Origin of the sequence: Rheinheimera mesophila, assembly GCF_000986865.1 — a bacterium.
Lineage (GTDB): Bacteria > Pseudomonadota > Gammaproteobacteria > Enterobacterales > Alteromonadaceae > Pararheinheimera > Pararheinheimera mesophila.
Genome location: NZ_LAVS01000013.1, coordinates 1 through 84,066, shown reverse-complemented (window position 1 = coordinate 84,066; position 84,066 = coordinate 1). Strand labels below are relative to the sequence as shown.

Annotated in this window: 75 protein-coding genes, 4 tRNA genes, 2 other RNA genes and 1 pseudogene; 27 read left to right on the top strand and 55 right to left on the bottom strand. The window is 48.0% G+C overall.

Features of this window, described 5'->3' with window-relative positions:
* Positions 1–75: 75 nt before the first annotated feature.
* The 7 genes from gcvP to SD53_RS07375 form a co-directional block, all read right to left on the bottom strand.
* The gene (gcvP, locus tag SD53_RS07405; RefSeq protein ID WP_046519587.1) at positions 76–2,967 is read right to left on the bottom strand and encodes an aminomethyl-transferring glycine dehydrogenase; all 2,892 of its coding nucleotides are present in this window, start codon (positions 2,965–2,967) and stop codon (positions 76–78) included.
* A 293-nt stretch (positions 2,968–3,260) separates the two neighbouring features.
* On the bottom strand, positions 3,261–3,650 hold the full coding sequence (gcvH, locus tag SD53_RS07400; RefSeq protein WP_046519586.1) for a glycine cleavage system protein GcvH: 390 nt from the start codon (positions 3,648–3,650) through the stop codon (positions 3,261–3,263).
* A 244-nt stretch (positions 3,651–3,894) separates the two neighbouring features.
* A complete protein-coding gene (gcvT, locus tag SD53_RS07395) occupies positions 3,895–4,974 on the bottom strand; it encodes a glycine cleavage system aminomethyltransferase GcvT (protein WP_046519585.1) in 1,080 nt (359 codons plus the stop codon).
* Between the two features lie 415 nt (positions 4,975–5,389).
* Positions 5,390–6,595 carry an FAD-dependent monooxygenase gene (locus SD53_RS07390; protein ID WP_046519584.1) on the bottom strand — a complete coding sequence of 402 codons (1,206 nt, stop codon included), beginning with the start codon at positions 6,593–6,595 and terminating at the stop codon, positions 5,390–5,392.
* Positions 6,596–6,606: 11 nt separating this feature from the next.
* Positions 6,607–7,854, bottom strand: coding sequence for a 2-octaprenyl-6-methoxyphenyl hydroxylase (gene ubiH / locus SD53_RS07385; protein ID WP_046519583.1), 1,248 nt, complete (start codon positions 7,852–7,854; stop codon positions 6,607–6,609).
* On the bottom strand, positions 7,854–9,182 hold the full coding sequence (pepP, locus tag SD53_RS07380) for a Xaa-Pro aminopeptidase (protein ID WP_046519582.1): 1,329 nt from the start codon (positions 9,180–9,182) through the stop codon (positions 7,854–7,856). The genes ubiH and pepP overlap by 1 nt, the downstream gene beginning before the upstream one ends.
* A gap of 12 nt (positions 9,183–9,194) precedes the next feature.
* Positions 9,195–9,803 carry a UPF0149 family protein gene (locus tag SD53_RS07375; protein WP_241481771.1) on the bottom strand — a complete coding sequence of 203 codons (609 nt, stop codon included), beginning with the start codon at positions 9,801–9,803 and terminating at the stop codon, positions 9,195–9,197.
* 75 nt (positions 9,804–9,878) lie between these two features.
* On the opposite strand from SD53_RS07375, the gene SD53_RS07370 reads away from it, so the two are divergent.
* The 5 genes from SD53_RS07370 (at position 9,879) to serA (ending at position 13,113) form a co-directional block, all read left to right on the top strand.
* Entirely contained in the window at positions 9,879–10,184 is a 306-nt protein-coding gene (locus tag SD53_RS07370) for a cell division protein ZapA (protein WP_052749295.1), read from the top strand.
* A gap of 26 nt (positions 10,185–10,210) precedes the next feature.
* A non-coding RNA gene (ssrS, locus tag SD53_RS18190) (6S RNA) lies at positions 10,211–10,394 on the top strand.
* A gap of 98 nt (positions 10,395–10,492) precedes the next feature.
* The gene (locus SD53_RS07365) at positions 10,493–11,083 is read left to right on the top strand and encodes a 5-formyltetrahydrofolate cyclo-ligase (protein ID WP_046519580.1); all 591 of its coding nucleotides are present in this window, start codon (positions 10,493–10,495) and stop codon (positions 11,081–11,083) included.
* Between the two features lie 114 nt (positions 11,084–11,197).
* Positions 11,198–11,854 (top strand): ribose-5-phosphate isomerase RpiA, encoded by a 657-nt coding sequence (gene rpiA, locus SD53_RS07360; protein WP_046519579.1) that lies wholly within the window; start codon positions 11,198–11,200, stop codon positions 11,852–11,854.
* A gap of 32 nt (positions 11,855–11,886) precedes the next feature.
* Positions 11,887–13,113, top strand: a complete 1,227-nt coding sequence (serA, locus tag SD53_RS07355; RefSeq protein WP_046519578.1) for a phosphoglycerate dehydrogenase — start codon at positions 11,887–11,889, stop codon at positions 13,111–13,113.
* A 284-nt stretch (positions 13,114–13,397) separates the two neighbouring features.
* On the opposite strand, the gene SD53_RS07350 is transcribed toward serA, so the two are convergent.
* Complete coding sequence (locus tag SD53_RS07350) at positions 13,398–14,177, bottom strand: DUF481 domain-containing protein (RefSeq protein WP_046519577.1); 780 nt, start codon at positions 14,175–14,177, stop codon at positions 13,398–13,400.
* A 242-nt stretch (positions 14,178–14,419) separates the two neighbouring features.
* On the bottom strand, positions 14,420–15,832 hold the full coding sequence (gene gltX / locus SD53_RS07345) for a glutamate--tRNA ligase (protein WP_046519576.1): 1,413 nt from the start codon (positions 15,830–15,832) through the stop codon (positions 14,420–14,422).
* A gap of 184 nt (positions 15,833–16,016) precedes the next feature.
* Between gltX and SD53_RS07340 the strand changes: the two genes are divergently transcribed.
* The 5 genes from SD53_RS07340 to SD53_RS07320 all read left to right on the top strand — a co-directional run bounded on the left by SD53_RS07340 (position 16,017) and on the right by SD53_RS07320 (position 18,386).
* A tRNA-Val gene (locus SD53_RS07340) sits at positions 16,017–16,092 on the top strand.
* Between the two features lie 57 nt (positions 16,093–16,149).
* A tRNA-Val gene (locus tag SD53_RS07335) sits at positions 16,150–16,225 on the top strand.
* A 21-nt stretch (positions 16,226–16,246) separates the two neighbouring features.
* Positions 16,247–16,322, top strand: a tRNA-Val gene (locus tag SD53_RS07330).
* A gap of 23 nt (positions 16,323–16,345) precedes the next feature.
* Positions 16,346–16,421 (top strand) — tRNA-Val (locus SD53_RS07325).
* Between the two features lie 348 nt (positions 16,422–16,769).
* Positions 16,770–18,386 (top strand): tetratricopeptide repeat-containing response regulator, encoded by a 1,617-nt coding sequence (locus tag SD53_RS07320; protein ID WP_046519575.1) that lies wholly within the window; start codon positions 16,770–16,772, stop codon positions 18,384–18,386.
* Here SD53_RS07320 and SD53_RS07315 read toward each other — a convergent pair.
* The 4 genes from SD53_RS07315 to smc form a co-directional block, all read right to left on the bottom strand.
* Positions 18,383–18,838, bottom strand: a complete 456-nt coding sequence (locus SD53_RS07315; protein ID WP_046519597.1) for a DUF2919 family protein — start codon at positions 18,836–18,838, stop codon at positions 18,383–18,385. The genes SD53_RS07320 and SD53_RS07315 overlap by 4 nt on opposite strands.
* A gap of 1 nt (position 18,839) precedes the next feature.
* Positions 18,840–20,870 carry an NAD-dependent DNA ligase LigA gene (ligA, locus tag SD53_RS07310; RefSeq protein WP_046519574.1) on the bottom strand — a complete coding sequence of 677 codons (2,031 nt, stop codon included), beginning with the start codon at positions 20,868–20,870 and terminating at the stop codon, positions 18,840–18,842.
* 88 nt (positions 20,871–20,958) lie between these two features.
* Positions 20,959–21,795 (bottom strand): cell division protein ZipA, encoded by an 837-nt coding sequence (gene zipA / locus SD53_RS07305; RefSeq protein ID WP_046519573.1) that lies wholly within the window; start codon positions 21,793–21,795, stop codon positions 20,959–20,961.
* Between the two features lie 19 nt (positions 21,796–21,814).
* The gene (gene smc, locus SD53_RS07300) at positions 21,815–25,228 is read right to left on the bottom strand and encodes a chromosome segregation protein SMC (RefSeq protein WP_046519572.1); all 3,414 of its coding nucleotides are present in this window, start codon (positions 25,226–25,228) and stop codon (positions 21,815–21,817) included.
* A gap of 179 nt (positions 25,229–25,407) precedes the next feature.
* Between smc and cysZ the strand changes: the two genes are divergently transcribed.
* A complete protein-coding gene (cysZ, locus tag SD53_RS07295; RefSeq protein WP_046519571.1) occupies positions 25,408–26,124 on the top strand; it encodes a sulfate transporter CysZ in 717 nt (238 codons plus the stop codon).
* Between the two features lie 136 nt (positions 26,125–26,260).
* Here cysZ and SD53_RS07290 read toward each other — a convergent pair whose 3' ends face one another.
* From SD53_RS07290 to SD53_RS07270, 5 genes are all read right to left on the bottom strand, one after another.
* Positions 26,261–26,866 carry a mechanosensitive ion channel domain-containing protein gene (locus SD53_RS07290; RefSeq protein ID WP_241481770.1) on the bottom strand — a complete coding sequence of 202 codons (606 nt, stop codon included), beginning with the start codon at positions 26,864–26,866 and terminating at the stop codon, positions 26,261–26,263.
* 178 nt (positions 26,867–27,044) lie between these two features.
* Positions 27,045–27,542, bottom strand: coding sequence for a YcgN family cysteine cluster protein (locus SD53_RS07285; RefSeq protein WP_206539909.1), 498 nt, complete (start codon positions 27,540–27,542; stop codon positions 27,045–27,047).
* Positions 27,543–27,555: 13 nt separating this feature from the next.
* Positions 27,556–28,218 (bottom strand): fumarylacetoacetate hydrolase family protein, encoded by a 663-nt coding sequence (locus SD53_RS07280; RefSeq protein WP_046519570.1) that lies wholly within the window; start codon positions 28,216–28,218, stop codon positions 27,556–27,558.
* The gene (locus SD53_RS07275) at positions 28,215–29,345 is read right to left on the bottom strand and encodes a lytic murein transglycosylase (protein ID WP_052749294.1); all 1,131 of its coding nucleotides are present in this window, start codon (positions 29,343–29,345) and stop codon (positions 28,215–28,217) included. Before SD53_RS07275 ends, SD53_RS07280 begins: the two co-directional genes overlap by 4 nt.
* A gap of 3 nt (positions 29,346–29,348) precedes the next feature.
* The gene (locus SD53_RS07270) at positions 29,349–29,627 is read right to left on the bottom strand and encodes a YcgL domain-containing protein (RefSeq protein WP_046519569.1); all 279 of its coding nucleotides are present in this window, start codon (positions 29,625–29,627) and stop codon (positions 29,349–29,351) included.
* A gap of 141 nt (positions 29,628–29,768) precedes the next feature.
* Between SD53_RS07270 and minC the strand changes: the two genes are divergently transcribed.
* The 3 genes from minC to minE are packed head-to-tail and all read left to right on the top strand — an operon-like array spanning position 29,769 to position 31,557.
* Positions 29,769–30,470 (top strand): septum site-determining protein MinC, encoded by a 702-nt coding sequence (gene minC / locus SD53_RS07265; RefSeq protein ID WP_046519568.1) that lies wholly within the window; start codon positions 29,769–29,771, stop codon positions 30,468–30,470.
* 12 nt (positions 30,471–30,482) lie between these two features.
* Positions 30,483–31,292, top strand: coding sequence for a septum site-determining protein MinD (gene minD / locus SD53_RS07260; RefSeq protein WP_046519567.1), 810 nt, complete (start codon positions 30,483–30,485; stop codon positions 31,290–31,292).
* 4 nt (positions 31,293–31,296) lie between these two features.
* A complete protein-coding gene (minE, locus tag SD53_RS07255; RefSeq protein WP_008900582.1) occupies positions 31,297–31,557 on the top strand; it encodes a cell division topological specificity factor MinE in 261 nt (86 codons plus the stop codon).
* Between the two features lie 61 nt (positions 31,558–31,618).
* Here the strand turns inward: minE and SD53_RS07250 are convergent, their stop codons facing one another.
* The 6 genes from SD53_RS07250 to SD53_RS07225 form a co-directional block, all read right to left on the bottom strand.
* On the bottom strand, positions 31,619–32,992 hold the full coding sequence (locus SD53_RS07250) for a DUF4397 domain-containing protein (RefSeq protein ID WP_241481769.1): 1,374 nt from the start codon (positions 32,990–32,992) through the stop codon (positions 31,619–31,621).
* Between the two features lie 154 nt (positions 32,993–33,146).
* Positions 33,147–34,292, bottom strand: a complete 1,146-nt coding sequence (gene rnd, locus SD53_RS07245) for a ribonuclease D (RefSeq protein WP_046519566.1) — start codon at positions 34,290–34,292, stop codon at positions 33,147–33,149.
* A 116-nt stretch (positions 34,293–34,408) separates the two neighbouring features.
* A complete protein-coding gene (gene fadD / locus SD53_RS07240; RefSeq protein WP_046519565.1) occupies positions 34,409–36,067 on the bottom strand; it encodes a long-chain-fatty-acid--CoA ligase FadD in 1,659 nt (552 codons plus the stop codon).
* Positions 36,068–36,396: 329 nt separating this feature from the next.
* On the bottom strand, positions 36,397–37,227 hold the full coding sequence (locus tag SD53_RS07235; RefSeq protein ID WP_157850011.1) for an alpha/beta fold hydrolase: 831 nt from the start codon (positions 37,225–37,227) through the stop codon (positions 36,397–36,399).
* An 8-nt stretch (positions 37,228–37,235) separates the two neighbouring features.
* Complete coding sequence (locus tag SD53_RS07230; RefSeq protein ID WP_241481768.1) at positions 37,236–38,054, bottom strand: class I SAM-dependent methyltransferase; 819 nt, start codon at positions 38,052–38,054, stop codon at positions 37,236–37,238.
* 4 nt (positions 38,055–38,058) lie between these two features.
* Positions 38,059–38,655, bottom strand: coding sequence for a Slp family lipoprotein (locus SD53_RS07225; RefSeq protein ID WP_052749292.1), 597 nt, complete (start codon positions 38,653–38,655; stop codon positions 38,059–38,061).
* 263 nt (positions 38,656–38,918) lie between these two features.
* Here SD53_RS07225 and SD53_RS07220 point away from each other — a divergent pair, with 263 nt between their 5' ends.
* A complete protein-coding gene (locus SD53_RS07220) occupies positions 38,919–40,226 on the top strand; it encodes an alkaline phosphatase (RefSeq protein ID WP_046519563.1) in 1,308 nt (435 codons plus the stop codon).
* A gap of 100 nt (positions 40,227–40,326) precedes the next feature.
* Here SD53_RS07220 and SD53_RS07215 read toward each other — a convergent pair whose 3' ends face one another.
* From SD53_RS07215 to SD53_RS07180, 8 genes are all read right to left on the bottom strand, one after another.
* Positions 40,327–43,140: a TonB-dependent receptor gene (locus SD53_RS07215; RefSeq protein WP_046519562.1), complete on the bottom strand. Its 2,814-nt coding sequence runs from the start codon at positions 43,138–43,140 to the stop codon at positions 40,327–40,329.
* A gap of 525 nt (positions 43,141–43,665) precedes the next feature.
* On the bottom strand, positions 43,666–44,115 hold the full coding sequence (locus SD53_RS07210; protein WP_241481767.1) for a chalcone isomerase family protein: 450 nt from the start codon (positions 44,113–44,115) through the stop codon (positions 43,666–43,668).
* 46 nt (positions 44,116–44,161) lie between these two features.
* A complete protein-coding gene (locus tag SD53_RS07205; protein ID WP_046519560.1) occupies positions 44,162–44,641 on the bottom strand; it encodes a DUF2878 family protein in 480 nt (159 codons plus the stop codon).
* The gene (locus tag SD53_RS07200) at positions 44,638–45,381 is read right to left on the bottom strand and encodes an SDR family NAD(P)-dependent oxidoreductase (RefSeq protein ID WP_046519559.1); all 744 of its coding nucleotides are present in this window, start codon (positions 45,379–45,381) and stop codon (positions 44,638–44,640) included. The genes SD53_RS07205 and SD53_RS07200 overlap by 4 nt, the downstream gene beginning before the upstream one ends.
* An 88-nt stretch (positions 45,382–45,469) precedes the next feature.
* Positions 45,470–45,775 (bottom strand): hypothetical protein, encoded by a 306-nt coding sequence (locus SD53_RS07195; RefSeq protein ID WP_046519558.1) that lies wholly within the window; start codon positions 45,773–45,775, stop codon positions 45,470–45,472.
* 69 nt (positions 45,776–45,844) lie between these two features.
* Complete coding sequence (gene tsaB / locus SD53_RS07190; RefSeq protein ID WP_046519557.1) at positions 45,845–46,564, bottom strand: tRNA (adenosine(37)-N6)-threonylcarbamoyltransferase complex dimerization subunit type 1 TsaB; 720 nt, start codon at positions 46,562–46,564, stop codon at positions 45,845–45,847.
* Between the two features lie 33 nt (positions 46,565–46,597).
* Positions 46,598–48,517 (bottom strand): DNA repair helicase YoaA, encoded by a 1,920-nt coding sequence (gene yoaA / locus SD53_RS07185; protein ID WP_046519556.1) that lies wholly within the window; start codon positions 48,515–48,517, stop codon positions 46,598–46,600.
* Positions 48,518–48,606: 89 nt separating this feature from the next.
* Positions 48,607–48,867 (bottom strand): hypothetical protein, encoded by a 261-nt coding sequence (locus SD53_RS07180; RefSeq protein WP_046519555.1) that lies wholly within the window; start codon positions 48,865–48,867, stop codon positions 48,607–48,609.
* A gap of 449 nt (positions 48,868–49,316) precedes the next feature.
* Between SD53_RS07180 and hisG the strand changes: the two genes are divergently transcribed.
* From hisG to hisIE, 8 genes are read left to right on the top strand one after another with little or no spacing between them, the layout of a single operon-like run.
* Complete coding sequence (gene hisG / locus SD53_RS07175; protein WP_046519554.1) at positions 49,317–50,219, top strand: ATP phosphoribosyltransferase; 903 nt, start codon at positions 49,317–49,319, stop codon at positions 50,217–50,219.
* Positions 50,220–50,222: 3 nt separating this feature from the next.
* On the top strand, positions 50,223–51,566 hold the full coding sequence (gene hisD / locus SD53_RS07170; protein WP_046519553.1) for a histidinol dehydrogenase: 1,344 nt from the start codon (positions 50,223–50,225) through the stop codon (positions 51,564–51,566).
* Positions 51,563–52,654, top strand: coding sequence for a histidinol-phosphate transaminase (gene hisC / locus SD53_RS07165; RefSeq protein ID WP_046519552.1), 1,092 nt, complete (start codon positions 51,563–51,565; stop codon positions 52,652–52,654). Before hisD ends, hisC begins: the two co-directional genes overlap by 4 nt.
* On the top strand, positions 52,651–53,721 hold the full coding sequence (hisB, locus tag SD53_RS07160) for a bifunctional histidinol-phosphatase/imidazoleglycerol-phosphate dehydratase HisB (protein WP_046519551.1): 1,071 nt from the start codon (positions 52,651–52,653) through the stop codon (positions 53,719–53,721). Before hisC ends, hisB begins: the two co-directional genes overlap by 4 nt.
* Positions 53,721–54,323, top strand: a complete 603-nt coding sequence (hisH, locus tag SD53_RS07155) for an imidazole glycerol phosphate synthase subunit HisH (RefSeq protein WP_046519550.1) — start codon at positions 53,721–53,723, stop codon at positions 54,321–54,323. Before hisB ends, hisH begins: the two co-directional genes overlap by 1 nt.
* 36 nt (positions 54,324–54,359) lie before the next feature.
* Positions 54,360–55,097: a 1-(5-phosphoribosyl)-5-[(5-phosphoribosylamino)methylideneamino]imidazole-4-carboxamide isomerase gene (gene hisA, locus SD53_RS07150; protein ID WP_046519549.1), complete on the top strand. Its 738-nt coding sequence runs from the start codon at positions 54,360–54,362 to the stop codon at positions 55,095–55,097.
* The gene (gene hisF, locus SD53_RS07145; RefSeq protein ID WP_046519548.1) at positions 55,079–55,852 is read left to right on the top strand and encodes an imidazole glycerol phosphate synthase subunit HisF; all 774 of its coding nucleotides are present in this window, start codon (positions 55,079–55,081) and stop codon (positions 55,850–55,852) included. The genes hisA and hisF overlap by 19 nt, the downstream gene beginning before the upstream one ends.
* A complete protein-coding gene (gene hisIE, locus SD53_RS07140; RefSeq protein WP_046519547.1) occupies positions 55,849–56,484 on the top strand; it encodes a bifunctional phosphoribosyl-AMP cyclohydrolase/phosphoribosyl-ATP diphosphatase HisIE in 636 nt (211 codons plus the stop codon). Before hisF ends, hisIE begins: the two co-directional genes overlap by 4 nt.
* A gap of 69 nt (positions 56,485–56,553) precedes the next feature.
* On the opposite strand, the gene SD53_RS07135 is transcribed toward hisIE, so the two are convergent.
* Complete coding sequence (locus SD53_RS07135; RefSeq protein ID WP_046519546.1) at positions 56,554–57,084, bottom strand: hypothetical protein; 531 nt, start codon at positions 57,082–57,084, stop codon at positions 56,554–56,556.
* Positions 57,085–57,150: 66 nt separating this feature from the next.
* Positions 57,151–58,389 (bottom strand): alpha/beta hydrolase, encoded by a 1,239-nt coding sequence (locus SD53_RS07130; RefSeq protein WP_052749291.1) that lies wholly within the window; start codon positions 58,387–58,389, stop codon positions 57,151–57,153.
* Positions 58,390–58,475: 86 nt separating this feature from the next.
* Between SD53_RS07130 and SD53_RS07125 the strand changes: the two genes are divergently transcribed.
* A complete protein-coding gene (locus SD53_RS07125) occupies positions 58,476–58,976 on the top strand; it encodes an LURP-one-related/scramblase family protein (protein WP_046519545.1) in 501 nt (166 codons plus the stop codon).
* 36 nt (positions 58,977–59,012) lie between these two features.
* Here the strand turns inward: SD53_RS07125 and ffs are convergent.
* The 3 genes from ffs to SD53_RS07115 form a co-directional block, all read right to left on the bottom strand.
* An RNA gene (ffs, locus tag SD53_RS18185) (signal recognition particle sRNA small type) lies at positions 59,013–59,110 on the bottom strand.
* Positions 59,111–59,181: 71 nt separating this feature from the next.
* On the bottom strand, positions 59,182–59,772 hold the full coding sequence (locus SD53_RS07120; protein ID WP_046519544.1) for a lysophospholipid acyltransferase family protein: 591 nt from the start codon (positions 59,770–59,772) through the stop codon (positions 59,182–59,184).
* Positions 59,772–60,644 (bottom strand): DUF3014 domain-containing protein, encoded by an 873-nt coding sequence (locus tag SD53_RS07115; protein WP_046519543.1) that lies wholly within the window; start codon positions 60,642–60,644, stop codon positions 59,772–59,774. The genes SD53_RS07120 and SD53_RS07115 overlap by 1 nt, the downstream gene beginning before the upstream one ends.
* A gap of 129 nt (positions 60,645–60,773) precedes the next feature.
* On the opposite strand from SD53_RS07115, the gene SD53_RS07110 reads away from it, so the two are divergent.
* Both SD53_RS07110 and SD53_RS07105 read left to right on the top strand, forming a co-directional pair.
* Positions 60,774–61,922 carry a patatin-like phospholipase family protein gene (locus SD53_RS07110; RefSeq protein WP_046519542.1) on the top strand — a complete coding sequence of 383 codons (1,149 nt, stop codon included), beginning with the start codon at positions 60,774–60,776 and terminating at the stop codon, positions 61,920–61,922.
* Positions 61,923–62,077: 155 nt separating this feature from the next.
* Positions 62,078–62,986 (top strand): GGDEF domain-containing protein, encoded by a 909-nt coding sequence (locus tag SD53_RS07105; RefSeq protein WP_052749290.1) that lies wholly within the window; start codon positions 62,078–62,080, stop codon positions 62,984–62,986.
* A 97-nt stretch (positions 62,987–63,083) separates the two neighbouring features.
* On the opposite strand, the gene tilS is transcribed toward SD53_RS07105, so the two are convergent.
* From tilS to rpsB, 18 genes are all read right to left on the bottom strand, one after another.
* A complete protein-coding gene (gene tilS / locus SD53_RS07100; protein ID WP_046519541.1) occupies positions 63,084–64,379 on the bottom strand; it encodes a tRNA lysidine(34) synthetase TilS in 1,296 nt (431 codons plus the stop codon).
* 168 nt (positions 64,380–64,547) lie between these two features.
* Positions 64,548–65,504: an acetyl-CoA carboxylase carboxyl transferase subunit alpha gene (gene accA / locus SD53_RS07095; RefSeq protein WP_046519540.1), complete on the bottom strand. Its 957-nt coding sequence runs from the start codon at positions 65,502–65,504 to the stop codon at positions 64,548–64,550.
* Between the two features lie 17 nt (positions 65,505–65,521).
* Complete coding sequence (gene dnaE / locus SD53_RS07090) at positions 65,522–68,992, bottom strand: DNA polymerase III subunit alpha (RefSeq protein WP_046519539.1); 3,471 nt, start codon at positions 68,990–68,992, stop codon at positions 65,522–65,524.
* Positions 68,985–69,608 (bottom strand): ribonuclease HII, encoded by a 624-nt coding sequence (gene rnhB, locus SD53_RS07085; RefSeq protein ID WP_082101812.1) that lies wholly within the window; start codon positions 69,606–69,608, stop codon positions 68,985–68,987. Before rnhB ends, dnaE begins: the two co-directional genes overlap by 8 nt.
* Positions 69,605–70,765 carry a lipid-A-disaccharide synthase gene (lpxB, locus tag SD53_RS07080; protein ID WP_106693140.1) on the bottom strand — a complete coding sequence of 387 codons (1,161 nt, stop codon included), beginning with the start codon at positions 70,763–70,765 and terminating at the stop codon, positions 69,605–69,607. Before lpxB ends, rnhB begins: the two co-directional genes overlap by 4 nt.
* A complete protein-coding gene (lpxA, locus tag SD53_RS07075) occupies positions 70,765–71,535 on the bottom strand; it encodes an acyl-ACP--UDP-N-acetylglucosamine O-acyltransferase (protein ID WP_046519537.1) in 771 nt (256 codons plus the stop codon). The genes lpxB and lpxA overlap by 1 nt, the downstream gene beginning before the upstream one ends.
* 1 nt (position 71,536) lies before the next feature.
* Positions 71,537–71,989 carry a 3-hydroxyacyl-ACP dehydratase FabZ gene (gene fabZ / locus SD53_RS07070; RefSeq protein ID WP_046519536.1) on the bottom strand — a complete coding sequence of 151 codons (453 nt, stop codon included), beginning with the start codon at positions 71,987–71,989 and terminating at the stop codon, positions 71,537–71,539.
* Positions 71,990–72,006: 17 nt separating this feature from the next.
* Positions 72,007–73,053 (bottom strand): UDP-3-O-(3-hydroxymyristoyl)glucosamine N-acyltransferase, encoded by a 1,047-nt coding sequence (gene lpxD / locus SD53_RS07065; protein ID WP_046519535.1) that lies wholly within the window; start codon positions 73,051–73,053, stop codon positions 72,007–72,009.
* Positions 73,053–73,571 (bottom strand): OmpH/Skp family outer membrane protein, encoded by a 519-nt coding sequence (locus tag SD53_RS07060; RefSeq protein ID WP_046519534.1) that lies wholly within the window; start codon positions 73,569–73,571, stop codon positions 73,053–73,055. The genes lpxD and SD53_RS07060 overlap by 1 nt, the downstream gene beginning before the upstream one ends.
* A 20-nt stretch (positions 73,572–73,591) precedes the next feature.
* Positions 73,592–76,087 carry an outer membrane protein assembly factor BamA gene (bamA, locus tag SD53_RS07055; protein WP_046519533.1) on the bottom strand — a complete coding sequence of 832 codons (2,496 nt, stop codon included), beginning with the start codon at positions 76,085–76,087 and terminating at the stop codon, positions 73,592–73,594.
* Between the two features lie 27 nt (positions 76,088–76,114).
* Positions 76,115–77,467 (bottom strand): sigma E protease regulator RseP, encoded by a 1,353-nt coding sequence (gene rseP / locus SD53_RS07050; protein WP_046519532.1) that lies wholly within the window; start codon positions 77,465–77,467, stop codon positions 76,115–76,117.
* Complete coding sequence (gene ispC, locus SD53_RS07045) at positions 77,467–78,660, bottom strand: 1-deoxy-D-xylulose-5-phosphate reductoisomerase (RefSeq protein WP_046519531.1); 1,194 nt, start codon at positions 78,658–78,660, stop codon at positions 77,467–77,469. Before ispC ends, rseP begins: the two co-directional genes overlap by 1 nt.
* Positions 78,660–79,523 carry a phosphatidate cytidylyltransferase gene (locus SD53_RS07040; RefSeq protein WP_046519530.1) on the bottom strand — a complete coding sequence of 288 codons (864 nt, stop codon included), beginning with the start codon at positions 79,521–79,523 and terminating at the stop codon, positions 78,660–78,662. The genes ispC and SD53_RS07040 overlap by 1 nt, the downstream gene beginning before the upstream one ends.
* Before the next feature lie 5 nt (positions 79,524–79,528).
* Positions 79,529–80,296 carry a polyprenyl diphosphate synthase gene (gene uppS, locus SD53_RS07035; RefSeq protein ID WP_046519529.1) on the bottom strand — a complete coding sequence of 256 codons (768 nt, stop codon included), beginning with the start codon at positions 80,294–80,296 and terminating at the stop codon, positions 79,529–79,531.
* A gap of 84 nt (positions 80,297–80,380) precedes the next feature.
* Positions 80,381–80,938 carry a ribosome recycling factor gene (gene frr, locus SD53_RS07030; RefSeq protein ID WP_046519528.1) on the bottom strand — a complete coding sequence of 186 codons (558 nt, stop codon included), beginning with the start codon at positions 80,936–80,938 and terminating at the stop codon, positions 80,381–80,383.
* A gap of 45 nt (positions 80,939–80,983) precedes the next feature.
* A complete protein-coding gene (gene pyrH, locus SD53_RS07025) occupies positions 80,984–81,721 on the bottom strand; it encodes a UMP kinase (protein ID WP_046519527.1) in 738 nt (245 codons plus the stop codon).
* 179 nt (positions 81,722–81,900) lie between these two features.
* Positions 81,901–82,773 carry a translation elongation factor Ts gene (gene tsf, locus SD53_RS07020; protein ID WP_046519526.1) on the bottom strand — a complete coding sequence of 291 codons (873 nt, stop codon included), beginning with the start codon at positions 82,771–82,773 and terminating at the stop codon, positions 81,901–81,903.
* Between the two features lie 120 nt (positions 82,774–82,893).
* Complete coding sequence (gene rpsB / locus SD53_RS07015) at positions 82,894–83,622, bottom strand: 30S ribosomal protein S2 (protein ID WP_046519525.1); 729 nt, start codon at positions 83,620–83,622, stop codon at positions 82,894–82,896.
* A gap of 252 nt (positions 83,623–83,874) precedes the next feature.
* Between rpsB and SD53_RS07010 the strand changes: the two are divergent.
* Positions 83,875–84,066 (top strand): annotated as a pseudogene (locus SD53_RS07010) (type I methionyl aminopeptidase); the annotation flags it as partial.

Sequence of the window (84,066 nt, the reverse complement as noted above, 5' to 3'; positions counted from 1 at the left end):
TTTTTTCGTTAAAGGAGTCCGACTTACTTGCTATAGTTTCGGATACCTAGTTGTCGTTAGACAAAAAAATTTCAATTACCGATAATCTTCCGGACTAGGGCAAGCACACATCAGGTTGCGGTCGCCGTATACGTCGTCGATACGGGTGACTGTTGGCCAGAATTTGTTTTCTGCCACGTACTGTGCAGGGAATGCAGCGTACTGACGCTCGTATGGGCGGTCCCAGCTTGGGTCGAAAATATCTTCCATCGTATGAGGTGCGAAATGCAGTGGGTTGTTGTCTGCAGTCCACTCCCCTGCTTCTACCTTGGCAATTTCATTGCGAATAGAAGTCATGGCGGTGATAAATTTGTCCAGCTCTACTTTGCTTTCAGACTCAGTAGGCTCGATCATCAGCGTGCCGGCTACCGGGAATGACATAGTTGGGGCGTGGAAGCCGTAGTCCATTAAACGTTTGGCGATGTCCATTTCGGTCACGCCAGTTTTTTCTTTGAGTGGACGCATGTCGATAATACATTCGTGCGCTACGCGGCCGTTGGTACCTACGTACAGCACCGGGAAGTGTTCGCCCAGTTTTTTCGCCATGTAGTTGGCGCTTAAAATCGCCATTTCAGTGGCTTGACGTAAACCGTCGCCACCCATCATTTTGATGTACATCCAGCTAATAGGCAGAATGCCTGCGCTACCAAATGGTGCTGCAGATACTGCACCGTTGTCCTGGCCTGTGCCTTCAATTTTCACAACAGAGTGGTTTGGCATAAACGGCGCCAATTGTTTCTTCACGCCAATTGGACCCATACCTGGGCCGCCACCGCCGTGAGGAATACAGAAGGTTTTGTGCAGGTTTAAATGCGATACGTCAGCACCGATAAAGCCAGGAGAAGTAATACCTACCTGAGCGTTCATGTTGGCGCCGTCCATATACACCTGGCCACCGTGGGCGTGAATGATGTCACACAGCTCGCGGATAGACTCTTCAAACACACCGTGGGTCGACGGGTAAGTCACCATAATGGCGGCTAACTTGTCAGATACAGCTTCGGCTTTGGCTTTTAAATCGGCCATGTCGATGTTGCCGCTCTTGTCGCAATCCACCAGTACCACTTCAAAGCAAGCCATAGCTGCTGTGGCAGGGTTAGTACCGTGCGCAGACACAGGAATTAAACACACATTACGGTGTGAATCGCCGCGGCTTTCGTGGTATTTACGAATAGCGATCATACCGGCGTATTCGCCCTGAGCACCTGAGTTGGGCTGCATAGACACAGCGTCGTAGCCAGTGATGTCGACTAACCAGTTGGCCAGCTCGCCAATCATTTGGTAGTAACCTTCGGCCTGATCGCGTGGCACGAAAGGGTGCAAGGAACCAAATTCTGGCCAGGTCACAGGGATCATTTCGGCCGTAGCGTTTAACTTCATGGTGCACGAACCTAAAGAAATCATCGAGTGGTTCAGTGCTAAGTCTTTGTTTTCCAGCTTTTTAATATAACGCAGCATTTCAGTTTCACTGTGGTACTGGTTAAAGACCGGGTGCGTTAAGTACTTAGAAGTACGAACTAAGTCAGCAGGAATAGAGTTGGAGCCTTTAGCAACTATGTCAGCGTCTAACTTAGTCACGTCTAAGCCATGGCCAGCGCCCAGAACTATGTCAAACAACTGAGCGATGTCAGAAGCACTTGTCAGTTCGTTAAAGCTTACGCTTAAGCTCTCGCTGATATCAGTACGTAAGTTCACTTCAGCGGCGATGGCGCGAGCTACCACAGCGGCGCGGTCAGCCACTTTAAAGGTCACAGTATCGAACCAGGTGTTGTGAACTAATGATACGCCTTTGGCTTGCAGGCCAGCGGCAAATACGTCAGCAGAACGGTGAATACGTTCAGCGATGTTTTTCAGGCCTTCAGGGCCGTGGTACACAGCGAAGAAAGACGCCATGTTGGCCAGCAATACCTGTGCAGTACAGATGTTGGAGTTAGCTTTTTCACGACGGATATGCTGTTCACGGGTTTGCATGGCCATACGCAAAGCCTGATTACCACGACGGTCTTTCGACACACCTATGATACGGCCTGGCATAGAACGTTTGTAATCGTCACGGGTAGCGAAGAATGCTGAGTGTGGGCCACCAAAAGCCATAGGCACACCAAAACGCTGGGCAGAACCTAGCACTACGTCTGCACCTAGCTCGCCTGGAGATTTTAATAACAGTAAGCTCATCATGTCGGCTGCTACTGCAACTACGGCTTTTTTCGCCTGCAGCGCTGCAATCAGACCGCTGTCGTTACGCACTTCACCCGTCGTTGAAGGGTATTGTAATAAAGCACCAAACACGTCGTGGTTTACTGCGTCAGTGGCTTTGCCAATGATCACGTCAAAACCAAACATTTCCGCACGGGTACGCACTACGTCTATCGTTTGTGGGTGTACATCGTCAGCGATAAAGTAGGTATTGGCTTTGCTTTTTGCCACACGTTTGGCCAGCGCCATAGCTTCAGCAGCGGCAGTGGCTTCGTCCAGTAATGAAGCCGATGCCAGCTCCATACCTGTTAAATCTAAAGACACTTGTTGGAAGTTCAGCAGAGCTTCTAAACGGCCCTGAGCAATTTCTGGCTGGTATGGGGTGTACGCAGTGTACCAGCCCGGGTTTTCTAACACGTTACGTAAAATCACGTTTGGTGTCAGTGTTGGGTGGTAGCCCATACCAATGTAGCTTTTGAATAGTTTGTTTTTGCTCGCAGCCGCTTTTAAGTACGCCAGAGCGTCCGCTTCAGTTGTGGCTTCACCAATTGCCAATGGCTTTGGCAGGCGAATGGAAGCAGGCACAGTTTGTGCGATCAGCTCTTCCATGCTGCTTACGCCTAATTCAGCCAGCATAGCTGCTGTTTCGTTAGCGTCCGGGCCTATATGGCGTTGAATAAATTCCTGGTGGTTCGCAAGTTGCGACAGGGTTTTCACAGCTGAAGTGGTCATGCCTTGAAGTTCCTAAATGGTCTTAACAATATGTTGGAGATTACGTGCTGCTCAGGCTTTTGGCCCAGTGGCACCTAATATCCCTGTTGGGGATATGTACCCCCGCCTAACCTTGGTTTTCATACCCTAAGTAATTGATGTTGCAGCGAGGCGGCAAGTGTTTCAGACCCCAGGAGCATAGTTCACTATGTGACTGGGTCTGGAGCACGCAGACAACAAAGCTGCAGCTTCAAGTACGACGGGTAATTAAAAGCCCTGTGCAAACAGGGCTTTATTAAATATTTCCAGTCGACTTATTCAGAATCTACAACGTTCTGATAACCAGCGGCGTCTAATAAGCCTGCCAGTTCAGATTCGTCAGAAATCTTGATTTTGAACATCCAGCCGTCACCGTAAGGTGCGCTGTTCACCAGCTCTGGTGAGTCGTTTAATGCATCGTTGACTGCAACGATTTCGCCAGATACCGGAGCATAGATATCTGATGCAGCTTTTACCGACTCAGCGACTGCAACGTCATCACCCTGAGCAACAGTGTCACCTACGTCTGGTAATTCAACAAATACCATGTCACCTAACAGGTCCTGAGCGTGCTCAGAAATACCTACAGTGAAAACGCCATTGCCTTCGTCACGAACCCACTCATGTGACGGGGCGTACTTTAATTCGTTAGGGATGTTGCTCATTGTTATGTTCCTTGGTGCTGAATGTGTTGTTAATCGCAGTCAGTCTACAAACTGACTCTGGCAAACAACATAGCGAAGCTATGCTTCTGCCGCAAGCTTATGGCCGCCTGCCTTGTTTGTTTATTTTTCAATCAACAGAAAACAAACAAAGCAAGCCGCTGTATCTATACCCAAGTATCTTGATGCTGCGGGGCGGCGACATGGCGCAGTCCATAAAGCCGCAGCTTCAAGTACGACGGGTATATCAGATTACTTTTTTACCCATACGAACAAAGTTAGGTTTTACAACTTTGACCTGAACCAGTTTGCCACGGATATCTACTTCGGCTGTGTCGCCAGTTGAAGCTGGAACACGGGCCATCGCAATACTAAAACCTAAAGTAGGTGAGAAAGTACCAGAGGTAATTTCACCTTCGCCGCCTTCAGTTACCACTTTCTGGCCGTGACGTAATACGCCTTTTTGTTCCATCACTAAGCCCACCAGCTTCATAGTGCCAGCGGCTTTTTGTTGTTCCAGTGCTGCGCGGCCAATAAAGTTACGGTCGCTTGGTTCCCATGCAATGGTCCAGCCCATGTTGGCGGCCAGCGGAGATACAGTTTCGTCCATATCCTGACCGTACAGGTTCATACCGGCTTCTAACCGTAAAGTGTCACGCGCACCTAAACCAGCAGGTTTTACTCCAGCGTCCAGCAGTTTTTGCCAGAAGTCAGCGGCTTCTTCGTTAGGTAATGAAATTTCGTAGCCGTCTTCGCCTGTGTAGCCTGTCGTGGCAATAAACAAAGAACCGGCCTGCACACCAAAAAATGGCTTCATGCCAGCCACTGCAGCTTTTTGCTGTTCGGTTAATACAGTGGCAACTTTGGCTTTGGCTTGCGGGCCTTGCACAGCAATCATGGCAAACTCTGGGCGCTCGGTGACTGTGACGTTGTAGGCTGCGGCTTGCTGGTTGATCCAGGCCAAGTCCTTTTCGCGGGTGGCAGAGTTCACCACTAAACGGAAGAAGTCCTCGGCCAGGAAATACACTATTAAATCGTCAATCACGCCACCGGCTTCGTTTAACATGCCGCTGTATAAGGCTTTGCCTGGCACAGTCAGTTTATTGACGTCGTTAGCGAGTAAATAACGCAGGAAGTTACGGGTGTTTGGCCCTTTCAGGTCAACGATTGTCATGTGAGAGACGTCGAACATACCAGCGTCCTGGCGGACATTGTGGTGTTCTTCAATTTGTGAACCGTAGTTCAGCGGCATATCCCAGCCGTGAAAGTCCACCATTTTTGCACCACATTCGACATGCTTGGCGAATAATACTGTTTTTTGGGCCATCTGTTTTTCCCCAGTTTTTTACCGTCGTATTTGAAGCTACTTGGGTAACTATGCTGCCGAAGCAGTCAACTAATTCTGGCCTGCGCTGCTGGAGCTTTTCAGGCCGCGTGAACAACAGGAACTTGTCATTGGTTTGTTTTACCCTTCTTACTTGCAGCCGCAGCTTTGTTGACCGCGCTCTTTCGCCCCAATCACATAGGGCAACTATGCTCATGGGTCTCGCTCGCTTGCCGCCGCGCTGCAACTGCAATTAATTTGGGTAACGTAGGCGTTATAACCAAATGACATTTTTAAGATGAGCTGGATTATAACCGAAGGCATCAGAGGCCAACAGCCCCTTTTGGATTAGATTTAATAATGCGAATGGCAAGGTTAGAGCCAATAACCCTGCCATTTTAGGTCTTTTAATAGCCTGTTATTTGACTGTAGGGCGCGCCCGCTGCGGGAGATCGCCGGAATCCCCCAAAGCCGCTGCCATTATTTTTTGTTTTACGAAAGGTAGTTTGTCGGTAAGCTTCATTCCCACACCGCGAACTAATTTCAGCAGCGGGTTTTGGCGGCCAAAGCCTTGTTTAAAGGCTTCCATAGCGGCGATCAGAGTTTGAGCTTCCGCCTTACGCCAGCGCTCGTAATTTCGCAGCATACGTTGTTCATTCACAGGTTTTTGTGCGCTAATTTGCTGATCTATTAGTTCTGCTAATGCGGCAACGTCCATTAAACCCAGGTTCATACCCTGCCCCGCCAGCGGGTGAATGGTGTGTGCAGCGTCGGCCACCAGCACAGTTTTATTCAGTACCCATTCGCTGGCATAACGCATTTTTAGCGGATAACTGCTGAGGTCCGACTCAAGCTGCAGTAATCCAAGCACAGCATTGCTGGCTGCCGTTAAGGCTTTATTAAATTGCTGGGCTGGCATAGCTTGCAGTTCAGCGGCCTGCTCCGGGCTGGTACTCCAGACAATAGAAACCAGATGCGGGTCTGCCAATGGCAATAACGCCAGCGGGCCTGTGGGTAAAAACACCTGTCGGGCACAGCGTTGATGCGGCTCGCTGGTACGAACTTGTGCCACCAAAGCCTGATGCTGGTAATCCCAAAAAGCGATAGGCATGTGCAATTGCTGGCGGACAAAAGAGTGAGCACCATCGGCTGCCACCAGCAGTTTGCACAGCATTGGCCCCTGGCCTTCAAGCGTTAACAGGTTTTGCTGTTCACTATTGCTGATGTTTTGAATACGGCTTTGAAACAGGCAACTGACATTGGTTTTAGTTTGCAGTTTGTTGTAGAGCGCAGCACGTAGCTGCTCGTTATCGACAATAAAGCCCAGTTCATCACAACCTTGCTCCAAAGCAGAAAACTCAATGCGACCAAAACTATCGGCTTCCCATACCTTCATATCGGTATAAGGCGCGGCTGAGGTTAAGTCCTGCCAAACACCTAACTGACTCAATAAACGTTTTGACGCCTGATTCAGCGCGCTGACCCGCTGTAAGCTGGGTGTGACCAGCTCTGGCGCTGGGCCTTTATCCAGCACAGCAATTTTAAGCGGCAAGTCGGCAAGCAATAAGGCCAGGGTTAAACCAGCACTGCCTGCGCCTACTATTGATACGTCATATTCCTGCATAATTCTCTCTGTTAAGCGCGAGTCAAAAGCGCCTTTAACTGGCGAATAGAATTCAGTCCCATGGCTTGATTGGCCACCACTTGTTTTAATTCAGGACAAAGGTTTAAGGCAAGCAACCCTGTATTGCGGCCAAGCGCCATCAGGCGGGATCTATTGGAAAATAGCCGTACTAAAGAGTCGGTATACAAAATCACTTGCTGCATGTCTGGTAAACGCGCCTGCTGATAGGCTGTGGTGAGCGCATAACAACCCGCGTCAGTCTGATGTTTTTGCAGCAATAAAGTTAAGCTGTAAATGTCGCGAATCGCCAGATTAAACCCCTGCCCTGCAATAGGATGCAGATTATGCAAACTGTTGCCTACAAGCACAGTACGATGGCGCGAAGCCTCAGTGGCCCGTTTTAAACTTAACGGATACACCACCCGCTGACCGACAGTTTTAAACACACCAGCCCTGTGGCCTGCGGCTTGTTGCAATGCCGCTAAAAACTCGGCATCGGTTTGCTGTACATGCTGTGCTGCTTGTTCAGGCGTTAAAGTCCAGACCAGCGAATAACGCTGCCGGGTTAACGGCAATAGCGCGAGTGGCCCTGTTGGCGTAAAACGTTCAAAAGCTTTGTGTTGATGCGAGTCGGCCACACCTATATTGGCGATCAGCGCATGCTGCTGATAATCATCAGATTTCAGCTCAAAACCCGCTAAAGTGCGGCTGGGAGATAGCCCGCCTTCAGCGATGACTAACAACTTGCTTTGCAGTTGTGCGCCACTTTTCAGACTGATGTGCTGTAGTTCTGCGGTCGGATTGAGTGCGTCAATCGCATCGCTGTAAAACCAGCTTAAGCGGCCCTGTGCGGTGAAGGCTTTCAGTTTTTGCCACAGCACTTCGCCTATGGCTTCGACTTCAATCACCTGGCCTAAAGCCGACAACTGATAATCGGCGGCATTTAAGTAGGTTTTACCAAAATGGCCCCGGTCAGAGATATGAATATGTTTAATCGCACAGCCACTTGGCTGCAACTCCTGCCATAAACCCCATTGCTGCAACAGCTCTACACTGCCATGCGCCAGGGCGATGCTGCGGCTATCAAAGCTGGCTTTGGAAGGTTGCTCGTCCTTACCAAGCTCTGAACTCTGCTCCACAATGGCCAGCTTTAATCCGGGGTTTTGACAAAGCAGCACATAAGCCAGCAGTGATCCGGCCATACCACCGCCTGCGATCACCAGATCCAAAGCTTGTTCTGCACTGTGATTGTCAGACATCAATCCATCCTGTTTTCGCTGTGGCTCTGTGCCATTAAGGCTTCGATTTCAGCGATTTCTTTGGGAACTGACTCGGTTAAATTATCGTGACCTAGGGCTGTCACCAGTACATCATCCTCAATCCGCACCGCCAGGCCCCACCACTTCGGATCACAAGGCGAGCCGGTGGGGATATACAAACCCGGCTCTATGGTTAACACCATCCCAGGTGCAAAAGGCCGCTCTTCACCAGCCAGTTTGTAAGCGCCAACATCATGCACATCCAGCCCTAACCAGTGGCCTAAACCATGGATAAAATAGGCTTTGCAGGCGTTGTCTTTCAAAAGCTGCTCCAGCTCGCCCTGTAAAATGCCTAATTCCAGTAAACCTTTGGTCAGTTCTAAACAAGCAGCGTCGAGCGCATCTTTAAATGTATTGCCAGGCTTCACCTTCGCACAAGCGGCGTACTGCGCATTCAGTACCACCTGATACACCGCGGCCTGTTCCGTGCTGAATTTGCCGCTGACCGGGAAAGTACGGGTAATATCGGCCGTATAGCCCTGATACTCAGCGCCAGCGTCAATCAGCACTAAATCGCCGTCCTGAAGCTGACTGCTGTTGTCGGTGTAATGCAATATACAGCCGTTTTCACCTGCACCTACTATGCAGTTATACCCAGGAAAACGCGCGCCGTGCATCGCAAACTCATGCAAAATAGCAGCTTCGAGCTGATATTCCCACACACCGGCTTTGGCCTCTTGCATCGCTCTTTTATGCGCTTTAGCACTGATACTGCCTGCTTTACGCATCAGCTTTATTTCGTGTTCATCTTTAAACAAACGCATTTCAGCCGTCACAGGCCGTAAATCCTGCTGCACTGTAGGTGCCACATAACCCCTTTTTGGATAAAGCCGTAAGGTGGCTAAAGTAGCAGCGACTTTGGCGTCGAATTCAGCATAAGTGCCTTGCGCATAATAAAGCGTAGTTCTTTGATTCAGCGCCTTTAACAGCTCGTTATCCAGCTCTGTTATCGGTAATGCCTCTACACCCAACACGGTTTTGGCTTGCTCCGGCCCTAAACGACGGCCTTGCCAGATTTCCGCCAGTGGGTCTTTCGGGCGGCATAACAGCAAACTGGAGGTAGCGCCGGTGCTGTCTTTGCTGAGGATCAACAACGCATCAGGTTCGTTAAACCCTGTCAGATAAAAGAAGTCACTGTCCTGACGAAATGGATATTCGGTATCACGGCTGCGGGTTAACTCGACTGCGGCCGGAACTAACACCACGCTGTTGTCCGGGATAGATGTAAGCAAGCGCTCACGTCTGGTTTGATGGAGACTCAAATTCATTGCGAAAGGCTCTTAATGCAAAGTTTTATTCTGAACTTCATTTTTGCTGAATTTCAGCCCTACTTCGTTAAAGCAGGTCAGTACCATTAATCGTATATGCTCCAGCACTAAAAAGTACGATTCTTCGTTACTCTCAGCGCTGTTGTCGTCTATGGCAAATACGTCAATTTTGGTGATTTCGGTCAGTTGTTCTATCGCATCTTTGACATCAGCAGAGCACAAGGATAAGTCGTTCTGCTGAATAGCAAAACCTACTAAAAATGACTGGGTCCATTCGACCATAGCTTCCAGCCGTTCTGGCAGTGAATCATCATCGCCTGGCAGCAATAAGGCAAAGGAGTAGTCGGTCTGTGCCAAAGATTCATACGTTTGCACTATTAAATCAGAAATATCTGCTTTAACAGGCGCAGATAAGGCTTGTCCGTCATTTAAGAAGTCGTGCAGAACTGGTAAAATCTTCGCCGGTTCTGCGCTCACTCCCGCACTTAGCAAACCTGCGATCAAACCATGTACCTCGGCGGCCGACGCCATCAGGTAGGATTGATCCAGTAAACTGGTCCAGTGATCGTAAGATTTAAAACTGTCTGTCGTCATAATTTTTCGGCCCAAGCGACTTTTCAAGGCTGCTATCCTACCATTTGCTGGTTCTACCCGCCAACAGATGGACGCCCCAATCGCAGGCCCAAGGGAACTATCATGCATTTACGTAAATTTCGTCCTGTAGACCCACCACCAGCCGAAGCCGTGGTGAAAAAACCTGCTGTTAAACCAGCCGCCAGTACCAAACCTAAACAATTGACGATTTCGGTATTAGGCCGGGTATTAAAAGTCTCCTGCCCTGTGGGTGAAGAACAGCGGCTACAAGCGGCTATTGATGAACTGGAACAGCGGGTCGCCAGTACAAAATTCAAACCCGGTGTACACATGAACGAAGATGTTCTGCTGATGATTGCGTTAAATTTATGCAATGAGCTCGTGGAAGTGAAAAAGAAGGCAGAATAATCAAAAAGCCAGTGTTATACTTACAGTGTTCTCTGGGTTGTTAGTGATTAGGTAGATGTCCCTGAGCCGATAATTGTTTTTTTAAAGGGGCTCTTTTTTGTTGCTTTTGTGCAGGCTCGGCCCGTACCGAGAAGCCTACGGTGACAACTGACTCCCGCCTTGAACCTTAGGTTCAAGGGCTAATACCTGACACGGCAATTCGGAGAACAATTTATTGGATAAATCCTGCGTTGTTAAAACCTCAACTTTGCAGCTAAGCCTTTCTGTTTTATAGTCCCTTTTACCATTCACACTTCAGGTTCAGTGTTTTGACTTCACGCCAACAGCTTCGCAGCCATATTCGTCATTTGCGCCGCTCTTTATCTGCAGAGCAGCAGCATCAGGCCAGTCTGGATTTAGTAAAGCAGTTACTGCCTCGCCCTGAAGTACAACAAGCGCAGCATATCGCTTTGTATCTGACCAATGATGGTGAGCTGGATACCAGCCCCTTGATCCAGGCCCTGTGGCAGCAAGGTAAAAGCCTATACCTGCCATTGTTGCATCCTGTGGTGCAAGGTTATCTGGTGTTTCAGCTTTATACTGCGGCAACAACGTTAAAACCCAATCAGTTCGGCATAGGCGAGCCTGAGCTGAATTGCAGTCTGCTCTGCCCTGTCAGCCAGTTGGATCTGATTTTTACCCCTTTGGTGGCTTTTGACGCTCAAGGTCAACGTTTAGGTATGGGCGGCGGCTTTTATGACAGAACCTTAAGTCAGCTTGAACATTCGTCAGAAAAGCCAGCGCTGATCGGCTTAGCCCATGATTGTCAGCAAGTCGAATCAGTGCCAGTCGAAGCCTGGGATATTCCTCTGCCGGCTATCTGTACTCCCAGCCGTTTTCGTACTTTTAGTGAACAATAAGTAAATACTAAAATTCTTTCTGCTGTTTTGCCTTTTGCCCCTTTTGCCCGATCCCCCTTTTCGGCTACTATCCATCTGTATGGCTAAACGTAGTAAAACAAAAACGGTACCCCAATGACTCAAGATCAGATGAAAAAAGCCGCTGCCTGGGCAGCTTTAGATTATGTAACGACGGGAACTATTGTCGGTGTTGGTACAGGTTCCACTGTGAATCACTTTATTGACGCCCTGGCGACCATCAAAGATCAGATCAAAGGGGCGGTGTCCAGCTCAGTGCAATCCACCGAAAAAATGCGCGCTTTAGGTATTCAGGTACTGGACTTAAACGAGGTAGAAACTTTTGGTGTTTATGTCGATGGTGCAGACGAAATTAACCCGCAAAAGCATATGATTAAAGGTGGTGGCGCAGCCCTTACCCGCGAAAAAATTGTTGCGGCTGTGGCGGAAAAGTTTGTTTGTATTGTCGATCAAACCAAACAAGTCGAAGTGCTCGGCACATTTCCTTTACCTGTGGAAGTGATTCCGATGGCCCGTGCTTATGTGGCGCGTGAGCTGGAAAAATTAGGCGGCCGCCCTGTGTGGCGCGAGCAGGTTGTGACCGACAACGGCAATATTATTTTAGATGTACATGGCCTTCGCATTACAGAGCCAGAACAATTAGAACAACAAATCAACAACCTGGTCGGCGTCGTCACCAACGGTATTTTTGCCCGCCGTGCGGCAGATATAGTTCTGGTAGGAACGGCCGAAGGCACAAAAATCTTAAACTGAATTTAAATTGCAACAAGTTAAAGAGAAGTAAAATGGAAAAATTTTCGCTGCCCAAAGACAAGATCAAGATCCTGTTACTGGAAGGTTTGCACCAAAGTGCGGTGCAAAGCTTTAAGAATCAGGGCTACAGCAACATTGAGTATCTGAAAACCTCTTTGGATGAAGCTGAACTGATTGAAAAAATCCGTGATGTGCATTTTATTGGTATTCGCTCACGTACCCAACTGACTGAAAAAGTGTTGGATGCGGCCACAAAACTGGCAGCAATAGGCTGCTTCTGCATAGGCACCAATCAAGTCGATTTAGACGCTGCGCTGCTACGCGGTATTCCGGTCTTTAACGCGCCTTTTTCCAATACCCGCTCTGTGGCTGAATTGGTGTTAGGCCAGATTATTATGTTGCTGCGGGGTATTCCGGAGCGCAATGCCGCAGCACACCGTGGTATCTGGCAAAAAACGGCAACCCAGTCCTTTGAAGCCCGTGGTAAAACCTTAGGTATTATTGGTTACGGTCATATTGGTACTCAGTTGAGCATCATGGCGGAAAACATCGGTATGCGGGTGCAGTTTTACGATATCGAAGACAAGCTGGTGTTAGGAAACGCCACTCAGGTCGATTTTGGCACTTTGCTAAAAACCTCAGACGTGGTGACTTTGCATGTGCCTGAAACAGCGCAGACCAAAAATATGATCGGCGAAGCTGAATTGGATCTGATGAAACAAGGCAGTATTTTGATCAACGCTTCACGCGGTACTGTGGTCGATATTGACGCTTTAGCGGCCGTGATGAAAGCAAAAAAACTGGCCGGTGCCGCCATTGACGTATTCCCTGTAGAACCGACCAGCAATGATGAAGAATTTATTAGCCCGCTGCGCGAATTCGACAATGTGATCCTGACGCCACATATTGGCGGTTCAACTCAAGAAGCACAGGAGAATATCGGCTTTGAAGTGGCAGGCAAGATGGTGAAATACAGCGACAACGGTTCGACCCTGTCGGCGGTGAATTTCCCTGAAGTATCATTGCCTGAGCACAAAGGCCGTTCACGTTTGCTGCATATCCACAAAAACCAGCCGGGTATGCTGACCAAAATCAACGAAGCTTTTGCTAAGCATGGCATTAACATTTCGGGTCAGTACTTACAAACCAATGCAGAAATTGGTTATGTGGTGATCGATATAGATTCAGTGGATCACGAATTGGCACTGAATGAGTTGAAGGCGATTCCAGGGACATTACGCGCCCGGGTCTTACACTAATCAGCCGTCGTACCTGAAGCCGCAGCTTTGTTGACTGCGCGCTCTCGCCCCAGTCGCATAGGCAACTATGCTCCTGGGGTCTCAATCCCTTGTCGTCGCGCTGCAACTCCAATTACTTAGGCTGATACCCGTCGTACCTGAAGCCGCAGCTTTGTTGACTGCGCGCTCTCGCCCCAGTCGCATAGGCAACTATGCTCCTAGGGTCTCAATCCCTTGTCGTCGCGCTGCAACTCCAATTACTTAGGCTGATCAACAAAGGGAAGCATTGCTGGTCCCCTTTTTCTTTAAAACGAATAAACGATAGAAGCAGCGGTTTCTGAGTCTGTGCTCTTCTTATCCACACCTACATCTGAATCGTATTTGATATTCAGGCTTAAACGCAGTGCCAATTGGTTGCTGATTTGCGCTGTTACCGCGCTACGGCTGGTGTAGCTGGTGTTGTGGCCATCCAAAGAAATGGCATACTCCAGCGTTTGTTTAAACTTACTGGTTTCTGAGAAGTGATACTCAAAGTTACCAGCGGCGTACCAAATCATACCTGAGTTGCTCTCGCCTTCGGATGGTCTGTCATACGCCACACCGGGACCGGTTTCGAAATCAAAATAGTTCTGTCCATCTTCGTACAATCTGTTGGCATAACCGACCGCGATGGAAGATTGTTCACGGAAAGCACCAAAACGATCGTTTAAATAAGCGGCACGGCCAAACAAACTGCTATCTGAGCGGAAAAACTTATAGTTACTTTGTGCGGTAACCCCAACCCGCTGGCCTGTGGTGTTGTCTTCTCTTTCACCCGTGGCGCTGTTGGTTTGAGTGTTGCGTTGTAATAAGGTCTGAATAAAGTATTTGTTACGGAAATCTTCCAGTTCATGTTTTAATTCAGCATTAGTCCGCACTGCTGTCGCTTCGGTATTACCACGACTTAACACGACCCCCACTTCGACATCCCCAGCCCAGGGCGGAATAGTGTTTTCCTCTTCACCATGTTTTAGTTGAAATTCCTGTGCCTGAACAGAAACTGTTGCACACAACAATACCGCTGACAATGCGACGACTAAACGCATCTTGTATAACCCTTCTTAAAAAAATAATAATGATTTTGACAGCTACAAATGAATGCAGCCTTGCTGAAGCAGATTTTGACGCAAGACAGGCGACCCTAAAGGTCGCCGCTACGATTCATAACCAAAGTAATTGGAGTTGTAGCGAGGCGACAAGTGCAGGGGACCCCAGGAGCATAGTGAACCTATGTGACTGGGGCGAGAGCACTTAGTCAACAAAGCTGCAGCTTCAAGTACGAAGGGTATTATTGCTCGTTGGCTCTGTTGCTGATGTACTCCAGCGCCATGCTGATGCGTTTTAACACCCGCTCTTTACCGATCAGAGCAAGCGTTGCATCCAAAGCGGGTGAGTTACCGCCACCTGTAACCGCTACACGTAAAGGCATACCTACTTTGCCCATACCTAAACCTAAACTCTCTGCCGCATCATTGATGGCTTTATGCAACGCCTCCACGGACCAGTCATTCAGTTCAGCCAGTTTAGTCTGAACCGCAACCAGAGGTTCGGCAGCGACCGGACGTAAGTGTTTTTTCGCGGCATTCTCTTCAAACTCGCTGAAGTCTTCGTAGAAATAACGGCTGACTTCCACCAGCTCTTTTAAGGTTTTTACCCGTTCAGCCTGCACTTTCACCAGTTCAGTCAGCGCAGGGCCAGTGCTGATATCCAGTTTCTGCTCTGCGATATGCCAGGCTAAATGGCTGGCAACATAATCCGGCGCAAGAGTTTTCATGTAATGCTGGTTTAACCAAATCAGCTTGTCGGTGTTAAAGGCCGAAGGCGCGCGGTTACAGTTGCTTAAATCAAACAACTCAACCAGCTCCTCTTTGCTGAAAATTTCCTGATCGCCATGCGACCATCCCAACCGCACTAAGTAGTTGATTAAAGCTTCTGGCAGGAAACCATTGTCACGGTATTGCATCACACCCACAGCGCCATGACGCTTGGATAAACGTTTACCATCATCCCCTAAAATCATTGGCACATGAGCATACTTCGGAATGTCGGCACCTAAAGCCGCCAGAATATTCATCTGACGTGGAGTGTTGTTGACATGGTCGTCACCACGAATCACGTGCGTAATACCCATTTTCCAGTCGTCCACCACCACCGTCAGGTTATAAGTGGGCGTGCCGTCACTGCGGGCAATAATTAAATCGTCCAGCTCCGCATTGGCAATCTCAATCCGGCCTTTGATTAAATCGTCAATCACCACCACACCATCCAGCGGATTTTTAAAACGAATGACATAAGGTTTATCTGTAGGATGGTCAGTACGGTCGCGCCACATGCCGTTGTACTTTGGTTTTTCACCGGCCGCCATTTGCGCTTCACGCATGGCGTCGACTTCTTCTACAGTACAGAAGCATTTGTAAGCTTTACCTTCAGCCAAAAGCTGAGCCACAACTTCTTTATATAAATCAAAGCGTTTTGTTTGATAATAAGGACCGTCGTCGTAATCCAGACCTAACCATTTCATCCCTTCTAAAATGGCGTCGACAGATTCCTGTGATGAACGCTCTAAATCTGTGTCTTCAATACGCAGAATAAAAGTACCGCCGGTTTTACGTGCATGCAGCCAGCTATACAACGCTGTGCGGGCGCCACCAACGTGCAGATAACCTGTAGGGCTTGGCGCGAAACGAGTAACTATAGACATAACAAATCCACTGAAGGCCAAAAAATTGGGCGCTATTGTACCAATGCAAAGCTGTGATTGCACGGGAGAAGCTCTGATGCGCCAAAAGATTTAACTGTTTACTTTTAAAGCATACGGTTCACAAAGCTAAAAATAGTATTGACACAAAAACCGAGCCCCCTATAATGACCGCCGACCACACGATGGATGCTTAGCTCAGCCGGGAGAGCATCGCCCTTACAAGGCGGGGGTCACTGGTTCGATCCCAGTAGCATCCACCATCTTTTTGAAATTCTCCAAGAGATGATGAAATCGTTGTAGTCCTAGTGTTGTGCCCAGGATGCTTAGCTCAGCTGGGAGAGCACCGCCCTTACAAGGCGGGGGTCACTGGTTCGAACCCAGTAGCATCCACCATATTTTTGTTCTGAATTCCCCGGACGCTTAGCTCAGCTGGGAGAGCATCGCCCTTACAAGGCGGGGGTCACTGGTTCGAACCCAGTAGCGTCCACCATAATTTTCTGTACCAAATCCCCAGGATGCTTAGCTCAGCTGGGAGAGCACCGCCCTTACAAGGCGGGGGTCACTGGTTCGAACCCAGTAGCATCCACCACCATTCTTTACAGAAGCACCGCACTCTTTAGCAAAGACCAAGGCGCACTGGTTTGAACCCAGTAGCATCCACCATCATTCTTTAGCAAAGACCAAGGCGCACTGGTTTGAACCTAGTGGCACCTGCCATCGCTGTCGAAAAATTCTACGTTTTTTTACAACATCAAATCCAGTTAACTGATTGATTCTAATCAGCACGGACAGTGTATTTTTACTATTTTTTCACTTATTTATAAATTCCCCAAAGCAGAAAAATGCTTAGCCTTTGAAATTACGAAAAAAAACTAGAGATTTTTATCACTTTAGTAGCTATATTTGATAGAAATGATAACGGATATCTGCTGCAGGTATGGCTGTAAAACTAAACAAAGACATCCAAATACTGGTGGTTGATGAACAACCTTTAACTCAGAATTATCTGCGTTATGCCCTGGAAACACTGGGCTACAGCAGTTTTACCTATGCAGAAAATTCTGCGGTTGCTTTAACTCAATGCCGCGATAAAACATTTGATTTGATCATTTGCTCCTTTAATTTAAATGGCAAAGATGGTTATCAGCTCTATCAGGAGTTAAAAGCCCGCAATTTGTTTAGTCATAGTACTGGCTTTATTTTTATCAGCGCTGAGACAGATCCAAGCCTGGTGCATAGTGTACTGGAACTGCAGCCAGATGAATTTATGGTGAAGCCATACGCTATTAAAGATTTAAAAGAGCGTATCGACCGCACAGTACAACGTAAAAACTTATTCCGCCCTTTGTATAGCCTGCTGGATCAACACAAAACCGAGCCAGCACTGCGACTGCTGGAGCAATGGTTAGATCAGGGCTATCAGCCGAAATATCACAGTATGCTGCTGAAGCTCAAAGGTGAGATTTTACAGCAAGCAGGCCGCTGGACTGAAAGTGAGCAGTTTTACAGTAGTCTGATCCACAACGGCAACCTGCATTGGGTTAAACTTGGGTTAGCCCGTTGCCTGATCCAACGCGAACGTTTTTCTGAGGCCCAGTCACTACTGCAGCCTTTACTAAACAGGGCCGATTTGAAACTGGCCGCTTTGGATTTATTGGCTGAGATGCATTTACGCCAGCACCTGTACAAAAAAGCCCAGTCAGAACTGCTGCAAGCAGCCGATATGGCGCCACGTAATTTGATGCGGCAACAAAAACTACTCAACCTGTCGCGGTTAACCCATGACTACGAACAGCAATTTAAAGCCGCTAAAGATCTGGTGCGATTTGCCCGTTTTTCGGTGTACGAACAACCGGATTTGTATCTGAATCTGGCGCGTGCTTCGATTGATTATGCCCTAAGTGTGGATGAAGCAGAACAAGCCAACCGTTTATCCAAAGTGGCCAATGAATCGTTAAGCAATATGCGGCAATTATTCCCTGAACAGCACAAAGCCGAACAACAGGCCGTGGTGCAAGCGCGCATTTATTATTTAAAAGATCAGATAGATAAAGCCAAACAGTTATTACTGGCTCTGGATAAAACTCAGGCCACACAAGCACCCGAAGATATTCTGGACAAAGCCAAAGCTTTGCATGAAGTGGGCTTGTTAAGCAGTTCCAGGGAATTGCTGCGGCAACTGCTGCAAGACGAGAACAAGCTGAAAACGCTTGACCCTGTTTTCCTCAGCTATCTGAAACAAGAGCTGAAGGAACGCGAAACCTTGCCTATGGGGCCAAGAGAATTTAACAACAATGCGGTGCTACTGTATGAGCGAGGTCAATGGCATCAGGCCTTAAATGCTTTTATTCAGGCCTTTACGATCATGCCGGGCAATGTGGGTATAGCGCTCAACTTGCTGCAGTCACTGCGCAGCACTGAAAATATCGACCCTGCGATTCAAACTGAGCAACTTCGGTTGCAATGCGAGGTAATGTTATCCAAAGCCAAACTAAATGAAGAGCAGCAAAAACGCTGGCTGCAATTACAGAGCCAGCAGAAAATTGCTATTTAAGGCCACTCTGTCACCACTTGCTTTATAACAGGATTTTTCAGCAGCCACCAAAAGCTCAGTAGCAACAACAAAGGCGAAATCAGTAGCCATGGCGCTTTGAGCATCACATAGTTGGGTAAGTGCGTCAGACTATGCATCAGGTCGGTAGCAACCACAACCAGCATGATCCAGCGGCTTTGACGCCAGACATTAAACCAGCGCCTATGCCCCTGCTCTTTACGCTGACTCAGAGCAGCGACCAGCAAAAGTACGGGGGCACAAATCAGGCAAGCCGTGAGGAAATCATTACTTTTTGGATAGACAGCCGCCAGTAACTTATCACCGCCCTCTGGCATAGTCAGAACCAGGATCCACAACAGGTAAGGCCTGAGCAACAACAGCAACAGGGCATAAAACCGCAGTGGTATTCGTGTCAGGCCATACTTATCCAATAGCGGATAGTTCTGCGACATGTCAGTGCAGCCCATGCAGTGCAAACAAGTCCAGCATCTGCTGCTCTGTCCAGACAGCTACCGACAATTCTGTAGCTTTTGCCAGTTTAGAGCCGGCATTATCCCCTGCGATCACGGCATAAGTTTTAGCCGATACGGAACCTGACACTTTGGCGCCTAACCGTTGCAATTTTTCTTTGGCTTCATCCCGGCCCATGCTCACTAATGTGCCGGTTAGTACCAGAGTCAAACCTGCTAAAGGCTGCTCACCTTGCTGTTGTTTTTCAATCACAGGCCAATGGATCCCAGCCTCCAGTAGTTGGGCTATCACAGTGGCGTTGTGCTCTTCGGCCATAAAATGCTGAATATTGCCTGCCACAACGGCACCAACATCAGGCACCTCCAGCAGTTGCTCCACACTTGCCTGCTGCAATGCATCCAAAGTGGCAAAATGACTGGCTAAGTTCAGCGCGGTCGCCTCTCCTACTTCACGAATACCTAAAGCATAAATAAAACGTGGCAAGGTGGTTTGTTTCGAATCTTCGATAGATTTCAACAGTTTAACTGCCAGCTTTTCCCCCATTCTCTCCAAACCCACCAAAGCAGGCATGTCCAGACGGAAAATATCAGCCGGAGTTTTTACCAATTGCTGATCAACCAGTTGTTCAATAATCTTATCGCCCAAACCTTCAATATCCATGGCTTTACGCGAAACAAAATGTTTCAGAGCTTCTTTTTGTTGAGCGCCACAAAACAAGCCGCCGGTGCAGCGCGCTACCGCCTCCCCCTCAACCCGCTCGATGCTGGACTGACAGACAGGGCAAAGGGCAGGAAATAAGATGTCACGCGCATTGTCAGGCCGCTGTTCCAGTACAACAGAGACAATTTGTGGGATCACATCCCCTGCTCTGCGCACTATGACGGTATCGCCTATTTTCACGCCCAAGCGGTTAATTTCGTCCTGATTGTGCAAAGTCGCATTACTGACAGTGACGCCCCCCACCATCACAGGTTCTAAACGTGCAACCGGAGTAATAGAGCCGGTGCGGCCGACTTGAAACTCAACATCCAGTAAAGTGGTAGTTTTTTCCTGAGCCGGAAATTTAAAAGCTATGGCCCAACGCGGCGCACGGGCAACAAAACCCAACGCCTGTTGCTGGGCTAAGTCATCCACTTTCAGCACTACACCATCAATTTCGTAAGGCAAAGCAGCGCGTTTTGTCAGAATATTTTGCTGATAATCCAAAGCTGCCTGTAAACCTGTGACATGACGTATTTCCGGACAAACCGGTAAGCCCCAGGCTTTGAGTTGCTGCAGACGCTGATAATGACTGTTGCCGTTGAGCAGTTGAGTTGCATCTTCCACTGCACCCACCGCATAGGCATAAAACATCAAAGGCCGGGTGGCGGTGATCTTCGGATCCAGTTGTCGTAAGCTGCCGGCCGCTGCATTTCGGGGATTCGCAAAAACTTTATCGCCCGAAGCTCGGGCTTTATCATTCATAGCTTCAAAACCAGCAAGCGGCATAAACACCTCGCCGCGGACTTCCAATACAGCAGGCACGTCGCCCTGTAATTTCAGCGGTATAGCTCTGATAGTTTTGATGTTAGCGGTAATGTCCTCACCGGTAAAACCATCACCGCGGGTGGCAGCTTGTACTAACAGGCCTTGTTCATAGCGGATGCTGACGGCTAAACCATCCAGTTTTGGCTCGGCGCAAAATTCAAAGTCTTTGCTGACATCAATCCGGTCGGCCATACGTTTGTAAAACGCTGCAAAGTCGTCCGCATCAAAGGCGTTATCCAAGGACAACATAGCCACCTGATGGCTGACCTGGCCAAATTTACTTAAAGGCGCGGCACCGACCCTTTGCGTGGGTGAGTCTGAAGTGATCAGTTCAGGATACTGCTGCTCTATCTGCTTTAATTCCAGAAATAGCTGATCGTAATCGGCGTCGGGAATGCTGGGGTTATCCAGCACATAATACTGGTGGTTGTGATAAGCCAGTTGGTCTTTGAGCTGTTGCAGGCGTTGTTGCGGAGTTTGATTCATTGCGCTACCCGGACACTAAACGTGTTACGTCTTCAATTCTAAAATAAACAAGCCCCGATAACGGGGCCTGTTTCATCGCTGTCTTGTATTAACCGTGGATCAGGCGCTGACGCTGGAATTCACGGATTTTTTCCACATAATGCCGCACTGTTTGTACGGTCAGCACAGAGCGCTGGCCATCCAGCACCTGACCACCAAATTCGTCAGCCAGTTTTTTCGCTGCGCTGTGCATCAGATTAAAGTTCTGTAAGGCTTCGCCCGGCCCTGGCAAGGTCATAAACAAACTTAAACCACGGGTATTCATTTTATCCATCTCTTCTAAGTCGAAGGTGCCTGGGTTGAACATATTGGCCAACGAAAACAGCACCTCGCCTGAACCGGCGTTATCCTGGAACCGGTGGAAAATATTCATATCGCCGTACTTAAAGCCTAAGGTCAACAACGAAGGCAATAACAGAGAGCCGTTGATTTCTTCGCCTTCCGGCAACAAGACGTACAGAATTAACACTTCGTTCGCTGGCGCCTGGGCACTTTGCTGTTTTTCAGCTTCGTAGGCGGCTTGTTGCTCTTCGGCTACCGCTTCAGCGTAAGGCTCGTCTGTGGCTGAAAAGCTGCCCAAATCCAGTGAAGGTTCGTTTAATTCAGGCTCACGACGCACTTTCACGGGCTCGCGTAATTTGTTGGCTTTTGGTGCCACCGTAGGAGCAGGTTTAGGCTGCGGCTTTTCACCCGGTTGTAATACCCGCTTACGGCCTATGCCCAGCTCATCAAAACCATCTGCTCTGGTGGTTGGCGGCGTCTCGTCAACCTCATAATTGCCAATGTCTTTATTATTTTTCCGGACTGTCCACCAGCCATGCAAAGCCAAAGCGCTGATACCCAACACACCCAAAACAATCAAGACTAAACGTAATTCCTCAGCCATCTCTTTTACCTTTTAGTTTTTAGGCTTGTGCCATTTTCACGGCATCTTCCACATCTACAGCTACAACTCTCGACACACCGGGCTCCTGCATAGTCACGCCCATTAATTGTGCCGCCATTTCCATGGCAATTTTATTGTGACTGATATAAATAAATTGCACAGTTTCAGACATTTCCCGCACCAGATTACAAAATCTGCCAACGTTTGCATCATCCAAAGGTGCATCAACTTCATCCAACATACAAAAAGGTGCTGGATTTAATCGAAAAATCGAAAACACCAATGATAAAGCGGTTAAGGCTTTTTCACCACCCGAGAGTAAGTGAATTGTACTGTTTTTTTTCCCCGGCGGTCTCGCCATGATAGTTACACCTGTTTCTAACAGATCTTCTTCGGTTAAATCAAGATAGGCGCTACCGCCACCGAAGACTTTTGGAAATAAAGTTTGCAGCCCTTCATTGACCTGCTCAAAGGTTTCTTTAAATTTTTGCCGGGTTTCCCGGTCAATTTTACGAATCGCCGTTTCCAGCGTTTCTAATGCGGACACTAAATCCTGATGCTGGGCATCCAGATAGTGTTTACGCTGGTCCTGCTGTTCAAATTCCTCAATAGCCGCCAGGTTTATTGGACCTAACCGCGCCACTGCGTCCTGCGTTTTTTCCAGTTGCTGCTGCCAGTCCTGCTCGTTGGCTTCGGCGGGCAGCGTTTCTGTGAGTTCTTTAAAGTTGACCTGCAGCTCGGTCAGTTGCTCCAGCATATTGTTGGCGCGCACCCTATAGCCTTCGGCACTCAACTGCAAATCGGCTAATTCTTTTTGCTTTTGCGTCAGCAGATGCGCCACTCCTTGATGGCCTTGTTCGGCCTGACGCAACTTGTCATCCAACTGATGCAAGGCTTCGGCTTTTTGCTGCACTAAAAGTTCCACTTCGGCCCGTTGTTCCAACAACAGTTGCAGGCTGTCATGTTGCTCAGCATCCGGCTCTGACACTTCAGCCAGTTGCTCCTGTACCAGTTGGAACCGCTGCTGCAATTGCTGCTGTTGTTGCTGGCTACGCTGCAAATTTTGCTGGCTAAAACTTAACTGCTTTTGTGCGCTTTGTTGTTCTAGCTGTAGCTGCTGCAGTTGCTGACGAACAGCATCTTGCTGTTGTTTCAGTTGTTGATACTGCTGCTGGCTTTGTGTCTGTAGCTGCTGTAGTTGCCATTCTTTGGCTTTTTGCGCCTGATACTGCTGGTCCAGCGCTGCAGAATGCAGCTCCAGCTCATCAAGTTGTAGGCTTAATAACTCAAAATCCTGCTGCTGCGCCGTTAACTCTGAAGATGCCTGTAGGCGTCTTTGCTGCTGCAGTTGCTGCTGTTGTTGCAACAGTAATAAATCCGTATTGATCTGCTGCAATTGCTCTTTCGTCTGCTGCAGTTGCTGCACAGAGTGCTGCCATTGCTGTTTGCCAGCGAGCAGTTCGGTATCGAAACGTACTTCATGCTGCTGCTGTTCAGCGATTTGTTGTTCGAGCTGTGCGATCTGCTCTGCCAATTCGAGTAACTGCTGTTGCCGGGTTAAATAATTGTCCGACGCCGCTTGCCCTGGCACTAACTGCCAGTTACTGCCAAACCAGATACCTTGCGGACAAATCACCGACTGTGCAGCTTGCAACTGTTTTTGTGTGGCTTGAGCCTGCTCTATGGTTTCGGCCAAGAGCACCTGATGAAATACATCGGGATACAGGCCCGAACGGACCACCGCAGCTAAAGTACCAGCCCTGGCACTGCACTGACTGGCTGAAACATAACTTTGCTCTGCACTTTGTTGGCCAGCCTGCTCCGGCGTGGCATGCTGCAGGTCGCCCAGCACCAGACTAACAGCTTTGGCCCATTTGGGCTCAATCTGAAGCTGTTTTAATAACTGCTGTTGCTGTTGATTGACCTGCTGTTGAATATGATTTAGTTGCTCACGCTGCAGTGTGAGTTGCTTTAACTCGCTTTGCCGCACCAGTTGCTGCTGTTTCTGTTGCTGCTGTGCCTGTTGTAATTCCTGATAGCGCTGCTCGGCTTCGGCACTTTGCTGTTGCAGTAGCTCAAGTTGCTGCTGTGAGTCTCGTTGCTTGGCCAATAATGGCTCTGCCGCGGCAGAATCAATCACGGCATCCAGTTGCGCTAATTCTTGCTGTAACTGGCTGATACGATTGAGTAACTGCTGCTGTTGCTGTTGGCTGTGCTGCGCTTTGAGCTGATTCTGTTGCTGCTGTTGTTGCAGCGCAAAAAACTGTTGCTGCCATTGCTGCAATGCCGCCTGAGCCTGCAGCAACTGTTCCTGAGCGTGCTCCGCTTGTTCGGTCAGGCTTTCAAACTGTTCTTGTTTGAGTTCGCTATCCGGTGCGGCCTGTTCAAGCTGGAATTCAAGTTCTGCCAGTTGCTCACGCTGCTGCGCCATGTACGAGTCTGCTTCTTGCAGGGTTAGCTGTAGTGAACGCAGTTCATCGGTCAGGCTTTGACGGCGCTGACGTTGGTGCAGTTGCTGCTGCTCCAGACGGGTGATCTGATTGCCAACCTGATAATACTGCTGCTGCAGTTGCTGTTGTTCGGCGCGCAGCTCCTGTTGCTGCTCCTTGAGTTGCAATACCAGCAACTGATCACCGGATTGAGCCGCCTGAAATTGCTCTATCTCAGTCAACTTGTGCTGGATATCCAGTTCAGTTTTTTGCAGCAAACCATGAAAATGTAACCATTTCACACAGGCCAACTCAGCTTTAAGCTTGCGCTCCTGTGCTTTGAGTTCTTTAAAACGTGCAGCGGCGGCGGCCTGACGTTTCAGTTTATCCAGGTTTTTCCCCAGCTCTTCCCGTACATCTGACAAGCGGTCGAGGTTTTCGCGGGTATGCTTAATCCGGTTTTCGGTTTCGCGCCGACGCTCTTTGTATTTGGAAATACCAGCCGCTTCTTCGATAAAAATACGTAAGTCGGCAGGCTTGGATTCAATCAGGCGCGAAATCATGCCCTGCTCTATGATGGCATAGCTACGTGGTCCCAGGCCTGTGCCGAGGAAGATGTCGGTAATATCGCGGCGACGACACTTGGTACCGTTCAGGAAGTAATTCGACTGACCGTCCCTTGTCACTAACCTTTTTATGGCAATTTCACTGCGATCGGCCAGACTGCCTTGCAACCGGCCTTGGGTGTTTTCGAACATCAGTTCAACCGAGGCCTGCGACACGGGTTTACGCTGCGTCGAACCGTTAAAAATAACGTCCGTCATGGCGTCACCCCGCAGGTTTTTTGCCGAGCTTTCCCCCAGAACCCAGCGCACCGCATCAATAACGTTGGATTTGCCGCAGCCGTTTGGGCCCACTACAGCGGTCATTGCAGCAGGAAAAGCTACCTGAGTCGGATCAACGAAGGATTTAAAACCCGCTAATTTAATTTGCTTAAGACGCATCTGTCCCTGAACAATAAGGCCGAGGTTTTGTTAACAAAACTGAATGTAACAGAACAGCGGTGCTGCTGTCACGGCCGCTTTGTCCTATAGCGCTGAAAAAGTTGCTTACGGATTTTATGTTGCGACTCAATCAGATGGCTTATATGCTCGGCCTATTCGCCTTCAGAGGACACAAAATTATGCATTATTTGATGAAAGGCCTGAGTTTAATTCGGGTAAAAGGCTTAAAACGCTATGTACTGGTGCCGCTGAGTATTAATCTGCTGCTGTTTGCACTGGCTTTTGGTTATTTATTCAGTCAGTTAGGTGGCTGGGTAGATCAGGTGGTAGCCACCTTACCCGACTGGCTGAGTTTTGTCGGCTTTTTGGTCTGGCCTTTGGCACTGTTTTCTATTGTGATGGGTTTAGCTTTAACCTTCACTATGGTCGCCAATTTTATCGCCGCGCCCTTTAATGCCTTGCTAGCCGAAAAAACTGAGCTGCATTTAACGGGTCAGCCGTTGCCGGAGCAAGGCGTAGCGGCTTTTCTCAAAGATGTACCACGGATGCTTGGGCGTGAATGGCAAAAGTTTGTCTATTGTTTACCACGCGCTATTGGCTTTTTGTTGTTGTTTTTTATCCTGCCAGGTATAGGCCAGTTGTTATGGTTTTTATTCTGCAGTTGGATGCTGGCGATTCAGTACTGTGATTATCCGTTTGATAATCACAAAGTACCTTTTGATACGATGCGCAAGGCACTAAAACTGCAATGGAAACACAGCTATGTTTTTGGCATTAGTGTGTATCTGCTGAGCTTTGTACCGCTGATTAACTTATTGATTATGCCGGTCGCTGTGTGTGGCGCTACGGCGATGTGGGTGGATAAGTTCAGAGCAGCCCTGCGTTTACCCGAATAAACCCTTCGTACTTGAAGCTGCAACTTTGTTGACTTCACGCTCTCGCCCCAGTCACATAGCTAAACTATGCTCCTGGGGTCTCAATCGCTTGTCGCCTCGCTGCAACATCAATTACTTTGGGTTCAAACAAACAGGATTAACGGTGATCAGGGTGCCTGCGCCGCCATCTGTGTGCGGTCTTGCTTTTATCGGCTTTGATATGATGTTGAACGACCACTGGGCGGGACACAATCAGGTTATTCGGATACACCACCTGGTCATTATTTTTGGTCAGCAGCACTGTACTGAACAAATTGATCTCAACCACTTTGCCTTCAATATGATTGGAACCATCGATAATTTTCACTTCTGCCCCTGGTGCAAAATTACGCTGCCCTAACATGATAAAAAAAGCGGTGATATTGCTTAACAGCGACCAGGCCGCAAATAATGCCACCCCAATCACCGCTATCATGGAGGACGCCAGTACCAGTAAGCCTTTGATGTCGATGCCCCAGACCACACTTAGGATCACGACCAGCAGTAAAAACAGCAGAATATGGAACACCACCAAAGCACGGCGGTTCATTTCTTCTTTGAGCACACTGGCCGCTATAGTACGGTACAAAAAAGGCGCAATCCGACGACTTAATACGATATAAATCAGAATAATGATAGCGCTGATCACCATCTGCACTATCGCCGGACTAAAACTGGTCATTAACTGTTTTAACTGATGCAAAATCTGCATGGCTTCTTGCACAACCACCACCCTCAAATCAAAAAAACGCTATTTTTGCTTGCCCAACTGAACCATACCTTCACTCATTGAAGTTGCAGCGCGACGGCAAGTGTCCGAGCCCTACCAGCATAGTCGTCCTATGTCACCGGGGCGAGCACACGCAGTCAATACAGCGGCAACTCCACCAACGACGGGGATACTAGTCCAGATCGTTTATCGCCCAGGTCACAATATAATCTTCAAACTTTTCCATATCGACCATGTCTTCGGAAATGGTTTTATTACGTACTGACATTTGTTTTTTATGCATCAGACTTTTTTTGCCGTTATTCAGCAGCGGATGCCAGGACGGTAAGCCACGACCTTCATGCAAACGGCGGTAGCTGCAGCTATTGGGCATAAAAAAGATGTCTTTTAAGTTATCCTGAGTCAACTTGACACAATCCGGCACCAGCACGGTACGCTGTTCATACACGGTACAGGCACATTTGTGGCTGTCCAGATAACGACAGGCGATATTAGTAAAATGAATTTGCTCGTCAGGCTTGATATAGTCGGTTGGGCCTTCGGCTTCTTCGTCTTCATCATCAATAAATTTGTTCAGACAACATTTAGCGCAGCCATCACAAACGGCTTCCCATTCTTCTGTTGTCATTTGTTCCAGGCTTTTTGTTTCCCAGAATTTAGCTATTAACACATTAACCTCTCTGTCAGCGCACTGACGTCTTTATCCGGAGCTTGTCAGCCAGAGTTAATTCTAACTGATCGCCGCTATAAAGTGGCCCTACCCCGGCAGGGGTGCCGGTCAGAACTATATCCCCCGGCAACAGAGTGAAAAACTGCGACATTTCGCTGATGATTTGAGTCACTGAACGGATCATCATCCGGGTGTCACCTTGCTGACGCAATTCTCGATTGACCGTCAGACTGAACTGAAGTTGCTGCACATCCCCAAGTTCAGCCGCAGCAATAAAACCAGAGACAGGACAAGCGCCATCAAAGCCTTTGGCAATCTCCCAGGGCCGCCCCAACTCTTTTAACTTCTTTTGCTGATCCCGCAAGGTTAAATCCAATGCCAGGCCATAACCCCAAACCGCATCCAACACGTGCTCTGGCGCTGCTTTGCTCAGCGGAGCTTTGATAAGCACAGCCAGCTCAGTTTCATTATGCACTGCCCCTAACTGCTCCGGGATAGAAAAAGGCTGATGTATATCCACTAAAGCGGTGGAGGGTTTGATAAAAAACAAGGCGTCCGGTGCTGTTTTACTGTTCATCTCAGCGATGTGGTCCTGATAATTCTGACCTATACACAACACTTTGCCTGCAGTCAGGTTGATTGCCTGACCTTGAATATCTTTATGCTGATAACTCATGTTTTATCCTCAGCCACTATTAGATCAGCCAAATAACCGACACTGGTGACAAAATAATAAGAGCGGTTCCAGTGCATCAGCGTTTGATAGTTGCTGTACGCCAGGTAGACACGACCATGTTCGTCATCCGGCATGACCATCGCCGCTTTGATATCACGTTGCGGCAGTGCTTTGCCTTGGGTAGTGCGAACGCCTAGGTCCTGCCAGGCCGCTAAAGAGCGCTCAGATTTCGCCCACCATTCTAACCATTGGCTTCTGTCTTTACTGCCTTTGGGGATCACGTACGAAAAGTCAAAATTCGCTGGAACTTTCACTTCTCTGCCCCAGGTTTGACTACTGTCCCAGCCGCGGGTTTTTAAATAATTCGCGATAGAAGCGAAAGCATCAGTGCGGCTTTGCCAGATATTGATCTGGCCATCGCCGTCTCCATCCTGGGCATAGGACATAAAAGCACTGGGCATAAACTGACTTTGCCCCATAGCACCAGCCCATGAACCTTTCATCTCAGCCAAACTGACATGGCCCTGTTGCAGAATATCCAGCGCCAGAAAAAACTCGGATTTAAAAAACGCTTCACGGCGACCATCATAGGCCAGCGTAGCCAGCGCAGAAGGCACTGAATAATTGCCCATAATTTTGCCGAAGCTACTTTCTAAGCCCCACAAGGCCACAATAAAACGTGGTTGCACGCCATATTTCTGGCCTATGGCTTGTAACTCCTGCTGGTGTTCTTTGTAGTACTTACGAGCCAGTGTTACACGTTGTTGACTGACACGTTTAGGTAAATAGGTATCTAAGGTTTCGGTAAATTCAGGCTGTTTTTTATCCGCCACTACGGCGGACTTATAATGCTTCAGGCTGGCAAACACCTCATCGACCAGCGTTTTGGCATAGCCTTTTTGCAAAGCTTCCTGCTTTAAAGCCGCTGTGTATTGTTCAAAACTGCCTTTGTTGGCTTGTGCCTGAACAGGCGCTGCTGCTGTCTGAGCTTTTTGTCCGGCCTGAGCTGGCACAGCAGAGGTAGTTTTTACTTTTTGTGTTTGGGCTTGCGCATGACCAGACACAGTGTTGGTACAAGATAACAATAAACCACTGAGCACAACGACTGCGATTTGAGTCAACTTCATCTGTTACTCCTTGTGTTGCAGACTCTCTTTATGTGCCTTCAGTAAATCTTCAGGCGGCGGAGGCAATTGTAAATAAAAACCTTGTTCTGTGAGTTGTAGTTTGACTTTGTTGATATCGGCATGGGCTAACTTGCTTTTGGTCGCCAGATTGATCAGCGTCACCAATTGTGGCGTGCCAAAGGTTTTTAGTAAGGCTTCGGGTACAGCGCTAAAGTCATCACGGCGCAGCACATACAAATAGGTTTGGTCCAGCTTTGGACTTTTATAAACAACACATAACATAGGACAAAAACTACTCTGACTAACTTGCCTAACAGGGGCGCAAACTATAACATGAAGCACCAGCCTTGCGTACCAAGCAAATAAAGGCTGACACGAATTTTTGCCGTCATTAAACAAATAATAAAGTGCGCATTTTGAGCTATGTCTGATCATTCCTTTGAATTAAAAGGCAGTTTGTTTCCACTGTCTGTGTTGTATTGTCAGGACCTGTCTGCCGCTGCTGTAAAAACCCAGCTGCAACAAAAATTGGCGCAAGCTCCAGCCTTTTTTTACCGCGCACCAGTGGTGATTAATGTCGAGTCTGTTACTCAAACTCCTGATTTCGCAGCTATTGCTGAAGTTTTCAAGGAGCTTGAACTGGTCTTGGTTGGAGTCTGTGGTGCATCCGCTGAACTGAAAAAACAGGCTCAGGCCGCAGGTTTGGCGTCATTACAACTGAGTAAAAGTAAAACTCCGGCCAAAGAAAGCAAAGAAAAAGAAACCAAAACAGAAGCTGCACTTGCAGCACCTGTGATGGAAACTAAAGTGGTGGAGCAGAACATTCGCTCTGGCCAACAAATTTATGCCAAAGGTGCAGATTTAGTGATCCGTGGTACTGTAGGTGCCGGCGCTGAAGTCATTGCCGATGGCAATATACATATTTACGGTACCTTGCGTGGCAAAGCCATAGCAGGCGCTGCCGGAGATAGTCAAAAACGCGTGTTTTGTCACAAGCTGGAAGCTGAACTGATCTCCATAGCCGGAAGTTACTGGCTCAGTGACAGTCTGCAAGGCGAATATTGGGGTAAGTCGGCTTGCATCGGTTTGCAGGACGATAAGTTGGTTTTAGCAGATTTGCTTTAAGGATATTTTGCGATGGCAAAAATCATTGTTGTTACATCAGGTAAAGGTGGCGTAGGCAAAACTACGTCAAGCGCGGCTATCGGCACAGGTATCGCGATGCGCGGTTTCAAAACCGTGATTATCGATTTCGATATAGGTTTAAGAAATCTGGATTTAATCATGGGCTGCGAGCGGCGTGTGGTGTATGACTTCGTCAATGTGATCAATGGCGAAGCCAATCTGAAACAAGCGCTGATTAAAGATAAACGCATAGAAACGCTGTTTATTTTGCCAGCCTCACAAACCCGTGATAAAGATGCCCTGAGTAAAGAAGGCGTAGAACGTATTCTGAACGAGTTGGCTGAAGAGTTTGATTACATCATCTGTGACTCACCGGCAGGTATAGAATCAGGTGCGATGATGGCGTTGTATTTTGCTGATGAAGCTGTAGTGGTGACGAACCCTGAAGTCTCATCAGTACGGGATTCAGACCGGATTTTAGGCATGCTCAGCAGCAAATCGCGTCGCGCTGAACAAGGTTTACCTGGCATTAAAGAACACTTGCTGTTAACCCGCTACAACCCTGAGCGCGTGATCAAAGGTGAAATGCTCAGCGTGGAAGATGTGGGTGAAATTCTGGCGATTAAACTGCTGGGCGTGATCCCTGAATCTCAGGCGGTGTTAAACGCATCCAACTCCGGTACTCCGGTTATTCTGGATGAAGAGAGCGATGCAGGTCAGGCTTATTTAGATACGGTTGCCCGCTTGCTTGGCGAAGACGTGCCTTTCCGTTTCCTGAACGTGGAGAAAAAAGGCTTGCTCAAACGTATATTTGGAGGCTAAGCGCATGTCGTTATTGGATTATTTCCGTTCAACGAAAAAGAATACCGCTTCGACAGCCAAAGAGCGGTTGCAGATCATCGTTGCACATGAACGTAATCGCCGCAACAGTCCGGATTATTTGCCGCAGTTGGAGCGAGATATTCTGGCGGTGATCCGTAAGTACGTCGATATAGCGGACGATCAGGTCTCTGTCTCGCTGGAAAAAAGCTCAGATGAATTGTCTGTGCTGGAATTAAACGTCACTTTCCCAGACGACAAAAAGTAAGTCTTGCAATAAAAACAAAAAAGGCAGAGTGCAATCACTCTGCCTTTTTTATCGCGCCTTGTTATTGCGCTTCGTTAAAGTCGTCTAACAGGATCAGTCCCAGATCTGCAGTTAAACCTTCACCGTCACGAGCCACCGCTGTGTATATTTTATTGGCGTCCAGACTAACAGCAACCGGACCTATGGCTGCAGTTTTGCTGCCGGTAGGGGTTACGGTGACAAAATAGTCGCCTTCTGGCACCTGGACATAACCTGAATCAGCTTTGAAAGGCACATTGCTCAGTGCGGCAGTTGCTGCTGAAATATCAGAAGTTGCGGTCAGATACACATCTACAGGGCCTGCCAGGCTAGAGCCGTGGATCACACGAATTTGTGCTGCTGTAGCAATACGACGAGGACTATCCATCACCACCAATGGTTCGATGCTGTCTTCTGTTAAAGAACCCACGGCATGAACTGTGTAGTATGCACCCGCTTCTAACTCCAGATCGGCGTTAATCACCACCACTGAGTTATCTGCATCTGCAGCCACTTTTACGTTGTACGTATCTGGTTCAAGTTCAGCGTAATCGGTAAAGTCAGGGAAAGATAATGCATTGATGGCTTCAGCATCGTTGACTAGTACGTCCACAGCCGGAGCGTCAGAAACATCGTGTACAACCCGAACCGCAGACACAGAACCCTGATCCAACAGTTCAAGACTGGTATTACCGCCTTGCACCAAAGCCAGCAAAGAGACAGGTGAATCGCCGGCAAATCTGCTATCCAGCGCAGCTATGGTTAAGTCTGAACCTGAAGTCAAAGCTACGGTGCCAGAATCGTACACCACAGTTGTTAGGTTACCAGCCGGCGTAATACGAACTCTGTAATCGCCTGCAGGCACAGTGACATCGCCTGTCGCATCTGTAAATTCAAGAGTTGCAGCTACCGTGCCTGCTGATAATTCTGCAGTAGGAGCCGTTAAATGCACATCGACGGTCGGAGCAGACGCAGCACCATGCACGACGCGCAGACGCACATTACCAGTGCTGACTGCGGTTTGCGGGAAGGAAACCACTATAGGTTCAATGCTGCTGTCCGCTGCTTTACCTGCTGCGAACACCACATAATCTGTAGCTTCCGCCAGATCCAGAGTAGTTTCAGGGATCACACGTGCGACCGTATTGCCCGGTAACTTGGCGTCGACCGCCAGAGCGAAACTGCCCGGACTTGCCACCAGTGGGTCAGCCACGGCACCAAAGGCCAGGTTAGGTATCACCACACCGTTGCTGCGGCTGATGGATACATCAGGAGCATCCGATACGGCATGCACCACTTTTACCGATACACTACTGGGTTTCTCAGGTACTGCAGGTAAGTTGTTGTCAGAATCATTACAGCCGATCAGTAAAAAGGCTGCGCCCACTGCGAGCGACTTCATTGTCAATTTAATCATCTTTTTACCCTTTTGATTGTTGATGTAGCAAAAGGGTTACGAAAAAGTTTTTTTCAGCGATCAGTGCAAGTTTAAGAAAAAAATAGCTCAATTTAGAAGAAAAAATTCACTAAACCGGTTAAAAATTAGCGCCGTATACGGAAGTTCCTTCTATTCAGATCAAAGGCTGTATGTGTGCCGGTAAGGGTAAATGCTCAAGCAGAATGTCTCGGCGCCAGCCTCTTAAAAATTCTGGAACAGGCAATTGAGCTCTGTCCTGATCATTGACCCGCCAGCACCAATTAAAAAACTCCGCACTTTGACGCCGTACCGCGATAAATTCCGCAGGAATACCTGAAGCTTTGGCTGCCGCTTTAATGCCGTCGGTGATTTTTTGCATCTCCTCTTTAAACCCGCCGAACAAATCGGTGTGGTAATAAGGTGCCGGACACTGCTCCAATGGCAGCGCTTTGGCTTTTTCAATCAACGCCAGCACTGTCTTGCCATGACGACGGACTTCACGCCCCGGTAAGTCCGGGATATTAAACATAGATTCCAGGCTACCAGGGCGGCGTTTGGCAATGTCCAGTAAATGATGATCTTTAAAGATAAAGCCCAGCGCCATATCGTGCTGCTGGGCGTAGTCCTGACGCCAAATCACCAATTCACGCAAAATAGCCAGTTCACGGGGAGAGAGCAGATTGCTGTTTTTCAGCTCCAGGTGGCGAAATGGCAGAGGCAGCGCAAAACAGCGGCGGAAGATTAAATGTTCGCCTTCTGCAAGTAACAGTTGGTAGTGGCCTTTTGCTTCCAGTTCAGTTTTCAGCGCCTGATAAACATCCAACAAATGCTCTACATCTTTGGCTGCGTACTCTAACTGTAATGCGGACAAGGGTCTTGCTATCCAGTCGGTGCGGGATTCGCTTTTGTCCAGCTCAATAGCACAAACACGTTGTACCAACTTGGCATAACCCTGACTGCCGCCCCAGCCAGCCAATTCCGCCGCAAGTTGAGTATCAATCAATGGCAAGACAGGCAACAGGTTTTTTGTCGCTAAAGCTTCCAAATCCTCATTGCAGGAGTGCACCACTTTACAGACGGCTGGATTAGCAAATAACTGCTGCAACGAGCTCCAGTCATCAATCACTAAAGGGTCAACCAGCGCCAGTTGTTTGCCATCAAATAACTGGATCAACCCCAGCTTTGGACTCAGGGTTGTTTGCCGGACAAACTCTGTATCCACAGCTAACACCTCAGCACTGGCGGCTTGGGCACAAAAAGCAGCTAAAGCGGATGAAGTGGTAATAAGCTGATAGGTCATTAGATATCCTTTGATTGACTTTACTAAGCGCTGTCTTCTTCAGCCTGAGCCAGCAGGCTCGGCCATGACAATTTTTGCAGTATAAAAAAACCGGCAAATGCCGGTTTTTTTCAGGTTTAACCTTTGAGCTCACGCCGCAAGATTTTACCCACGTTGGTTTTTGGCAATTCAGTGCGGAATTCTACCAGCTTCGGCACTTTATAGCCCGTCAAACGTTCCTTACAATGTTGAATCAGTTCAACATCGGTCAGACTTTGGTCTTTTTTCACGACAAAAATCTTCACGGCTTCGCCTGTGGACTCGTTCGGCACACCAACAGCGGCGACTTCCAATACTTTGTCGTTCATCGCGACGACTTCTTCAATCTCATTCGGATACACATTAAAACCTGAGACTAAAATCATGTCTTTTTTGCGATCCACTATATAGAAGAAACCATCGTCATCCATACGGGCTATGTCACCTGTGGCTAACCAACCGTCGGCATTTAACACTTTGGCTGTTTCGTCTGGTCTGTTGTAATAGCCTTTCATCACTTGCGGGCCTTTGACCCACATTTCACCAGCCTCACCTGCTGCGACTTCGACGCCAGCATCATTCACCAGTTTAATGTCCGTCGAGGGTGCAGGAAAACCAATACTGCCGTTGTAGGCTGGCAAATTGTAAGGACTGACGGTGACTAAAGGAGCACACTCAGTCAAACCATAGCCTTCCACCAGACGGGTAGAAGTAACTTTTTGCCAACGCTCGGCGACAGGACGCTGTACCGCCATACCCCCCCCCAGAGCCAGCTTTAGCTTACTGAAATCAAGTTGTGCGAAACCTGGAGTATTAAGTAAACCATTAAATAATGTGTTGACCCCGGTTAATGCAGTAAACGGGTATTTCGCCAGCTCTTTGACAAAGTTGGGCATATCCCGCGGATTGGTGATCAGAAGATTAGTACCACCGTACTTCATAAAGACCAGGAAGTTCGCCGTTAAGGCAAAAATATGATACAGAGGTAAAGCCGTGACAATAAATTCATTGCCTTTGCTCAGCAGTGGATCTAAGCAGCCTGCCGCCTGTTCTAAATTGGCGATCATGTTGCGGTGTGTCAGCATAGCGCCTTTGGACACACCAGTGGTACCGCCTGTGTACTGCAAAAAGGCAAGGTCTTCGCCCACCAGCACAGGCTTTTTGTACGCAGCCGCATTACCTGCCGCTATGACCTGTTTGTAGCTCACATACTTTTTCAAATTGTGTGCAGGGATCAGTTTTTTGACGTGCTTGACCACCAGATTGACGATGCTGCCTTTTAGCAGGCCTAACATATCGCCCATATGCGTCAGGATCACGTGGTCCAGTTTCACATTGTCCTGAACCTCAGACAAAGTGTGAGCAAAATTCTCAACAATAACAATGGCTTTGGCTTGTGAATCCAATAACTGATGCTGTAACTCGCGAGGCGTATACAGCGGGTTAACGTTCACTACCACACAACCTGCACGCAAAATACCCAAAATACACACAGGGTACTGCAGCAGGTTCGGCATCATTACTGCAACTGCATCGCCTTTTTTCAAGCCTAATTGTTGCTGTAAATAAGCAGCAAACTTTAAGCTCAATTGATCCAATTCAGCATAAGTGATGCTTTTGCCCATGTTGATATAGGCGGTTTTGCTGGCATAATCTTTGATGCTTTCATCAAAGACTTCTAATAACGATGCGTAGTGATCGGCATTGATGTCAGCCGGAACACCTTCAGGGTAATTTTTTGACCAGACTCGATCCACTGTCCTCTCCTCGTGGTATTTATTATTTTTTAGTTATAGTAGTTATAGTTAGTACTTCAGAGCTTTGCACAGACCAGATAAAGTTCTGCCGCACAGCATCACTGAGTTTTTACTCTAATCCCGCATCATCCCACAATTGTTCAGATTTAACAATTGCCTGAGGAATCACCAATTCCAGCGCCCGTCACAACCGCATAAAAAATCGTCAGGAACGATTTTTAACAGCCTTAGCTGGCCCGTATGGGTGCTCTGCAGGATTGCAGAGCATAAAAAATCGTCAGGAACGATTTTTAACAGCCTTAGCTGGCCCTGCCGGAGTGCAGAAATCGTCAGGACAGCAAAAATTGACGAATGGCCTTGGCTGTTTGCTCAGGTTGTGTCATATGACAATGATGACCGCCGCTGACCTCTGTCAGTTCAAGTTGTCGATAGCAATGCTGATAGTGTTGTCGTGCCTGTTGCATCATCTGCAGACCATCAGTTGCTAAAATGGCAAGCACCGGGCATCGAATATCCTGCAGTAGCTGCGTTACCTGCGGCAGCAACAGCCGATAGGCCGAGGATTCGCGTAAACGCATATCAGCAGACCAGGTGACGCCCTCAGCACAAGGCCGGGTGCCTCTTTGCGTTAAAATCAGCGCTGTAGCAAAATCAAAATCACTTTGGCTTTGTCTGGCCAGCGCAGCACTTTGTACATCGTTGTACACTGGCTTTTGTTTTAGTGGGCTCTGCCATCTGTGCTGTATTGCAGTGCGGATTTGTTCTGTAATTTTACTGGCTTCACCTGTCACCAGCCCAAGACTATCGATCAGCACTAATCTGTTGACCAGTTGTGGCATCACGGCGGCAAGCACAGAACCAATCATGCCGCCCATGGAATGACCAATGATATTGACCTGTTGCCAGCCTGACTGTTTTATCAGAGTCGCGACATCATAAATCCAGTCTAAAAAATGATAATGCGCATCAGCACTGCGATGCCCGGATTGGCCATGGCCCGGCAAGTCAATCGCAACCAGATTAAGTTCGGTCAACTGTGCAGACAGGGGTAAAAAACTATCCGCATTATCCAACCAGCCATGCAAGCACAGAGTCACAGTGCCGGTTGCAGGCCCCTGCTGCCACCCTGCTAATGACAAGGCTGGCAGTGCAAAGGTCATAGCCTGCATCAGTGAGTGGCGGCCTTGACGAATTTTAATGTCATACGATCACTTTCCCCTATAGCCAGATATTTGTCTCTGTCTACAGCTCCCATCGCCAAGGTAGGTGGCAAAGCATAGACACCTTTTGGATAGTCTTTGGTGTCTTTTGGGTTGGCATTAATTTCAGATTTAGCCTGCAAAGTAAAGCCAGCTTGCTCTGCAACTGCAATCACGTAAGACTCGTCCAGATACCCCTCTACGGCTGAACTGGAGATTTCAGAAACACGACTGGCTCTGTGTTCGACTATACCAAATACACCACCAGGTTTGAGGACATCAAACACAGCACGGAATACGTCCAGCAAATAACCTTGTTCATTCCAGATATGAGCGTTGCGGAAACTCAGTACCAAGTCGTATTGCTGAACAGCGCCAAGGTACATATAGGCGGGAGGATCGAACTCAGTCTGCTGCACAGAACCGAAATGGTCTTTGTGCTGCAAAATGCGCTGACTCAGCTTCTCGCTGATACGACTCCAGAAGATTTTTCTTTCATCTTGCATAGTGCCGTCATCTACCCGGAAATTGGCGATGGTCAGTTTGCCCTGCTGTTTTAAATAGGGAGCCAAAATATCTGTATACCAACCACGGGCAGGCCATATTTCCAGCACAGACATGGTCGGCTGAATGCCAAAAAAACTTAAGGTCTCAACCGGGTGACGGTATTGATTCCTGGCTTTGTCTTCTGCACTGCGAAACGGATGTTCAGCCAACGCAGCCAGATCGGCGGCAGAAGAGGTTTGAGCGACAGCCGCTGCGCTAAAAAGCGCAGCAGAAAATAACACTGGATTAAGGTTGCACTTTATTCTGCTTATAATTGTCAACATGAACTGGGCCTTGTGTTGTCGAATGTTGTTTTGTAATAGTACGAACACGTATACCTGGACCATATCCCCAATAATAAGGATAAGGACGCATCATAGGCCAGGTCTCAATGACCTCGATTCTCTCTTCCTGCTTCGGCCACAAGTAGACTTTGGCATCTTTAATCACAGGATAGCGGTATTCATATTCATCCACTTTGCCAACTTCGGCGCGGGTCAATTCACCAAGCACTGTCACTGACTTACCACGCTGATACACCATCGGATCTAAAAAGCCTTTGATGTAAGTCACAAAACGGCCCTGGGTTTGATCAGACACGGACGGACGACCATTAGAGCCTGACGGGAAATAGACAATTTCCAGGCGGGTTTGGTTAGTTTGATTACTGATTTCAGCAATAACACCACTCCAGCGGGCAGTACCAAAATCTATGTTCTGTTGAGTCGCATTTTCATAACTGGTTAAGGCGACGTTATCAGCAATTCGTACTGGCTCCGGATAACTGGCACAACCTGCCAACGCCATCAGACTCAAAGCAACAACGACAAACTTCTTACTCATGACTTTATTAACCTCGTTAGCTACACGGCCTGTTAGATAAGGTGTAGCGGCTTTAGTTCCATCACTACTCTAAGCCAAGCATGATCGGCTCCGCAACACTTATATCTGAAGTTTTCTATTCAGCGGTTTCAGTCCTGCTTTTACGTCAGTTGGTCGCGTTTGGACTCTTTACAGTTTTGTCATATTTTAGTCACTGACGTAAGATAACCTCACCTGACAAATTCTGGCCGAACCAGATTTTTAGCCATTTACAGAGCTTTTTTATGTTAAAAAAATTAAGTTTAATCAGCATCGCTTGTCTTGCCTCTAGCTCCTTTGCTGTTGCTGCAGCACCCAAAAATATTATCTATATGATCGGCGATGGCATGGGGCCAACCTATTTAGCCGCGTATCGCTATTACATGGATAACCCGCAGACGAAGGCTGTAGAACGCACAGTGTTTGATGAGTTATGGATCGGTAACGCCAGTACTTACCCCGATGACGATACGGTAGTTACCGACTCAGCGGCAGCGGCTACAGCCTTGTCCAGCACTCACAAAACTTACAATGGTGCTATTGCAGTAGACCACGACCATAAACCTTTGACTACTATGCTGGAAATTGCCAAAGCCAAGGGTATGCAGACTGGTGTGGTGGTGACAGCACAAATTAACCATGCGACTCCAGCCGGTTTTCTGGCGCATGACAAAAGCCGCCAGAATTATGATCAGATAGCAGATGACTATATAGATAACAAAGTAAATGGTCAGATTGTCGCGGATTTGATGCTCGGTGGCGGTACCAGTTATTTCATCCGCAAAGACCGTAATCTGGTGGAAGAATTTAAGCAGGCCGGTTTCCACTACACGGATAGCTGGGCTGGTTTAAAAACGCTGAACCAATTGCCTGCATTAGGTTTATTTGCCCCGAAAGGCTTTAACAGTGCCTTAGACAACCCAGAACCATTGCCCCTGAAACAAATGACAGAAAAAGCACTGGAGCTGCTGTCCCCGGCCGAACAAGGTTTTGTGGTGATGATTGAAGGCAGTCAGATAGATTGGTGTGGTCATGCCAACGACATCGCCTGCGCTATGGCGGAAATGCATGATTTTGCAGAGGCGGTAAAAGTAGCAAAAGCCTATGTCGACGCTCACCCTGATACCCTGTTGGTGGTTACCGCCGACCATGAAACCGGTGGGTTGTCTTTAGGTGCTGCGGGTCACTACAGTTGGAAACGTGATGTGATCAAGAAAGTTAAACATACGGGTGACTATATAGCTGGACAACTGTTGGCTCTTAAAGATGAAACCGTCATGTATCAGGCATGGTTAGGTCTGACAGGTCTGGAGCTTAGTGCCGATGAACAACGCTTATTGAGTAAGGCCCGGACGCAAGGACAAAAGGCGCTGGCCACAGCGGTTAAACAACGTATCGATCACCACTCCACCACAGGCTGGACCAGCGGTGGTCATACTGCGGCTGACGTGCCGGTGCTGGCCTATGGTGCAGATAAGCAGGTTTTTGCTGGTTTTCAGGACAACACGGAAATTGCCGGCAAACTGATCCAGTTTATCCAGCAGAAGAAGTAATCTGTAGTGATTAAAAATAAACCCCACTGCATGCAGTGGGGTTTTTCTTGGCTGAAAGGAAATTTCTGCGGGTCGCAGAAACTGCCTTAACCTCTGTTGATTACATGAACTTGTAATCCAGGCCCAGGTAGAATGTACGGCCGTACACGTCAGTGTAACGAGGGTCGAAACCAACCTGATGACCGGCACCACCTGTACGTAATGACAGCGGAGGAGCACGGTCAGCTAAGTTATTAATACCAAAAGTTACGCCCAAAGCGTCCATCGCCTGGTACTTGGTCTGGTAATTAATAGTGGCATAAGACGGTACGCTCAGTTGCACGTCGGCACCAACACCTGTGACTGAACCTAAACGTACTGTACGTGAAGCGGCATACTGCGCCTGATCTTCATAACCACTGCGGTAGTTCAGGATAGCGCTGTGAGTGAAATCGCCATGACTTAACGTGTTGCTGAACTTAGCTAAAGTTCTGAATACCACTTCATTGTCATCCCCAAAACGGCCTAAGCTACTGATCCAGTCATCCGTCGTACCAGGACGGGTGTATTTGCTCTCCAGGACATAAGTACCAGCCAGTGTGGTGGTTAAACGACCAAAAGATAAGTCATTGCCTACTGTTAAGTCCCAGTCAATACCTTTGTTGATTGACTGACCTACGTTGACGCTGGCGAAAATAATAGCCAGCTCTTCCTGACCTGTCGCCTTATTGGTCTTGGTCGTGAACAGATCACGGTAACGGACCGGGTTGTTGACGATCTGCGACTCAGTGACAGAGGTCACCAGGTTGGTCAGCTCAATGTTCCAGTAGTCCATGCTGAAGCTGAAGTTATTATCAGGTGCATACACAAAACCTAAAGTGTACTGTTCAGACTCTTCTGGTTTTAAGTTCGGGTTACCCTGACTAAAAGCTTCAAACTGCTGTGGAGAAGGGCTACATACCGCGGCCAACGGGTCTGAAGTACCAGCAAATGGGCAAGAATACGGGCTGCTTGTGACACCGAATTCAACTTTAGGCTGGCCTAAATCCAACATAGACGGAGCTTTAAAGCCAGTACCTGTTGATGCACGTACTAATAAATCATCAGTCAGGTTGTAACGTAACGCCAGCTTATAGGTGGTGTCGTTCATCGAATCGTTGACTTTGTAGCTGCCTGGGCCTGCGATGCCGTCTTCGTTGTACACGAAGTCAGAGGTCACTTCACCAATGTTGTCATAACGCACAGCACCCGTCAGTTCCAGGTTCTCAAGAGCCGGAACTATCACTTCCACAAAACCACCGTAGTTGTCACGGCTTAAGTCATACTCTGAACCAATGTTGGCGCCTAACAGCAGATCTTGCTTGTTCGCATCAGACAATGAGCTGACATAGTGAGTATTACGGAACTCAACGCCAGTACCAATGTAGACATCACCAGCAGGCAGTTCATACACAGGAGCCGAAGCTTTTACATCAACGCCTTTGACTTCAGTCGTGTCGTTGCTCCAGTTGCCGTAGTACTGAGAATCCTGCAGAGCCTGCAGACCTTCAGCACTGATTTTATCCGGTGTGTCAAAGACATTGACTAAACCAGAGCTGACCGCATCCATGAATTTATCAAAGACCGGATAACCGCCTGCAATGTTTTCGTCTGTGTCGTTTTTAGAGTACGTAAAGGCGGCAGAGTAATCAACGGCACTGAACACCCCCTCAACTCCGGTGACGATATGCGTAGACTTGGTGTTCCACTCCGTAGCACGGCCACCCAGTGGTAAGGCACGCCACTGCGCTTGCACAGAAGTCACTGAACCAACGTGAGCCGGGTCTACATAAGGCATGACATATTGTTGCGCTAAAGCTGAATCAGCCGCTAATGGGAAAAAGCCTGTTGCATTAGGAGCGATACGAGTTGTCTGAGAGAAATCAGAATACATCAGGTCAGCAAAAAGTTTTGTATCGTCATTCAGCGCCAGGTCCGCGCCCAGCATCAGTGAATCACGTTCGCTTTCTGGCAGAATTTCTACTGTAGTGGTGTAGTCAAACTGGCACAGGCCTGATGCCTCAAAGTTATCAGCAGCGCAGTTCCCATTTTGTTTAGCGTACGGGTTAAATACAGCGGAGTTCACTGATTTACCATCTGCATCTGTGTAGACATAACGGGCGTTAGCCGGGATAGCATTTGGCGAGCCTGCAACGTAGTAATACTGTTTGTTATTCAGTGTGAACGGGATAATACCCGTCTTGGCAAATTCACGGTCTGTGGCTTTGAGCTGTTCCTGAGAATCACGGCTGTAGGATAACAGCACATTGTAACCATCAGCATCAAAATCACCTAAACCACCCGTGATCGAGAAGTTATCGCTGGTGCCATTTTTTTCTTCAGGCTTGTTGTAACGGGCGGACAGGTTCAGACCCTGAGCATCGTCTTTGGTGATGAAGTTCACTACACCTGCGATAGCGTCTGAACCGTACAAAGCAGATGCGCCGTCTGTCAGTACTTCAACACGCTCAATAGCCGCTAAAGGAATAGAGTTCAGATCGATAGTAGAGCCTGAACCACGTGGAGCCATTCTGCGGCCATTAATTAAAACCAGTGTGTAGTCTGAACCTAAACCACGTAAAGACGCGGTTTTCATACCACCGCCACCGCCACCCACAGAGTCACCATCAGTAGTGAAACCCTGCATAGAAGGAATAGATTGGATTAAGTCACCAGCAGTTGCTAAACCTGAACGGTCTATTGCAGCACGGTCAAGGACCTGGACCGGCAAAGCACCTTCAATGTCAGTACGCTTGATGCTTGAACCTGTAACCTGAATACGTTCAACATTATCAGTTTCCTGAGCATGGACTGCACCAGAAAAAGTAACGGCTGATACAGCGCCAAAAGCAACAGCCAAACTTACAGCTTTTGACAGCTTACTACTTACAAACATTTTATCTCCCTGGGTCACTGTGTAGTGACTCTGTTTTTACGGCAAGCAACATGAATGTTGATTGAAGTTACAACACGCCTGAATTGGCCCAAGCCAAAAAGGCGGCGGATGATAAAGGTAATTTTTTATCAGGGTCAACCGCTTTTGCCGGACAAAAGCCCGCGTTAAATGGCATCTGCCGCAAACAATACAAGTGTTAAATTAATGATAAAAATCAAGAGGATAAATATTTGTATGAAAAATAAACCACAGTGCAGTATGAAAATCAGACAACGAAAAAATCAGCACTGCAGCTATCTGGCTGTTTCATAAAAACAATATGAAAAGACTAATATTCAAAGCGCTACTGCAACAGATGAATAAATCAACAACAGCCGAATGGTCGTTGCTTTATTACAAAACTGAAAGTAAATGAGATGAAAAACACTATCAACTAAATTAGCTGTTTTCGCAGTGGGAACAGAAGCTTGACTGCTCAGGCCATGCTCAGCTTCTGAGTCAGGCCTGAACATCAAAGTAGCAGGTTTATGCCGAAGGTTTCAGTAACTGTTTTCTCAATTTGGGTGCTGATGTTTTCTCAGACAACCAAATATCTAAAAAGGCTGGGCCAAACGCCGGATCGGTGACATCCCCCAGCAGTTGATCATTGAAGTAAAACTGCACTTTACCGTCTGCCAATAATACACAACTGAGCTGATCGCCCTTTTTAACATCTGTCCAAAGTTTATCCAGTTGCTTTGCCCAGTCTTGATGCTGGGCTGACACTTTGCCTTGCAGATGTTCCCATTGGTCTACAGTGGCTTCGATAAAATCTGCTTTGCTGATATCGCGCTGGTAGGTTAACTTCAATACCACAGGTGCGCTTTGCTGATAATCGCTCCACTGACCATTGGCGGTATAAAGTTGCGCCTGATACAGATCCCAGAACAGATAACTAAACTGCCCCTGCCCTACTAACTTGACGTTATCTGGCATAGCCATGCTGCTTGTACAGCAGAGAAAAAGTACAGCCGCTAAAGTTTTACGCATAAAATCGTCTACTCCACCCTGATAACACACCAAAGCAGCCCCAACACAAAGCCAATGCGACATAAGCTTCTGTGGTATTGCTAACCTGCATCTGACCGCTTAAGGCCGCTCCTCCCAGATAAGCCATTGGACCAGACAGGGCCGCAATAAGTGCCGCCAGCCAGTAATTTTGTAAATAAGCCGAAAAAACCTGTACCACCGCCAGACTAAACACCAGCCACAACGCCAGCATCCACTCAGGCAACCATACCGAGGAGGTGAAACTTAATACGCCACTGTATTGCAACACCGAATCCAGAGCTATGCCCAAAGCGGCAAGAGCGAGCCAGGCCACACGTTCAGCCCTGTGACAGCGCCAGACACTCCAGACAACAAACAACAAAACAGGCACAAGCAAGGTGTTTTGCAGCAACACCAGAGCAAACCAGCTCAGTTTAAAACCTATCAGAACAGGCCAGTTGATCCGGTTCATGACTGACGCATCCCGGCAGCGACTTTGCAACGCAAACCATAAGGCAACAGGTTGAGCAGATGCAGACTCCACACCAGACGTTTTGGAAAACGTATTCGCTGTTGCCGGCGGTCAATACCGCGGCGGATCCGTGCTGCAGCATCGCCAACCTGCAACAGAAATGGCATCTTGAAGTCATTTTTTTGAGTCAGCGGAGTATCAACAAAACCCGGCTCAATAAGACAAACAGCCACAGCAGTCTCTGTCAGATCAACCCGTAAACTATCAGTGAAATAGCTTAGCGCCGCTTTACTGGCACCATAAGCCTGAGCTTTAGTGAAAGGGAATAAGTGAGCCAGACTGCTGACGATGGCCAGAGTGGCATCTTCTGATTTTTGCAGCAGAGGCAATAACAGCTTCACAGACGCAACCTGAGCCTGAAAATTCAGTGCCATGGTCCGATCAAAAATATCCAGAGGCAGGTCCATCGCGTCGACATAATCACAACTGCCCGCATTGAGGATCACCAGGTCCAACGCTGGGATCTGCTGACTCAACTGCTCTACAGCAGCGGCGAAAGATGCTGTGTCGGTTAAATCCAACGGCAACGCATGGATACTTTTGTGTTGGTTGTGGAGCTCATTCAGTGCGTTGACGGAACGTGCAACCGCGATAACCTGCCAACCTTGGTCAGCGTACTGAATAGCAAGTTCGCGGCCTAAGCCTGAACTTGCGCCAGTGATTAAACAGTAACGGGACATAAATACAGACTCAAAACGAATGATGCTGTTTATACGTCTGCGCTCGCTAAATGGATCCCTGTTGTAAAAACAGAGTGGTTAACACAGCTTAAGCGTACAAATCCAAACTAAACATTTGCTGGATCTTTTCACGTTTGTCCTGATTCGCCAGCATGTCGTAGGCATCTAACGCCTGCTGATTGCGCTGTTTCGGCTGGTCGTAGGTCGTGCGTCTTTGCGCTTCCTGCTCGTCCAGCATCGACAAAACCTGAGCGTCAGCACGCACACCGCGACCAGAAGGTACCAGTGTGGTTGTACTTTGCTGTTCAGCCTCTACGGCTTTGGTTTTATTGCCCTGAAATACCAGTCCGACACTGGGATTTTTCGGTACATCACGACTGACGGCTATTGTCATAACTGCTTAAAGTTCGTTTCGGTTAAGTGCCAGTATAACTTAGCAAAATTTTTCGCCAAGTCGCTTTTATTACCTGTTAGGAAGTTTTTGCCAGGTCACTTCGTCTCTCACATAAGTCGGCTCTGCCAGTTCGGCGGCAATAAACTGCCCTTGCCGGAACGGAATTGCCGCCAGACTCAACATATCCTGCGCTGAAGGATACAGAATCACAGGGCTATGATGAACCACAGCCAGATCTTCATCTCCGCTGTTGCCAGTTTTATGCCAGTCTTCCAACTGTTGTGGGTAGGTTTGCCACCCCGTGCCTACAGCGCATATAGCACCTTTTAATACAGGTGCGGCCAAATCAGTGGGCTTAGCCGCCACTTCATCGCTCAGAGCTTGCATCAAGCCCTGATCAGCTAACTGAAAACTCGCCAGATAGACTTCATTCATCCGTGCATCTATAGCGGACACGACCTGATGCGCCTGATGCAATCTGTGTGCGGCTTGCGCCATAGCCGCCAAGGTCGATACACCATAAACCGGTAGCTCTGCGCCAAAAGCCAGTCCCTGACACACTCCGACTCCTATCCGAACCCCGGTAAAACTGCCAGGTCCTTTGCCAAAGACCAGACCATCCAGTTGCTGTAGAGTGAGTCCTGCTTCAGACAGTAGCTGTTGCACCATAGGCAAAATACGTTTGCTATGTTGCTGCGGACAAACTTCATCCAAAGTCAGAATTTTGCCATCGACAGTTAACGCCACTGAACAAGCTTCGGTAGAGGTATCTAGTGCCAGTAGTTTCAACAGGCGGCTCCTTTTATCAATGTGGATTTTTTGCTATTTCGGCAAATCGGTCAGGAATTTTACCGCAGCCTGCAAATCACGGCTACGGCGCATCGGCGGTAAGCTTTTTAAAAACACCGAACCATAAGGCCGGGTGACTAATCTGTTATCACAAATCACCAACACGCCCCGGTCTGACACATCACGAATTAAACGGCCTACCCCCTGCTTTAAAGTGATCACGGCTTGCGGCAACTGGACTAAAGCAAAAGGATCCTGACCTTTGAGCTGACAATCTTCATTGCGCGCCTGCAGTAACGGGTCATCCGGCGAGGCAAAAGGTAGTTTATCGATAATAACGCAGCTTAAAGTATCGCCCCGTACATCCACGCCTTCCCAGAAACTGCCGGTGCCAAGCAACACCGCATGTTTGGTTTCAACAAACTGCTCCAGCAATAAACGTTTACTGGTACTGCCCTGCACCAGCACGGGCAAAGACAAATGCTGGGGCAGCTCGTTCGCCATCCACTGCAGCATACGATGGCTGGTGAACAGGAAAAAACAGCGGCCCTGATTGGCTTCAATTAAAGGGACTGCCAATTTCAGCAGCGCCTTGCCCATTCGGGCGTCATTGGGTTCAGGTAAATAACGCGGCACCAGCAACATAGCTTGCTGCTGGTAATCAAATGGGCTGTCGAGCAGCAAAGTATCGGCCTGCTGCAAACCCATTTGTTCACTGTAGTGGGCGAAGCCCTGATCCACCGACAAAGTGGCCGAAGTAAAAATCCAACTACGTTTTTCGGCAAACACCAGCTCACGGAATTTATCAGCAATACTCAGAGGCGTTAAATGCAGACTGATATGTTGCCGGGTGGTTTCGTACCAGAAACTCACACCGGTTTTGCTGACATCCTGCAGTTTTTCTAACTGGGTTTTCGCCAAAGCCAGCCGCTCAAAACAATGATCCACCACTTCGTTGCGGCCAAGACTGCCCTTGAGCACCTGATACAACATACCCATGGCTTCAGAGACACGGGTCAGTGCCAGTTGCACGTCCGGTCTTTTACTACTATCCCGCCAATTGCCGCGTTCAGGTTCATCGGACCACAAAAGTCGCCAGTCACGGACTAAAGTCGCCAGTTTGTCCGCGGTTTTACTCAATTGCGGATGATCACGTAATTCAGTTTTACAAATCAGTTCCAACTCTTTACACAGGTCCAGTAGAGTCCGGCTGGATAAAGTCTCACCAAAATACTCACTGGCGATATCCGGAATTTGGTGGGCTTCATCAAAAATCACCACATCCATATTCGGCAGCAGCTCGCCAAAACCTGTGTCTTTGAGTGCCATATCGGCAAAAAACAAATGGTGGTTCACCACGACTAAATCGGCCTGCATAGCCTTTTTGCGGGCCCTGAGCAAATAGCAGTCTTCGTAGGATGGGCAGTCTTTGCCGAGGCAATTGTCTGCGGTGCTGGTCACCAGCGGCAGAGCTTTGGAGTCTTCGGCTATGTAAGTCAGCTCGCCTATATCACCACTTTGGGTTTCGTTGGACCACTTTTTGATCAGGCTTAAATCGTTGATCACAGCCGCATCCGCCGTTGGTACATGCTGGTAATGCTGATCCAAGCGAAATAAACACAAATAATTGGAGCGGCCTTTTAATAAAGAAGTGTCCACTGGCAAGGCCAAAGCTTTAAGGACAGTGGGTAAATCACGGAAATATAGCTGCTCCTGCAGGTTTTTCGTTCCAGTGGATAAGATCACTTTTTTGCCGGATAACAAAGCAGGCACTAAATAAGCGTAGGTTTTGCCTGTGCCAGTGCCCGCTTCGACCACTAAAGCACTGCCATTTTCAATGGATTTAGTCACAGAAGCTGCCATCAACTTTTGTGGCTCACGGGCTTTAAAACCTGCAATAGCTTTGGACAAAGCCCCTTGTTCGGCAAAAGCCTGTTGCACTTGCTTTAACATAAGCGCAAAACGAACCCAGAGTTAGCAGGTAAAAAAACAGACAACAGCATAAATAAGGCCCGGCAAGAATTTGCGCTATTATGCCTTGGCTAGATAAAAATATCTAAGTGTCCTTCGTCATCCACATGCTGATCTTCCTCAGGCGTGGTTTCAGGAGCTGGTGGATAGTCGTCACGGCGGCGCCTGTCCTGACGTTTTTTCTGCTGATCTTTAAGTAAAATCAGGAAACGTTTTTCCTCTTTTTCATAAGCGCTGATCTTTGCATCCTTAAACACAGGCGCGATCATAGGCCCTGGCTGTTCAGCGGGTGTGCCCGGTGGTCGATATAAATAGGGAAACAAAACGTCCATACAGTCCTCCTCTGCCCTGTTATCGGCAGCGGTGCAAACAACTTTATCTATACAACATGATTATTTTTTACACTAACCCTTAGAGGAATATATTTATAAATTATTCATTTTTTGTCGTAAAAAGTGTGCAAAATTAAAAATAACAAAACAAAAACAAATAGATACAAAAATATCGCATCAAAACAAAATATGGCGGAAACAAAAAATTTTGTTGCCTGAATCACAAAAAGCCGCTAGCTTGTATACATCTTAACGAGGAGTCACTTTTATGATTATCAACATTCACTGGCATCATCATCATCATTTATCCGACTAGCCGGTCCGTGTTGACATTGGAGGCTAGGTCATAACTAGCCTACGGTGGAGAAAGTGCAAACCAATTCCAACTGAACCCCGGGGCTAAAATCCCGGGGTTTTTGTTTTACGATTTTTAAAAGGTATTGATAAACATGACAGTTAACAGCAACAGATTACGTATCGCTATTCAGAAGTCAGGTCGCCTGTCGCAAGACTCACAGGCTCTTTTAACTAGCTGTGGTTTGAAAATTAACCTACGTGAACAGCGTCTGATCGCCCATGTCGAAAATATGGATATCGATTTACTGCGGGTGCGCGATGACGATATTCCGGGTTTAGTGATGGACGGTGTTTGTGATTTAGGTTTCGTTGGTGAAAACGTACTGGAAGAAGTGTCCTTGCAACGTCAAATGGACAACGAAACCTACGATTACACTGTGCTGGCCCGTTTAGACTTTGGTGGCTGCCGTTTATCCATCGCTGTACCGCAGGAAGAAGACTATAAATCGGTCAAAGACTTAGAAGGCCGCACTATCGCCACCACTTACCCACGTTTACTAAACCGCTATTTAAAACAAAATGGTGTCAATTGCCGTATCGTCAATTTAAAAGGCTCAGTGGAAGTAGCACCACGCGCTGGTTTAGCCGATGCCATTTGTGATTTAGTCTCCACAGGCGCCACTTTAGAAGCCAATGGCTTAAAAGAAGTGGAAGTGATTTACCGATCCAAAGCAGTACTGATCCAGCGCCGCGATTTAGCTGATGAAAAACAACTGAAACTGATCAAAAAGCTAATGCCACGTATTCAGGGTGTGATGCAGGCCAATGAAAGTAAATACATTATGCTGCACGCACCACGCGCTCGTTTGCAGGAAGTAATAGCTCTGCTGCCAGGTGCTGAAAACCCAACTTTATTACCACTGGCAGGCAATGACGATTTAGTGGCTTTGCATGTGGTCAGCAGCGAGACGTTGTTCTGGGAAACCATGGAGCAACTCAAAGGCTTAGGTGCTAGCTCCATTCTTGTATTACCCATTGAAAAGATGATGGAGTAAAAGATGCAGTTTCAGATCAGCAACTGGCAACAACTGGATAAAACTGCCCAGCAGGCGTTATTAGAACGCCCGTTGCAGCAGCAGTCCGACAGTTTAAAACAGGCAGTAAAACAGATAATTCGCGCTGTGCGTACTGAAGGCGATGCCGCTTTACAGCGTTTCAGCCTTGAGTTTGACAAGCTGCAGAGCAACCCTTTGCGTTTGTCGGACGAGTCGCAACAGCGTTTAATTGGCTCTTTATCAGACGAGTTAAAAACTGCCATCCAGATTGCCTATCGCAATATCCGCAGCTTCCATGCCGCTCAGGTGCCGCAGAATATCCGTATTGAAACTCAGCCTGGTGTGATCTGTGAACTGAATTACAGCGCTTTGGATCAGGTGGGTTTGTATGTGCCCGGTGGCAGCGCGCCTTTGCCATCTACTGTGTTAATGCTGGGTGTGCCTGCGCAACTGGCCGGTTGCCGCCGGGTGGTGTTAGTCACGCCGCCGGGGCAGCCTGAAGCCGGTGATATTGCCGCTGAAATCGTCTATGCCGCATCTCTCTGTGGCATTACCGAGATTTATACTTTAGGTGGCGCTCAGGCTGTGGCCGCTTTGGCCTATGGCACTGAAACCATCGGCAAAGTGGATAAGATTTTTGGTCCGGGCAACAGGTTTGTCACCGAGGCCAAGCAGCAAGTCAGCCAGGATGCTAGAGGCGCCGCTATTGATATGCCGGCTGGCCCTTCTGAAGTTTTAGTGATTGCCGATGACACAGCCAACCCGGTCTTTGTAGCAGCAGATTTATTATCTCAGGCCGAACACGGTCCGGACTCACAAGTGGTGCTCGTCAGCCCTTCTGAAGCCTTGCTGGTCAATACTATCAGTGAATTAACACGTCAGACGGCTTTATTACCACGAGCTGAAATTGCGAAAAAGGCCCTGAGCAACAGCCGACTAATTTTAACGCCGGATTTAGCCACAGCAGCTTTGGTCAGTAATCAATACGCACCTGAGCACTTAATTATTCAAACCGCGGACGACCAAGGCCTGCTTGGTAAATTAACCAACGCCGCCAGTATTTTTGTGGGTCCTTATACGCCAGAATCTGCAGGTGATTATGCCAGTGGCACTAACCATGTGTTGCCCACTTATGGCTATAGCCGTAACCACAGCAGTTTAAGTCTGGCCGACTTTTATCGTCGTTATACAGTGCAACACTTAACAGCAGACGGCATGCGCGATTTAGGCCCCACTATTGTTAAACTGGCCAAAGCCGAAGGCTTAGATGCGCACGCCAATGCGGTGTCGTTCCGATTAGCAGAGTTAGCGCTTCACGCAAAAATTTCAGAGGGAAATCGTCCATGAGCCGTATCAGCAGTTTAGCCCGGCAAAAAGTACAACAACTGGTGCCTTATGCTTCAGCCCGCTTAAGCATGAGTGGCGGCTCGGTGTGGCTCAATGCCAACGAAAACTCCTTAGCCACAGACTATGAGCTGTCAGGCCAGTACAACAGATACCCGGATTGTCAGCCCAAAGAGCTGATCAGCGCTTATGCCGCTTATGCTGGTGTAGAAACCCATCAGGTGCTGACCAGCCGGGGCGCTGATGAGGGCATTGAGCTGTTAATTCGCAGCTTCTGTGAACCGGGACAAGATGCCATCAGCATTTGCCCGCCGACTTATGGTATGTACAAAATCAGCGCCGAAAGCCAGTTAGTCGATGTCAATATAGTGCCTTTAACCCGGGATTTAACATTGGATCTGCCAACTTTATTTGCGCAACAAGCCAATGTAAAACTGGTGTTTATTTGTAGCCCGAATAACCCGACCGGCGATTTAATACCTCGTGAGCAAATCGTTGAAGTACTGGAGTTTTATAAAGACAAGGCTTTAGTGGTGGTCGACGAAGCTTATATTGAGTTTGCACCAGAAGCTTCGGTGGTTGGTTTGTTAAACCAATATAGCAACTTAGTGGTGCTGCGTACTTTATCCAAAGCTTTTGCTCTGGCTGGCCTGCGTTGCGGTTTTACGTTGGCAGAGCCTTCGGTGATTGCCGCACTTCGCCAGATGATAGCGCCCTACCCTGTACCAGCTCCTGTGGCCGAGATTGCAGTGCAGGCCTTATCTGCCCAGGGCCAGCAAAAGATGCGCGCGACAGTTTCGCAAATCAACAGCTTACGCGACAGCTTCAGCGCTTTTGCCACAACTTTGAGTTATGTAAGCAAAGTCTATCCATCCAAGGCTAACTATGTGTTGCTGTCTGTGCCTGATGCTGCGGCTCTGGTCAGCTTTATTGCAGAGCAAGGTGTGCTTATTCGTAACCAATCCAGCCAGTTAGGTTTAGGTCAGGTAGTTCGGGTCTCTATTGGTTCTGCCGCTGAAATGGCGCAGCTACAACAAATTATGTCGTCTTATTCTTTATCCCCAAATTCAGAAAAACAGGAGTCTTTATGAGTGCCAAAGCTATTTTATTTATCGACCGTGACGGCACTATGGTGGAAGAGCCTCCGGTAGATAAACAACTGGATTCACTGGAAAAATTAGCCTACGAGCCTGATTTGGTGCCTTCGTTACTCAAGTTACAGGCTGCGGGCTATTCGCTTGTGATGGTGACCAATCAGGATGGCTTGGGTACCTCTAGTTTTCCGCGTGACACTTTTGATGCGCCGCACAATAAGATGATGCAACTACTGACCTCACAGGGCATTCGGTTTGACGATATTTTAATTTGCCCGCACTTTGACAGCGACAACTGTAGCTGCCGCAAGCCGAAGCTGGGCTTAGTCAAAGATTATCTGCAGCAAGGCAAAGTGGATTTCACCAACTCTTTTGTCATTGGCGATCGGTTAACCGACGTGCAACTGGCGGAAAATATGGGCTTGCCGTCGTTTCGCTATGACAGAGCTACTCTAGGCTGGAAAGAAATTACCAAACAACTGCTGAGCAAAGGCCGTAAAGCCAGTGTCAGTCGGGTGACCCGCGAAACCGATATTCAAGTGAATGTCGACTTAGACCAACAAGGCGGCAATGTCATTGAAACCGGTGTAGGCTTTTTTGACCATATGCTGGATCAAATTGCCACCCACGGTGGTTTCAGCCTGCAACTCAAAGTCAAAGGCGACTTGCACATCGACGATCACCACAGTGTGGAAGATACTGCTCTGGCTTTAGGTCAGGCGTTAAAACAAGCGCTTGGCAATAAAAAAGGCATTACCCGCTTTGGTTTTGTGTTGCCTATGGATGAATGTCGCGCTGAATGTGTGCTGGATTTATCCGGCCGGCCGCTGCTGAAGTTTGATGCAGATTTAGGTCAGGGTTCCGTCGGTACTATGAATCTGGAAATGGTGCACCACTTCTTCCGCTCGTTAAGCGATGCCATGCTGATGACGCTGCACTTATCGGTCAGCCCTGGCAATAAACACCATATGGTGGAAGGTTTATTTAAAGCTTTTGGCCGTGCGCTTGGTCAGGCGATTAAAGTATCAGGCGAAGCGCTACCCAGCAGTAAAGGAGTGCTTTAATGTCGCTTGTGATTGTCGATACCGGCTGTGCCAATATCAGCTCTGTCTATTGTGCCTTTCAGCGCCTCGGTGTGGATGCCAAAGTCAGCAGCGATTTAACTGTGATTAAAAACGCCAGCCGTTTATTAGTGCCGGGCGTAGGCGCTGCACGTCAGGCGATGGCGAACTTACAGCAGCGCGATTTAATAGCCACCTTACAGCAGGCGGAGCAGCCACTTTTAGGCATTTGTCTGGGTATGCAGCTACTTACCGATCACAGCGAAGAAGGGGATGTCGACTGTTTAGGTTTAATCCCAGGTCAGGTCAAGCGCATGCAAGTGGGCGATTTACGCCTGCCACATATGGGCTGGAATACCTTGCAGGTGCAAGAAAGTGCGCAACATCATCCGCTTCTCAAAGGCATTGGGGCGAACGACTATGTGTATTTTGTGCATAGTTTTGCCGTTGCACCGTCCGACACCACTTTAGCGCGCTGCCATTACGGCAGTGATTTTGCTGCTGTGATTGGCAAAGGCAATAAGCTGGGCGCGCAGTTCCACCCTGAACGCTCAGGTGCTGTTGGCGCACGTTTATTGCAAAACTTTCTGGCGTTTAATGGTTAATTTTTCTCATCCGGCTTTGCCGTTACAGGATAAAACGTGATTATTCCGGCGATAGATTTAATACAAGGTAAAACAGTGCGGCTGTATCAGGGCAGCTACGATAAAACCACTGAATATCAACAAACTCCAGTGCAACTGCGCGATTTATACGCTAAAGCGGGCGCAGGACTTTTGCATCTGGTGGATTTAACAGGGGCAAAAAATGCCGCAGAGCGCCAGCTTGAGCTGTTAACAACCTTAATGCAAAACGCGCCTTTGCCTGTGCAAGTGGGCGGTGGTGTGCGCACCGCAGCCGATGTCGATCAGTTACTCTCGGCTGGTGCCAGCCGTGTAGTCGTAGGCAGTGTCGCCATTCGTGAACCAGAAACAGTACAAGGCTGGTTAAGAGCTTATGGCGGCGACAAAATAGTGTTAGCACTGGATGTCTCTATTAATGCCGAAGGCGATAAAACCTTGCCAAGCCACGGCTGGATTGAAGAGTCGAGCATTACGCTGGAGCAGGTGCTGACTGGTTTTATTGCTGCAGGCGCGAAACATGTGCTCTGCACCGACATCAGTAAAGACGGTACTTTGCAGGGTCCTAATCTGGCTTTGTATGCCGAACTGGTGCAGAAATACCCACAAATTCAGTGGCAAGCCTCGGGTGGCGTTGGCTCTTTAGCCGATATCAAAGCCTTAAAACCTACTGGCGTGGCTGGGGTGATTTTAGGCCGAGCTTTGCTGGAAGGTAAGTTTACTGTTGAGGAGGCCATCCAATGCTGGCAAGACGCATAATTCCTTGTTTAGATGTGCGCGATGGCAAAGTGGTCAAAGGTGTGCAGTTTCGTAACCATGAAGTCATTGGCGATATAGTACCGCTGGCTAAAGCCTATGCCGAACAAGGCGCCGACGAGCTGGTGTTTTACGACATCACCGCCTCCAGCGATGGCCGAGTGGTCGATAAAAGCTGGGTGCGCCGTATTGCTGAAGTGATCGATATCCCCTTTTGTGTCGCTGGTGGTATTAAATCAGTTGCAGATGCCGGATTAATTTTGGAAATGGGCGCAGATAAAATCTCTGTCAATAGCCCTGCTTTAGCGCGGCCAGAACTGATTAGCGAGCTGGAACACAGTTTCGGTCAACAATGCGTGGTGATTGGCATCGACAGCTTTTTTGATCAAGCAACAGGTCAATATCAGGTCTATCAGTTCACGGGGGATGAAAGTCGCACCCAAAAAACCCGCTGGCACACGCTGGATTGGGTCAAGCGGGTACAGGAGCTGGGCGCTGGTGAAATAGTGCTGAATTGTATGAATCAGGATGGTGTACGCCAGGGTTATGATCTGACTCAACTGCAACTGATCCGTAAGGAGTGCAAAGTGCCGTTGATTGCCAGTGGTGGTGCCGGGGCTATGCAGCACTTTGCCGATGTATTTCAGCAAGCCGATGTCGACGGCGCTTTAGCCGCCTCGGTGTTTCACAAAGGCATCATCCCCATCCCAGAGCTGAAAGCCTTTTTAGTAGAACACAAGCTGGAGATCAGGCCATGAAACTGAATTTAACCAATCTGGACCAGCTAGACTTCAGCAAAGGCGATGGCTTGTTGCCGGTCATAGCTCAGCACGCCCGCTCCGGTAAAGTGCTGATGCAGGGATTCGCTAACCAAGAAGCATTGCAAAAAAGCCTGGAAACTGGCGATCTGACTTTTTTTAGCCGCAGTAAAAATCGCTTGTGGACCAAAGGCGAAAGCTCAGGCCATACGCTGAAATTACAAAGCATGGCAGCGGACTGTGACCAGGACAGTATTCTGGCTTTGGTATTGCCAATTGGCCCAACCTGTCATGTCGGCACTGAAAGTTGCTGGCACGAAAGCGAAGCCAATCAGCCCGACTTAGCCTTTTTAGATCAGTTAGAGCAAGTGATCCACAGCAGATACGGTGCTGACCCAAGCAGTAGCTACACCGCCTCTTTATTTGCCAAAGGCGTCAAACGCATCGCACAAAAAGTTGGTGAAGAAGGGGTAGAGACTGCTTTGGCAGCCACTGTAGGCGATAGAGAAGAGCTGAAAAACGAAGCAGCAGATTTGATCTATCACCTGCTGGTCTTACTAAAAAGTCAGGACTTAGCACTGCATGATGTGCTTGAGGTGCTAAGGCAGCGGCATCAGACCAAAGCAGAATAGTAACTCGATCAGAACAGCTCTGGCAGCGGCCTGCTGCCAGAGCATCACTGCTGCTCTTTACCCGTCTTTTTACCTGTCTTTGTAATACTGATTGGCCTTATAAGCTTCCACTTCCAATGGCGAGTTCTCATAACCATAGGTCGCTAAATCGGCGAAATGTTGTGTCACCACCGCCTCTAAACTAGAGCGCTCAATTTGCAACACATGCACCAGCTCATGCGCCAGTCTGGCCGTGGTTAAGTCATAACCTTTGCGGATGTAGATGGAATAACCAAACACCTGGGCATTATTTACTATCCCCTGGCCAATAAATCCTAAAGCTTCACCAACCGTCTTTAGCAAGACGTTGTCATGCGGAAATGGCACTTCATCGACATACAGCAGCCTGACTTTTTCCGGATGCTGAATGCCAATCTCTTTGGCGATCAGCAGTTGTTCTGCATCTAAAGCCTGCCATTGGTGCAGACCTGAAACCTCAGTGGCTGCAGCCCACTCGATATAAGGTGGCAGCACCAGTGCTGCGATAATCTTTTGATGGAAAACCATCACTGCAGCCACAAGGATAAAAAGCAAAATTAGCATTATTTTTAGTAGTTTCATCACACTATTCCCACTGTGTCGCTAAAAAGTCAGCCTAAAGGCGTTTTGGTAGTGTAAAAACTGCGCTTAACGCAGCTCCATTTGTTGCCACAGATCCAGTTGTTGCTGTTTCGCTAAATGTTGTGCTTGTTTTAATAACTCAGCCGCCTGCTCTGTTTGCCCCACGGCCTTTAACGCATCACTTTTTTGTTTTAAACCTTCTGCTGAATGGGTTAAATCAGCCTGCGCCAACAGATCCAGCGCCTGCTGTGGCTGCTTTAGCTTGTTATACATTTTGGCAAACTGAATGCTGACTTCGTTAAAAGAGGCCGGTTGTTGCTGTTTTAACAAAGCTAAAAACTTTGGCATTTCATCCACCTGGTCTGTACCAACAAAAAATTTACCTAAAGTGTAAGCCTGTAACCAGTCTATCTGATACGCACCAAACTGCTGTTGTTGTTTTTGTGCAAACAACTGAAAGACGGCGTCAGCTCCCTTTAGAGCCAACATCTGTACCGCATCAGTAAAGTAATCTTTGTATAAATAGCTCAAGCCCGCATACAAAGCAGGTAAAGCCGTACTGTAATGGGTTTCGTCCGGGAATTGCTGGAAGTTCCAGCGCAGTTGCGGGTTATTGGCTTGTTTTAGTGCTGCGACTAACTCGGTCACGCCCATACCACGCTCATTAGCTAAGGACAAAAACAGTCGTTTGCTGCTGCTTTTTTCAGTCAAAAAGCGTTCAAACTTTTTCTGGAAACTGTAATCGTCAAACCAGAGGCTAGCGCTCATGGCTAAATAAGCCTGAAACGGGCTGTCCCTTTGTACCAGCTCATACAAGCTGTATAAGCCACCGAGTGAATAACCCGCCAAAATACGCTCCGCACTGGTGCGGTAGGTTTTTTCTATCTGCGGGATAAGCTCGGTATTCACAAATAACCGCATCGGCTCCAGACCACCATAAGCTTCTGAACCTTCGCCCTGTATAGCCCAGGTGGTGGCTTTGACGTAATCGTCTGGCCCTTCAGTGGCCACCCCTACGACGATCAGAGGTGGAATTTTTCCCATCTGGGTCAGGTTTTTTACTGTGGCAGCCACATGGAAAAACTGAAAATCAGCATCAATGATATACAACACCGGATAACGCCGCAGCGGCTCGGCCTGATAACGGCTGGGTAAAGACACCGAGTAACGACGTTGTTGCTTCAGCACTGCCGATTGCAGTTTGAAACTTTCGCCGACGGCTATCAGCTCCGCCTTTAGTTGGGCTGATGGGCTCAGCAGACCAAATAATACGAAGCACAGCACCAGCAATTTTTTGTAAATCATTATGTTAAGCCTTTTATCCTGCTGAAAACTCAGGCAGCATAAGAGCAAATTAACAGACAGGCAACATCAAAGGCGGAGTCAATTTTATGAAATATAAAATTAAACAAAAGATATTCAGCCTGACCGACAGCTTTACTATTGAAGATGAACGTGGCAACACGGCGTTTAGCGCTAAAGGCAAGTTTTTTAGTATCTCCAGCAGCCAAACCCTGTTCGACAGCCGCGGCGTGGAGCTTTTAAAAATTAAACGTAAATATCTGACCATCATGCCGGCTTGTCGCTTGTTGTGTGCCGATGGCAGTGAGTGGCTGATCCGCAAATGTTTTTGGCCCTTCTGGACCAGCCGTTTCACCATCAGTAGCCCGGTTGGTGAACTGGAGATGCACGGCAACTTATGGCAACACGAATACAAAATCAGTCAAAACGGTAAGGTACTGGCGGAAGTGTCCAAGTCCTGGTTTAGCTGGTCTGATACCTACGGTGTGGATATTTACGAGCCGAAATTAACAGCCCAATTACTGGCCGCTGTGATTGTGATAGATCGGATTCAGCATTCAGGCAAAAACTCGACAGTGGATGATGATTGATACAGCAGATAGTGACAGCGCGTAGTTGGGTGGCGACCTCACCAGCCGACATCCCGGCACATACGTTATCCGCTTTGGCTGCTTCCTTCCGGACCTGACCAGGTGAACGAATTAGTATTGCGGGAGGACCGATGAGGCCACCATTGCAGGTACCAGTGCAACTGGTGCGCGCATTATGCTGAAAAGCTTTTCGCTGTGCAACAACTTAAGCGTTTTCCGGATATTTTGCCGTCATTTGCTGAAAAAATAAGCGCATTTGCTGCAGATCGTCGGCGAAATTTTCACCAACAGTGACACAGGGACCAAACACCAGTTGCTTGTGTTTGTAATCCAGCCCAATTAAGCAGACGGGTACGTTAGCTTGTTTGGCGATATGCCAAAAGCCAGAGCGCCACTGCTCGACTTTTTTACGACTGCCTTCCGGCGATAAACCCAATAACAAAGTCTGATGCTGAGCAAACTCAGCCACCACCTGCCCCACCACCCCATGCGGATGACGACGATCAACCGGGATCCCACCTAAAGCGCGTAACAATCTTTTCACCGGCCAGACAAAAATGCTGTGTTTGCCTAAAAAGCGGATGTTCAGATCCAGAGCTAAAGCTGCGGCGATACCCACAAAAAAATCCTGATTGGAGGTATGAGGAGCCACAGCAATCACCATCTTTTTATGGTCAGGGACTTCTCCATCAATAGTCCAGCCCCCCAACAGCTTTAACAAGCAAAGGCCAAGTGTCTGACCCAGCTTGCTGTTACGGCGGGGTAAATCGGCTGGAACCACAGGTAAACCAGACATTAAGGTTGAGCCAATACCAACTGATGAGCTTCTAACACACGTTTTAAGCGCTTCTGGTTATCTGGTCCTAAACGGATCATCTGACGTTGCGCCAGAGGCAGAGCCTCAATTTGCGGGTCGGCATAAGTGTAATAGACATTAGGACGGGCCAATAGCATAGGTGGCGCTACTTCTGGCGTCGCCAGCAAGACTTTAATCGCTTCCTGTAAACGGACGCGGAACTGCGCATTGGGATAACCCAGTTCAGCATAGGCTTGCTGCATCAGCGGATAATAGTATTCAAACAGACGTTTTACTTCGGTCACTGAAACACTTTCCAGCAATTGCAGGTAAGGTTCATAGCGTGCGAAGTTAGCAGGGTCCAACTGCACTGCGCCCCCCTCTGCAGGTAAAGTGGCAAACTTGTCTTTGATCGGCTGAAACAGTGGCTGACCTTTAGGTAAAGTCCCCTGAGCTATGTTGTCCACATTCACCACAAAACGGCGGATCATATCTTCGGTGACAAAAAGCGACGCCAGCCCAGCTTTCCAGCGTAAGCCCAACAGGCCAGATTTTACCTCAGCATCTGAGTTATCCAGACTGGGTAATTTAGCTGTAGGTTCAACAGCGACCGCATCGTCCAGTGGGGTTTCCTGCAACGGTGTTTCGTCCTGAGCCTGCACGGTCAGACTATCGACAGGTTCCTGATTAGCCGTTAACACATCTGCTGGAGCAGGTTGTTGCACTGCAGGGACAGGTGTAGGCTCAGGTTCGGCCACCACAGTCTCCTCTGCCCTGAAGAAAAACCAGGCAATGGCAATCAGGGTGACAGCTACCACAGCTAAACCTATGTAATATTGTTGCTGGCCTGTGCCAGGAGCCTTCTCGGTCATTTCTGTTTCTTCCTTTCACTCATTCGGATCAGTGATATTAAGCCGTTGAAAAACTGGCTATAGCGTTGCATTTATTTTGCTTTTCAGCAATATATAAACAGAGAGTATGGAAAGAGTTAAGAAGTTTCAGTGACTGACGGTAAAAAAGGTGAAAACACCAATAAAAAAGTTGCATTGCTGCTGACCGGAGGGGGCGCCAGAGCCGCTTATCAGGTCGGCGTACTCAAAGCACTGGCCCAACATTATCCGCGCAATAGTAAAATTCCGTTTGAGATTATCTGTGGTACCTCTGCTGGCGCTATTAATGCAACAGGTCTTGCCTGCTACGCATCATGTTTTCACTTGGGTGTGAAAAAAATTGAATGGGTCTGGCGCAACTTTCATACGCACCAGGTGTATTACTCGGATTATTTGCGGCTGGGCTGGCATCTGTTACGCGGGTTTTTAAGTGCTTTCCAGGCGGATTATGCCAATAAGAGGCCGGTCAGTTTATTGGATAACAAACCACTGCGTTTACTGCTGCATAACATCGTGGATTTACAGCGCATAGACCGCAATATACAGGGCGGCTATTTGTCCAGCGTTTCCGTCACAGCGTCCAGCTATAACACTGGAGATTCCATCACCTTTTTTCAGGGCAACGACGCGAAAGAATGGCGCAGAGCCAAACGCTGTGGCCAAAAAACTTTATTAGGTATTCATCATTTGTTGGCCTCAGCCGCTATACCCCTGGTGTTCCCCTCTGTCCGTATCCATCAACATTATTACGGTGATGGCTCTGTCAACCAATTATCGCCTCTCAGTGCGCCTATTCATCTGGGCGCAGATAAAATTTTGATCATAGGGTTAGAGCAGCCCAGGGCTCAGGATTTAACCTATGCAATGCCACATCATCCGGGGTTAGCCACAGTGGCAGGTCATTTGCTTGATACGATTTTCTCGGACACCTTAAATGCTGATTTGGAACGGATGCACCGTATTAATAAGACCATTGATACCCTCAATGCACACCAGATCCCTACCGATCTGAAAAAGGTCGACAGCTTTCTGATCAACCCTAGTGTGAATTTTAACCAAATTGCCAGTCAGCACTTTTTGCAATTGCCGATGGCGGTCCGTAGCTTGTTGCGTTTAACGGGCATCACACAACATTCAGAATCGAGCTTAACCAGTTACCTGTTGTTTGAAAAATCCTACACCAAAAGGCTGATTGAAATTGGCTATCAGGATGCGATGCAACAGATGCAGCAACTGCTGGAATTTCTGCGTGCGGAATAAGGTGGCGACTGAGGCAAATTTTAGCCAGCCTTTGCCGTCAAAAAATCGTCAGATGAAACTGCATAATTGAAAAAATCAATAAGATCATTCACTTATTAAAGTGGCACAATACCTGCAAATTCCGACTATCTTAGATATGCTCCGGAGTATCGGCAGTGGAATTATATGGCTTACAAGATATGACTTTAAGTGGGACCAGTTACGCTGGCGTCACCAGTCAGCCGCATTGGTCTGGTTTGTCTGCAGATCCGGTGACTTTGCCAGAACAATTGCAGACCAGTCTGGATCTTGCAGATCAGTTACAGATTTATTCAATGGCTGCGGGCAAAGTTTTGCCTTTACGCTCCATTCAACTACAAACCGCTGTGGGCAAATATCTGGCACCGGGTTCGGAATCGGGCAATTTTGAGCATCGCAGTGTACTGATGCTCAACGACCAGTGTCTGGCTGAGCTGTGTTATCAATCCGATCAGGCCTTTACTCCGTTGATCCAGCACCAGTTGTGGCAACTAGAGCGGCAATGGCTCTATCCGCTACGTAATACGCTGGTGGTGGTTCGTTTGCAGCAATTGGCCCTTAAAGACAGCCTGACCGACCTGGGTAACAGACGTAATTTTGACGACCAGTTTGAACGGGCTGTGCAACTGGCCAACAGACGTCAGCAAGCTTGTGCATTAATTCTGCTGGATTTGGATAATTTTAAACAAACCAATGACAACTTTGGTCATCCTGCCGGTGATGATGTGCTGATCGCTGTGGCGGATGCCATGCGTCAAACCTTAAGAGCCAGCGATTGTTTGTTCCGTTTTGGCGGTGATGAATTTGCAGTCTTACTGACGGCGGATGACGCCTTATCGGCTGAACTGGTGGCGCATCGCCTGGTAAAAGCTATTAACCAACATCACGTTTGCAACCAGTTTTCGGTTACCGCCAGTGCCGGTTTAGCTCAACTAGCTCTGAATCAGAAAGCTGAGCTGCTATTTAGCCGGGCCGATGAAGCGTTATCACAAGCCAAGCAGGCCGGTAAAAATGCGGTGAAAGTAGCGCTGCTGAATCAGGCCTGACGCACAGCGTCAAAGATTTTAGTCGTCGTACATTAGGGCTAAAGGACAGAAGATCCAAAAGCCCTTTTTTTTGCCCGCGATTTGGTGCTGCTTTGCGTTAACTGTGTTGCCAGTCGACAAAGTCAGTGGCTTGCTCTGGGGTGGCATTGGAGGCTAATCCCAACACAGCTACCACCTGATTATTTTGTACCAGCACAGGTAAGTGCCCACGTTGCCAGGGCGGTATGGCCCATAACTTCAGCCACTGTTTTAACTCTTTGCTCTGCCGCGCTCCTGAGGGTTTAAACGGCAAACTAAAAAGCCCAAACACCAGATATACAGGATCGTCAGTTAACCCCAAAGGTGTGCCTTTGTTTTCCCGGTTAAGGAGAAACTGACCTACAGCAGTGGTTAACTGCTGATCTGGTGCTAATTCGATAAAAACTCCGGCCTGAGGTACTTCTGTAATTTGTGTGACATAAGCTTTATCTGCAAAACGGCGGATTTGATACCCATCCAACTCCAGCACAGGCTGAGCATCGGCTTTAGCAGCTATCAGTTCATTAAAAAAACGTTTCAGCCAGTCCGTCGATGGATTTAAAGCGTTTAAAGCCAGCCAGCGCCTTACCAAAAGCTTTTGTGTGGTCAGATCCTGCGCTGTTAACAGTGTTAAATCCAATTCAGCTCCATGCATTACAGTGGGTAATAGCCGATCAAGCTGTGTTTCAACAAACTGCTGTTGCTGCTGAATGTGAGCGACAGAGCGCAAGGCATTTTGCCGGAATGCTGGCCAGCGCTGCTGGAGTATGGGGATCACCTGAAGACGTAAAAAGTTACGGTCAAATCTGCTGTCGTTATTACTTTCGTCTTCAATCCAGTTTAACTGTTGCTGCTGCGCAAAAGCCTCCAACTGTTCGCGGCTAAAATCTAATAAAGGCCGCACTAACCAGCCCGTTGCAAAAGGCTGCACCGCAGCAATACCGGATAATCCGGCCGGGCCAGCGCCACGCTTTAATGCCAGCAATAAAGTTTCGAGTTGGTCATCGGCATGATGAGCCGTTAACAGGGCAGTCTGTGGGGTAGTGACAAAAGCAGCTAAAGCCGAATAACGCGCGGCCCGGGCCTGAGCTTCGATATTGGCATTAGGCTTTAGCTGCACTTTTTGCATTTCAAAGGCAATGCTGCGCTGTTGGCATTGCAACCGACAAAACTCCGCCCACTGATCGGCATTGGCGCTTAAGCCATGATGGATATACACAGCCTTAAGCTTGATAGCACAGCTCTGAGTCAACTGATGGCAAAGTTGCAGCAACACCATAGAATCCAGGCCACCGGATAAGCCCAGAACAAGCTGGTTTAAACCCAACTGTTGGATGTTCAAGCGCAGCGGTGCCAGTAACTCAGAACTCTTCAAAGACAATGATCCTAAATATTCGTGGCAACAAGGTTCCCGACAGTTGCGACGTACCGTCCATCCCTGGATATAAAAAACCGCCTTACGGCGGCTTGCAGGGCGGTTTTTATTCCCGCCCTTTCCCACTATGCCCGCTGATTTTATCCAGCTTCAGGCACAACGGCTCTATTAACAGTAGCCAAAAGACATTAAGCGCTTATAGCGTCTGTCCAGTAAGTCTTCAAGACTTAACTTTTCCAGCTTGGCTAAATCACGTAACAGGGCTTGCTTTAAGCTTTGCGCCATTTGTTCGTGATTACGGTGCGCGCCACCTAAAGGCTCACTGATGATGTCGTCAATCAGGTTCAGCTCTTTTAAACGTGGTGCTGTAATGCCCATCGCATCAGCAGCAATAGGAGCTTTATCGGCGCTTTTCCATAAAATAGAAGCACAACCTTCAGGCGAAATCACCGAATAGGTGCTGTATTGCAGCATATTGACCTGATCGCCAACCCCTATAGCCAAAGCACCACCAGAACCACCCTCGCCTATCACAGTACAAAGCACTGGCACTTTCAGGCCAGCCATCACTTTCAGGTTACGGGCTATTGCTTCACTTTGGCCACGCTCTTCAGCGCCCACACCAGGATAAGCACCAGGCGTGTCGATAAAGGTAATAATTGGCAAATTAAACCGTTCCGCCATTTCCATCATACGCAGGGCTTTGCGGTAGCCTTCAGGCTTTGGCATACCAAAGTTACGTTTGATTTTCTCTGAGGTGTCACGGCCTTTTTGATGACCAATCACCATCACAGTTTTGTCACCTAAACGGGCAGTACCACAGACAATAGCTGGATCGTTGGCAAAAGTACGGTCACCGGCAAACTCGTCAAAGTCGGTGAAAATATGTTTAATGTAATCCAGCGTGTATGGACGCAGCGGATGACGAGCTAATTGAGCAACCTGCCAGGCACCTAATTCTGCAAAAATCTTTTTGGTCAGAGTTAAGCTTTTTTCCTTCAGCTTGTTTACTTCTTCTTCAAGGCCGAGATCAAACTCGCCATTGCGGCTTACTTTGCGAAGTTCTTCTATTTTGGCTTCAAGTTCCGCAATCGGTTGCTCAAACTCTAAATAATTCAGCATCATCGACTGTCACTACCTAATTAATGAAAATCCAGTTGTATTGTTGCTAATTGTCGCAGTTGATGCAACAAAGCGTCTGTTGGGGTCACCCACCATTCGGTGCCCAATGCCACTGTGATTTGACCTTCGTCACGCTGATACACCAGCTTCACAGGCACTGTGCCAAATTTAAATTCACGCATAGCTTGCTGCAATTTTTGCAGATAATCCAGCCCCATGTGCTGCTGATGTACAGTTAAGGTCAAGGATTTTAAGCATTTTTCCCGCGCAGCTATGATGTCCACTACTTCGCGGCCGGACATTGTAAGGCCACCACTGAAATCATCAAAGCTGACCTGTCCCGACACCACCAATATTTTGTCTTTTTGCAGCAAATGCTCGAAGTTTTCGAACTGTTCGGGGAAAAAACGTACATCTAAGCGCGCAGATTTGTCATCTAAAGTGACAATAGCCCAGCGCCTGCCCTTTTTATTGATCATAGTGCGCACCGACAAAACTAAACCTGCGGCATGCACCATCTGATCACGACGACCCGGCTGCATATCCACTAAACGGCCCGAACTGTAATGTGGTAATTCGTCCAGATAGCGGTTGATCGGATGGCCTGTCAGGTATAAGCCTAAAGTTTCACGCTCGCCTTCCAGCCAAACTTCATCCGGCCAAATCGGCACTTGTTTAAAGGCGCTGGCGACCTGTTCAGGCTCAGGCGCCATTAAGCCAAATAAATCCGACTGCCCCATGGCTTCGGCTTTAGCTTGCTGCTCTGCGCCTTTCATCGCTTCTTCTAAAGTCGCCATCATGGCAGCACGGTGAGGGCCGAGTTGGTCCATAGCACCGGATAAAATCAGCTTTTCAATCACACGACGGTTTAGCTGTTTTAAATCCACTTTATTACAGAAATCGAACAAATCGCTGAAAGGACCATGTTTGGCCCGTGCCGCCAAAATAGCTTCAACCGGACCTTCACCTACCCCTTTGATAGCACCTATGCCATAGACAATATGACCCTGGCGGTTGACGGTAAATTTATACTCACCAGAGTTGACATCAGGCGGGATCAATTTGAGCTTCATATGCTCACATTCATCCACCAGAATCACGATTTTGTCGGTGTTATCCATATCGGCCGACATCACAGCGGCCATAAATTCAGCCGGATAATGCGCCTTCATCCACAGCGTCTGATACGACACCAAGGCATAAGCTGCAGAGTGCGATTTGTTAAAACCGTAACCTGCGAACTTCTCTACTAAGTCGAAGATTTTCATCGACAGTTCGGCATCTACGCCATTGGCGACAGCACCGTCGCGGAAGGTATCGCGCTGCTTGGCCATCTCTTCCGGTTTCTTTTTACCCATAGCACGGCGCAATAAGTCAGCGCCGCCCAGTGAATAACCCGACAACACCTGCGCAATCTGCATCACCTGTTCCTGGTACAGGATGATACCGTAGGTCGGCTCCAGAATAGGTTTAAGCGACTCGTGCTGCCAGGTCGAATCCGGATAGGAAATCTCTTCCCGACCCCGTTTACGGTCGATAAAGTTGTCCACCATGCCGGACTGCAAAGGACCGGGCCGGAACAGCGCCACCAGCGCTATCATATCTTCGAAACAGTCAGGCTGCAGACGGCGGATTAAGTCCTTCATACCACGACTTTCAAGCTGGAACACGGCCGTGGTATCGGCTTTCATCAGCATGTCGTAGCTTTTTTTATCCGTCAGCGGAATGGTATTGATATCGACCAGTGGCTTGCCTTCGCGCTTTAAACGCTCGTTGGCCATATTCACAGCCCACTGCAAGATGGTCAGGGTCCGTAAACCCAAGAAGTCAAACTTGACCAGACCTGCATATTCGACATCGTTTTTATCAAACTGAGTGACAGGGTTGTTGCCCTCTTCGTCGCAATAGACAGGGGCAAAGTCGGTAATTTTGGTTGGGGCTATGACCACACCACCGGCGTGTTTACCGGCATTTCGGGTCACACCTTCGAGCTGACGTGCCATGTCAATCAGGTCTTTGACTTCCTGATCGGCTTCATACAGCTCAGGTAAACGGGGTTCTTCTTTAAAAGCCTGTTCCAGCGTCATACCGGGTGTGGGTGGGATCAGTTTGGAAATGCGATCAACAAAACCATAAGGATGCCCCAAAACCCGACCTACGTCGCGGATCACCGCTTTGGCCGCCATAGTACCGAAGGTGATAATTTGCGATACAGCCTCACGGCCGTACATGTCGGAGACGTGTTCTATCACCTCGTCGCGTCTGTCCATACAGAAGTCGACGTCAAAGTCAGGCATCGACACCCGCTCAGGGTTTAAGAAACGCTCGAACAGCAGGTCAAATTCCAGTGGATCAAGATCGGTAATACTCAGCGCATAAGCCACTAAAGAGCCAGCACCCGAGCCCCGGCCGGGACCAACCGGAATGTTATTGTCTTTACTCCACTGGATAAACTCCATCACAACCAGGAAGTAACCGGGGAATCCCATCTGGTTGATTACGCCCAGCTCTATGTCTAAACGCTCATCATACTCAGGCCGTCGCTCGGCACGCACTTGTGGGTCGGGAAACAATTGTACCAGGCGTTTTTCCAGACCTTCTTTGGATTTTAATACCAAAAAATCAGCGTCGGATAAACCACCGGTCGGGAAAGCGGGCAGGAAGTATTCGCCTAAACGTATGGTGACATTACATCGTTTGGCGATTTCAACCGAGTTTTGCAGCGCTTCCGGTATATCGGAAAATAGCTCCTGCATCTCAGCGCTTGATCGCAAATACTGCTGCTCGCTGTAGTTTTTTGGTCGTCTTTTATCTTCTAAGGTGTAGCCATCATGAATGGCAACCCGGATTTCGTGGGCCGGAAAATCGTCCGGACTGAGCATCACCACTTCGTTAGTGGCCACCACAGGCAACTGTTCACGCTCCGCCAGTTCAACAGCGGCCTGAATATAGGTTTCTTCGTCCGGACGGCCGGTGCGAATAAGCTCTATAAAAAATCGGTTGGGGAAATGTTCACGGTAAAACTGCACTAAAGCCAAAGCGCTAGGCGCATTGCCTTTAATTAAAGCTTTGCCTAAAGGACCATCTTTGGCACCTGACAACACAATCAGGCCTTCTTTGTATTCCACCAGCCAGTCGTGATCGATCTGCGGTTTGTGCTGCACATGGCCCCGTAAATAGGCTTTGGACAACAACATGGTCAGGTTCTGGTAGCCGGTATTGTCCGAAGCCAGGATCAGTAATCGGCACGCCTCACCGGGAAACAGCGGATGCTGAACCCACAAATCTGCCCCTACTATCGGCTTAATGCCAGCCTCGTGCGCTGTACTATAAAAACGTACCAGACCACACAGGTTCATCTGGTCGGTTAAAGCCAGCGCAGGCATATTCAGCTCTTTCGCCGCTTTGACTATAGGCTTTATTTTTTTAATGCCATCGACCATCGAAAAGTCGCTGTGCACCCGTAAATGAATAAAACCCGGATCAGCCATGCATCTGCTCCAATACATCCCGGACTGGCTTAAAACTGCGTCTATGCTCTGCGATCACGCCATAGGTTTTAATAGCGGCTAAATGCTCTGCGGTCGGATAGCCTTTATGGCCAGCAAAACCGTAGTGCGGATATAACTCTGCTAATTGTTGCATTTCTTTATCGCGCGCCACTTTGGCTAAAATAGAAGCGGCGCTGATTTCTGGCACCAAAGCATCACCTTTGACTACAGCACTGGCCTGCACGCCAATATCTTTTGGCACACGGTTACCGTCTATTAAGGCCCAGTCTGGTTTGATATGCAGGCCCTCTACAGCGCGGGTCATCGCCAGCATAGTGGCGTGTAAAATATTTAAACTATCAATTTCATGCACTTCAGCACGGCCTAAGCTCCAGCTTAAAGCTTTGGCCTTAATTTCTTCCGCAAGCTGCAGGCGTTTTTTCTCTGACAGTTTTTTAGAATCGTTTAAACCCACAACAGGGTTGTTTGGGTCGAGGATCACAGCCGCAGTGACGACAGCGCCCACCAACGGGCCACGCCCTACTTCGTCAACACCACAAATCAGTTGTACCTGTGGTCTTTGATAAGTTTCAGCATTCAGCGCTTTGACAGTCATACCGCAGCGTCCATTACTTTGGCTATGGCAGCAGCAGCTTGTTCGCTGGCGTTACAACGAATGAGCTGATGCAGCTCTGTGAAAGAGCCTACACAGGCGTGCTGCGCTTGCTGATCCTGGAGTAAAGGTGTCATAGCCTTGACTAAGTTCTGCACCGTGACCTGCTCCTGCAACAGTTCTGTCACTAAAGCTTTGTCGGCCAATAAATTCGGCAGGCTAAAAAACTTCAGTTTAACCAAACGTTTAGCAATTTGATGCGTCAGCCAGTTCATCTTATAACCGACCACCATAGCGGTTTTCGCCAACATGGCTTCTAAGGTCGCAGTGCCTGAGGCAATAAAGACAGCATCAGCCGCAGTTAAAACAGTGCGGGCTTTGCCGATTTCCAGTTGCACTGCTAAATCAGGCGCAACCTGCTGTTTGATCTGGCGGAACAGTGCTGCTTTTTGTTCTGTCACCATATTACAAATAAGCTGTAAATTGGGTTGCTGAGCTTTAAGCTCTGCAGCAGCAGTTAAATAATCTGCAGCTAACAGCTTGATTTCATTGGTTCTGCTGCCCGGCATAATCGCCAGCACTGGTGCATTGCTGTTTAAGCCCAACTCTGTTTTAGCAGCAGCTTTATCAGGCTGCAGCGGCATTTGGTCGGCCAGGGTATGACCAACAAAGCTGCAGGGCACAGCGAATTTATCGTAAAAGGCTTTCTCAAAAGGCAATAACGCCAACACCATGTTGGTGGCTTTGGCGATTTTAAAAATACGTTTTTGCCGCCAGGCCCAGACCGACGGGCTGACATAATGCACAGTTTTAATACCAGCGGCTTTGAGCTTGAGCTCCACAGGAATATTAAAATCCGGCGCGTCTATACCGATAAACACATCAGGCTGTGTGGCAGTAAGATGCTCCAGCAGCTCTTTGCGAACCTGAAGCAAACGTGGCAAGCGGCCTAATACCTCCACTATGCCCATCACCGCCAGCTCTTCCATATCAAACAAAGCGTCAAAGCCTTCGGCTTTCATCCGCTCACCGCCTATGCCATAAAATTCGGCTTGCGGATACAACAGCTTTAAAGCACGGATCAAATCAGCACCTAAAATATCGCCGGAATGTTCTCCGGCGACTAAAGCAATTTTTACCCTGGATTGCGCTTGTATCATCAGCGGATAATGCCACGGCTGGAGTTAGCGATAAAATCAGTGAAGGCTTTGACTTCCGGAAATTCAGCGGCTTTTTCGGCCAGCGCATCCAGAGCTTCCTGCACTGTTAAACCTTTACGGTAGACTTCTTTGTACGCACGGCGTACTTCTAATATCGCATCGGCGCTGAAACCACGGCGCTTTAAGCCTTCGACATTTAACCCGGCAGGTACAGCGTGAGCACCATGGGCCATCAGGTAAGGAGGCACATCTTTCACCACGATAGAACCACCACCGATAAAAGCGTGCGCGCCGATATGGCAGAATTGGTGAATACCACTCATGCCACCTAGAATAGCCCAGTCGCCGATATGGACGTGACCGGCAGATTGAGCACCACTGGCAAAGATCACGTTATCGCCTATCACACAGTCATGTGCGACATGGGTGTTGTTCATAAACAGGTTGTTTGAGCCTATGCGGGTCACACCTTTGTCCTGAATAGTGCCACGGTGCACAGTGCAATTTTCACGGAACACGTTGTTGTCGCCAATGACCAGCTCTGTTGGCTCCCCTTTGTACTTTTTGTCCTGACAATCTTCACCTATGCTGGTGAACTGGTAAAAGTGATTGCCTTTGCCAATGACTGTTGGGCCTTTGAGCACCACATGAGATTCAAGCACAGTGTTATCACCCACCACCACATTGGCAGCGATGTAACAAAATGGCCCAATCTTGACGTTTTGACCAAGTACAGCACCTGTTTCGATCACAGAGGTAGGATGGATCATATTAAAGTTCTCTTCTGGCACACATCAGTTCAGCAGTACAAACGACCTGGCCATCCACTTTGGCTTCACCATAAAACTTCCACAAATTACGACGCTCTTTTAAGAACTTCACTTCTAATACTAACTGATCACCCGGAACTACGGGTTTCTTAAAACGAGCTTCGTCTATAGCAGCAAATAGGTACAGTTCGTTTTCAGCGCGTTCTGTCACTGTTTTAAAACCTAAAATACCTGTCGCCTGCGCCAAAGCTTCCAGAATTAATACGCCGGGAAAAATAGGCATAGTTGGAAAATGGCCGGTAAAAATTGGCTCATTGATCGTGACGTTTTTAATAGCCGTTAAAGACTCGCCCGGCGTGTAATCCAAAACCCGGTCGATCATTAAAAATGGGTAGCGATGTGGCAACAGAGCCATGATTTCCTGTATTTCAAGGATATTCAGTTGGTTAGCCAAAATGAACCTCTTTTATTTTATTCGTCTTGTGAAGGCGGTTGGGACAAAGCAGCCATTTGCTGTTCAAGTTCCCGTAATTTTTGATACATCTGATCCAGTTGACGAAACCGGACGCTATTTTTCCGCCATTCCAGATTAGTGCTGGCCGGAGTACCGGATGAATAGATACCTTTTTCGGTAATAGACTTAATAATCATCGACATGCCGGTGATTTGCACTCCATCACAAATCTCCATATGACCATTGATAGCACAAGCGCCACCAATAATGCAGTAACGGCCAATTTTAGTGCTGCCAGCAACCACTGTGCAACCTGCTATCGCAGTGTGATCACCAATGTGCACATTGTGAGCAATTTGAACCTGATTATCCAAAATCACATTGTTGCCAATCACTGTATCGCCTAAAGCACCACGGTCTATAGTGGTGTTGGCACCGATTTCGCAGTCGTCACCAATAATAACAGTACCGACCTGAGGAATTTTCAGCCAGCGACCACGCTCATTGGCAAAACCAAAACCATCAGCACCTATCACAGCACCACTGTGCACCAAACAATTTTTACCCAGTTGTATGCCGTGGTACAAAGTCACGTTAGGCCAGATTTTACAGCCCGCTGCAATTTTGCTGTTTTCGCCAATAAAACAACCGGCGCCAATCTGTACATTCTCGCCAATCACAACCCCAGCGGAAATCACCACATTGGGGCCTATCACAACGGAATCAGGCACTGAAGCAGAAGGGTCTATGACGATATTCTGCCCCCGCCCATAAGCGGCAGCAGGTGTGGAATCTAATAATTGCGCTATTTTCGCGAAGGCCACATAAGGGTCATTCACGATCAGGGCATTCACCGGGCAATAGCTTTGATCCTCAGCTTTAATCAGCACAGCACCGGCTTGGGTCGATTGCAAAAATTTACGGTATTTGCTGTTGGATAAGAAGCTTAACTGAGAGCTTGTTGCATCCTCTAATGTACCAACGGCACTGATCAGTGCCGTGGCGTCTCCAACGAGCTGAGCATTAAGCTGCTCAGCTATAAAGGCCAGAGTAAGCTGTGCCATTATTTGGCTTTACTCACCTGAGCTACAACAGCATTAGAGATGTCATATTCAGGTTTAACAAACACACCGGCCTGAGCATTTAAGATCAGATCGTAGTTGTCTTTTTTAGCTATGCTGTCGATGGCTGTTTTAACTAAACCCATCAGCTTGTTACGCTCTTCACCCTGACGCTTACGGTAGTCCTCATCCAAAGGACGGGCTAACTGCTCGTAACTGCGCATTTGTTTTTCCATTTCGCCTTGCAGAGTTTTCTTCTGCTGGTCGTTCATGGTTGCACCGTCACGCTTTAATTTTTCCTGATTAAAAGCAATGTCCTTTTCCAGCTTTTGCACTTCAGCAATACGGCCTTCGAATTCAGCTTTTAATGTATTTTGAATAGAAGTTGTCTGAGGTAACTGAGCTACGATAGCTTGTACATCCACCACACCAATTTTCATTTCTTTTGCAGCAGCAGTACCAGCCATCAACAGACCAGCCATCAATACTAATGCAGTTTTTGCTAAGCTTTGCTTAAACATGTTTTCCATTTCCCATAAATTTAGAATGTAGTACCAATATTGAAACTAAAGTTTTCCTGATCATCACCCTCTTCTTTTTGGATGATTTTAGCCAAACTAAATGTCAATGGACCCATAGGTGAAATCCATTGCAGAGAAAGACCGGTCGAAACACGGATTAAGCCAGGGTCGGAATAATCCAACAGCGCAGGGCTGTTGAAGTTCTGACTTGTGGACGGACTTAAACCATCATAACGACTTAAATCAAACTCTGTATCCCAGACGTTACCTGCATCAACAAACAGGCTGGTACGTATCTGGTTTACATAATCCTCACCAACAAAAGGTGTTGGTGTGATTAACTCAAGGGTTGCAATGGCCATGGCATTACCACCCGTTGACCGGGGTGACACTATATAAGTGTCAAAACTTGGATCTGTCGGATATGCGCCCCCCGAATCACCTGTTGGATTAGGTAATCCAGGTATGGTGCTGACCTGACGATAAATAGCATGAGGACCGATAATACGGGCTTCAAAACCACGTAAGTTCTGACCACCAGCATAGAAGTTATCCGTAAAAGGCAGCGTGTAATCGTAGCCATTTTTACTACCGTAACCGTTACCGTAGCCCAAGTCCAGCTTGCTTAAGAACGACCATCGATGATCGTTACTCAACGGAATATACTTTCTGGCTGAGAAAGTGGTTTTGTAGTATTGCAAGTCAGAGTTAGGCGTTGTAATACGTCCACTTAATACCAGTTCATGACCTGCTGTCGGGAATAAACCACGGTTTAAGGTACTTTGGATCCAACTGGCTATCAGTTCATAGTTGGTAAACTTGTAACCGCCATCCGGATCATTTTTATCCATCAATACCGCTCTGAAATGACGCAACTGGTCATATTCAGATAAAGAGTTAATTTCGTTCACCGCATAATTGGTACCGAAATTTAATCTGTTGTATTCATTGATAGGGTAACCAATAGAAGCACCAAAACCATAACGTTTTTGCTTATAGGCTTCTAAGTTCGACGACAAGCTGGAGTAGTCGGTGTCTGAGTAGAAAATCTGCCCACCTAAACTGACCGCATCCAAGGTGAAGTATGGATCCGTGACCGATAACGCAATTTGTCTGTTGTACCTGTTGGTACTTAAGCTGATCCCAGCCGAGTTACCTGTACCAAAGAAGTTTTGCTGTTCAACACCGATTTGAAATGACAAGCCCTGGAAATCACCATAGGAGATACCCGCATTAAAGTTACCGGAGGGCTGCTCTTTAATCTTAAACCCAACGTCAACTTTATCATCGACGCCTGCGACTTCTTTGGTCTCAAACTCAACTTTTTCAATGTAAGGCAACCGCTGAATACGTTCTTTGGATAACTCTAACGCATCATTAGATAACCAGGCCCCTTCCATTTGGCGCACTTCACGACGAATAACTTCGTCTTTAGTTGAGGCATTACCTGCCACTTCCAGCCGGCGCACATAAACACGTTTGCCAGGCTCTACACTGATGGTTAACGCCACCTCTTTGGTGTCATCATTGATAGTCGGAATAGTCCGGACTTTAGAGTTGGCATAACCAAAACGCGCCAGTAACTTGGCAATACTCTCTTCGGTGTAGGTCACCAGGGCGCCGTTGTATAACTGTCCGGCTTTCAGAGGCAACAACGCTTTAATAAACTCATCCTGGCCTATTAAGTCGCCAACAAAGTCGACGCCGGTAATAGTGTACTGTTCGCCTTCAGTTACGTTCAGAGTCACGTACACTGATGTTTTATCTGTACTGACAGAAACCTGATTTGCGTCGATATTAAAACGCAGGTAACCGCGGTCTAAGTAGTAACTGCGGATTTTCTCGAAATCGCCTTGTAACGTCTGTTTCTGATAACGGTCTGAGGACAGGAAGCGCCACCAGGGCAAGTCATAGAGCGACTCAATATTTTTCAGCAACTCTTCGTCGCTGAATATTTCGTTCCCTACGATATTGATCTGACGAACCGAAGCGGCGTCGCCCTCTTCAAATTCGATTTTCAGATTCACCCTGTTACGGGGTAAATAAGTGACCTTCATCTCTACGGCAGCGTTGTATTTACCTACGCCGTGATAAAACTCGGTCAAACCGTTTTCAACCTCTTTGATTACGGTTTTGTCTAAAGGCTCACCGACCACAATTTTCTGGGCGGTTAAACTCTCATTTAACTGATCTTCTTTGATGTCTTTGTTGCCATCAAATTCGATGTTGTTAATGGTTGGCCGCTCTTTTAAGCGATAAATAACAGTGCTGCCGTCGCGGAACACCTGAATATCGTCAAAGTGTCCTGCAGCGTACAGACTTTTGATACTGCGCGATAAGGTCGCGTCTGTGATGGTATCGCCGATATTAAACGGCAGATTATTTAATGCTGCACCAAGCGCAACACGTTGCAAGCCTTCCACCTGAATATCTTGCACAGTAAATGATTGTTCAGCGAGCACCGAGTTACTTAAACCAGCAAGTAACATCGCGGCTACTAATCGTTTAATTGTCATTGTTTTGGACTACTTTTGATTAGTTTATTACAAACGAGAAATATCGTTGAGCAGCGCAATTCCCATTAATGTCAGCAGCAACAGAGCTCCGATCCGGAAACCCAGCTCCTGCGCCTTCTCAGAGACAGGTTTGCCGCGTATTAGTTCCAGCACAAGATACATTAAATGGCCACCATCCAAAATAGGCAGGGGCAGTAAATTTATCACCCCAAGGTTGACGCTGATCAGTGCCAGAAAGGAAATAAAGGCAATCAAGCCAATATCTGCGCTGGTTCCAGCGCCTTGTGCTATCGAAATTGGTCCACTTAAATGTTTGACAGAAATATCACCAAAAATGAATTTTCCAATCATGGAAAAGCTTAAGCGCACCAATTGCCATGTCTTTTCTACCCCAACAACAGCGGCCTGTACAGGGCCATATTGCTGAGTGAACAATAAATGCTCAGGCCAGGGTAAAACTTTTGGACTGACGCCTAAATAGCCCTGGTGAAAACCATCCGCCATTTCACGGCTTTGTGGGGTGACCAGGATCTCCATGGCCTGCCCCTGGCGTTCAATACCAAAAAGCAAAGGCTTGTCAGGGCTGTTTTGTACCAAGGTTACCAACGAGTTCCAGTCGGCAACCGGCTTAGCGTCGACTGAAATTAATTTATCACCTAGCTGCAAACCGGCAGTTTCAGCCGCTGAGCCAGGCTGGATCTGGCTGATTTCGTTTAACACTTCCGGACGCAGTGGCTCTATACCTAGACTGCCAAACACACTTTGTTTATCCGGATCAAACACCCAATCGGTTAAATCCAACTGATAACTTTGGTCGCTGCCCTCAAGCTGTTGTACCGTGATATTCACCGTCTGGCTGCCCACCTGCTCCACCAGCAATAAACTAATAGCGCGCCAGTCTTCCACCGCCTCACCGTTGATAGCGGTTATTTGGGCGTCGGACGGGACACCTGCTTTGGCGGCAATAGACTCAGCAGTGATCTGCCCTATCACGGGCTTAATATTCGGCACACCAATTAAATACATGCCCCAGAGCAATAGGATAGCAAACAGGAAATTAGCAACAGGACCGGCAGACACTATGGCCATACGTTGCCACACGGTTTTGCTGTTAAAACTCAAGTCTTTAAACTGCGGCAATACAGGGTCAATCCGCTCATCCAGCATGCGGACATAACCGCCCAGCGGGATCATCGCAATCACAAACTCTGTGCCTTGTTTATCACGCCAGCTATAAATGGCTTTACCAAAACCTATTGAGAACCGCTTGACCAGCACCTTGTTTTTTCGCGCTATCCAGAAGTGGCCAAACTCATGCACTGTCACCAGCAGACCAATGGCCACTACAAAGCTGATTAAATTCCAGATAAAACCCGACATTAACTCACCTTTTTCAATTGATCGTGCACATAAGCTCTGGCCTGCTGATCCAGGTCCAAAATGCTCTCTAAATCAGGCGCTTTTACCGTGGCAAAACGCCCCAGTGCGGCCTGATTCAAACGCGCTATATCGGTAAAACTTATTTGACCTGCTAAAAACGCGGCCACTGCGATTTCGTTGGCTGCATTTAATGCGGTCGTCGCGCCCTGGCCATAACCACAAGCTGCGATTGCCAGATACAAATTAGGGTAACGTTCTGGCTCTGGTTTGGAGAAACTAAAGTCAGCCAGCTCAAAAAAATTCAGTGGCTTCACATTGGTTTGGATCCGCTGAGGATAGGCCAGTGCGTGAGCTATCGGAGTACGCATATCAGGCTGGCCCAACTGTGCCAACACTGAACCGTCGGTGTATTGCACCATCGAATGAATAATACTTTGTGGATGAATCACCACCTGAATATCATCAGCCGCACAGTTAAACAACCAGCGGGCTTCAATAAACTCCAGGCCTTTGTTCATCATAGTGGCGCTGTCTACTGAGATTTTCTGCCCCATCACCCAATTGGGGTGAGCCACAGCCTGAGCGGGAGTAATGTGTGCAAACTCTGACAGTGCTTTGCGCAAAAACGGGCCACCACTGCCGGTCAATAACAGCTTACTGATGCCAAAATCAGCCAATTTTTGTGTGGCGGTGTTTTGCTGTAACTGCGCAGGTAAACACTGAAAAATAGCGTTATGTTCGCTGTCGATCGGCAATAACGTAGCACCATGTTGCTGCACTTTATTGATAAAGAGTTCACCACTCATCACCAGCGCTTCTTTGTTGGCCAGCAACACGGTTTTGCCCTGCTCAACCGCCGCCAGCGTGGGCAATAAACCCGCAGCACCAACAATGGCGGCCATCACTATGTCAGCATCCGGATGAGCAGCCAAATCACACAGCGCCTGTGCACCGGACCAGACTTCAGTGGGTAGGCCAGCCTCTTTGACCAGTTGCCGTAGCTGATGAGCTGCTTGTGCATCGGTCATGACTGCGTAGCGGGGATTAAATTGCTGAATTTGAGAAAACAGCTTCTCAACCTGAGTGGCTCCTGTTAACCCCAACACCTGATAGAGCTGTGGATGCATGGCAACCACATCTAGTGTGTTACAGCCAATGGAGCCCGTTGCGCCAAGGATCACCAGGCTTCGCATTACGCGAAACCTCCAATCAGTGCGACCAGGACAGCGTATAACGGCGCTGTGGCTGTCAGACTGTCAATACGATCTAAAATACCACCATGCCCCGGTATGATACTGCCGCTGTCTTTTAAACCGGCCACTCGTTTAAACATACTTTCACTTAAATCACCAAATACCGACAAAATGGTCAGTACTAAAGCGGCCAGATACCAGGTTGCCGTCTCTTCCGGGAAGCCCAGATGATAAGCCACAGCAGTCACCAGCAGCATCACAAAGCCGATACCACCGAGCATACCTTCCAGCGTTTTCCCAGGACTGACCGCAGGTAATAGCTTACGTTTACCAAAAGGTTTACCAATAAAATAACCACCTATATCGGCAGCCCAAACAATACCCAACAGTAGACAAATCAACCAGGCACCGGTGTAACTGGATTGATAAAAATCAACAGAGCGGATCAGTAGTAAGGCCGTCCAGGCTGGAACTAAAGTGAACCAGCCCATCAAAGCGCGGCGAAGATGCCCCTGAGCCCAACTCTGACTGCTGCGCGGATAACTTAACACCAAAAGTACAGCAATCAACCACCAAATCACCCCCAGTGCCAATACACTGTTACTGAGCTGGTCCAACTGCACAGGCCAATAGGCGGTGTCTGGCAATTGCCAATAAATTAATGCCATGCTCAGCGCCACTACACTGATAAAGCTGTATTGACTGGATTTTGTGGTGTAACCGCAAAATAAACTCCATTCCCAGGCTCCGATCAGAAAAGCGGCAGCAATAAAAATAGCGAAATAATGTAAAGGAAGGAAAAAAACTGCGGCTAACGCCAGAGGCGCCATGATCAGGGCTGTAATCACTCGTTGCTTAAACAAATTGGTTATCCTTGTATCGGACGCATTGCCAGCTCACGGATTTGTGCTCCGGTACAACCAAAACGCCGCTCTCGACTAGCGTAGGTTGCCAAAGCCTCCGAAAATACCTGATCATCAAAGTCAGGCCATAAAGTTTCGGTAAACCATAACTCAGCATACGCAGCCTGCCACAACAAAAAGTTACTGATGCGGACATCACCACCGGTACGGATCATTAAATCCAGTTCCGGTTGATCATGCATCTGCATGCAGCCTGACAACATCTGTTCGTCAATTTGTGTAGCTGTCAGTGCCCCATCCGCAACTTTCTGAGCCAATTGCTGAGCGGCCTGTACTATGTCCCAACGACCGCCATAATTAGCAGCCACATTCAGGGTCAAGGCTGTATTCTGAGCTGTAAGCTGTTGCGCCTCTTTAATATGTTGTTTTAGTTTGTCGCTAAAAGGAGACAAGTCTCCAATAATATTCAGCCGTACATTGTTTTTGTGCAGGGTTTTCACTTCCTGCTGTAATACCAGCAAAAACAGTTGCATCAGGCCACTGACTTCATCTTCAGGCCGACGCCAGTTTTCACTGCTAAAGGCAAATAAGGTAAGAGACTGGATACCTAATTTCCGGCAAAAGCTCACGGCACGACGTACTGCGTCAACACCTTTTTTATGACCCCATACCCGGGGTCTGCCTTGCCGTTCAGCCCAGCGTCCGTTGCCGTCCATGATAATGGCGACATGTTGTGGCAACGCGTTTTGTAACGCGGTTTGCACTTCTGTCATCTGAATCTGACCTTGTCACAAGAATAAAAAACGCCGCGAAGTATACCCTACACGGCGCTATTTCCCTAATCAGGGCAGGAAGTCTTAAACTTCCATCAACTCTTTTTCTTTGTCCGCTAACACTTCGTCTACTTTCTTGACGAAAGCATCGGTCAGCTTTTGAACTTCTTCAGTGGCTTTACGCTCTTCGTCTTCACCAATTTCTTTGTCTTTTAATAAGGCTTTGAAATCAGCATTGGCATCCCGACGAATATTACGTACTGCAACACGGGCACCTTCGGCTTCGCCACGCACTACTTTGACTAAATCACGACGACGCTCTTCCGTCAGCGGAGGCAAGGGTACACGAATCGTAGTACCAGCACTCATTGGGTTTAAACCTAAATCAGACTGCAGAATAGCTTTCTCCACAGGCTGGATCAGCGTTTTATCAAATACGCTGATCGTCAGAGTGCGGGCATCTTCTACAGACACGTTAGCCACCTGACGTAATGGTGTACTGGCACCATAATAAGACACCTGAATACCGTCTAATAAACTTGGGTGAGCACGGCCGGTACGGATTTTGGACAATTGGCTTTTCAGCGCTTCAACGCTTTTTTCCATCCGGGTTTTGCTGTCTTTGAGAATATCGTTAATCACTTTGGCTATTCCTTTTTTTGCTACACCAAAAAAGTGGCAGTTAGTTTACTGTAATTTCTCGGCGTGGTCGATCACTGTGCCTTCTTCTTCACCCATAACCACTCGTTTCAGTGCACCGGGTGTATTCATATTGAATACACGAATTTGCAAACTGTGGTCACGTGCTAAAGTGAAAGCAGCTAAATCCATCACTTTTAACTCTTTTTCCAGCACTTCTGTGTAGCTTAATTTGCTGTACATGGTGGCATTTGGATCTTTGACCGGGTCTGCTGAGTACACACCATTGACTTTGGTGGCTTTTAATACTGCATCAGCTTCAATTTCAATACCACGTAAACAGGCGGCTGAATCTGTAGTAAAAAATGGATTACCAGTACCTGCAGAGAAAATCACCACACGGCCTGACTTTAATAAGCTGATGGCTTCAGCCCAGTTATAGTCATCACAAACACCGTTTAACGGGATGGCCGACATCAAACGGGCATTGACAAAAGCACGGTGCAACGCATCACGCATCGCCAGACCATTCATTACAGTGGCTAACATCCCCATATGGTCACCGACCACACGGTTCATGCCGGCTTTGGCTAAGCCCTCACCACGAAAAATATTGCCACCACCAATCACAATCGCAACCTGAATACCTAATTCGACCAGCTCTTTGATTTCCTGAGCCATCCGATCCAACACTTTAGGGTCTATACCAAAGCCCTCTTCACCCATCAGGGCTTCACCACTGAGTTTTAATAAAATTCTTCTATAGGCGAGTTTTGGATTGCTCATGTGGTCCTCTTTATATCTGGATAGTACGACCTTGAAGTCGGGTCATGTGAACACAGTCAGCTTAAAACAGCGATAACTGCGACCAGCATTTAGCTAAAAGATGGCTAAAAAAAACCGCGACAGACGAAGGTCAGGTCGCGGTTATTCTAGCTGGTTTCAAAGCATTGCTAAAGCGTAAATTACTTCTTCGCAGCAGCGATTTGTGCAGCAACTTCAGCAGCGAAATCAGTTTCCTGCTTCTCGATGCCTTCACCTACTTCTAAACGGATGAAGCTAACAGCTTTAGCACCGTTTTGTTTCAGGAAATCACCTGTAGTGATTGAAGGATCTTTAACGAAAGGCTGGCCAGTTAAAGAAACTTCGCCGGTGAACTTGGTCATACGACCAGCAACCATCTTCTCTGCGATTTCTTTTGGCTTGCCGCTGTTGATCGCGATTTCGATCTGGATTTCCTGCTCTTTAGCAACCACTTCAGCAGGCACTGACTCTGGAGTCAGGAAGGAAGGGTTGTTCGCAGCAACGTGCATAGCCACGTCTTTAGCGATATCTTCGTTACCGCCTTCCAGTACCACTAACACACCGATACGGCCTGAGTGAGTGTACTGACCAATCACGTCGCCCTGAACTACAGAGATACGGCGGATAGCGATATTTTCACCGATTTTAGTCACCAGGGTAGCGCGGGCTTCTTCCACAGTGCTGTCGCCCAGTTGAGCTGCTGACAGCTCTTCTACAGTGAACAGCTTGTTGGCATGAGCCAGATCAGCAGCAGCGTTAGCAAAAGCCAGGAAGCTTGCGTCACGGCCGACGAAATCTGTTTCACAGTTAAATTCGATAGCTACTGCATAACCACCGCCAACGCGGGTGATTACAGTACCTTCAGCAGCAATACGACCTGCTTTCTTGGCAGCTTTAGCCTGACCATTTTTACGCATTAATTCGATTGCGCCTTCGATGTCACCTGCAGTTTCTTCTAACGCTTTTTTGCAGTCCATCATGCCAGCGCCAGTGCGCTCGCGTAATTCTTTTACTAAACCGGCAGTTACAGCCATGGGAAGTTCCTCACAAAATTTTTTCGTGGACAAACAGGGGCAAATGCCCCTGTATGTTTAAACCTGCTTTATACCTGTCCTGGATGTAGCCTTGATGACAAGGCTACAGAGACAATGCAATTATTCAGCAGCGACGAAGTTTTCAGATTCAGCCTGAACTTCGATGTTTTTGCTGCGGCCTTCAGTGATGGCCTGGTTGACTGCGCCCAGGTATAACTGGATAGCGCGGATAGCGTCATCGTTACCAGGGATCACAAAGTCAACACCTTTAGGGTCAGAGTTCGTATCAACGATAGATACTACTGGGATACCCAGGTTGTTGGCTTCTTTAATTGCAATGTGTTCGTGGTCGGCATCGATCACAAACAGAACATCAGGCAAGCCGCCCATGTCTTTGATACCGCCTAAGCTTTTTTCCAGCTTGTCCATTTCACGGGTACGGTCTAAAGCTTCTTTTTTGGTCAGCTTGTCGAAAGTACCGTCCTGGCTCTGAGATTCCAGGTCTTTTAAACGCTTGATAGACTGGCGAACAGTTTTCCAGTTCGTCAGCATGCCACCCAACCAGCGGTGGTTTACATAGTACTGGTCAACTTGCAAAGCAGCTTCTTTGATCGCTTCAGAGGCAGCGCGCTTAGTACCAACAAACAGGATTTTGCCTTTTTTAGCAGCAACAGACTGAATGAAAGCCAGAGCATCGTTCATCATTGGAACAGTTTGTTCCAGGTTGATGATGTGAACACGGTTACGAGCGCCGAAAATGAATGGCTTCATTTTTGGGTTCCAGTAACGTGTTTGGTGACCGAAATGTACGCCCGCCTGGAGCATATCGCGCATAGAAACTTTTGCCATTATAAATATTCCTTAGTAATGGGGTTGGGCCTCCATACACCCCATAAAACCGACTGAAACTCAATGAGTTGCAGCACCCCGGCTTATGTGTCGATGTATGTGTGTTGTTTAGTTAATTGCAGTTTTAATCTGCGTTTTGCGTTTTTGACAGAATCTGATTTGCCAAATCGCGGCGCGCTTTATACCATAAGCACCCTTGAAACACAATGAAATGTGTATTTTTACAGCTATTCACAGCAAGAGAGAGATGGCATGGCCGCGATTATTAAAACAGCAGATCAGATCGAAAAAATGCGTGTGGCAGGCAAACTGGCCGCCGAAGTATTAGAGATGATTGAGCCATACGTCAAAGCCGGTGTCACCACCGAAGAGCTGAACACCATATGCCATAACTATATTGTCAATGTCCAGCAGGCTATCCCTGCCCCGCTGAATTACCACGGT

What these genes read in the sequence shown, in the direction of transcription:
- gcvP (WP_046519587.1), bottom strand. Translation starts at nt 2,967, where the DNA reads ATGACCACTTCAGCTGTGAAAACCCTGTCGCAACTTGCGAACCACCAG.
- gcvH (WP_046519586.1), bottom strand. Translation starts at nt 3,650, where the DNA reads ATGAGCAACATCCCTAACGAATTAAAGTACGCCCCGTCACATGAGTGG.
- gcvT (WP_046519585.1), bottom strand. Translation starts at nt 4,974, where the DNA reads ATGGCCCAAAAAACAGTATTATTCGCCAAGCATGTCGAATGTGGTGCA.
- SD53_RS07390 (WP_046519584.1), bottom strand. Translation starts at nt 6,595, where the DNA reads ATGCAGGAATATGACGTATCAATAGTAGGCGCAGGCAGTGCTGGTTTA.
- ubiH (WP_046519583.1), bottom strand. Translation starts at nt 7,854, where the DNA reads ATGTCTGACAATCACAGTGCAGAACAAGCTTTGGATCTGGTGATCGCA.
- pepP (WP_046519582.1), bottom strand. Translation starts at nt 9,182, where the DNA reads ATGAATTTGAGTCTCCATCAAACCAGACGTGAGCGCTTGCTTACATCT.
- SD53_RS07370 (WP_052749295.1), top strand. Translation starts at nt 9,879, where the DNA reads ATGCATTTACGTAAATTTCGTCCTGTAGACCCACCACCAGCCGAAGCC.
- rpiA (WP_046519579.1), top strand. Translation starts at nt 11,198, where the DNA reads ATGACTCAAGATCAGATGAAAAAAGCCGCTGCCTGGGCAGCTTTAGAT.
- serA (WP_046519578.1), top strand. Translation starts at nt 11,887, where the DNA reads ATGGAAAAATTTTCGCTGCCCAAAGACAAGATCAAGATCCTGTTACTG.
- SD53_RS07350 (WP_046519577.1), bottom strand. Translation starts at nt 14,177, where the DNA reads ATGCGTTTAGTCGTCGCATTGTCAGCGGTATTGTTGTGTGCAACAGTT.
- gltX (WP_046519576.1), bottom strand. Translation starts at nt 15,832, where the DNA reads ATGTCTATAGTTACTCGTTTCGCGCCAAGCCCTACAGGTTATCTGCAC.
- SD53_RS07320 (WP_046519575.1), top strand. Translation starts at nt 16,770, where the DNA reads ATGGCTGTAAAACTAAACAAAGACATCCAAATACTGGTGGTTGATGAA.
- SD53_RS07315 (WP_046519597.1), bottom strand. Translation starts at nt 18,838, where the DNA reads ATGTCGCAGAACTATCCGCTATTGGATAAGTATGGCCTGACACGAATA.
- ligA (WP_046519574.1), bottom strand. Translation starts at nt 20,870, where the DNA reads ATGAATCAAACTCCGCAACAACGCCTGCAACAGCTCAAAGACCAACTG.
- zipA (WP_046519573.1), bottom strand. Translation starts at nt 21,795, where the DNA reads ATGGCTGAGGAATTACGTTTAGTCTTGATTGTTTTGGGTGTGTTGGGT.
- smc (WP_046519572.1), bottom strand. Translation starts at nt 25,228, where the DNA reads ATGCGTCTTAAGCAAATTAAATTAGCGGGTTTTAAATCCTTCGTTGAT.
- cysZ (WP_046519571.1), top strand. Translation starts at nt 25,408, where the DNA reads ATGCATTATTTGATGAAAGGCCTGAGTTTAATTCGGGTAAAAGGCTTA.
- SD53_RS07280 (WP_046519570.1), bottom strand. Translation starts at nt 28,218, where the DNA reads ATGAGTTATCAGCATAAAGATATTCAAGGTCAGGCAATCAACCTGACT.
- SD53_RS07275 (WP_052749294.1), bottom strand. Translation starts at nt 29,345, where the DNA reads ATGAAGTTGACTCAAATCGCAGTCGTTGTGCTCAGTGGTTTATTGTTA.
- SD53_RS07270 (WP_046519569.1), bottom strand. Translation starts at nt 29,627, where the DNA reads ATGTTATGTGTTGTTTATAAAAGTCCAAAGCTGGACCAAACCTATTTG.
- minC (WP_046519568.1), top strand. Translation starts at nt 29,769, where the DNA reads ATGTCTGATCATTCCTTTGAATTAAAAGGCAGTTTGTTTCCACTGTCT.
- minD (WP_046519567.1), top strand. Translation starts at nt 30,483, where the DNA reads ATGGCAAAAATCATTGTTGTTACATCAGGTAAAGGTGGCGTAGGCAAA.
- minE (WP_008900582.1), top strand. Translation starts at nt 31,297, where the DNA reads ATGTCGTTATTGGATTATTTCCGTTCAACGAAAAAGAATACCGCTTCG.
- SD53_RS07250 (WP_241481769.1), bottom strand. Translation starts at nt 32,992, where the DNA reads ATGATTAAATTGACAATGAAGTCGCTCGCAGTGGGCGCAGCCTTTTTA.
- rnd (WP_046519566.1), bottom strand. Translation starts at nt 34,292, where the DNA reads ATGACCTATCAGCTTATTACCACTTCATCCGCTTTAGCTGCTTTTTGT.
- SD53_RS07235 (WP_157850011.1), bottom strand. Translation starts at nt 37,227, where the DNA reads ATGACCTTTGCACTGCCAGCCTTGTCATTAGCAGGGTGGCAGCAGGGG.
- SD53_RS07225 (WP_052749292.1), bottom strand. Translation starts at nt 38,655, where the DNA reads ATGAGTAAGAAGTTTGTCGTTGTTGCTTTGAGTCTGATGGCGTTGGCA.
- SD53_RS07220 (WP_046519563.1), top strand. Translation starts at nt 38,919, where the DNA reads ATGTTAAAAAAATTAAGTTTAATCAGCATCGCTTGTCTTGCCTCTAGC.
- SD53_RS07215 (WP_046519562.1), bottom strand. Translation starts at nt 43,140, where the DNA reads ATGTTTGTAAGTAGTAAGCTGTCAAAAGCTGTAAGTTTGGCTGTTGCT.
- SD53_RS07210 (WP_241481767.1), bottom strand. Translation starts at nt 44,115, where the DNA reads ATGCCAGATAACGTCAAGTTAGTAGGGCAGGGGCAGTTTAGTTATCTG.
- SD53_RS07205 (WP_046519560.1), bottom strand. Translation starts at nt 44,641, where the DNA reads ATGAACCGGATCAACTGGCCTGTTCTGATAGGTTTTAAACTGAGCTGG.
- SD53_RS07200 (WP_046519559.1), bottom strand. Translation starts at nt 45,381, where the DNA reads ATGTCCCGTTACTGTTTAATCACTGGCGCAAGTTCAGGCTTAGGCCGC.
- SD53_RS07195 (WP_046519558.1), bottom strand. Translation starts at nt 45,775, where the DNA reads ATGACAATAGCCGTCAGTCGTGATGTACCGAAAAATCCCAGTGTCGGA.
- yoaA (WP_046519556.1), bottom strand. Translation starts at nt 48,517, where the DNA reads ATGTTAAAGCAAGTGCAACAGGCTTTTGCCGAACAAGGGGCTTTGTCC.
- SD53_RS07180 (WP_046519555.1), bottom strand. Translation starts at nt 48,867, where the DNA reads ATGGACGTTTTGTTTCCCTATTTATATCGACCACCGGGCACACCCGCT.
- hisG (WP_046519554.1), top strand. Translation starts at nt 49,317, where the DNA reads ATGACAGTTAACAGCAACAGATTACGTATCGCTATTCAGAAGTCAGGT.
- hisD (WP_046519553.1), top strand. Translation starts at nt 50,223, where the DNA reads ATGCAGTTTCAGATCAGCAACTGGCAACAACTGGATAAAACTGCCCAG.
- hisC (WP_046519552.1), top strand. Translation starts at nt 51,563, where the DNA reads ATGAGCCGTATCAGCAGTTTAGCCCGGCAAAAAGTACAACAACTGGTG.
- hisB (WP_046519551.1), top strand. Translation starts at nt 52,651, where the DNA reads ATGAGTGCCAAAGCTATTTTATTTATCGACCGTGACGGCACTATGGTG.
- hisH (WP_046519550.1), top strand. Translation starts at nt 53,721, where the DNA reads ATGTCGCTTGTGATTGTCGATACCGGCTGTGCCAATATCAGCTCTGTC.
- hisF (WP_046519548.1), top strand. Translation starts at nt 55,079, where the DNA reads ATGCTGGCAAGACGCATAATTCCTTGTTTAGATGTGCGCGATGGCAAA.
- hisIE (WP_046519547.1), top strand. Translation starts at nt 55,849, where the DNA reads ATGAAACTGAATTTAACCAATCTGGACCAGCTAGACTTCAGCAAAGGC.
- SD53_RS07135 (WP_046519546.1), bottom strand. Translation starts at nt 57,084, where the DNA reads ATGAAACTACTAAAAATAATGCTAATTTTGCTTTTTATCCTTGTGGCT.
- SD53_RS07130 (WP_052749291.1), bottom strand. Translation starts at nt 58,389, where the DNA reads ATGATTTACAAAAAATTGCTGGTGCTGTGCTTCGTATTATTTGGTCTG.
- SD53_RS07125 (WP_046519545.1), top strand. Translation starts at nt 58,476, where the DNA reads ATGAAATATAAAATTAAACAAAAGATATTCAGCCTGACCGACAGCTTT.
- SD53_RS07120 (WP_046519544.1), bottom strand. Translation starts at nt 59,772, where the DNA reads ATGTCTGGTTTACCTGTGGTTCCAGCCGATTTACCCCGCCGTAACAGC.
- SD53_RS07115 (WP_046519543.1), bottom strand. Translation starts at nt 60,644, where the DNA reads ATGACCGAGAAGGCTCCTGGCACAGGCCAGCAACAATATTACATAGGT.
- accA (WP_046519540.1), bottom strand. Translation starts at nt 65,504, where the DNA reads ATGATGCTGAATTATTTAGAGTTTGAGCAACCGATTGCGGAACTTGAA.
- dnaE (WP_046519539.1), bottom strand. Translation starts at nt 68,992, where the DNA reads ATGGCTGATCCGGGTTTTATTCATTTACGGGTGCACAGCGACTTTTCG.
- rnhB (WP_082101812.1), bottom strand. Translation starts at nt 69,608, where the DNA reads ATGACTGTCAAAGCGCTGAATGCTGAAACTTATCAAAGACCACAGGTA.
- lpxB (WP_106693140.1), bottom strand. Translation starts at nt 70,765, where the DNA reads ATGATACAAGCGCAATCCAGGGTAAAAATTGCTTTAGTCGCCGGAGAA.
- lpxA (WP_046519537.1), bottom strand. Translation starts at nt 71,535, where the DNA reads ATGATCCATCCTACCTCTGTGATCGAAACAGGTGCTGTACTTGGTCAA.
- lpxD (WP_046519535.1), bottom strand. Translation starts at nt 73,053, where the DNA reads ATGGCACAGCTTACTCTGGCCTTTATAGCTGAGCAGCTTAATGCTCAG.
- SD53_RS07060 (WP_046519534.1), bottom strand. Translation starts at nt 73,571, where the DNA reads ATGTTTAAGCAAAGCTTAGCAAAAACTGCATTAGTATTGATGGCTGGT.
- bamA (WP_046519533.1), bottom strand. Translation starts at nt 76,087, where the DNA reads ATGACAATTAAACGATTAGTAGCCGCGATGTTACTTGCTGGTTTAAGT.
- rseP (WP_046519532.1), bottom strand. Translation starts at nt 77,467, where the DNA reads ATGTCGGGTTTTATCTGGAATTTAATCAGCTTTGTAGTGGCCATTGGT.
- ispC (WP_046519531.1), bottom strand. Translation starts at nt 78,660, where the DNA reads ATGCGAAGCCTGGTGATCCTTGGCGCAACGGGCTCCATTGGCTGTAAC.
- uppS (WP_046519529.1), bottom strand. Translation starts at nt 80,296, where the DNA reads ATGACAGAAGTGCAAACCGCGTTACAAAACGCGTTGCCACAACATGTC.
- pyrH (WP_046519527.1), bottom strand. Translation starts at nt 81,721, where the DNA reads ATGAGCAATCCAAAACTCGCCTATAGAAGAATTTTATTAAAACTCAGT.
- tsf (WP_046519526.1), bottom strand. Translation starts at nt 82,773, where the DNA reads ATGGCTGTAACTGCCGGTTTAGTAAAAGAATTACGCGAGCGCACTGGC.
- rpsB (WP_046519525.1), bottom strand. Translation starts at nt 83,622, where the DNA reads ATGGCAAAAGTTTCTATGCGCGATATGCTCCAGGCGGGCGTACATTTC.